99 protein-coding genes and 1 pseudogene (1 of these 100 only partly in view) are annotated in these 115,343 nt (G+C 52.6%); 36 read left to right on the top strand and 64 right to left on the bottom strand.

Annotation, left to right across the window (positions count from 1 at the left end; translation table 11 throughout):
* The 7 genes from cdsA to rpsB all read right to left on the bottom strand — a co-directional run.
* A protein-coding gene (gene cdsA, locus WC1_RS19800; RefSeq protein WP_003018541.1) for a phosphatidate cytidylyltransferase crosses the window boundary here: on the bottom strand, nucleotides 1–307 show its 5' end (the start). 551 nt of this gene lie to the left of the window's left edge; 307 of the gene's 858 nt are visible here — the first part of the coding sequence; its start codon is at nucleotides 305–307; the stop codon falls past the left edge of the window.
* A gap of 12 nt (nucleotides 308–319) precedes the next feature.
* Nucleotides 320–1,078, bottom strand: a complete 759-nt coding sequence (gene ispU, locus WC1_RS19805; protein WP_003018543.1) for a (2E,6E)-farnesyl-diphosphate-specific ditrans,polycis-undecaprenyl-diphosphate synthase — start codon at nucleotides 1,076–1,078, stop codon at nucleotides 320–322.
* 187 nt (nucleotides 1,079–1,265) lie between these two features.
* Nucleotides 1,266–2,462, bottom strand: coding sequence for a 1-deoxy-D-xylulose-5-phosphate reductoisomerase (ispC, locus tag WC1_RS19810; protein WP_003845810.1), 1,197 nt, complete (start codon nucleotides 2,460–2,462; stop codon nucleotides 1,266–1,268).
* Nucleotides 2,463–2,572: 110 nt separating this feature from the next.
* A complete protein-coding gene (gene frr / locus WC1_RS19815; protein WP_003018547.1) occupies nucleotides 2,573–3,130 on the bottom strand; it encodes a ribosome recycling factor in 558 nt (185 codons plus the stop codon).
* A gap of 139 nt (nucleotides 3,131–3,269) precedes the next feature.
* The gene (gene pyrH / locus WC1_RS19820) at nucleotides 3,270–3,995 is read right to left on the bottom strand and encodes a UMP kinase (RefSeq protein ID WP_003018549.1); all 726 of its coding nucleotides are present in this window, start codon (nucleotides 3,993–3,995) and stop codon (nucleotides 3,270–3,272) included.
* Nucleotides 3,996–4,140: 145 nt separating this feature from the next.
* Nucleotides 4,141–4,992 (bottom strand): translation elongation factor Ts, encoded by an 852-nt coding sequence (gene tsf / locus WC1_RS19825; RefSeq protein WP_003018551.1) that lies wholly within the window; start codon nucleotides 4,990–4,992, stop codon nucleotides 4,141–4,143.
* A 136-nt stretch (nucleotides 4,993–5,128) separates the two neighbouring features.
* Nucleotides 5,129–5,854: a 30S ribosomal protein S2 gene (gene rpsB, locus WC1_RS19830; protein WP_003018553.1), complete on the bottom strand. Its 726-nt coding sequence runs from the start codon at nucleotides 5,852–5,854 to the stop codon at nucleotides 5,129–5,131.
* 324 nt (nucleotides 5,855–6,178) lie between these two features.
* On the opposite strand from rpsB, the gene map reads away from it, so the two are divergent.
* From map to WC1_RS19850, 4 genes are all read left to right on the top strand, one after another.
* Nucleotides 6,179–6,973: a type I methionyl aminopeptidase gene (gene map / locus WC1_RS19835; RefSeq protein ID WP_003018555.1), complete on the top strand. Its 795-nt coding sequence runs from the start codon at nucleotides 6,179–6,181 to the stop codon at nucleotides 6,971–6,973.
* Between the two features lie 113 nt (nucleotides 6,974–7,086).
* A complete protein-coding gene (gene glnD, locus WC1_RS19840; RefSeq protein ID WP_016149579.1) occupies nucleotides 7,087–9,759 on the top strand; it encodes a bifunctional uridylyltransferase/uridylyl-removing protein GlnD in 2,673 nt (890 codons plus the stop codon).
* 31 nt (nucleotides 9,760–9,790) lie between these two features.
* Nucleotides 9,791–10,615 (top strand): 2,3,4,5-tetrahydropyridine-2,6-dicarboxylate N-succinyltransferase, encoded by an 825-nt coding sequence (dapD, locus tag WC1_RS19845; protein WP_003837532.1) that lies wholly within the window; start codon nucleotides 9,791–9,793, stop codon nucleotides 10,613–10,615.
* Nucleotides 10,616–10,724: 109 nt separating this feature from the next.
* The gene (locus tag WC1_RS19850) at nucleotides 10,725–11,111 is read left to right on the top strand and encodes a DUF3461 family protein (RefSeq protein WP_003018562.1); all 387 of its coding nucleotides are present in this window, start codon (nucleotides 10,725–10,727) and stop codon (nucleotides 11,109–11,111) included.
* 87 nt (nucleotides 11,112–11,198) lie between these two features.
* On the opposite strand, the gene cdaR is transcribed toward WC1_RS19850, so the two are convergent.
* From cdaR to dgt, 3 genes are all read right to left on the bottom strand, one after another.
* Nucleotides 11,199–12,356, bottom strand: a complete 1,158-nt coding sequence (cdaR, locus tag WC1_RS19855; protein WP_003018564.1) for a DNA-binding transcriptional regulator CdaR — start codon at nucleotides 12,354–12,356, stop codon at nucleotides 11,199–11,201.
* Nucleotides 12,357–12,503: 147 nt separating this feature from the next.
* Nucleotides 12,504–13,937, bottom strand: a complete 1,434-nt coding sequence (degP, locus tag WC1_RS19860) for a serine endoprotease DegP (protein ID WP_003018567.1) — start codon at nucleotides 13,935–13,937, stop codon at nucleotides 12,504–12,506.
* A gap of 129 nt (nucleotides 13,938–14,066) precedes the next feature.
* Nucleotides 14,067–15,584: a dGTPase gene (dgt, locus tag WC1_RS19865; RefSeq protein WP_016149578.1), complete on the bottom strand. Its 1,518-nt coding sequence runs from the start codon at nucleotides 15,582–15,584 to the stop codon at nucleotides 14,067–14,069.
* Between the two features lie 83 nt (nucleotides 15,585–15,667).
* Between dgt and mtnN the strand changes: the two genes are divergently transcribed.
* From mtnN to WC1_RS19880, 3 genes are read left to right on the top strand one after another with little or no spacing between them, the layout of a single operon-like run.
* Nucleotides 15,668–16,366 (top strand): 5'-methylthioadenosine/S-adenosylhomocysteine nucleosidase, encoded by a 699-nt coding sequence (mtnN, locus tag WC1_RS19870; RefSeq protein WP_003018572.1) that lies wholly within the window; start codon nucleotides 15,668–15,670, stop codon nucleotides 16,364–16,366.
* Nucleotides 16,359–17,159 carry a vitamin B12 ABC transporter substrate-binding protein BtuF gene (gene btuF, locus WC1_RS19875; protein WP_003845800.1) on the top strand — a complete coding sequence of 267 codons (801 nt, stop codon included), beginning with the start codon at nucleotides 16,359–16,361 and terminating at the stop codon, nucleotides 17,157–17,159. The genes mtnN and btuF overlap by 8 nt, the downstream gene beginning before the upstream one ends.
* Nucleotides 17,160–17,196: 37 nt before the next feature.
* Nucleotides 17,197–17,820: a TRIC cation channel family protein gene (locus WC1_RS19880; RefSeq protein WP_003018578.1), complete on the top strand. Its 624-nt coding sequence runs from the start codon at nucleotides 17,197–17,199 to the stop codon at nucleotides 17,818–17,820.
* A gap of 119 nt (nucleotides 17,821–17,939) precedes the next feature.
* On the opposite strand, the gene erpA is transcribed toward WC1_RS19880, so the two are convergent.
* The 3 genes and pseudogenes from erpA to clcA all read right to left on the bottom strand — a co-directional run bounded on the left by erpA (nucleotide 17,940) and on the right by clcA (nucleotide 19,787).
* A complete protein-coding gene (erpA, locus tag WC1_RS19885) occupies nucleotides 17,940–18,284 on the bottom strand; it encodes an iron-sulfur cluster insertion protein ErpA (RefSeq protein ID WP_003018581.1) in 345 nt (114 codons plus the stop codon).
* Nucleotides 18,277–18,342 (bottom strand): annotated as a pseudogene (yadW, locus tag WC1_RS24820) (small protein YadW). Before yadW ends, erpA begins: the two are co-directional and overlap by 8 nt.
* Before the next feature lie 23 nt (nucleotides 18,343–18,365).
* On the bottom strand, nucleotides 18,366–19,787 hold the full coding sequence (clcA, locus tag WC1_RS19890; protein WP_016149577.1) for a H(+)/Cl(-) exchange transporter ClcA: 1,422 nt from the start codon (nucleotides 19,785–19,787) through the stop codon (nucleotides 18,366–18,368).
* Between the two features lie 168 nt (nucleotides 19,788–19,955).
* On the opposite strand from clcA, the gene hemL reads away from it, so the two are divergent.
* On the top strand, nucleotides 19,956–21,236 hold the full coding sequence (gene hemL / locus WC1_RS19895) for a glutamate-1-semialdehyde 2,1-aminomutase (protein WP_003837523.1): 1,281 nt from the start codon (nucleotides 19,956–19,958) through the stop codon (nucleotides 21,234–21,236).
* Between the two features lie 73 nt (nucleotides 21,237–21,309).
* On the opposite strand, the gene fhuB is transcribed toward hemL, so the two are convergent.
* The 10 genes from fhuB to hrpB form a co-directional block, all read right to left on the bottom strand.
* A complete protein-coding gene (gene fhuB, locus WC1_RS19900; protein ID WP_003018589.1) occupies nucleotides 21,310–23,292 on the bottom strand; it encodes a Fe(3+)-hydroxamate ABC transporter permease FhuB in 1,983 nt (660 codons plus the stop codon).
* A complete protein-coding gene (gene fhuD / locus WC1_RS19905) occupies nucleotides 23,289–24,179 on the bottom strand; it encodes a Fe(3+)-hydroxamate ABC transporter substrate-binding protein FhuD (RefSeq protein ID WP_016149576.1) in 891 nt (296 codons plus the stop codon). Before fhuD ends, fhuB begins: the two co-directional genes overlap by 4 nt.
* Complete coding sequence (gene fhuC / locus WC1_RS19910) at nucleotides 24,179–24,976, bottom strand: Fe3+-hydroxamate ABC transporter ATP-binding protein FhuC (RefSeq protein ID WP_003845793.1); 798 nt, start codon at nucleotides 24,974–24,976, stop codon at nucleotides 24,179–24,181. The genes fhuD and fhuC overlap by 1 nt, the downstream gene beginning before the upstream one ends.
* Before the next feature lie 46 nt (nucleotides 24,977–25,022).
* Entirely contained in the window at nucleotides 25,023–27,212 is a 2,190-nt protein-coding gene (gene fhuA, locus WC1_RS19915) for a ferrichrome porin FhuA (RefSeq protein WP_003018594.1), read from the bottom strand.
* 210 nt (nucleotides 27,213–27,422) lie between these two features.
* Nucleotides 27,423–28,424 carry a fimbrial protein gene (locus WC1_RS19920; RefSeq protein WP_231385697.1) on the bottom strand — a complete coding sequence of 334 codons (1,002 nt, stop codon included), beginning with the start codon at nucleotides 28,422–28,424 and terminating at the stop codon, nucleotides 27,423–27,425.
* Nucleotides 28,425–28,459: 35 nt separating this feature from the next.
* Nucleotides 28,460–30,943, bottom strand: a complete 2,484-nt coding sequence (locus WC1_RS19925; RefSeq protein ID WP_032947900.1) for a fimbria/pilus outer membrane usher protein — start codon at nucleotides 30,941–30,943, stop codon at nucleotides 28,460–28,462.
* A 32-nt stretch (nucleotides 30,944–30,975) separates the two neighbouring features.
* A complete protein-coding gene (locus WC1_RS19930; RefSeq protein ID WP_016149573.1) occupies nucleotides 30,976–31,689 on the bottom strand; it encodes a fimbrial biogenesis chaperone in 714 nt (237 codons plus the stop codon).
* A gap of 50 nt (nucleotides 31,690–31,739) precedes the next feature.
* Complete coding sequence (locus tag WC1_RS19935) at nucleotides 31,740–32,282, bottom strand: fimbrial protein (protein ID WP_003837506.1); 543 nt, start codon at nucleotides 32,280–32,282, stop codon at nucleotides 31,740–31,742.
* A 564-nt stretch (nucleotides 32,283–32,846) separates the two neighbouring features.
* Nucleotides 32,847–35,384, bottom strand: coding sequence for a bifunctional glycosyl transferase/transpeptidase (mrcB, locus tag WC1_RS19940; protein ID WP_003018611.1), 2,538 nt, complete (start codon nucleotides 35,382–35,384; stop codon nucleotides 32,847–32,849).
* A gap of 177 nt (nucleotides 35,385–35,561) precedes the next feature.
* Nucleotides 35,562–37,991 carry an ATP-dependent helicase HrpB gene (hrpB, locus tag WC1_RS19945; protein ID WP_016149572.1) on the bottom strand — a complete coding sequence of 810 codons (2,430 nt, stop codon included), beginning with the start codon at nucleotides 37,989–37,991 and terminating at the stop codon, nucleotides 35,562–35,564.
* A gap of 73 nt (nucleotides 37,992–38,064) precedes the next feature.
* Here hrpB and thpR point away from each other — a divergent pair, with 73 nt between their 5' ends.
* The 9 genes from thpR (at nucleotide 38,065) to panD (ending at nucleotide 45,224) form a co-directional block, all read left to right on the top strand.
* Entirely contained in the window at nucleotides 38,065–38,595 is a 531-nt protein-coding gene (thpR, locus tag WC1_RS19950; protein ID WP_016149571.1) for an RNA 2',3'-cyclic phosphodiesterase, read from the top strand.
* A gap of 15 nt (nucleotides 38,596–38,610) precedes the next feature.
* Nucleotides 38,611–39,315: a DNA/RNA nuclease SfsA gene (gene sfsA, locus WC1_RS19955; protein ID WP_016149570.1), complete on the top strand. Its 705-nt coding sequence runs from the start codon at nucleotides 38,611–38,613 to the stop codon at nucleotides 39,313–39,315.
* Nucleotides 39,316–39,492: 177 nt separating this feature from the next.
* On the top strand, nucleotides 39,493–39,948 hold the full coding sequence (dksA, locus tag WC1_RS19960; RefSeq protein ID WP_003018625.1) for an RNA polymerase-binding protein DksA: 456 nt from the start codon (nucleotides 39,493–39,495) through the stop codon (nucleotides 39,946–39,948).
* 70 nt (nucleotides 39,949–40,018) lie between these two features.
* Nucleotides 40,019–40,915, top strand: a complete 897-nt coding sequence (gluQRS, locus tag WC1_RS19965; RefSeq protein ID WP_016149569.1) for a tRNA glutamyl-Q(34) synthetase GluQRS — start codon at nucleotides 40,019–40,021, stop codon at nucleotides 40,913–40,915.
* Between the two features lie 71 nt (nucleotides 40,916–40,986).
* Entirely contained in the window at nucleotides 40,987–42,384 is a 1,398-nt protein-coding gene (pcnB, locus tag WC1_RS19970) for a polynucleotide adenylyltransferase PcnB (RefSeq protein WP_203237415.1), read from the top strand.
* Nucleotides 42,381–42,860, top strand: coding sequence for a 2-amino-4-hydroxy-6-hydroxymethyldihydropteridine diphosphokinase (gene folK, locus WC1_RS19975; RefSeq protein ID WP_003018634.1), 480 nt, complete (start codon nucleotides 42,381–42,383; stop codon nucleotides 42,858–42,860). Before pcnB ends, folK begins: the two co-directional genes overlap by 4 nt.
* 120 nt (nucleotides 42,861–42,980) lie before the next feature.
* Nucleotides 42,981–43,772 (top strand): 3-methyl-2-oxobutanoate hydroxymethyltransferase, encoded by a 792-nt coding sequence (gene panB, locus WC1_RS19980; protein ID WP_003018636.1) that lies wholly within the window; start codon nucleotides 42,981–42,983, stop codon nucleotides 43,770–43,772.
* A 121-nt stretch (nucleotides 43,773–43,893) separates the two neighbouring features.
* On the top strand, nucleotides 43,894–44,748 hold the full coding sequence (panC, locus tag WC1_RS19985) for a pantoate--beta-alanine ligase (RefSeq protein WP_016149568.1): 855 nt from the start codon (nucleotides 43,894–43,896) through the stop codon (nucleotides 44,746–44,748).
* A gap of 95 nt (nucleotides 44,749–44,843) precedes the next feature.
* Nucleotides 44,844–45,224: an aspartate 1-decarboxylase gene (gene panD, locus WC1_RS19990; protein WP_003018640.1), complete on the top strand. Its 381-nt coding sequence runs from the start codon at nucleotides 44,844–44,846 to the stop codon at nucleotides 45,222–45,224.
* Between the two features lie 6 nt (nucleotides 45,225–45,230).
* Here panD and WC1_RS19995 read toward each other — a convergent pair whose 3' ends face one another.
* The 4 genes from WC1_RS19995 to WC1_RS20010 form a co-directional block, all read right to left on the bottom strand.
* On the bottom strand, nucleotides 45,231–46,460 hold the full coding sequence (locus WC1_RS19995) for a polysaccharide deacetylase family protein (RefSeq protein ID WP_016149567.1): 1,230 nt from the start codon (nucleotides 46,458–46,460) through the stop codon (nucleotides 45,231–45,233).
* Between the two features lie 61 nt (nucleotides 46,461–46,521).
* Nucleotides 46,522–46,962, bottom strand: coding sequence for a PTS sugar transporter subunit IIA (locus WC1_RS20000; protein ID WP_003018644.1), 441 nt, complete (start codon nucleotides 46,960–46,962; stop codon nucleotides 46,522–46,524).
* Between the two features lie 103 nt (nucleotides 46,963–47,065).
* Nucleotides 47,066–47,836 carry an ABC transporter permease gene (locus tag WC1_RS20005; protein ID WP_003018647.1) on the bottom strand — a complete coding sequence of 257 codons (771 nt, stop codon included), beginning with the start codon at nucleotides 47,834–47,836 and terminating at the stop codon, nucleotides 47,066–47,068.
* Nucleotides 47,833–48,759, bottom strand: a complete 927-nt coding sequence (locus WC1_RS20010) for an ABC transporter ATP-binding protein (protein ID WP_016149566.1) — start codon at nucleotides 48,757–48,759, stop codon at nucleotides 47,833–47,835. The genes WC1_RS20005 and WC1_RS20010 overlap by 4 nt, the downstream gene beginning before the upstream one ends.
* 108 nt (nucleotides 48,760–48,867) lie before the next feature.
* On the opposite strand from WC1_RS20010, the gene can reads away from it, so the two are divergent.
* A complete protein-coding gene (gene can / locus WC1_RS20015; protein WP_003018654.1) occupies nucleotides 48,868–49,530 on the top strand; it encodes a carbonate dehydratase in 663 nt (220 codons plus the stop codon).
* Nucleotides 49,531–49,623: 93 nt separating this feature from the next.
* Here the strand turns inward: can and hpt are convergent, their stop codons facing one another.
* From hpt to cueO, 3 genes are all read right to left on the bottom strand, one after another.
* Nucleotides 49,624–50,160, bottom strand: coding sequence for a hypoxanthine phosphoribosyltransferase (gene hpt / locus WC1_RS20020; RefSeq protein WP_003018658.1), 537 nt, complete (start codon nucleotides 50,158–50,160; stop codon nucleotides 49,624–49,626).
* Nucleotides 50,161–50,411: 251 nt separating this feature from the next.
* Complete coding sequence (locus WC1_RS20025; protein WP_003837476.1) at nucleotides 50,412–52,067, bottom strand: methyl-accepting chemotaxis citrate transducer; 1,656 nt, start codon at nucleotides 52,065–52,067, stop codon at nucleotides 50,412–50,414.
* Between the two features lie 184 nt (nucleotides 52,068–52,251).
* A complete protein-coding gene (cueO, locus tag WC1_RS20030; RefSeq protein ID WP_016149565.1) occupies nucleotides 52,252–53,862 on the bottom strand; it encodes a multicopper oxidase CueO in 1,611 nt (536 codons plus the stop codon).
* A 153-nt stretch (nucleotides 53,863–54,015) separates the two neighbouring features.
* Here cueO and WC1_RS20035 point away from each other — a divergent pair, with 153 nt between their 5' ends.
* Entirely contained in the window at nucleotides 54,016–54,363 is a 348-nt protein-coding gene (locus WC1_RS20035) for a YacC family pilotin-like protein (protein WP_003018667.1), read from the top strand.
* A 33-nt stretch (nucleotides 54,364–54,396) separates the two neighbouring features.
* On the opposite strand, the gene yacL is transcribed toward WC1_RS20035, so the two are convergent.
* Both yacL and acnB read right to left on the bottom strand, forming a co-directional pair.
* Nucleotides 54,397–54,759 carry a protein YacL gene (gene yacL, locus WC1_RS20040; protein WP_003018670.1) on the bottom strand — a complete coding sequence of 121 codons (363 nt, stop codon included), beginning with the start codon at nucleotides 54,757–54,759 and terminating at the stop codon, nucleotides 54,397–54,399.
* A gap of 174 nt (nucleotides 54,760–54,933) precedes the next feature.
* Nucleotides 54,934–57,531, bottom strand: a complete 2,598-nt coding sequence (acnB, locus tag WC1_RS20045) for a bifunctional aconitate hydratase 2/2-methylisocitrate dehydratase (RefSeq protein WP_016149564.1) — start codon at nucleotides 57,529–57,531, stop codon at nucleotides 54,934–54,936.
* A gap of 448 nt (nucleotides 57,532–57,979) precedes the next feature.
* Between acnB and WC1_RS20050 the strand changes: the two genes are divergently transcribed.
* Together WC1_RS20050 and WC1_RS20055 are read left to right on the top strand one after the other, a co-directional pair.
* Nucleotides 57,980–59,572: a DUF3300 domain-containing protein gene (locus tag WC1_RS20050; RefSeq protein WP_016149563.1), complete on the top strand. Its 1,593-nt coding sequence runs from the start codon at nucleotides 57,980–57,982 to the stop codon at nucleotides 59,570–59,572.
* Between the two features lie 10 nt (nucleotides 59,573–59,582).
* Nucleotides 59,583–60,377 (top strand): DUF2950 family protein, encoded by a 795-nt coding sequence (locus WC1_RS20055; RefSeq protein WP_016149562.1) that lies wholly within the window; start codon nucleotides 59,583–59,585, stop codon nucleotides 60,375–60,377.
* A 63-nt stretch (nucleotides 60,378–60,440) separates the two neighbouring features.
* Here WC1_RS20055 and traT read toward each other — a convergent pair whose 3' ends face one another.
* The 5 genes from traT to pdhR form a co-directional block, all read right to left on the bottom strand.
* Entirely contained in the window at nucleotides 60,441–61,172 is a 732-nt protein-coding gene (gene traT, locus WC1_RS20060) for a complement resistance protein TraT (protein ID WP_003837465.1), read from the bottom strand.
* 194 nt (nucleotides 61,173–61,366) lie between these two features.
* On the bottom strand, nucleotides 61,367–62,791 hold the full coding sequence (gene lpdA / locus WC1_RS20065) for a dihydrolipoyl dehydrogenase (RefSeq protein WP_003018686.1): 1,425 nt from the start codon (nucleotides 62,789–62,791) through the stop codon (nucleotides 61,367–61,369).
* Between the two features lie 175 nt (nucleotides 62,792–62,966).
* Nucleotides 62,967–64,856, bottom strand: a complete 1,890-nt coding sequence (gene aceF, locus WC1_RS20070) for a pyruvate dehydrogenase complex dihydrolipoyllysine-residue acetyltransferase (RefSeq protein WP_003018689.1) — start codon at nucleotides 64,854–64,856, stop codon at nucleotides 62,967–62,969.
* Nucleotides 64,857–64,870: 14 nt separating this feature from the next.
* Nucleotides 64,871–67,534, bottom strand: coding sequence for a pyruvate dehydrogenase (acetyl-transferring), homodimeric type (gene aceE / locus WC1_RS20075; RefSeq protein ID WP_003837462.1), 2,664 nt, complete (start codon nucleotides 67,532–67,534; stop codon nucleotides 64,871–64,873).
* 163 nt (nucleotides 67,535–67,697) lie between these two features.
* Nucleotides 67,698–68,462: a pyruvate dehydrogenase complex transcriptional repressor PdhR gene (gene pdhR / locus WC1_RS20080; RefSeq protein WP_003018699.1), complete on the bottom strand. Its 765-nt coding sequence runs from the start codon at nucleotides 68,460–68,462 to the stop codon at nucleotides 67,698–67,700.
* Between the two features lie 564 nt (nucleotides 68,463–69,026).
* Here pdhR and aroP point away from each other — a divergent pair.
* The 3 genes from aroP to WC1_RS20095 all read left to right on the top strand — a co-directional run bounded on the left by aroP (nucleotide 69,027) and on the right by WC1_RS20095 (nucleotide 72,914).
* A complete protein-coding gene (aroP, locus tag WC1_RS20085; RefSeq protein WP_086504917.1) occupies nucleotides 69,027–70,400 on the top strand; it encodes an aromatic amino acid transporter AroP in 1,374 nt (457 codons plus the stop codon).
* Nucleotides 70,401–70,557: 157 nt separating this feature from the next.
* Nucleotides 70,558–71,964 (top strand): glycoside-pentoside-hexuronide (GPH):cation symporter, encoded by a 1,407-nt coding sequence (locus WC1_RS20090; protein ID WP_016149560.1) that lies wholly within the window; start codon nucleotides 70,558–70,560, stop codon nucleotides 71,962–71,964.
* Complete coding sequence (locus WC1_RS20095; RefSeq protein ID WP_016149559.1) at nucleotides 71,964–72,914, top strand: glycoside hydrolase family 43 protein; 951 nt, start codon at nucleotides 71,964–71,966, stop codon at nucleotides 72,912–72,914. Before WC1_RS20090 ends, WC1_RS20095 begins: the two co-directional genes overlap by 1 nt.
* 92 nt (nucleotides 72,915–73,006) lie before the next feature.
* Here WC1_RS20095 and ampE read toward each other — a convergent pair whose 3' ends face one another.
* Together ampE and ampD are read right to left on the bottom strand one after the other, a co-directional pair.
* Nucleotides 73,007–73,861: a beta-lactamase regulator AmpE gene (ampE, locus tag WC1_RS20100; RefSeq protein WP_016149558.1), complete on the bottom strand. Its 855-nt coding sequence runs from the start codon at nucleotides 73,859–73,861 to the stop codon at nucleotides 73,007–73,009.
* Complete coding sequence (gene ampD / locus WC1_RS20105; RefSeq protein ID WP_003018719.1) at nucleotides 73,858–74,421, bottom strand: 1,6-anhydro-N-acetylmuramyl-L-alanine amidase AmpD; 564 nt, start codon at nucleotides 74,419–74,421, stop codon at nucleotides 73,858–73,860. Before ampD ends, ampE begins: the two co-directional genes overlap by 4 nt.
* 87 nt (nucleotides 74,422–74,508) lie before the next feature.
* Here ampD and nadC point away from each other — a divergent pair, with 87 nt between their 5' ends.
* The 4 genes from nadC to hofC all read left to right on the top strand — a co-directional run bounded on the left by nadC (nucleotide 74,509) and on the right by hofC (nucleotide 78,667).
* Nucleotides 74,509–75,402 (top strand): carboxylating nicotinate-nucleotide diphosphorylase, encoded by an 894-nt coding sequence (nadC, locus tag WC1_RS20110; RefSeq protein ID WP_003837454.1) that lies wholly within the window; start codon nucleotides 74,509–74,511, stop codon nucleotides 75,400–75,402.
* A 243-nt stretch (nucleotides 75,403–75,645) separates the two neighbouring features.
* A complete protein-coding gene (ppdD, locus tag WC1_RS20115; protein WP_003018724.1) occupies nucleotides 75,646–76,083 on the top strand; it encodes a prepilin peptidase-dependent pilin in 438 nt (145 codons plus the stop codon).
* A 9-nt stretch (nucleotides 76,084–76,092) separates the two neighbouring features.
* Entirely contained in the window at nucleotides 76,093–77,475 is a 1,383-nt protein-coding gene (gene gspE, locus WC1_RS20120; RefSeq protein WP_016149557.1) for a type II secretion system protein GspE, read from the top strand.
* A complete protein-coding gene (gene hofC / locus WC1_RS20125) occupies nucleotides 77,465–78,667 on the top strand; it encodes a protein transport protein HofC (protein WP_003837451.1) in 1,203 nt (400 codons plus the stop codon). Before gspE ends, hofC begins: the two co-directional genes overlap by 11 nt.
* A 56-nt stretch (nucleotides 78,668–78,723) precedes the next feature.
* Here the strand turns inward: hofC and WC1_RS20130 are convergent, their stop codons facing one another.
* Nucleotides 78,724–79,767, bottom strand: coding sequence for a GMP reductase (locus WC1_RS20130; RefSeq protein WP_003018732.1), 1,044 nt, complete (start codon nucleotides 79,765–79,767; stop codon nucleotides 78,724–78,726).
* Between the two features lie 225 nt (nucleotides 79,768–79,992).
* Between WC1_RS20130 and coaE the strand changes: the two genes are divergently transcribed.
* From coaE to yacG, 3 genes are read left to right on the top strand one after another with little or no spacing between them, the layout of a single operon-like run.
* A complete protein-coding gene (gene coaE, locus WC1_RS20135) occupies nucleotides 79,993–80,613 on the top strand; it encodes a dephospho-CoA kinase (protein ID WP_016149556.1) in 621 nt (206 codons plus the stop codon).
* Nucleotides 80,613–81,356, top strand: a complete 744-nt coding sequence (gene zapD, locus WC1_RS20140) for a cell division protein ZapD (RefSeq protein ID WP_003837445.1) — start codon at nucleotides 80,613–80,615, stop codon at nucleotides 81,354–81,356. Before coaE ends, zapD begins: the two co-directional genes overlap by 1 nt.
* A 9-nt stretch (nucleotides 81,357–81,365) precedes the next feature.
* Complete coding sequence (gene yacG, locus WC1_RS20145; RefSeq protein WP_003018740.1) at nucleotides 81,366–81,560, top strand: DNA gyrase inhibitor YacG; 195 nt, start codon at nucleotides 81,366–81,368, stop codon at nucleotides 81,558–81,560.
* Nucleotides 81,561–81,648: 88 nt separating this feature from the next.
* Here the strand turns inward: yacG and mutT are convergent, their stop codons facing one another.
* The 23 genes from mutT to leuO form a co-directional block, all read right to left on the bottom strand.
* Nucleotides 81,649–82,038: an 8-oxo-dGTP diphosphatase MutT gene (gene mutT / locus WC1_RS20150; RefSeq protein WP_003837443.1), complete on the bottom strand. Its 390-nt coding sequence runs from the start codon at nucleotides 82,036–82,038 to the stop codon at nucleotides 81,649–81,651.
* Nucleotides 82,039–82,094: 56 nt separating this feature from the next.
* Nucleotides 82,095–84,800, bottom strand: coding sequence for a preprotein translocase subunit SecA (gene secA / locus WC1_RS20155; RefSeq protein WP_003018746.1), 2,706 nt, complete (start codon nucleotides 84,798–84,800; stop codon nucleotides 82,095–82,097).
* A 60-nt stretch (nucleotides 84,801–84,860) separates the two neighbouring features.
* Nucleotides 84,861–85,367, bottom strand: a complete 507-nt coding sequence (secM, locus tag WC1_RS20160) for a secA translation cis-regulator SecM (protein ID WP_003018748.1) — start codon at nucleotides 85,365–85,367, stop codon at nucleotides 84,861–84,863.
* A gap of 283 nt (nucleotides 85,368–85,650) precedes the next feature.
* The gene (gene lpxC / locus WC1_RS20165; protein ID WP_003018750.1) at nucleotides 85,651–86,568 is read right to left on the bottom strand and encodes a UDP-3-O-acyl-N-acetylglucosamine deacetylase; all 918 of its coding nucleotides are present in this window, start codon (nucleotides 86,566–86,568) and stop codon (nucleotides 85,651–85,653) included.
* A gap of 100 nt (nucleotides 86,569–86,668) precedes the next feature.
* Nucleotides 86,669–87,820 carry a cell division protein FtsZ gene (ftsZ, locus tag WC1_RS20170; RefSeq protein ID WP_003018753.1) on the bottom strand — a complete coding sequence of 384 codons (1,152 nt, stop codon included), beginning with the start codon at nucleotides 87,818–87,820 and terminating at the stop codon, nucleotides 86,669–86,671.
* 62 nt (nucleotides 87,821–87,882) lie between these two features.
* Complete coding sequence (ftsA, locus tag WC1_RS20175) at nucleotides 87,883–89,145, bottom strand: cell division protein FtsA (RefSeq protein WP_003018755.1); 1,263 nt, start codon at nucleotides 89,143–89,145, stop codon at nucleotides 87,883–87,885.
* A complete protein-coding gene (gene ftsQ / locus WC1_RS20180; protein WP_003018758.1) occupies nucleotides 89,142–89,975 on the bottom strand; it encodes a cell division protein FtsQ in 834 nt (277 codons plus the stop codon). Before ftsQ ends, ftsA begins: the two co-directional genes overlap by 4 nt.
* 1 nt (nucleotide 89,976) lies before the next feature.
* Nucleotides 89,977–90,897: a D-alanine--D-alanine ligase gene (locus WC1_RS20185; RefSeq protein ID WP_003837439.1), complete on the bottom strand. Its 921-nt coding sequence runs from the start codon at nucleotides 90,895–90,897 to the stop codon at nucleotides 89,977–89,979.
* A complete protein-coding gene (gene murC, locus WC1_RS20190; protein WP_003837436.1) occupies nucleotides 90,890–92,365 on the bottom strand; it encodes a UDP-N-acetylmuramate--L-alanine ligase in 1,476 nt (491 codons plus the stop codon). Before murC ends, WC1_RS20185 begins: the two co-directional genes overlap by 8 nt.
* Before the next feature lie 51 nt (nucleotides 92,366–92,416).
* On the bottom strand, nucleotides 92,417–93,484 hold the full coding sequence (gene murG, locus WC1_RS20195; RefSeq protein WP_003018767.1) for an undecaprenyldiphospho-muramoylpentapeptide beta-N-acetylglucosaminyltransferase: 1,068 nt from the start codon (nucleotides 93,482–93,484) through the stop codon (nucleotides 92,417–92,419).
* Entirely contained in the window at nucleotides 93,481–94,725 is a 1,245-nt protein-coding gene (ftsW, locus tag WC1_RS20200; RefSeq protein ID WP_003018770.1) for a cell division protein FtsW, read from the bottom strand. Before ftsW ends, murG begins: the two co-directional genes overlap by 4 nt.
* Entirely contained in the window at nucleotides 94,725–96,041 is a 1,317-nt protein-coding gene (gene murD / locus WC1_RS20205) for a UDP-N-acetylmuramoyl-L-alanine--D-glutamate ligase (protein WP_016149555.1), read from the bottom strand. The genes ftsW and murD overlap by 1 nt, the downstream gene beginning before the upstream one ends.
* 2 nt (nucleotides 96,042–96,043) lie before the next feature.
* Entirely contained in the window at nucleotides 96,044–97,126 is a 1,083-nt protein-coding gene (gene mraY, locus WC1_RS20210) for a phospho-N-acetylmuramoyl-pentapeptide-transferase (protein WP_003018774.1), read from the bottom strand.
* Nucleotides 97,120–98,478: a UDP-N-acetylmuramoyl-tripeptide--D-alanyl-D-alanine ligase gene (murF, locus tag WC1_RS20215; protein ID WP_016149554.1), complete on the bottom strand. Its 1,359-nt coding sequence runs from the start codon at nucleotides 98,476–98,478 to the stop codon at nucleotides 97,120–97,122. The genes mraY and murF overlap by 7 nt, the downstream gene beginning before the upstream one ends.
* A complete protein-coding gene (murE, locus tag WC1_RS20220; RefSeq protein ID WP_016149553.1) occupies nucleotides 98,475–99,962 on the bottom strand; it encodes a UDP-N-acetylmuramoyl-L-alanyl-D-glutamate--2,6-diaminopimelate ligase in 1,488 nt (495 codons plus the stop codon). The genes murF and murE overlap by 4 nt, the downstream gene beginning before the upstream one ends.
* Entirely contained in the window at nucleotides 99,949–101,715 is a 1,767-nt protein-coding gene (gene ftsI / locus WC1_RS20225) for a peptidoglycan glycosyltransferase FtsI (protein WP_003018783.1), read from the bottom strand. The genes murE and ftsI overlap by 14 nt, the downstream gene beginning before the upstream one ends.
* A gap of 15 nt (nucleotides 101,716–101,730) precedes the next feature.
* Complete coding sequence (gene ftsL / locus WC1_RS20230) at nucleotides 101,731–102,096, bottom strand: cell division protein FtsL (RefSeq protein WP_000625651.1); 366 nt, start codon at nucleotides 102,094–102,096, stop codon at nucleotides 101,731–101,733.
* Nucleotides 102,093–103,034 carry a 16S rRNA (cytosine(1402)-N(4))-methyltransferase RsmH gene (gene rsmH / locus WC1_RS20235; RefSeq protein WP_016149552.1) on the bottom strand — a complete coding sequence of 314 codons (942 nt, stop codon included), beginning with the start codon at nucleotides 103,032–103,034 and terminating at the stop codon, nucleotides 102,093–102,095. The genes ftsL and rsmH overlap by 4 nt, the downstream gene beginning before the upstream one ends.
* A 1-nt stretch (nucleotide 103,035) precedes the next feature.
* Nucleotides 103,036–103,494: a division/cell wall cluster transcriptional repressor MraZ gene (mraZ, locus tag WC1_RS20240; protein WP_003018792.1), complete on the bottom strand. Its 459-nt coding sequence runs from the start codon at nucleotides 103,492–103,494 to the stop codon at nucleotides 103,036–103,038.
* 613 nt (nucleotides 103,495–104,107) lie between these two features.
* Complete coding sequence (cra, locus tag WC1_RS20245) at nucleotides 104,108–105,112, bottom strand: catabolite repressor/activator (protein ID WP_003018794.1); 1,005 nt, start codon at nucleotides 105,110–105,112, stop codon at nucleotides 104,108–104,110.
* A gap of 180 nt (nucleotides 105,113–105,292) precedes the next feature.
* Nucleotides 105,293–105,784: an acetolactate synthase small subunit gene (gene ilvN, locus WC1_RS20250; RefSeq protein ID WP_003829566.1), complete on the bottom strand. Its 492-nt coding sequence runs from the start codon at nucleotides 105,782–105,784 to the stop codon at nucleotides 105,293–105,295.
* Nucleotides 105,785–105,786: 2 nt separating this feature from the next.
* Nucleotides 105,787–107,511 carry an acetolactate synthase 3 large subunit gene (ilvI, locus tag WC1_RS20255; RefSeq protein WP_003845729.1) on the bottom strand — a complete coding sequence of 575 codons (1,725 nt, stop codon included), beginning with the start codon at nucleotides 107,509–107,511 and terminating at the stop codon, nucleotides 105,787–105,789.
* Nucleotides 107,512–107,829: 318 nt separating this feature from the next.
* Nucleotides 107,830–108,777 carry a transcriptional regulator LeuO gene (gene leuO / locus WC1_RS20260; protein WP_003837423.1) on the bottom strand — a complete coding sequence of 316 codons (948 nt, stop codon included), beginning with the start codon at nucleotides 108,775–108,777 and terminating at the stop codon, nucleotides 107,830–107,832.
* Nucleotides 108,778–109,438: 661 nt separating this feature from the next.
* Between leuO and leuL the strand changes: the two genes are divergently transcribed.
* The 5 genes from leuL to leuD all read left to right on the top strand — a co-directional run bounded on the left by leuL (nucleotide 109,439) and on the right by leuD (nucleotide 114,298).
* A complete protein-coding gene (gene leuL / locus WC1_RS24610; RefSeq protein WP_048998978.1) occupies nucleotides 109,439–109,525 on the top strand; it encodes a leu operon leader peptide in 87 nt (28 codons plus the stop codon).
* Nucleotides 109,526–109,616: 91 nt separating this feature from the next.
* Nucleotides 109,617–111,188, top strand: coding sequence for a 2-isopropylmalate synthase (leuA, locus tag WC1_RS20265; RefSeq protein WP_003837421.1), 1,572 nt, complete (start codon nucleotides 109,617–109,619; stop codon nucleotides 111,186–111,188).
* Complete coding sequence (gene leuB, locus WC1_RS20270) at nucleotides 111,188–112,279, top strand: 3-isopropylmalate dehydrogenase (RefSeq protein ID WP_003837420.1); 1,092 nt, start codon at nucleotides 111,188–111,190, stop codon at nucleotides 112,277–112,279. Before leuA ends, leuB begins: the two co-directional genes overlap by 1 nt.
* Nucleotides 112,280–112,281: 2 nt before the next feature.
* Complete coding sequence (leuC, locus tag WC1_RS20275) at nucleotides 112,282–113,682, top strand: 3-isopropylmalate dehydratase large subunit (RefSeq protein WP_016149551.1); 1,401 nt, start codon at nucleotides 112,282–112,284, stop codon at nucleotides 113,680–113,682.
* A gap of 10 nt (nucleotides 113,683–113,692) precedes the next feature.
* Entirely contained in the window at nucleotides 113,693–114,298 is a 606-nt protein-coding gene (leuD, locus tag WC1_RS20280; protein ID WP_016149550.1) for a 3-isopropylmalate dehydratase small subunit, read from the top strand.
* A 45-nt stretch (nucleotides 114,299–114,343) separates the two neighbouring features.
* Here the strand turns inward: leuD and WC1_RS20285 are convergent, their stop codons facing one another.
* Nucleotides 114,344–115,336, bottom strand: coding sequence for a DNA-binding transcriptional regulator IdnR (locus WC1_RS20285; protein ID WP_032947897.1), 993 nt, complete (start codon nucleotides 115,334–115,336; stop codon nucleotides 114,344–114,346).
* Nucleotides 115,337–115,343 lie beyond the last annotated feature (7 nt).

The raw sequence follows: 115,343 nt of genomic DNA, 5'->3' as shown, positions 1-115,343 counted from the left end.
CCAGCAACAGCGCCACGACCCACCAGCCCAGCGACGCCCACAGCGATACTTCAACCAGCGGCTGATGAATATTGCGATGGTATTCCGGCAGTAAGAACAGCATTAGCGCCAGCAATAGCCCGCACAAAACCGCCAGCCAGACTCGCTGTGTACGCGTGGTAAAACCGCTTAACTGTCCCCATTCCCAGGCGGCCAGCATACAAACGACCAGCGTGACAATGGCGAACCCCACCGGCGGCAGCAAAAACAGCGCCGCGATGACAACGGGTATTAAAACAAAAGCAGAAATCAGGCGATACTTCAGCAAAAGCGACCCCCATCAGGCTTTTTCATCACCGGGCTCGGTGCCGCCGAAACGACGCTCACGATTAGCAAAGGCATGCAGCGCACCTTCAAAGTCTTGTTCATCGAAATCGGGCCAGAGAACATCCGTAAAGTAAAGTTCGGCATAGGCAATTTGCCACAACAGAAAATTACTAATTCGATGCTCTCCCCCAGTCCTTATCACTAAATCCACAGGAGCCAGTTCATGCATACAAATTTGCTGCCCAAGCATCTCTTCATCGATTTGCTCTGGACGCAGCAGACCATCCTGCACCTGTTGTGCCAGTTGCCTGACTCCCTGGACTATATCCCACCGTCCACCGTAATTCGCTGCAATATTCAGCGTCAACCCGGTATTCTGGGCAGTAATCGCTTCTGATTTGCGAATCCGTTCTTGCAAACGAGAGTTAAATCGACTGATATCCCCGATAATACGCAGACGTACGTTATGGCGGTGCAGGTTTTTCACTTCACTATCAAGTGCCCACACAAACAGTTCCATTAACGCGCTCACTTCCTGCGCAGGTCGGTTCCAGTTCTCACTGCTAAAGGCATACAGCGTTAACGCATCAATACCGTTATTGGCAGCAAAAGAGACAGCCCGGCGGACGGATTTTGCTCCGGCCTTATGCCCAAAGGCGCGAATCTTCCCTTGCTTTTTCGCCCAGCGGCCATTGCCATCCATGATAATTGCGACATGGCGACAACCATGTGCTGGCAAATTTTCGCTTAATGGTTTAGTTGCAGACAACATAACGCGTTATTAGTCCCTGAAAGGATTTACGGTACTCAGGAATACTGAAGCCCATCCACAAAAAAGCCGTGTCAAACCACGGCTTACCCGACCGAAAAAAAGCAAATACCCGCGATCGGGTGGCGCAGACTATATCACTGAAGCCCAACGCTAACAAATAGCACGATTCTCCGTAGAGGGATTATCATCAGCTTGAGAGTCGCATCACTTCTTTTCTGGCGACGTCCCGCGCGATGGCATCAACCTTCAGCACGTCATCAACGCTCTGCGGCTCCTGCAAATCCATCTTATCCAGCACGGATAAATTCAGGTCAGCAATATCGGTAAATCGGATCTGCTGCGCCAAAAACGCGGCAACGGTAATTTCATTCGCGGCATTAAGTGCGGTCGTCGCCGCCTGCCCTTGCTCAAACGCGTCCATCGCCAGTTTCAGGCACGGATAACGCTGGTAATCAGGTGCTGAAAACGTCAGCGCACTGAGTTTGCAAAAATCGACAGGCTTAACACCGGACGTCACTCGTTCTGGCCATGCCATGGTATGGGCAATAGGTGTACGCATGTCCGGTTCACCCAACTGCGCCAGAACACTACCATCCTGATAACGGACCATCGAATGAATAACCGACTGCGGGTGAATCAGCACTTCCATCTGGCTTGCACTGGCATTAAATAGCCAACGCGCTTCAATGTATTCCAGACCTTTGTTCATCATGGTGGCGGAATCGACAGAGATTTTTCGTCCCATCGACCAATTCGGATGACGACATGCCTGATCGGGGGTCATAGAGACCAGATCGCGCAATGGCGTTTCACGGAATGGGCCACCAGACCCGGTAAGCAGAACTGACATAACGCCGTTTTGCTCAAGGTCAGCGTATCCCAGATTGTGTTGGATAGGTTGCGGTAAACTCTGAAAAATCGCGTTATGCTCGCTATCTACCGGCAAAAGCTGCGCTTTGTGGCGTTTCACGTCGTCCATAAACAGACGACCGCAGGTCACCAGAGACTCTTTGTTCGCCAGTAAAATACTTTTGCTCGCACGAATTGCCGCCAGCGTTGGCAGCAAGCCCGCTGCGCCGACAATTGCCGCCATGACCTGATCAACATCATCCAGCGCAGCCATATCACAGGCAGCCTGCTGACCGCTCATGACCTCAGTGCGACTGCCCTGCTCCAGCAGAGCTGCTTTTACCAACGCAGCGCTTTTTTCATCGTCCATTACCGCATAGCGAGGAGAAAACTCCAGGCATTGCTCTACCATGCGGGCGACATTTTTACCCGCCACCAACGCAGCAACACGAAATTTTTCCGGGTTATGGCGTACTACATCCAGCGTACTGCAACCAATGGAACCGGTTGATCCCAGGATGGTTAATTGCTTCATGAGACATCCAGAAGAATTTTACCCTTTAAGGTATATAGACAGAAAAAAGCAAAACGCCGCCATCCAGCCTTCTCAGGCCTTCTAAGCGGCGTTTTTAGCGTACAGGCGAATCAGAACTGCATCAGTTCCGCTTCTTTCTCTGCCAGCGCCGCATCAACTTTCTTGATTGCAGCGTCAGTCAGTTTCTGTACGTCGTCCTGAGAACGGCGATCGTCATCTTCGCTGATCTCTTTTTCTTTCAACAACGCTTTCACTTTGTCGTTTGCATCGCGGCGTACATTACGTACCGCAACACGCGCGCCTTCAGCTTCGCCACGCACGATCTTGGTCAGATCTTTACGACGTTCTTCGGTCAGCGGCGGCAGCGGAACGCGGATGTCGGAACCCGCAGAGCTTGGATTCAGACCGAGGTCGGAAGCCATGATGGCTTTCTCAACGGCTGGCCCCATAGAACGGTCAAACACGTTGATTTTCAGGGTACGGGAATCTTCAACCGTTACGCTTGCCAGTTGGCGCAGCGGAGTCGGTGTGCCGTAATATTCCACGACAATACCATCCAGCAGGCTAGGAGAAGCACGACCCGTGCGAATTTTGCTGATTTGGTTTTTGAACGCTTCGACGCATTTGTCCATGCGTACTTCAGCATCTTTTCTGATATCGTTGATCACGTTACGAATCCTTGAAAGCTTATTTCAGTCAGACCATACCCGCCGCGCAAGATGTGACAAGTATAGTCTTGATTAATTTTGAGGGACGTATCCCGCGACATTAAAGCGGAATATTACCTGCATTTAGCCGCAACGGGAATTATTCCGTGATTAACGTGCCTTCTTTTTCACCCATAACAACACGGCGCAGTGCACCTGGTTTGTTCATGTTAAAGACACGAATCGGTAATTTGTGGTCACGAGCCAGCGTGAACGCAGCCAGATCCATGACTTTCAGCTCTTTATCCAGTACTTCAGTGTAGGTCAACTGTTCGTACATGGTCGCCGTTGGATCTTTAGCCGGGTCGGCAGTAAATACGCCATCGACTTTAGTGGCTTTCAGTACCACATCCGCTTCAATTTCAATACCACGCAGGCAGGCTGCTGAATCGGTGGTGAAGAACGGATTACCGGTACCCGCAGACAAAATAACAACGCGGTTGTTACGCAGCAGGCTAATAGCTTCAGCCCAACTGTAGTTATCACACACGCCGTTCAGAGGAATTGCGGACATCAAGCGAGCGTTCACATAGGCGCGGTGAAGCGCATCGCGCATCGCCAGACCGTTCATTACGGTGGCTAACATGCCCATGTGGTCGCCCACAACGCGGTTCATCCCTGCTTTCGCCAGACCAGCGCCACGGAACAGGTTACCACCACCAATCACTACGCCAACCTGAATACCCAGCTCAACCAGCTCTTTGATTTCCTGAGCCATGCGGTCAAGGATGCTTGCATCAATACCGAAGCCTTCCGAACCTTGCAGAGCTTCGCCACTTAACTTAAGCAGAATACGTTTGTAGACGGGTTTTGCATTGGTAGCCATGTTTCTTTCCTGAGACTGTCAACGAATGAGATGAGTTAATTCCAGCGACATTGTATGTCGCTTTTCAGCAGGACCACTATAGCGGTTCGCTGAATTTACAAGCCAGACACAAAAAGAAGCCGCCCTCAGGCGGCTCCTTTCAAAATTAAGACTGCTTGGACATCGCAGCAACTTCTGCTGCAAAGTCAGTCTCAACTTTCTCGATGCCTTCACCCACTTCAAAGCGGATGAAGCCTGTTACGTCAGCGTTATGCTCTTTCAGCAGCTGACCAACAGATTTGCTCGGTTCCATGACGAAAGGCTGACCGGTCAGAGAAACTTCGCCGGTGAATTTCTTCATGCGGCCTTCAACCATTTTCTCTGCGATTTCTTTCGGCTTGCCAGACTGCATAGCGATGTCCAGCTGAACCTGGTATTCTTTTTCTACCACTTCAGCGGAAACGTCTTCCGGCTTAACGAATTCTGGTTTGCTTGCAGCAACGTGCATTGCCAGCTGTTTAACCAGTTCTTCGTCAGCGCCAGTTGCAGCAACCAGAACACCGATACGAGCACCATGCTGGTAGTTACCCAGAACTTCGCCTTCCAGGGAAGCAACGCGACGGATGTTGATGTTCTCACCGATTTTAGCAACCAGAGCAACACGTTCTTCTTCGAACTGTGCTTTCAGAACTTCAACGTCAGTGATTTTGCCAGCAACGGCAGCGTCCAGTACTTTGTCAGCAAATGCCTGGAAACCAGCATCTTTAGCAACGAAGTCAGTCTGGCAGTTAACTTCCAGAATGAAAGCGATGTTGCCGTCGATTTTGGTTTTGATTACGCCGTCAGCAGCAACGTTGCCTGCTTTTTTCGCCGCTTTGATTGCACCGGACTTACGCATGTTTTCGATTGCCAGCTCGATGTCGCCATTAGCTTCAGTCAGTGCTTTTTTGCAATCCATCATGCCTGCGCCAGTACGCTCACGCAGCTCTTTTACCAGGGATGCGGTAATTTCAGCCATTCTAAAATCCTCGGAAGATTTGATCTGCCCGGCATGAAACCGCACAGATTTAAAAGTGAAAAAGGGGGCCATATACAGGCCCCCTAACCAAACGTGATACTACCTGGTCTATAAGGGCTCTAACGAGCGTGCCTTATTATTCAGCTTCTACGAAGCTTTCTTCCGCCTGGGAAGCCAGATCCTGAGAACGGCCTTCACGAACGGTAGTAGCTACAGCGCCCAGGTACAGGGTCACAGCACGGATTGCGTCGTCGTTACCCGGGATAACGAAGTCAACACCGTCCGGATCAGAGTTGGTATCAACGATTGCAAATACTGGGATACCCAGGTTGTTTGCTTCTTTGATAGCAATGTGCTCGTGGTCAGCATCGATTACGAACAGAGCGTCCGGCAGACCGCCCATGTCTTTGATACCGCCCAGGCTGTTTTCCAGTTTCTCAAGCTCACGAGTACGCATCAGCGCTTCTTTCTTGGTCAGCTTTTCGAAAGTACCGTCCTGAGACTGAGTTTCCAGATCTTTCAGACGTTTGATGGACTGACGAACGGTTTTCCAGTTAGTCAGCATACCGCCCAGCCAGCGATGGTTCACGAAGAACTGGTCGCAGCTGTTAGCAGCTTCTTTCACCGCTTCGCTTGCAGCGCGTTTAGTACCAACGAAAAGGATTTTACCTTTACGAGCAGAGATCTTGTTCAGTTCAGCCAGAGCTTCGTTGAACATCGGTACAGTTTTCTCAAGGTTGATGATGTGAACTTTGTTACGCGCACCGAAGATGAACGGCTTCATTTTCGGGTTCCAGTAACGGGTCTGGTGACCGAAGTGAACACCAGCCTTGAGCATGTCGCGCATGGAAACAGTTGCCATGATTAAAACCTCTATATATAAAAGTTGGGGTTAAGCCTCCACGCATCCCATATTACCGACCCCAAAGGGCACCCCGGAATATGTGCCGATACGTGTGTGTTGTTACACAAAGTGAGATTTGTCGCTCCCGTCCATCGTGTGTAGTCTTCGAATGGATCGGAAGTCCGGCGCGCTTTATACCACAAATACGCCATAGACACCAATAATTGTTGGCACTGTGTGCTGTTAATGATTCTCAATTTGGCAGCACGTATGCGGGACTGATACCATTGGCAGCACTTAAACAATTATTGCCGATATCATCGGCACTGATGGACAGAATTCATGGCTATCTCAATCAAGACCCCTGAAGAAATCGAAAAAATGCGCGTCGCTGGTCGCCTGGCCGCTGATGTACTGGAAATGATCGAACCGTTTGTTAAACCGGGCGTCAGCACCGGCGAGCTGGATCGTATCTGTAATGACTATATCGTGAATGAGCAGCAGGCCATTTCCGCCTGCCTGGGTTACCACGGCTATCCGAAGTCCGTATGTATCTCTATTAATGAAGTGGTGTGCCACGGGATCCCGGACGACGCCAAACTTCTGAAAGACGGCGATATCGTCAACATCGATGTGACTGTGATTAAAGACGAGTACCACGGCGACACCTCGAAAATGTTTATCGTCGGCAAACCTACTATTCTGGGCGAGCGTCTGTGCCGCGTCACGCAGGAAAGCCTGTATCTGGCGCTGCGGATGGTGAAACCGGGCATTCGCCTGCGCACGCTGGGCGCTGCAATTCAGAAATACGCGGAAGGTGAAGGTTTCTCTGTCGTTCGTGAATACTGCGGTCACGGTATCGGTCGCGGCTTCCATGAAGAGCCGCAGGTTCTGCACTACGATGCAGACGACGGCGGTGTGGTACTGCAGCCGGGCATGACGTTCACCGTAGAACCGATGCTGAATGCCGGTGATTACCGCATCCGCACCATGAAAGACGGCTGGACGGTGAAAACCAAAGACCGAAGCTTGTCTGCACAGTACGAGCATACTATTGTAGTGACGGAAAACGGCTGTGAGATTCTGACGTTACGCAAGGATGACACCATCCCGGCGATCATCACACACGGCGAATAATGTTTTGCCTGATGGCGATGCATTCGCATCTTATCAGGCCTACAAATTGTACTACTTAGTAGGCCGGGTAAGGCGTTCACGCCATCATCCGGCTTTTTAATGGGTGGCGCATAATGAATACTCTTCCTGAACAGCACGCAAATACTGCCCTCCCCACCCTGCCTGGCCAGCCACAAAATCCTGGGACATGGCCACAGCACGACCTCAACTGCACCGGTATTAAAGCGCATATCGACACCTTCCAGAGCTGGTTAGGCGAAGCGTTTGACAGTGGAATTTCCGCAGAACAGCTCATTGAGGCCCGCACCGAATTTATTGATCAGTTGCTTCAGCGCCTGTGGATTGAAGCCGGTTTCGGTCAAATTGCCGACCTGGCGCTGGTTGCCGTTGGCGGCTACGGGCGCGGCGAACTGCATCCGCTCTCCGATATTGACCTGCTGATCCTCAGTCGTAAAAAGCTACCTGATTCGCAGGCAGAAAAAGTGGGTGAGCTGTTAACGCTGCTATGGGACGTGAGGCTGGAGGTTGGGCACAGCGTGCGTACGCTGGAAGAGTGTCTGCTGGAAGGATTGTCAGATTTAACCGTCGCCACTAACCTGATTGAAACACGCCTGCTTATCGGCGATGTGGCGCTATTTCTTGAGCTGCAAAAGCATATTTTTAGCGAAGGTTTCTGGCCGTCCGATAAATTTTACGCCGCCAAAGTGGAAGAGCAAAATCAGCGCCACCAGCGTTATCACGGCACCAGCTACAACCTGGAGCCGGATATCAAAAGCAGTCCCGGCGGCCTGCGCGATATCCATACTCTGCAATGGGTGGCCCGTCGCCATTTTGGCGCCACCTCGCTGGACGAAATGGTCGGCTTCGGCTTTTTGACGCTGGCAGAACGCGCCGAACTGAATGAATGTTTGCATATCCTGTGGCGGATTCGCTTCGCCCTGCATCTGGTCGTTAGTCGTTACGACAACCGCCTGCTGTTTGACCGCCAACTCAGCGTGGCGCAACGGCTAAACTACGGCGGCGAAGGCAATGAGCCTATCGAGCGGATGATGAAAGACTATTTCCGGGTCACGCGACGGGTCAGCGAACTGAACCATATGCTGTTGCAACTGTTCGACGAGGCGATCCTCGCCCTGCCAGCCGATGAAAAACCGCGCCCGATTGATGACGACTTTCAACTGCGCGGCACATTGATCGATCTGCGCAACGACGACCTGTTTATCCGTAAACCCGAAGCGATATTGCGGATGTTCTACATCATGGTACGTAACAGCGCGATCAGCGGGATTTACTCCGCCACGCTGCGCCATTTGCGTCATGCCCGCCGTCATTTAACCCAGCCACTATGCTACATTCCGGAAGCGCGTTCGCTGTTTCTCAGTATGTTGCGCCATCCGGGCGCGGTGAGTCGCGGCCTGCTGCCGATGCATCGGCACAGCGTTTTGTGGGCCTATATGCCGCAATGGTCGCACATTGTCGGCCAAATGCAGTTTGACCTGTTTCATGCCTATACGGTGGATGAGCACACTATCCGTGTGATGCTCAAGCTGGAGAGTTTTGCTAACGAAGAGACCCGTCCGCGCCATCCGCTGTGCGTGGATCTGTGGCCGCGCTTGCGACAGCCGGAGCTAATTCTGATTGCCGCGCTGTTCCACGATATCGCCAAAGGTCGCGGCGGCGATCACTCGGTTCTCGGCGCCCAGGACGTGCTCAAATTCGCCGAACTGCACGGTCTGAACTCACGTGAAACGCAGCTGATCGTCTGGCTGGTGCGTCAGCATTTGCTGATGTCGGTGACCGCTCAGCGCCGTGATATTCAGGATCCGGAAGTGATCAAGCAATTCGCTGAAGAAGTACAAACGGAACATCGTCTGCGCTTTTTAGTGTGCCTGACCGTCGCGGATATTTGCGCTACTAACGAAACGCTGTGGAATAGCTGGAAGCAAAGTCTGCTGCGCGAGCTGTACTTTGCGACGGAAAAACAACTACGTCGTGGGATGCAAAACACGCCAGATATGCGCGAACGCGTTCGCCATCATCAGCTTCAGGCACTGGCGCTACTGCGTATGGACAACATTGATGAAGAAGCGCTGCACCACATCTGGTCGCGCTGTCGCGCCAACTATTTCGTGCGCCACAGCCCAAATCAACTGGCCTGGCATGCGCGTCATCTGCTGCAGCACGATCTCAGTAAGCCGCTAATCCTGCTCAGCCCGCAGGCCACGCGCGGCGGAACGGAAATTTTTATCTGGAGCCCCGATCGCCCTTACCTGTTTGCCGCCGTCTGCGCCGAACTGGACAGGCGCAATCTAAGCGTCCACGATGCGCAGATTTTCACTACCCGCGATGGGATGGCGATGGATACGTTCATCGTGCTGGAACCGGACGGCAGCCCGCTGTCTTCAGACCGACACGAAGCGATCCGTTTTGGACTGGAACAGGCGATCACGCAGCGCAGCTGGCAGCCACCGCAACCACGTCGTCAGCCGGCAAAATTACGCCACTTTACCGTCGATACCGAGGTTACTTTCCTGCCGACCCACACCGACCGAAAATCATTCCTTGAGCTTATCGCTCTCGACCAGCCTGGACTGCTGGCGCGGGTCGGGCAGATTTTTGCCGATCTGGGAATTTCGCTGCATGGCGCCCGAATTACAACCATTGGCGAGCGAGTAGAAGATTTATTCATAATCGCCACCGCCGACCGGCGCGCCCTTAATAATGAGCTGCAGCAGGAAGTGCATCAACGGTTGACAGAGGCCCTCAATCCAAACGATAAAGGGTGATGTTTTTATTTATTATGGAAAGAGTTTAACAATGCAGCAGTTACAGAACGTTATTGAGTCCGCTTTCGAGCGCCGTGCCGACATTACTCCGGCAAATGTAGATACCGTAACCCGCGAAGCGGTGAATCAGGTTATTGCTTTACTGGATTCCGGTGCACTGCGCGTCGCAGAAAAGATTGAGGGTCAGTGGGTCACGCATCAGTGGCTGAAAAAGGCGGTCCTGCTCTCTTTCCGTATTAACGATAATCAGGTTATCGAGGGTGCAGAAAGCCGTTACTTCGATAAAGTGCCGATGAAATTCGCCAACTACGACGAAGCACGCTTCCAGAAAGAAGGTTTCCGCGTGGTTCCGCCAGCGGCCGTACGCCAGGGTGCGTTTATCGCCCGTAACACCGTGCTGATGCCGTCTTACGTGAACATCGGCGCTTATGTGGATGAAGGTACGATGGTTGATACCTGGGCGACCGTGGGTTCCTGCGCGCAAATTGGTAAAAACGTTCACCTGTCCGGCGGCGTTGGCATCGGTGGCGTACTGGAGCCGTTACAGGCTAACCCGACCATCATCGAAGACAACTGCTTCATCGGCGCACGTTCTGAAGTGGTTGAAGGCGTGATCGTCGAAGAAGGCTCTGTTATCTCTATGGGCGTGTACATTGGTCAGAGCACCCGTATTTACGATCGTGAAACCGGCGAAGTGCATTATGGCCGCGTTCCGGCGGGCTCTGTGGTTGTCTCCGGCAACTTGCCGTCGAAAGATGGCAAATACAGCCTGTACTGCGCGGTGATTGTGAAGAAAGTCGATGCCAAAACGCGTGGCAAAGTAGGAATCAACGAACTGTTACGCACCATCGACTAACAGTGATTTGAAAAAGCGGGCTTAGCCCGCTTTTTTTACATCTGCGAGTGGCATAAACAAGGCTTTTCGTTAATTATTCAATGGTTATGGTGAGCTTAAGGGTACCGCTATGTATGACAATCTGAAAAGTCTGGGCATTACTAATCCTGAAGAAATCGATCGTTACAGCCTGCGGCAAGAAGCCAACAACGATATCCTGAAAATCTATTTCCAGAAGGATAAAGGCGAGTTTTTTGCCAAGAGCGTGAAGTTCAAATATCCCCGTCAGCGTAAAACGGTTGTCGCCGATGGCGTCGGCCAGGGTTACAAAGAAGTGCAGGAGATCAGTCCCAACCTGCGCTATGTGATCGACGAACTGGATCAGATCTGCCAGCGCGATCGCAGCGAAGTCGATCTTAAACGCAAGATCCTTGATGATTTACGTCATCTGGAAAGCGTCGTGACCAACAAGATCAGCGAAATTGAAGCCGATCTGGAAAAACTAACGCGTAAATAACCGCGAGTGAATGTGTTCGTAGGCCGGGTAAGGCGAAGCCGCCCCCCGGCATTTTGCCTGATAAGCGTAGCGCCAACAGGCAAGGAATTAATGCTGCTCATCCAGTTGTAGCGCGACATACAGCAGCAATCGGTCGTCAAAATTCCCTAAATCCAGCCCGGTCAGCTCTGAAATTCGATTCAGGCGATATTCCAGCGTATTACGGTGGATAAATAACGCTTTTGAGGTCGCCAGCGGCTGAACGTTATGCCGAAACCACGCCGCTAATGTTCGACGCAGTAAGCCGTTGTTATCCATTGCTTTCAGCCGTACCAACGGACGCGCCAGCTCGTTGGCCTGCCAGCCGCCGCGCAGGCTGTCCAGCAGAACTGGCAGCATCAAATCCTGGTAGAAATAGCTACGACTTTCCGGCATCCGTTGCTTGCCGACCATCATGGTCGTGCGCGCCGTACGATACGAACGGGCAATACTGCCTGGCCCGGTAAAATAGTTGCCCAGCGACACGCGAAAACGCAGCTGTCCGTTCTCTTTCATGCGAGCAATGAGCTGCTCAACACGCTTGCGGTGATCTTCCGCGTCCCAGCGACCAAACTGATTGAGCGCCGGTTTCAGCACCACCATCTCGGTCAGGGAAACAATCGCAATCAGATTATTACGTTCAGGCGTAGTCAACGCGTTCTGCAATTGCTGTAGCTCCGCCATCGCGCTGTCAACGCCAAGCTGGCCACTATCAACCTCTACCACTGCCACCACACGCGGCTGGTTCAAATCAATGCCTAAACGTTGCGCCCACTCCATCAGCGCCGGGGTATTCTCTTCCGCCTGAATCAGATTCATCACCAGCTCTTCACGCAGGCGGCTATCCTGCGCTAACAGATGCATCAGGCGCGACTGCTCCAGCATCATTTCGGCTGTCATGCACACCAGCTCGCCGTATTTACGCAGATGTTCCGGTTCACCGGTAAGGCCGATAACGCCAACGATTTCGCCTTCCAGACGCAACGGCAGGTTTATCCCCTGACGCACGCCGTGCAAATGCCTCGCCACTGCATCGTCAATGTCCACCACCCGGCCCTGCGAAAGTACCAACAGCGCACCTTCGTGCAATTCACCAATGCGTTCGCGATCGCCACTGCCAATGATCCGCCCACGGGCATCCATTACGTTGATATTGGTATCAATGATGCGCATGGTTCGCGCCACGATATCCTGCGCCATTTTGGTATCAAGATGCCAGCCAGCCATAAACCCCTCCTGTGAGCAGAGCTCAAGCATAGGGAAGATAATAAGCGGCGACATTGTGCAAATGCACAAAGCGGAAGGGAGAAATATGGAGTTGTGGGAGGTATCACAAAAAGAACCCCTTCCTGTACAGGAAGGGGTTGAGGGAGATTACTGCATCAACAGATAGATGGAGCTGTCGCCACGCTGAATGTTCAGCGCCAGTACAGCGGGTTTGCTGTCGAGGATTTTGCGCAATTCGGCGATGTTTTTCACCGGCTGCTGATTCGCACCGATAATCACATCCCCTTTCTTCAGGCCGATCTGTGCAGCCGGAGAATTCGGTTTCACGTCGCTTACCACGACACCTTTATCCTGGCCTTTGTTGCTCATATCGGCACCTTCAATGCCTTTGAAGATAGAGCTGGAATCAACCTGAGTCTGGCTGCTCTGCTGCAATTCCAGGTTCACGGTGACCGGCTTACCGTCACGCAGCAGACCCAGGGTGATTTTGCTGCCGACCGGCATCGTCCCCACCTGCGCACGCAGAGCGGCGAAGCTGCTGATTGGTTTGCCGTTCAGGGAGGTAATCACATCCCCGGCTTTAATACCGGCTTTCGCTGCGGAAGAGTTCGGCATTACCTGGCTGACGAATGCGCCACGCTGAGCGTCAACTTTCATCGCTTTCGCCAGCTCAGAGCTCAGTTCGGTCCCCATAATACCCAGCTCACCACGTTTAACCTGACCAAACTCAACCATCTGCGAAGTCAGGTTTTTCACCATGTTGCTTGGGATTGCAAAACCGATACCGATGTTACCGCCGTCCGGCGCGAGGATCGCGGTGTTAATGCCGATCAGCTCACCGTTCAGATTGACCAGCGCGCCACCGGAGTTACCCCGGTTGATCGCAGCATCCGTCTGAATAAAGTTTTCATAGTTCTCCGCATTCAGGCCGCTACGGCCCAGAGCAGAAACGATGCCGGAGGTCACGGTCTCACCGAGGCCAAACGGGTTACCGATTGCTACGGTGTAATCACCCACGCGCAGCGCGTCGGAGTCTGCCAGCTTAATCGCCGTCAGGTTTTTCGGATCCTGAATTTGGATCAGCGCGATATCGGAGCGTGGATCTTTGCCCACGATCTTCGCGTCAAATTTACGGCCATCGCTCAACTGAACCTTAATTACCGTAGCGTTATCCACCACGTGGTTGTTGGTCACGACATACCCTTTCGCAGCATCAATAATTACGCCGGAACCCAGCGCCATAAATTTCTGCTGCTGGCCGCCGCCGTTACCAGCGCCCGGTGCGCCACCCTGGCAGAACGGTGAACTCTGGAACGGAGATCCGTCCTGGCAGAACGGTGAATTATCACCAAAGAACTGCTGGAAATTACGCGGCATACGCGGCGTATTCACCGTCGTGCTCCCCTCGACGTTAATACTTACCACCGATGGCATCACTTTTTCGAGCATCGGGGCCAGGCTTGGCATCTGTTGGGCGGTCATTGCTGAAGACGACGTCTCAGCCGCAGTTGCAGACAGGGGGGACAACGCCAAACCTAAACTCAGAGCCAGTGCACTCATTGCTAATGTGGTTTTTTTCATGTGTTTCGTTCTCGATTAACAGGTAACGCAAAATTGCTGTATACGTCAGAGTCGTTTTATAACGCTAAGTTCCAGAATTGAGTTTAAGGAAAAAGTAAAATTTTATTGGCCGTCTTTACAAATGAGTATTTATTGTTCTACGGCCATCAAGCGACGATATTCATCCCAAGCATACAAATCTGTCATCCCGCTGATATAATCCTGGATCAACCTGCAGCGATAATAATATTCCAGAACCGAATACTCAGCGCACTCCGTCGATATTTTACTAACCGCCTCAACATACGCAAGACGATGGCGGGTAGACAACTTCTGAAATAAACGGGACTCGATAGGAAAACGTTTTACTCTTTCATTGTCGACCAGTTCAGTAAAATCTGACTGAGACATTTTCAATAACGGTTGATAGATCTCCAGCAACCCGCTGATCACCCGATAGCCCTGTAATTCCAGTTGCTCAACATCCGGATGGCTAAACACATGTTTTACCGCCACATTCTTATAAACGCCCAGTAACTGGCTGAAGCTACTGGCATCTTCTAACAGCGCATGATTAAAGCTGCCTTCATAAATCTGCGGCAAATTATCAATAAACCGCTGGGCCGCATACGGAACCAGTTTATTCAGCGTATTGACGCGTAAATACATAAAGAACTGATCTTCGGTGCTGCGACTTAATGTATTTGAACGTGATTTTTCCCAGGCGTTCTCAACAACCTGACTAAACAGAGAGCCTTTTTCGTGATGCCCCCACGCTTCATGCAGATGATGGTAAAGTTGCTCGACGCTAAAGATTCTTTTCTCAACGGCATCTTCCAGGTCGGCCACGCAATATGAGATATCATCGGCAGCTTCCATAATCCAGGTTAATGGAAAACGACTGTAAGGTGCTAATGATAATTCTTTACGTAACCGCTCAATATACGGTTCCTCGGAAAGGTAATAACCAGGCTTCTTCATTAAATAGTTGTGCGTCTCGGGTGCACTGCCGCGCCACCATGCCGGACGGGTATATTTTAAAATACCGCCAACCTGCGCCCAGGTAAGGTTCATACGCATCAAAGTATGCACCAGACGAATACCCTGCGCATTGCCTTCAAAATGACACAAATCCTGGCGCACCTTGCGGCGAATATCATTCAGCGACTCTTCACCTTCACGCAAACGTAATGCCGTCACCTGGCAGCGGTCATCACTCAGGGGCTGACTTTCCGCGTCGGCGGGATACAACCGCTGGCGAAACCAGTCATTAATCGCCGCTTCGCCAAAATGACCAAACGGAGGATTACCAATGTCATGCATCAGGCACGACATTTCGACAATACTCTCAAACGGTCCCGTCAGTTCATCCAGACCATACTGCTCCAGCAGCTTTAGCTCTTTCAGCCGACTGAGGATCTCTTTCGCGATATAGCGCCCAACCTGCTGCACTTCCATCGAGTGCGTCAGGCGCGTACGCACCGCCGCGTTACGCTCCAGCGGAAAAACCTGGGTTTTTTGTTGCAGCCGGCGAATAGCCGGAGAATTGATAATACGTCCACGATCGCTTTCAAAAACTCGCAGGATCTCATGCTCCGTCTTCACGCCCTGCGGCGAACGGTAACGGCGATGCCAGTTTATTTTTTTTCGGAAATCGATCTGTACCATATCCTCTCCCGCCTGAGAAATGCGCTACCCCTTAAGCGCATGATAGACTATGCCCTCAAATCTGGCTTATCGCGAGTAAATCTATGAAAATCGGCATCATTGGTGCAATGGAAGAAGAAGTTACGCTGCTGCGTGACAAAATCGAAAACCGTCAGACCATCACGCTCGGCGGTTGTGAAATTTACACCGGCCAACTGAACGGTACTGAGGTTGCGCTTCTGAAATCAGGTATCGGTAAAGTGGCTGCGGCGCTCGGCGCTACGCTGCTGCTTGAACGCTGCAAGCCGGACGCCATCATTAATACCGGTTCCGCGGGCGGCCTGGCCTCTACGCTGAAAGTCGGCGATATCGTAGTTTCTGATGAAGCGCGCTATCACGACGCCGACGTCACTGCCTTTGGTTATGAATTTGGTCAGCTACCGGGTTGCCCGGCTGGTTTTAAAGCCGATCCTGCGTTGATTGCAGCCGCAGAATCTTGCATCGCCGAACTCAATCTGAACGCTGTTCGCGGACTTATCGTCAGCGGCGATGCATTCATTAATGGTTCCGTGGGGCTGGCTAAAATTAAGCATAACTTCCCGCAGGCGATTGCCGTTGAGATGGAAGCGACCGCAATTGCGCACGTTTGCCACAACTTTAAGGTGCCATTTGTCGTGGTTCGCGCTATCTCTGACGTTGCCGATCAGCAGTCCCATCTCAGCTTTGACGAATTCCTGGTGGTTGCCGCGAAGCAGTCAAGCCTGATGGTTGAAACGCTGGTGCAGAAACTGGCGCATGGCTAAATTATTCTCCAGGGCGCTGGTCGCCCTGCTTTTCACTCTCCCGGCGTTCCTTTACGCCGCACCGCGTGTTGTAACGCTTTCTCCTGCCAATACCGAACTCGCTTTTGCCGCAGGCATTACCCCAGTTGGCGTCAGCAGCTACTCAAACTACCCGCCAGAAGCCAAAAATATTGAAGAGGTCTCAACATGGCAAGGTATGAATCTTGAGCGTATTGTGGCGCTGAAGCCTGATTTGGTCATCGCCTGGCGCGGGGGAAATGCTGAGCGGCAGGTGAATCAACTGACCTCCCTGGGAATTAAGGTCATCTGGGTGGACGCCGTTACCATTGAACAGGTTGCCGATGCGCTACGCCAGTTGGCTGCGTGGAGCCCCAAGCCTGAACAAGCTAAACAGGCGGCGCAAACCATGCTTGATGACTATGCTTTACTTAAATCTCAGTATGCCAACAAACCGAAAAAACGCGTGTTTCTCCAGTTTGGTGCCAATCCTCTGTTTACCAGTGGAAAAGGTTCTATTCAGCACGAAGTTCTTGAGGTATGCGGCGGAGAAAACATCTTTGCCGGTAGTCGGGTTCCCTGGCCGCAGGTTAGCCGTGAGCAGGTCCTGGCACGAGCCCCCCAGGCTATTGTTGCAACCGGCGGTCCGGGCGAAACTCTGAAAATTGAGCAATACTGGGGAAACCAGCTAAAAATACCCGTTATTACACTTAATAGTGACTGGTTCGAACGCGCGAGCCCGCGTATTATCCTCGCCGCAAAACAACTCTGTAATGCGCTTTCACAGATAAATTAGCGCCTGCCCCCACCAGGTCTGTTGTGAGGATTTAAAAATGCTCGTCTATTGGCTTGATATTGTCGGCACCGCGGTATTTGCAATCTCTGGCGTATTACTGGCCGGAAAATTACGTATGGATCCGTTTGGCGTCCTGGTCCTCGGCGTGGTTACCGCCGTCGGAGGTGGCACGATCCGCGATATGGCGCTGGATAATGGACCGGTTTTTTGGGTTAAAGATCCAACCGATCTGGTCGTAGCGATGATCACCAGCATGCTGACGATCCTGTTGGTACGGCAGCCAAGACGCCTGCCGAAATGGATCCTTCCGGTGCTTGATGCCGTTGGCCTGGCGGTGTTCGTGGGTATTGGCGTCAACAAGGCCTTTCTCGCAGGAACAGGACCCTTGGTGGCGATTTGTATGGGGGTGATTACCGGCGTCGGCGGTGGGATCATTCGCGATGTATTAGCACGTGAAGTCCCGATGATTTTGCGTACCGAGATCTACGCCACAGCCTGTATTATCGGCGGGATCGTGCATGCGACGGCGTTTTATACCTTTGATGTTTCACTGGAAAACGCCAGTATGATGGGGATGATTGTCACCCTGCTGATTCGGCTTGCCGCCATTCGCTGGCATTTGAAATTACCGACGTTTGCGCTGGATGATAACGGACGTTGACATGATGATGCAGAATATGTAGGCCGGATAAGGCGTTTACGCCGCCATCCGGCACATTGCCCGGTGGCGCTACGCTTACCGGGCCTACACCATCAGACCACTGGTATTACAGACAGCAATCAGATGCTGAAAGAAGAACCACACCCGCAGGTGCTTTTCGCATTCGGGTTAGTCACAACGAAGCGGGAACCTTCCAGACCTTCGGTATAGTCAACCGCGCCGCCCACCAGATATTGCAGGCTCATCGGGTCAACCACCAGACCAACACCTTGTTTCTCAATGGTCATATCACCATCGTTCACCTGATCGTCAAAGGTGAAACCGTACTGGAAACCGCTGCAACCACCGCCGGTGATATACACACGTAATTTCAGATTCGGGTTATCTTCGTCAGCGATCAGGCTTTTTACTTTATTGGCTGCTGCTTCAGTAAATTGCAGTGGCAGCGCTACGTCATCACTCATATTTTGCTCCAAACGACATTGGCAATTGGGCAAATTATAACCCAATGGTTAAGGCCATTATCTAATACCCTGGTATTTCGTTCAAGTATTCTCGCCAGCGGCTGTACCCTGGCTTTTAGCCGCCTGCTCCGCTTCCTGTTTTGCCAGCGTACGGGCAAGGATAGTCGAGTATAGCGGCTTTCCGCCCATAAATTGGGCTAATAGTGTTGCGCCAAGACAGGTAATAATCATTGGCAAAATGAGCTGATAGTTATCGGTCATCTCCAGCACCAGCACAATACCGGTGAGCGGCGCCCTTACCGACGCCGCCAACAATGCTCCCATTCCGGCGATGGCGAAGGTCCCGGCCTCCAGATGATAATGCGGAAAAGAGGCCGCTGCCGCCATACCGAACGCGGTGCCAAGCAACGTGCCCAATGCCAGCATCGGGGCAAATATCCCGCCGGGCGCGCCGGACGAGAAGCACAGCAGCGTGGTAATGACGCGGGCAATAAAGATAAACAGCAGTAAACCAACGCTGAAATTCCCTGCCGCAGCGATAGGTATCAGGTTAAACCCGCCTCCAGCCGCTTCAGGTGTAATTAAGCCAAGAATCCCGCACAGACCGCCGATCGCACCGCCCATCAGCACCCATTTTTTGAGATCGCCGCCATGGAAACGCTGGAACATATCCTGAGTCCGCAACACCATAGTGTTGAAAAATGGCCCGACACAGCCAAAAATAATCCCCAGGACCATATACAACCACAGCGTGTTCACCGGCGCATTGGAGAGCTTCCCAACTTCAATAAGCGGTGCCTCGCCGTTGAAAACACGAAACACAATGCTCGACATGATGACGCCGGTAAACACGGCTTTGATCGAGACAAGGTTATAGCGAAACTGCGGGCGCATCTCTTCAATAATGAACAGGATCCCCGCCAGCGGAGCGTTAAACGCCGCCGAAAGGCCCGCTGCCGCACCGGTCGCCAATAAGGTATGCCGCGCTTCTGCGCTACGCATGCGGAAAATATCCAGCACCATGCGCCCGAGGTTACCACCGATCTGCACGGTCGGTCCTTCTCGCCCGAGCACCATACCGGCACCCAGCGTACCCATACCGCCGAAAAATTTCACCGGCAGTACGCGCCACCAGCGCACAGGCCGAAGTTCTTCCAGCGCGCCTTCAATCTCTGGGATCCCCGAACCACCGGCTTCCGGCGCAAACTTACGCACCAGGAAATAGCCGACCATCGCCAGCAACGCAGAGAGAATAAATGCCAGCGTCCACAGCAGAATGGCATGGTCCGCAACCTGAGCCAGCGCGCCAATGCGCTGATTCTGCACCCAGGTCACCGCTTTCTCAAATGCCACGCCAACAAACCCTGTCACTGTACCCACTACGGCAGCCATCAACAGGATCGCCAACGGCGTTTTGTCTCGTTCCAGGAGTCGACGGATTTGATCCCTGCGGCGTAAACGCACAATTTGTTGTGCTTCAAAAGAGGGAGTGTCTGTCTTCATCAGATGATCATTAATTGGTAATACAAATACGGAATCGGCATTCTACTCGCACATTTCACGAAAATCCCCTGCAAATCGTATTGTTTCAAATGCGTAAAACTTTCATAACCTTCTCTGAATAACTAGAATAGCGGGCATTTACTTTTTCTACGAACCAGGACCCCATCCATGAGTAAGTCTGAAAATCTCTACAGCGCAGCACGCGAACTTATCCCAGGCGGCGTTAACTCCCCCGTTCGCGCCTTTACTGGCGTGGGTGGTACTCCGCTGTTTATCGAAAAAGCCGACGGCGCGTATCTGTACGATGTCGATGGTAAAGCCTATGTTGACTACGTCGGTTCCTGGGGACCGATGGTGCTGGGCCATAATCACCCGGCAATCCGTAATGCGGTGATTGAAGCTGCGGAGCGCGGTTTAAGCTTTGGCGCACCGACCGAAATGGAAGTGAAAATGGCGGAGCTGGTCACTGAACTCGTGCCGACCATGGACATGGTGCGCATGGTGAACTCCGGCACGGAAGCGACTATGAGCGCAATCCGTCTGGCGCGCGGTTTCACCGGTCGCGATAAGATCATCAAATTTGAAGGCTGCTACCACGGTCATGCTGACTGTCTGCTGGTCAAAGCGGGTTCCGGCGCGTTAACGCTGGGTCAGCCGAACTCCCCGGGCGTTCCGGCTGATTTCGCGAAACACACCCTGACCTGCACCTATAACGATCTCGCTTCAGTACGTGCGGCATTTGAACAATATCCGCAGGAGATCGCCTGCATCATTGTTGAGCCGGTCGCAGGCAACATGAACTGCATCCCGCCGCTGCCGGAATTCCTGCCGGGCCTGCGTGCGCTATGCGATGAGTTTGGCGCACTGTTGATCATCGATGAAGTGATGACCGGTTTCCGCGTGGCGCTGGCCGGTGCACAGGATTATTACGGCGTCGTGCCGGATCTGACTTGTCTTGGCAAAATCATCGGTGGCGGAATGCCCGTTGGCGCATTCGGTGGCCGTCGCGATGTGATGGACGCACTAGCGCCGACTGGACCGGTTTACCAGGCGGGGACGCTTTCCGGTAACCCAATCGCGATGGCGGCAGGTTATGCCTGTCTGACCGAAGTCGCCCAGCCGGGTATTCATGAAACGCTGAACGAACTGACGACGCGTCTGGCGGAAGGTCTGCTGGAAGCTGCTGAAGAAGCGAATATTCCGCTGGTAGTTAATCATGTAGGCGGGATGTTCGGGATTTTCTTCACCGATGCAGAAACCGTAACCTGCTATCAGGATGTGATGGCATGCGACGTTGAACGCTTCAAGCGTTTCTTCCACATGATGCTGGATGAAGGAATTTATCTGGCGCCGTCCGCGTTCGAAGCAGGCTTTATGTCCGTGGCGCACAGTGAAGAAGATATCAATAACACCATCGACGCCGCGCGCCGGGTGTTTGCGAAACTGTAAAGGATGAATTGCCGGGTGGCGCTTACGCTTACCCGGCCTACATTCTACGCCGTAGGCCGGATGGCGGCATAACTTACCGGCTCTGCTTACGTAGCAGATAGATAAAGTACGGCGCGCCAATAAACGTCGACAGTAACCCCGCCGGGATCTGATACGGAAACAACACCATCCTGCCGCACCAGTCAGCAAAGACCAGCAACACGCCACCCGCCAGCGCCGAAATCAGCATATGCGGCATCGCCCGACGAAAACCCATCATCCGGGCAATATGCGGCGCCATCAGCCCGACAAAGCTCAACGGTCCAATGGTCATGGTGGCTGTCGCCGTCAGCCCTGCCGCCAGCAGCAGTAACCCCACGCGTGATGGCGTAATAGCCATACCGACAGCCCGCGCCGTATCGCCGCCAAGCGGTAAAATTGTCAGCCAACGGCGGCACAGCGGCGTCATCGCCAGCAGGATGACCATTACAATCCCGGTGCGCAGCACCTGTTCGCCACTCGCGTTATAGGTTGAGCCGGAGATCCAGGTTAGCACCCCCGCCATACGCGGATCGCCGCTGGCCTGCAGCATCATCAGCAGCATTGTAAACGCCGTGCTGAGCGCCATCCCTGCCAGCAACATGCGGTGCGGTGAAAAGCCCCCGCGCCCGGCGGCAATCATAATGATAAGCAAGGTGGCTGCCGCACCGAGGCTCCCGGCCGGCAGCAGCCAGCCAAAGGCATTGCCAGGGACCAGAAATAACATTAGCACCACGCCAAATGCCGCCCCGGAGCTAATTCCTAATACTTCCGGACTGGCCATTGGATTTCCGGTCAGACGCTGAATAATACAGCCAGCTACCGCTAACATTACCCCGGCAATCAGCGCTGCCAGAACACGCGGCCAGCGCCAGGGCATGAGCTCATCCAGCATCGCGCCGCTGGCCCATGTCCAGCCGTGCGCATCGCGGCCAAACGCGAGCGCCACAATAACGGTAAGCAGCAATATCGCCCCGCCCGCCAGGGCAAACATCAGTACATTCTGGCGCTCAGCAGCGATGCGGTTACTGGCATTCATATCCGGCGCGCTCATACTTCTAAGGCGCGGCAACAGCCACAGCAGCAATGGCGCGCCAATCAGCGCCGTCACCGAACCAGTGGAAACTTCCATCCATACGCGGGTCAGCCACAGAATGATTTGGTCGGAGAGCCAGAGGATCAACGCACCAATCAGAGGGGCCAGCATCAGACGCGCCAGCAGACGACGGGCGCCGAGCATTTTCGCCAGCAGCGGTGCAAACAGGCCAATAAAGCCGATAATCCCAACCGCGTTAACCAGTAAGGCGCTGATAACAATGGCCAGCGATAACGCCGCCAGACGTGCCAGCGACAGCGCCAGACCGAGGTTACGCGCCACGCCGTCATCCAGTCCCATCAGCGTCATTGGGCGTAATAACAACAGCGTCAGCATCACACCGCCCAGAAGTTGCGGCCACAGACGCTGTACGCCGCTCCAGTCGGTCTGCGTTAGCGTACCGCTGCTCCATAAAAACATGCTTTGCAGTTGATCGTGATGGAAGATAACCATCAACTGGTTAATTGCCCCGCAGTACAGGCTGACCACCAGCCCGGCAAGGATTAACGTCACCGGAGAAAGACGTTTGCCCCAGGCAACGCCAAACACCAGTGCCCCAACAACACATGCTCCCGCCAGCGCCGCAAATTGCGTGGTCAGCGCACCGGGAATAGCCCACAGCGTGGTAACCGTAATGCCCAACTGCGCCCCGGTTGCGACACCTAACGTAGTGGGTTCTGCCAGTGGGTTACGCAGCACCTGCTGAAACAAGACACCGACCAGCCCCAGCCCGGCACCGACCAACAGCGAAATCGCCAGCCTCGGCAGCAGACTGTAGTGGAAAACCATCTGCTCAATAGCATTGATATCCGGTGACCAGATAGCCTGTTGCCACTGACTGCGCGGTAGTGCAACAGAGAAGTTTACCCAGGTCAGCCAACAGGCAGCGACAAACAGAACCGCCAGAAGAAGGGTCGGGAATAGCGCAATTCGTTTACTCACGCTTTGCCTCCCAGCGCATTATCCAGAATGCGGGCAAAATGCATCGCCGAGAGCGTGGCGCCATAGAACCAGACGGCAGGCACACGCTGAAAACGTCCGCTGCGGGCAAACGGCATCGCCTGCCACAACGGCGTAGACATCAGCGCAGCCATCTCTTTATCGTTGCCGTGATCAAAACACAGCACATCGACATCCTTATAAGCAGCCAGACGGTCAATACTCACGGCAGTGCTGCCCCAAAAGTTTGTCTCGCCCTGCCAGGCGTTGGGGATCCCATAATCATCCAGCACGTCCTGAAACAGGCTGTTTGGGCCAAACACCAGCATATGTCGCGAATCAAGCAAGGAAGTGAGAAGTACAGGGCGTGCGCCGCGTTGAATGAAGCGCGGTTTCAGGCTGGCGATAAAACGATCGTACTCGGTCAGATGGCGTTCAGCAGAGGCTTGCAGATTGAACAATTGCGCCATTTCCTGCAGCGATTGTCGCGCAACGGCCAGCGGCTTTTTACCGTCACTGAAGTTAAATCCCCGGCCAGGTGCAATCCGCGCCAGCTTTTCAGGGGAAGGACCATAGCCTGCCGACCACAGCAAAAACGAGGGTTTCATTTCGGTCAACAGTTCGAGATTGGGCTCCGTACGTAGCCCGACATCAATCACAGAATCCGGCAACGGGGGCTCACTGACCCACAGCTTGTAGTTAGGGATATCGGCAATGCCATACGGCGTAATACCCAGCGCCAGCAATAGCTCTACCGGTAGCCATTCCAGCGCCACAATGCGCTGCGTATCAACCGCCGCAGCGTGCGCCGTATTCATCCGCCACAGCAGCGGCGACAGCGCCATCGCCGCAAGCAGCCGCCGACGGGTAATATGATGTAATTCAATCATTAATAGACAAAACTCACGGGTGCGGCACCGGCCGGATGCGGCAAAATGCCCATCGGGATACCGTAAATCTGTTCCAGAGTTTCACTGCGCATCAGTTCAGCAGGCGTCCCTTGTGCAATCATTTCACCACCGCGCAGCGCAACTAAGTAATCACAGTAGCGGGCCGCCATGTTGATATCATGCAGCACCGCAATCACCGTCAGCCCGCGCTGCTGACTTAAGCGATGCACCAGTGCCAGTACGTCAACCTGATGAGCGATATCCAGCGCGGAAGTCGGTTCATCAAGCAGCAGACAGCGGCTGTCCTGCGCTACCAGCATGGCAATCCACGCGCGCTGGCGTTCTCCGCCGGACAGACTATCAACCAAACGGTGCGCCAGCGGTTTTAAGCCAACCAGCGAAATCGCCTCTTCTACTTTCTCTCTGTCGGCAACGCCAAAACGTCCCAGCGCTCCGTGCCACGGATAGCGGCCAATCGCCACCAGTTCGCGCACCGTCATCCCTTCGGCCTGCGGCAACTGCTGCGGCAGATAGGCGACCTTGCGGGCAAACGCTTTACTGCTCCAGTTCTCCAGCGGCTGTTCGTCGAGCAGGATTTCACCTTCTGACGGCGGCTGATGACGTCCCAGCATTTTCAATAACGTCGATTTTCCGGAACCGTTGTGGCCGATAAGGCCGGTCACTTTACCCACAGGAAAAGTTAATGAGAGAGGATGCAAAAGCGTGCGGCCAGGCACACGAAAGGAGACATTACGCAACGCAAAAGTAGTGTCGGGATGGGATCTGTTTTCCTGCATAGCAGCCAACTTGTAAAACGGGCACGCAAAGCGTGCCCAATAGAAATTAGAAACGGAAGGTTGCGGTTGCAACGACCTGACGTTCTGCGCCCCAGAAGCAGCCATAGGTCTGGAAGCAGCTGGCGACGTATTCACGATCAAGCAAGTTATTAACGTTAACCGCAATACTGGAGCCAGCCATACCGAAACGCGCTAAATCGTATTTTACAACAGCATCCATGACTGCTGCGCTACCCACCTTAAAGGTATTTGCTGGATCGCCATAGCTTGAACCAATAAAGCGCCCACCGGTACCCAGCGTCAGGCCAGATAACGGACCTTCATAGAAGGTGTAATCACCCCACAGAGAAGCCATTTGTTCTGGCACCTGCTCAGGTGTATTTCCCTTAAGATTGGTGTCTTTCGTGTATTCCGCATCGGTATAGGTATAAGACGCAGTCATGTTGATATTCGCGGTAAGCGCCGCTTTAGCTTCCAGTTCAACACCACGAGCACGGATTTCACCGGCAGGAACCTGAGCCAGTGGATTCGTTGGATCAGCAGTCAGATTATTGGTTTTCGTCAACTGATAAACCGCACCGGTGACGACAATCGGCAGATCTTTCGGTACATACTTAATCCCGGCTTCATACTGCTCGCCTTTGGACGGCTCATAGGAAACGCGTGGCACGCTCCACAAGTCAAATGAACTCGGTTCAAACGACTGACTGTAGCTGATATACGGCGTAATCCCATTATCAAACAGGTAGTTTACACCACCACGCCAGGTGAACTGGTGATCATTACGCTCAATATATCCTTCCGTTGGCGTATAAGAGTTCTGGCGTATTGTTGTAGCTTGCTGAGACCAGTCGTAGCGACCGCCGACGGTAAACACCCACTTATTCCACTCAGCCTGATCCTGAACGTAGATACCAGTCTGTTTGGTTTCATTCATCTGATACGGTTCGGTATCACCAAATGCAAAATACTCAGGGTCATAGTTGCCGTTAAGATCAATGGGTGGCGCACTACCAAACGCAGCATTGATATCATTACGCATGCGCATGAAATCAACACCAGTTAACAAAGTATGTTCCACAGCACCGGTAGCAAATTTGCTTTCCAGTTGCGTATCGACGCTAAAGTTTTGCAGGCGCTCATCATCCACGACCGTTCCACGGTTCAATGTATGGCCATCGGAAGCGATCCCGGTGCCGTATACACTCTGCTGCGACGTCTTCATTTCAGTAAAGCGCAGGTTCTGGCGAACGGTAAATGTATCGTTAAAGCCATGCTCAAAGCTGTATCCCACCATTTTCTGATTGCGGGAATAAGTATTGTTTGAGGCACCTTCATTGAAATCGGTCGGCAAACGCTTGCCGTTTGGCAGCGGTTCAACGGTGCCTTCTTTTGGTAACCAACCGTAGTAACCTGTTTCCGGTTCGTTCTGGAAATAGGACAGGAACGTAAAGTTGGTTTTGTCATCAGGACGCCATGAGAAGGAAGGCGCGATCGTATAACGCTGTGATTCAGAACCCTGCTGCTGCTCATTTGTTGAGCGCGCCAGCCCGGTTAAACGGTAGGAAAATTCCCCGTTGTCATCCAGCGCATCACTAAAATCAAAACCGGTCTGGAACAAATTGTCCGACCCCATTTTGAACTGAATTTCTTTTAACGGCTCTGTGGTCGGGCGCTTGCTGACCATAGAGATGATGCCGCCAGGATTGCTCTTACCATAGAGTACAGACGTTGGGCCACGCATCAACTCAACACGTTCAAGCATGTAGGGATCAATAACCGCATCGTTATAGAAGTTACCCTGCAATTTCAGTCCATCCAGATAGTTATTCTGGCTCAGGCCGACGGAAGAGAAACCACGGATAATCACAAAATCATAGGTGTTAGATGCGCCACGACTGTTAACAGTCACACCAGGCGTATATCCCAGAGCCTCTTTCACCGACTGGAATTGATGCATTTGCATCTCTTCGTTGGTCACTACCGAAACAGACTGTGGTGTCTTTTCTATAGGCGTATCAGTCTTGGTCGCAGTAGCGGAACGCTTAGCAGCAATGGTCGGAGCTGGCCCCCATGCGCTTTCCTGCGGAGCAGGAGCTGCAGTTACGGTGATGGTTTCTTCTTTCGGGTCAACCGCCGCCTGTGCATAGACAGACATGCCGCTAACCGCTGTGGCTACCACTACTGCGATTTTACGCAGTGATGAACTTGGCTGAGCAGTTTTAAGACGCGCCATTGGTATTTCTCTGATGAAAGTGAATGATAACGTAAACGAGAATTATTATTATAACGGCAGCATAATATTCGAAACTCTGGCGAGATAGCAAGCAATACGCGCCCCTACTAAAACTGAGGGGTTAAGAAATAACCAGATGAAAAGAAAGGGTTAATAAATTAGGCTGGAATGTTAGAGCGCTGACAACCCGCCGCAGCGGGTCGCAAGGCGTTAGCGGTAAAAGACCTCAAAAGTCGCGACGGCGTCCACTTTCCCGGCTTTGACATTGCCGGTTTTGGCATAGCGTGCCTTCAGCGGAATTTCTGCCACTTCGTTAGCGCTGGTGCTGCTCACAGCGGTATAGGTTTGATCAAAACTCAGCACATTATTGTTCGTGTCCAGAATCTGGATACCGACACCGCTGGCAGAGCTGTCTCCACTGGCGATAGCCAAAATATTGCCATCCGTAACGCCTGTCGAACCAGCACTGTTGAACTTATAATCGATTTGGGTACCTGCCCGACAATCAGAAATCTCGATTTTGAAACTGTTATCGGTGAGTACTTCTGAAAATTGACTGTCAAAGTTATCGACATTAATCGTCTTCAGCGGCACGTTGATATTTTTATCCTCCAGGTTACAGGTATTAGTCTGGATATGAATGCTGGTGGGAGATACCAATATCTGAGCTATCACATCATTCCCCCACTTCTCTTGCGCTGTCAGCCGGGAGGTATCAAGATAACCATCCTCGACGTCGCCCGTCACAACCAACTGCATTGACGCATGGTACTTTGTATGAATACTGTTCCATCCGCTTGCTCCATAGCTATAAAAATGCATGGGTGTGACGATATCCTCAGAGGTAAAGGTAGGTGTTCGTTCTTCCGCTTCAGCCATGCGGATACCTATACCTGGAACGCTAGTCTGATAAACGCCTTCCAGCACTCCATTGCGGGCATCGGCATCCGTTAACACTGCGTAACCTTTGTATTTGTTGCCAGTATCCTGGCAATCCATATCGATTTGGCCGCTCTCAATGCTTCCCTCATAAATAACCGTACCAACTGATACGTCAGGCTCCACAGTGATGCTTGCCGGTAGCTGAAAGGTCATTGCGCCATTTTCCGGGTAATTTCCGGTACATGTGGCGGCATAAACAGGTGCCGCAGATCCAGCTAAAATCAATATGATCAACATAGCCCTGAAAATGTTTATGTTCCTTTTACTCATATCTGACAATTTCCGTATTCATAAGCCATCTTCCATTATTGGCAATTAACCGTAGCTGAGAGAATTCCCGTACCCATGTTCTCAGGCACGCTTACGCTACCCGTACATTTCGTCTGTGCGGTATTTCCCCATTGCACCTCAATGCGCTGTGTTCCTTTTAGCCCAGTGACATACACTTCACCGTCGTCACCCACGATCGATGTCGTACCGTCCATACTTAACAGAGCACCAAAAGGAACCACGCTCTGATCATGTTTTAAGGTAAGTAATGCACGCTTACCTGAACGCGCCGTGAAGTCAGCCTTCAGGACGGCCCCTTTTGTCGGAACCACATCCAGAGAAGCATCCTGAATATCAATATCATCACGTCCCTGAGTATTCACAGTAATAGTATTACGGCGATAATTGGTTAAAGTTGGCACAATGGCATTGCCCCAATAATCGGTGTAAACCCCCCGGGAATTTTGTATTTTTACATTATCGCCATCGGTAATGTGCACAATGGCAAAAGCATCCTGAATGGATTGTCCAAGCGTTATTCCCTGCGAATGCGCAACAACGGACCCCTGGGCGCCATAGCCCCACTGTTTACTGTCTTTTTGATAACTGTAATTGGCGCTGAACTCGCCAACCGATGTCCGATACCGGGAAGAGAGATAGGCACCATAACCGACATCGTTATCGGTGTAGGTTTGCTGAAGGTTATAATTTAAATTGTTATCTTCCAGTAGCGTTCCACTGACGCCAACCTGATGTGCACTATTACCATTTTTTGAACTTGTCAGAGTATATGTTCCCCAGGCATTCGCCAGCCAACGCGAAAGAGGGACATTCATTGAGATAGAAAACTGCTGATCGTTAGTGGTTGATGGCGTTTTTGTCATGCTGTAATTCAGCGACCAGTTAACGCCCTGCCAACTGCTGCTGTAACCGAGACTCACGCTTCGTTCATGGCCTTCCATTCCCCAGTAATCTTGCTGATAAGCGTTGGCGTATACAGATCCCCAGCTCTGTAACGACTGAGAAAGATTAAGTTGCAGGCGGCTGCGACGGTTATAGCTATCGCGATAGCTATAGATGCTGTCATCGTCGTAGCTGTTATTACGCTGATCGAGAGCCTCCTGAAAGGTATAAAACCCGGAGGTGGAATAACGATAGCTGGCCAGCGTGACCGTGGTATTGGTTAACGGAAAATCTTTTGCGTACTGCGCGCGCCACGACTGGCCATTCGCATCCGCGCGTTCGTCGTCAAACGCGGTTCTCGCCGCCGTCAGATCCATCGACAGCGAACCAAAATCGCGTAAATCAGCTCCGATGCCGACCAGTCCGGCACGATACATCGACGCGCCCTGCAGACCGCCGTAAGCGGTAATTCCGAAAGGTAAGCCATAAATTGCCGTAGCCTGGCTGAATTCCGGCTCCTCGCCGTTATCAACATCGCGATATTTCCCAGCCGCCAGGCTGTACTTCAGCGCGCCTTCACGTTGCATAATCGGCACCGAGGAGCTGGCCTGAATAAAGCTGCGCTCTGTACCGTCGGCCTCCGTCACGGTGACTTCCAGATCCGCTCCTGCCGTCACCTGCGTTAAATCACGAATTTCAAACGGGCCAGGCGAGACGTTGGTCTGGTAGATGGTGTAACCGTTTTGCTTAATGGTGACTTTGGCATCGCTATTAGCAATCCCACGAACGACCGGGGCAAAGCCCTGTAATCCACTGGGCTGCATACTGGTATCGGTCTCCAGCTTAACGCCCGTCATCTGCACGCTATCGAACAGTTCGCCGTTAGTGTAGGTTTGCCCTATCTGAAGCTGGCTACGCAATGCTTTGACATCGCGTCCAAGCGTCGTATTAATAGATTGCCAACCATTATCATTCCCCCAATTGCTGGTGTTACGCAAACGCCAGGGGCCGATATTCATCCCTGAATTCAAACTTGCCCAGTTCGAAGCATTATTTTGACCTCCGGATTGTTGGTGCGATCCCGAAATATAGTAACTGGTCCACAGAGCCGGAATGCCGTCATCCCAGAAAGTGGGATTGCTTTCGCCCGAAATTTTGCGGTCGCGGTAGATCTGCGGAATACGTAATTGCAGCACCTGTGTTTCCGGATTGAAGTCATAGCGTCCATCCGCGATATATTCGCTAATATCACCCAGCAACGTATCTTCGTTAACATTATTTAATGCCAGAACCGTATCAACTTTAACGCCCAGTTCGCGCAGCTCCGCTTTGGTAAATTGCGGAATCAGTTTGCTGTTATCTTTTGAAAGGAGGTAATTTAAATTTCGTTTATCAATGCGATCCTGATCCCAAACAATCGACGTTAAATAACGTCCGGGGGATAAACCATTATGCTGTAAAAAAGCTTCAAGCGCCCCGGTATTCTCAAGTGGGGTTCCCGTTTCAAGTACACTGAGATTGAAATAATCATCAGCACAAACGGAACCACTCGCAGTCAATATAGCGAATGTCAGCGTATTGAGAGCAAAAAGCCGGGCAGTACGATGTGAAGGCATAAATGTCACCCCATAACTCATCGATAGCTGATTTACAGCGACTGTTTACGCTGTTCGGTTTCTGAGCCAAAATCATTAATTGCGGTCCAGACAACGTTGCCTTTTACTGCCGATGGCAGCGGAAAACGCTGCTCACCAAATGGAGCGACCATCATCGTTAATGCCGTCGGAGAGGACTGGTTTATAGCCGGTTTAATCGCTTTTCCCGCCACAGAGATCTGTCCGAAGGTGACATAGAAGGGTGTGGGGTTTTTCACCACCAGTTGATTTTGATGGCGGCTAAATTGCAACGATTGCCAGGCCATTTTTGCCTCGTCTTCTGTCAATGAGGCCGGGCGATAAAACAGTTTTAATTTAGTTTTAATGGCAAATTGTAACGTGTTCTTGTCATGCAATTCTTCTGGGATCGCTGCAACAGATTTGATGTTCGCCATAAATAATGACTCACGATCCTGAGGTAGCGCCGATTTATTTCCGGTATAAACCACGTGTAGCAGCGTCTGGCGGTTTTCGTCCAATTTGTAAATTGGCGGTGTCATAATAAATGGCGCTTTGCTGTCATCAATATTACTGACCCAACTCTGCACCAGATAACGTTTATCATTATCTTTATTTTTTAAAGCAATCTGTACTTCAGATTGGTTAGCCGGATATATAATTCGTGTGCCACCCACTACTACGCCAGCTTGAACCGAATTTAATCCCGAGGTTAATATAAGTATTAATGCTGTGATAAGTCGTTTCATCTTTCCATTCCATTGAAATACTGGCCCTGCCTGGGCCAGGTTTATGATGATTAACGATAAAGCAGAGTATAGGTCGCTTGTGCGGTATAATCACCGGTAGTTGGTAAAGTGCTACCAACCTGGATAACCTCAGCTTTATAATTAAAAACCACGCTCTCGCCGTTAGTCTTATTCAGTGCCGCTTCAGGATCTGAGCCATCAAATTTCACGTAGTTGCTGCTCCCTTCAGGAAGCATACGTACCCCGAGGTTCTGCGCAGTCCCTGTCGCCTGCAAGACTTCATCGTCGTATCCGGCAATACGCGTCCCATCAAATTTGATATTGAGGTTGGCAACCGCAGCATCACATTCTGTCAGCGTAATCGCAAAAGATTGCGTGTCGCCGACTTTTTTATCTTCGCCAAACGCAGTTTGAGAAAGGTTGTTAAACGTCACAGTACCGTTTGTCGCTGTACCATTTACATCAACCACGCAACTATCGGGAAGAATTTTCCCATTAAACGTTACCGTCCCGGTATCAACGGCAAAAGCAGATGTTGCTACAGTTGCCATTGCACTACTGACAAGCAACGAGATGATAATTTTTTTGCACATAACGTATTCCTTACATATGTTCACAAAAATCAATGAAGAGAAAAGTTAACACAGAGGGGAAATAGACAATGGCTGGAGAAGTGCTGGAATATAAATCCAACAACATCATAGATATAATATATCTTTATCAACTCATTCAGTTTAAAACATTCCCTTGTGTCATCTATTCTACGTACCATAATGAATAAAAGCTAATCAACACATTCACCAAAACTAAAGAAACAACACACAACATCTTGTTTTAGCAGAACAATTTATGAAAATAATATTTTCTTAATGGTGATTTTAGCCAGCATGAATATATTCATAAAAACAATATTGCCCACATATGCATACGGGCAGATAATAAAAAAACGCAGAAAAAATAGAATAAAATCAACCAACCGATGATATATACAAAAAAATAATATATTGAATTTATGATTAAACGGAAAATATAGGCAGGAAACACCATCACTGTTCACCCTATCCTGAGCTTACTATACAGACCGAAATGCGAATACCACAAGAGGGAGAATTCCCCCACATCAGCAGGCACCGATGCGGGGGAGGACAGCTAAAAAATCAGTTACCGCCAAACATATCTTTTATCCAACCAGCCACGCCATCGCTGTCTTTCTTCTCTTGCTGCGGCGGTTGCTGCTGTTGAGGCTGCTGCTGCGGCTGTTGAGAAGATTGATCGAACGGATTCCCCGACTGCTGCAGCATTTCACCCTGCTGACACAGCGAATCAGGATCGGTGGTCCATACCGGAAGCGTGCGCATCCCGCCGCTACAAACGAAGTTACCGTCGTAGTCTACGCCCATATCCACCACATCCTCCGGTGGCGTCAGCACCAGCGGTGTTGGCGTCTGGTTAGCCAGATAACGCTGATAAATCGACATCGCGCCGCTGGCACCGTACAGCTTGGTTGGCTGGTTGTTATCGCGGCCCACCCAGGTGATGGTCACCTGGCTGCCGTCGATCCCGGCAAACCAGGTATCCACGTTGTTGTTGGTGGTCCCGGTTTTCCCTGCCAGATGCAAGCCAGGATATTTCGCGCCAAGCTGACGACCCGTACCACGCTGAACCACCTGCTGCATGGTCCACAGCGTCATATACGCCGCCTGCGCCGGAACGGCACGCTCAGCCTGCGGGAAGCTCTGGTACAGCACGGTACCATCTTCGGCAATCACCGAACGCAGCGCCGACAACGGCGCACGGTTCCCGCCGCTGGCGATAGTCTGGAACGCCTGTGCTACTTCGATTGGCGTCAGGTTCAACGCCCCCAGCAGCATGGCCGGAACCGGGTTAAGCTGATCTTTCGGCGCGCCCAGTTTCAACCAGGTATCGGTTACCGCAGGCAAGCCCAGCGCCATCCCCAGATTTACCGTCGGTACGTTCATGGAGCGGGTTAACGCATCCACCAGCATCACTCTTCCGCTTTCGCTATAGCGACGGTCATCGTTCTGCGGTGACCACACCTGGCCGTTCGGCTGGCGCAGCGCAATCGGCGCATCAGCAATCCAGGTATTCAGGCGGTAAAGCTTCGGCTGGCTGAGCGCAGTCAGATAGGTCGCCGGCTTCGCCAGAGAACCAATCGAACGACGCGCCTGCATCGCACGGTTATAGCCCGCGAACTGCGGCTCTGCCCCGCCAACCATGGCGCGAACTTCGCCACTGAATCGGTCAACCACCACAATCGCGGTTTCCAGATCGCTCAGCTTACGCTGTTTCTTCAGCACCGGAATGCCTTCCACCGCCGCTTTTTCCGCAGCGTCCTGCGCCACGGAATCAAAGGTGGTGAAAATTTTCACGCCGGAGAGATCTTTAACTTTATCGCCCAGCTTCGCCTGAAGCTCCTGACGCACCATCTGCATAAAGGCTGGCTGTGGCGAGATTACTCCACCACGCGGCTGTACGCCTAACGGACGCGCGCTCAGCATGTCATACAGATCCTGATCGATGATCTGCTGCTGTTGCAGCAAACGCAGCACGAGGTTACGACGCTCCAGCGCCAGCTTCGGGTTACGCCATGGGTTATAGATTGACGCCCCTTTAACCATCCCCACCAGCAACGCCTGCTGGTCGAGACTCAGTTCTTCCACCGGACGACCGAAATAATAGAGGCTCGCCAGCGGGAAGCCGCGAATTTCATTATCGCCGCTTTGACCGAGATAGACTTCGTTCATGTACAGCTCAAGAATGCGATCTTTGCTGTAACGCGCATCCATCAGCAGCGCCATGTAAGCTTCGTTGGCCTTACGCCAGTAAGAACGTTCGCTGGACAGGAACAGGTTCTTCACCAGTTGCTGAGTCAGCGTACTCGCCCCCTGCACCGTGCGACCGGCCGTCAGGTTGGCCAGCACCGCACGACCAATCGAGTAGAGGCTGACGCCATCATGCTCATAGAAGTGACGGTCTTCGGTTGCCAGCAGCGTATCTACCAGCAGATCCGGGAATCCACTGCGCGGGACAAACAGGCGCTGCTCGCCGTTAGGTGAAGAGAGCATGGTAATCAGACGCGGATCGAGACGGAAGAAACCGAACTGGCGGTTGTTATCCATATTCTCGATAGTGTCCAGATGATCGCCATCAAAGGTCAGACGTGCGCGCACCTGCCCTTCTTTACTGTCCGGGAAGTCAAACGGACGACGAATCATCTCAATGCTCTTCGCCTGTACGGTGAATTCGCCCGGACGCGTCATCTTCGAGACCTGACGATACTGCGTGGCCTCCAGCAGCTTCACCATCTCGTTCTTGCCGATGGGCATTTCTGGCTCAAGGTTAACCATGCGGCCATATACTGCCGCCGGAAGCTGCCAGACTTTGCCGTCGATACGGCTACGGATTTTTTGGTCCAGATAGACGCCGTAAATGGCGATCAGCACCAAAAAAACAATCGACAGTTTTACCAGCAGCCAGAACCAGCCGCGTTTACCACGAGGCTTACGCCCTTTGCCTTTACCCTTACGCGGCATCGGTTCTTCATCCTCATAGTCATCATCATCATAATCGTCGTCATACTCTTCATCTCTGAGTTGACGACGGCTCACCTTTTGTTTCACTGGACGCGAGGGTTTCCCTTTACGTCCAATTGGCTCGCGGTCATTCCCCGCCATGCTTTTTCTCCGCAACATTCAGGCGCAAAGGCCCGATTCTCTGTTCTTCCGTCCTGCGACAGAAGAAGAAATCTCTCAATTTTCAGCTGTATTCATGCCGGATGGCGGCGTAAAACGCCTTATCCGGCCTACGTTCGCCCTGATAAGCGCAGCGCCATCAGGCAACCACGCATACAGCTATGAATACTTTTTGGTGCGCCGCGTTGGCGCGGTATTCGCCGGATCGTCCGGCCAGACATGTTTGGGATAACGCCCTTTCATCTCTTTTTGCACCTCGCGGTACGATCCCTGCCAGAACGCGCTTAGATCGCTCGTCACCTGTAGCGGTCTTTGGGCCGGAGACAACAGCTCCAGTACCAGCGGCACGCGTCCCTGGGCGATAGTCGGGGTGTTTGCTTCACCAAACATTTCCTGCATCCGAACGGCCAATACAGGAGGATTATCCTCATGATAGCGAATGGCAATCCGGCTTCCCGTTGGCACAGTGTAATGCGCTGGCAGTTCACTATCCAGACGTTGCAGCATTGACCAGTCCAGCAAACCGCGCAATGCCTGACCCACATTGAGTGCTTTTAACGCGCGTAAAGAGTGCACACCGCTCATGTGCGGCAGCAGCCAGAGCTCCAGCGTATTCAGCAGAGAATCCTCATCTACCGCAGGCCAGTCGTACTCCGGTAACCAGTTTGCCGCACATTGCAAACGCAGCCGAAACTGCTCGGCCTCCGGCGTCCAGTTGAGCACACTTAGCCCTTTATCGCGAATACCATTCAGCATCGCCTGATGCAACTCTTCTTCCGAGGGCTTGGCTAGCGGCTGTACTTTTACCGTCAACTGGCCGATACGCGACCGACGCAGTGCTTTTAACGTTCCCTGGGCTTCATCCCATTCGATGGTGTCGGACTGTTGCAGCAGTTCAGGACACGTCTGCATCAACGCTTCAATATCCAGCGGCAACGCTAACAAAATACGCGCATCTGGCGATGCGCTACCCTGCAGTAACAGCGGCGCTATCAGCCACTCATGGCGCCCCAGGGCGTCATCGGCATCCAGCATCGCGCCCATGCCGTTGGCCAGTTGATAGCGCCCTTCTTGTCCACGTCGACGGGCGATCCGATCGGCAAACGCTTGCGATAGCAACAAAGGGAGCAACGCGCTGTCGGGCTGCCCGCTGCGTACGTTAAGCCGTTTCAATAATTGTTGACTGCGCTGCTGCCAGGCGGGCTGATTTCGTGAAAACGCCACAGCTAAATCGGTGCTGCCCCCGCGCGGCGGCTCTTCCAAAATTGCTGCCAGTTTTGCGGCCGATGCCGCTTCATCGTCATTTTTGGTGCTAACCAGCATAGCCGCTAAACGGGGATCATTACCCAAAGCCGCCATTTTCTGCCCACGGGCACTGAGCCTGTCGCCCTCAAGCGCCCCCAGCATCTGCAACAGCCGTTTTGCCGCCTGCAGGTTGATAGCGGGCGGCGTATCCAGCCAGTTCAGTTGCTCAGGATCGGTACATCCCCATTGCAGCAGCTCCATCAGTAGTCCGGACAGATCGCTCTGTAATATCTCAGGCTCTCCCTGCGCCGCCGCTCTTTCCGCCTGCTCTTTGGCAAGCAAATGTAGGCAGATACCTGGCTCCAGACGACCTGCACGCCCGGCTCGCTGTGTCATCGATGCCTGGCTAATGCGCTGGGTAATCAACCGCGTTAAACCGGTACGCGCGTCATAGCGCGCCAGGCGCTCCTGGGCGCAGTCCACCACCAGCCGGATACCTTCAATCGTTAAGCTGGTTTCGGCAATATTGGTCGCCAGCACCACTTTGCGCTTACCTTGTGGCGCGGGCAAAATCGCCTGACGCTGCTCAGCCAGCGTCAACGCGCCGTACAATGGACATAACACAACATCGCCGCCCACACGCGTTGCCAGTTGTTCCTGCACGCGCAGGATTTCCCCAACGCCCGGTAAAAACAGCAGCAGCGACCCGCTTTCATGGCGCAGTAGCTCCGCCGTCGCTATCGCCACCGCTTCGTCAAAACGCAGATGTGCCGCCAGCGGCTGATACCGTCGCGCGACCGGGAATGTGCGGCCTTCAGAGATAATCATGGGCGCATCGGGCAATAACTGCTGCAAGCGCCCGTTATCGAGCGTTGCGGACATGATCAATAGTTTCAGATCGTCACGCAGACCTTGCTGTACGTCCAGCAACAAAGCCAGCGCCAGGTCGGCCTGCAGGCTCCGTTCGTGAAATTCATCGAGGATCACTAACCCGACGCCAGTGAGTTCGGGATCGCGCTGGATCATGCGCGTCAGAACGCCTTCCGTCACCACTTCCAGCCGGGTCTGCGACCCCACGCAGCTTTGCGCGCGCATGCGATAACCCACGGTCTCACCGGGCTTTTCGTTCAGCAACTCCGCCAACCGCTGCGCCACGTTGCGTGCCGCCAGACGGCGCGGCTCCAGCAAAATAATCCGCCCCTTGATGCCACCATGTTCAAGCAGTCGCAACGGCAGCCAGGTCGATTTTCCGGCACCGGTCGGCGCGGTCAGCAGCACCTGAGTCGAGGCATCAAGGGCGGTAAGCAGTTCAGGCACTACGGCGGCAACGGGCAACGACGTCACAAATAGCTCCAGAGGGTTAACATTCTTCGCGCTGCATTGTAGCATCGCGTTAATTCATAACCGAGTATCCATAATGTCTGAGCCAAAAAGGCTGTTCTTTGCGATTGAATTGCCAGGCGGGGTTCGGGAACAGTTAATCCACTGGCGAGCCGCGCAGTTCCCTCCTGAAGCAGGCCGTCCCGTCGCCGCCGAGAATCTGCATCTGACGCTGGCCTTTTTAGGTGATGTCAGCGCAGAGAAACAACAGGCGTTGTCGCAACTAGCCGGACGCATTCGCCAGCCAGGTTTTACGCTCAAACTGGATGATGCCGGGCAATGGCTGCGTTCGCGGGTCGTGTGGCTGGGGATGCGTCAGCCACCGCGCGGACTGTTACAACTGGCGAATATGCTGCGGGCGCAGGCCGCACGCAGCGGATGTTATCAAAGCCCGCAGCCGTTTCACCCACATATCACGCTGCTGCGCGATGCCGGACACGCGGTTCCCATCCCCCCACCGGGCTTTGGCTGGTCATTTCCGGTCACGGAGTTCGCACTTTACTCCTCTTCATTCGCACGAGGACGCACGCGTTATACGCAGCTGCAACGCTGGACGCTGACTGAATAATTAAAGGGACTGTTTATGCAATTTTCTCCACCTTTACAACCTGCAACGCTCATCCAGCGCTACAAGCGTTTTTTAGCGGATGTGATCACACCGGATGGCTCAACGTTAACGTTACACTGCCCAAATACTGGCGCGATGACCGGATGCGCCACCCCGGGTGATACCGTCTGGTATTCGACATCAGAAAATACTAAACGGAAATATCCACATACCTGGGAATTAATGCAAACCCAATCCGGGGCATTTATTTGTGTTAACACGCTGTGGGCCAATAGATTAACGAAAGAGGCTATTCAGAATGAGCTTATTTCGGAAGTTTCAGGCTACAGTGCCTTGAAAAGTGAAGTAAAATACGGCGCAGAAGGGAGCCGTATCGACTTTTTGTTGCAGGCGGATTCCCGACCTGACTGCTATATTGAAGTGAAATCAGTCACGTTGGCGGAAAATGATCAGGGTTATTTTCCCGATGCCATCACTGAACGAGGTCAGAAGCATCTTCGGGAATTGATGAGCGTAGCGGCAGAAGGCAAGCGGGCGGTGATATTTTTCGCCGTGTTGCATTCAGCCATTACACGGTTTTCACCCGCGCACCATATCGATGCAAAATATGCGCAATTATTAGTTGAAGCACAGCTTAAGGGGGTAGAAATTCTGGTTTATAAAGCGGAACTTTCTGCCCATGGCATGACTCTTAAAGAGCCGTTGCCCATTACCTTGTAATGGTGTAAACATTTGGTTAATTAGTATTCTGGGCGCGTGGGCAAATACGCTTTTCCTCACAGGGTTGTCAAGTGTTACGTTTAGATAATTGCTATCCGGAAAAGCATCTGCTATTTATAGCGACCTGATTTTTCCCCCGAACATGGGGATCGATAGTGCGTGTTAAGGAGAAGCAACATGCAAGAAGGGCAAAACCGTAAAACATCGTCCCTGAGTATTCTCGCCATCGCTGGGGTGGAGCCGTACCAGGAGAAACCGGGCGAAGAGTATATGAACGAAGCCCAGCTGTCGCACTTCAGGCGTATTCTTGAGGCATGGCGTAATCAACTTAGGGATGAAGTTGATCGCACCGTATCTCATATGCAAGACGAAGCGGCTAACTTCCCTGATCCGGTGGACCGCGCCGCGCAGGAAGAAGAATTCAGCCTTGAGCTGCGTAACCGTGACCGTGAGCGCAAACTGATCAAAAAGATCGAGAAGACGCTGAAGAAAGTAGAAGACGAAGATTTCGGCTACTGCGAATCGTGCGGCGTAGAAATTGGTATTCGCCGTCTGGAAGCGCGTCCGACAGCCGATCTGTGTATCGACTGCAAAACGCTGGCAGAAATCCGCGAAAAACAGATGGCAGGTTAATTCCGGTCATTTTTACCACATTTACTACAGGCGGGAGTTTCTCCCGCCTTATTATTTGTCAGTCCGCAAAATGAGCGATTCACACTATATTGGCCGCTTCGCCCCTTCCCCCTCCGGCGAACTGCATTTCGGTTCACTGATTGCCGCCCTCGGCAGTTACCTGCAGGCTCGTGCCCGGCGCGGAATCTGGCGAGTACGCATTGAAGATATTGATCCCCCTCGTGAAGTTCCCGGTGCTGCAGATACGATCCTGCGTCAGCTGGAACATTACGGCCTGCACTGGGATGGCGATATTTTATGGCAATCCCAACGCCATGAAGCCTACCGCGAAGCGCTTACCTGGCTGCATCAGCAGGATCTGAGCTATTACTGCACCTGCACACGAGCGCGTATTCAAAGCGTCGGCGGTATTTACGACGGTCACTGCCGTGAGTTACGCCTCGGGCCAGAACAGGCGGCCGTCCGCATTAAACAACGCCATCCCGTGATGCAGTTTACTGACCGGCTACGCGGTGTGATTCAGGCTGACCCGCAACTTGCTGGTGAAGATTTTATCATCCACCGCCGCGACGGGCTGTTTGCCTATAACCTCGCCGTGGTAGTTGATGACCACTTTCAGGGCGTAACGGAGATTGTTCGCGGCGCCGATCTCATCGAACCCACGGTGCGGCAAATCTCTTTGTATCAGCAGTTTGGCTGGCAAGCGCCTGACTATATTCATCTTCCGCTGGCGCTCAACGAACAAGGCGCTAAACTTTCAAAACAAAATCATGCACCTGCGCTACCACAAGGCGATCCGCGCCCAGTGATTATTGCCGCGCTACGCTTTCTCGGCCAGCGTGCCGATATCCCGTGGCAGGAGATGCGTGTGGACCAGATCCTGGCGTTTGCCGTTGAGAACTGGCGTCTGACAACAGTGCCTGAATCAGTGATCTTAAATCCGGCATTCTCAAATGCGCCACGCTGAGCTATGATTAGCCGCTATTTTTACACAGCAACACTTGTTCTGATTGAAGTTTGACACTACCGAGGTGCACTATTTTTACCCGAGTCGCTAATTTTTGCCGCAAGGTGCTAAGCCGCGAGGAGCGCGAGGCTGAGCTCGCCGTCGCCCGTCCACATATGACGGTAATTCCGCGTGAGCAGCACTCTATCTCCCGCAAAGATATCAGTGAAAATGCCCTGAAGGTAATGTACAGGCTCAATAAGGCCGGATACGAGGCATGGCTGGTTGGCGGTGGTGTACGCGATCTTTTGCTGGGCAAAAAGCCGAAAGATTTTGATGTCACCACTAACGCAACGCCGGATCAGGTGCGCAAACTGTTTCGTAACTGTCGCCTGGTCGGTCGCCGTTTCCGTCTGGCTCATGTCATGTTCGGCCCAGAAATTATCGAAGTGGCGACATTCCGCGGCCATCATGAAGGCAGCGAAGCCGATCGCACCACGTCGCAACGCGGGCAAAACGGTATGTTGCTGCGCGACAACATCTTCGGCTCCATTGAGGAAGATGCCCAACGTCGCGATTTCACGATAAACAGCCTGTATTACAGCGTGGCCGATTTCACCGTGCGTGATTACGTCGGCGGTATGCAGGACCTCGAAGAGGGCATCATTCGCCTGATCGGTAATCCGGAAACGCGCTATCGCGAAGATCCCGTGCGTATGCTGCGCGCCGTGCGCTTTGCCGCCAAGCTCGACATGCGTATCAGCCCGGAAACCGCAGAGCCGATCCCACGTCTGGCAACGCTGCTGAACGACATTCCTCCCGCACGCCTGTTTGAAGAAGCACTTAAGCTGTTACAGGCGGGCTATGGGTATGAAACCTATAAAAAACTGCGTGAGTACAGCCTGTTCCAGCCGCTGTTCCCAACCATTACACGCTACTTCACCGAAGACGGTGACAGCCCGATGGAACGCATTATCGCTCAGGTGCTGAAGAATACCGATAACCGCATTAACAATGATATGCGCGTTAACCCGGCGTTCTTGTTCGCCGCGATGTTCTGGTATCCGTTACTGGAAGCCGCGCAGAAAATTGCGCAAGAAAGCGGTTTGGCTTACTACGACGCTTTCGCGCTGGCAATGAACGACGTGCTGGATGAAGCCTGCCGCTCGCTGGCGATCCCGAAACGTCTGACCTCGCTAACCCGCGATATCTGGCAGTTGCAATTACGTATGTCCCGTCGTCAGGGTAAACGCGCCTGGAAGCTGATGGAACATCCAAAGTTCCGCGCAGCTTACGACCTGTTAGCACTGCGTGCCGAAGTAGAACACAACGCTGAACTGCAACGACTGGCGAAATGGTGGGGTGAATTCCAGGTTTCCGCGCCGCCGGAACAAAAAGGCATGCTGAACGAACTGGATGAAGAGCCTGACGTACGCCGTCGCCATCGCCGCCCGCGTAAGCGTGCGCCGCGTCGCGAAGGTAGCGCGTGACCGTCGTTTATATCGCCATCGGCAGTAATTTAGCTTCTCCCCTGGAGCAGGTGAATGCTGCCGTGCAAGCGATCGGCGAAATCCCTGACAGCCGTATCGTTGCGGTTTCTTCGTTTTATCGCACCCCCCCGTTGGGTCCACAGGATCAGCCCGACTATCTGAACGCCGCCGTGGCGCTGGATACCGCTCTCGCCCCCGAAGCGTTGCTGGATCATACCCAGCGAATTGAACTGCAACAGGGCCGGGTGCGCAAAGCTGAACGTTGGGGACCGCGAACGCTGGACCTCGATATTATGCTGTTTGGCGATGAAGTGATTAACACCGAACGCCTGACCGTGCCGCACTACGACATGAAAAACCGTGGTTTTATGCTGTGGCCGTTATTCGAAATTGCGCCTGAGCTTATTTTTCCGGATGGTATCAGACTGCATCAGCACCTCACCCATCTTGGTATTGCAAAACCTGCACACTGGTAAAGTATCTCCTCCCCTTTAGCGTTTACTGCTTTAGCGCCAAACGATTGCTTAAAACAATTGCCCCCCTGAATGTGACTGTTAGAATGCCGATAAATATGACTTTCATCATCAGGAAATGTTATGAAACCCACTACCATTTCACTGCTGCAGAAATGCAAGCAAGAGAAAAAACGCTTCGCGACAATTACCGCCTACGACTACAGCTTTGCCAAACTATTTGCTGACGAGGGCATTAACGTGATGCTGGTTGGCGACTCGCTGGGCATGACGATCCAGGGGCATGACTCCACTCTGCCTGTCACCGTTGACGATATCGCCTACCACACTCGCGCTGTGCGTCGCGGCGCCCCTAACTGTCTACTGCTTTCCGATCTCCCATTTATGACGTACGCCACGCCGGAACAGGCGTTTGAAAACGCCGCGGTGGTTATGCGTGCGGGCGCCAACATGGTCAAAATTGAAGGCGGCGCGTGGCTGGTTGATACGGTGAAAATGCTCACCGAACGCGCCGTACCGGTTTGCGGCCATCTGGGGTTAACCCCGCAGTCGGTGAACGTGTTTGGCGGCTATAAAATTCAGGGCCGCGGCGATGCCGGACAAGTGCTGCTGGATGACGCGCTGGCCTTAGAAGCCGCTGGCGCTCAGCTGTTGGTGCTGGAGTGCGTGCCGGTTGAGTTGGCTAAGCGCGTCACTGAAGCACTTTCTATTCCGGTTATCGGTATTGGCGCAGGTAACGTCACCGACGGGCAAATTCTCGTCATGCACGATGCGTTTGGCATTACCGGTGGTCATATCCCGAAATTTGCGAAGAATTTCCTCAATGAAGCAGGCGACATGCGCGCCGCAGTGCGGCAGTATATGACTGAAGTGGAGTCCGGCGTTTACCCGGGCGAAGAACACAGCTTCCATTAATTTATCTGCCAGCACGCCATTACGCCGGATGGCGACGCTACGCGCCTTATCCGGCCTACAATTTCACGCGTAGGCCTGATAAGCGAAGCGCCATCAGGCATCGTATTTAAGGAGTCTTGTTGTGTTAATTATTGAAACCCTGCCGCTGCTGCGCCAGCATATTCGTCGTCTGCGTCAGGAAGGTAAACGCATCGCACTGGTTCCCACCATGGGAAATCTGCACGACGGCCATATGAAGCTGGTCGATGAGGCAAAAGCCCGGGCTGATGTGGTAATCGCCAGCATTTTCGTCAACCCGATGCAGTTTGACCGACCGGACGATCTGGTGCGTTATCCGCGCACACTGCAGGAAGATTGTGAAAAGCTGAACAAGCGCAAAGTCGATTATGTTTTTGCACCAGCCGTTGAGGAAATCTATCCACAGGGTCTGGAAGGCCAGACTTTCGTTGAGGTTCCCGGTCTCTCCACCATGCTGGAAGGCGCAAGCCGTCCGGGCCATTTCCGCGGCGTTTCCACTATCGTCAGCAAGCTGTTCAACCTTATCCAGCCTGACCTCGCCTGCTTCGGCGAGAAAGATTTCCAACAGTTGGCGCTGATCCGCAAAATGGTGGCGGATATGGGTTATGACATTGAGATCGTTGGCGTGCCGATTATTCGCGCCAAAGACGGTCTGGCGCTTAGCTCACGTAACGGTTATCTGACCGCAGAACAGCGTAAAATTGCGCCGGGTCTGCACAAAGTGATGACTAGCATCGCAGAAAAACTGATTGCGGGTAATCGTGAGTTGCAGGAGATTATTGCTATTGCCGAGCAGGAGCTGAATGAAAAAGGCTTCCGCGCCGACGATATTCAGATTCGCGATGCCGACACGCTGCTGGAGCTGACGGAAACCAGCAAACGCGCGGTGATTCTGGCTGCCGCCTGGCTGGGTCAGGCGCGTCTGATCGATAATCAAAGCGTTACATTAGCCCAGTAGACAGGGGTTAAAAATCGGGCAATACTGCCTGAGAATTTCTCAAAGCAGGCCAGTTTCGTCTGCTTAGCCAAGGTAAACGACAGGGTATAGAAGTTATGATTCGCACCATGCTGCAAGGCAAGCTCCACCGCGTAAAAGTCACGCAGGCGGACCTGCATTACGAAGGCTCCTGCGCCATCGACCAGGATTTTCTCGATGCCTCAGGTATTCTGGAAAACGAAGCTATTGATATCTGGAACGTAACCAACGGTAAACGTTTCTCAACCTATGCAATTGCGGCTGAACGCGGCTCCAGAATCATCTCGGTGAACGGAGCTGCGGCGCATTGCGCTGATGTTGGCGATATTGTAATTATCGCCAGCTTCGTCACCATGTCTGACGAAGAAGCCCGCACCTGGCGTCCGAAAGTGGCCTATTTTGAAGGCGACAACGAGATGAAGCGCACCGCGAAAGCTATTCCGGTACAGGTTGCCTGACAGTACTTACCCCTGCGGCTGATTGACTATCAGCCGCGACATCGTCTCCAGCGAATCCGTCCTTAAAATATAAAGCCTTTTCAATAAGAACCGATTATCTCCCGGCTTAACCTTCCCTCTCACCGTGGTGACCGCCATGTGGAATCCCGCGTCGCCTGCTGCTTTTACCGCCGTGGCGTTATAACCGCCAAACGGGTACGAAAGATACAGAACGTGAGGATTAAACTGGGACAATGCCCGGCGCGAACGGGCGAAATCGAACAGAATATTATGATAGCTGCGACTCAGTAGGATCGGCCGGCGATTCGCATCAACCCGATGCAAAAAATGGGTATGCGACTGGAAGTCGAACACGTCCCGGATCTCGTTCAGTTCAGAGAGACTCATAAACTGCAGCGATTTCGGATCCCACTTCTGCGGGTGGCGCTTGATGCGTGAGGAGATGATAAACGCCGTGGCCTTCATGCCGTGCTGCTTCAAAATGGGGTAAGCATAACGACTCACCGACTTGAGACCATCATCAAAGGTCAGCACCACCGCCCGCGCCGGGAGATTCATTTTATTCTGCACGTAGCCTTCCAGTTGATACATCGTCAACGTGGTGTAGCCGCGATCCTGGAGCCAGGCCATCTGGTTGCTGAAAGCGCGTACGGAGGTTGTAGTGGAGGTATGGCGAAAGCGGGTATTCTCTTCATCGCGCAAAATATGATGATAGGTTAACACCGGGATGCCGTTGTCTTCCTGCGCATCCAGCGCGCTAACATAGGCCAGTCGGCCACCAATGCGGATCTGGTACCAGGTCTGGTTGAGTCGGTCTTTAAGCTTGCTGATGACCGGATAACGCAGATTATCCGCCAGCACGCCAAACGGGGCGCTACCGACATCCGGAGCGTTATAAACTGGCGTATCTTTCCAGGTTACCAGGCTTTGGTTGCTGAGCGGTTTATTGAGATCGCCCAGACCATCATCGACTTTCTGCCGCCCCTGAACGGGCTCCAGGTGTCCCTTATCAATAAACCCGGTGCCAAAACCAAAGGAAAATTCGTAATAGTCTGCCGCAATAGGCTCAACAGCGAGGATCTGCCCGGCGCGAATATTCCCAACCGTCACCATCTTATTGCCAATCTGCGCCCATACGGCGGCGGCTTCGGTGGTTTGCATATAACGAGCAGGCAAAGCCGCAGCGACGCTGCCAGAAAACAGGAGCAATAAAACAAGCAGAACGCGCATAACCATATGAGATAACCGAGGCGAGAAACCTCGGCTATTGTAGCAAAAGCGCCATCAATACCAATGATTAATACTCATACAAATCATGCTTCAACACGAAGGGGGGATTTTTTTGTTGCTGATGCCAGAGACTGGAGACTTCGGGGCCGCCAAGTGCGACGATGCAATCGCGAAACGCTGAACTGCTCATAGATTCCCGAGACGAAATCATTCGCTCAAGTAATGGATAGCTGATGCCAGAAATCACTTCACACTGGGGATGTTTATGGCTCATTAACGAAGCCACGCGGTAAGGCGCGGCCCCGGCCATATCCGTCAGGAATATCACGCCCTCGCCTGAGTCTGTGGCATGCAGGGCGTGGCACATCATGCGGCTTAGCATATTCGAGCTGAGTCCACGCCAGAAACTTACCGCCTGACATTGGGCCAACGGGCCGTACTTTTTCTCCAGACGATGCAGCATATCCTGTGCCTTATCGTCATGACAGGTAATTACCCAACCTAACATTGCCTACCTCCTTAGCAGGCAAGTAGTTTATCAGTGTGATAAATCCGTAATGGTGACAAGCATCAAAAGTCTTCCTCTCCCAGGCAAGGAGAGGAAGAAAGAATTAGCTGCGCAGGCCGCGTCCGCGCTGAATCAGGTACCAGCACAGCAAATAAAACGCAGCGATAAACACCACCAGCACACCAAACGTGGTGACTAGCGGAACATCATGAATCCCCAGGAAGCCGTAGCGGAAACCGCTAATCATGTAGACAATCGGGTTCAGATGCGACAGCCCCTGCCAGAACGGTGGCAGCAGCGTTAGCGAATAGAACACGCCACCCAGATAGGTCAGTGGTGTCAGTACGAAGGTTGGGATCAGGCTGATATCGTCAAAGGTTTTAGCAAAGACTGCGTTCAGCAAACCGGCCAGCGAGAACAGTACCGCCGTTAACATCAGCGTAAGCGCCACAAAGACCCAAGAATGCACCTGGAAAGGCACGAAGAACAGTGAAATAGCCGTTACCAGAATGCCTACGCACAAGCCACGTGCCACGCCGCCGCCGACGAAACCGGCGATGATCACGTGCGTTGGTACCGGGGCGACCAGCAGCTCTTCAATATTGCGTTGAAACTTAGCGCTGAAGAATGACGATGCCACGTTCGCGTACGAGTTGGTGATCACCGCCATCATAATCAGCCCCGGCACGATAAACTGCATGTAGCTAAAACCATGCATTTCGCCGATACGCGAGCCGATCAGGTTACCAAAGATAATAAAATAGAGCGTCATGGTGATGACGGGGGGAACCAGTGTCTGGACCCAGATGCGCATAAAGCGGTGGATCTCTTTCGCCCAGATGCTTTTCAGCGCCACCCAATAAAGCTGCATCATGCGCGATCTCCTTGTTTTTCATGCACCAGAGAAACAAACAGTTCTTCCAGTCGGTTCGCTTTGTTTCGCATACTCAATACCTGAATGCCCTGGGCGCTCAGCTGTGAGAACACGCTGTTGACCCCTTGTTCACGCAGCACCTCCACTTCCAGCGTGGAGGTATCCACCAGCCGGTATTGGTAGCCTTCCAGTTTTGGCAGCGGGCTTTTCGGTGCCAGATCGAGAATAAAGGTCTCGGATTTCAACTTAGAGAGCAGGCTCTTCATTGAGGTGTTTTCCACCAGCTCACCGTGCTGGATAATGCCGATATTGCGACACAGCATTTCCGCTTCTTCAAGATAGTGAGTGGTCAGAATAATGGTGGTGCCTTTGTCGTTTAAATCTTTTAAAAAGCCCCACATTGAACGGCGCAGCTCAATATCCACGCCCGCCGTCGGTTCATCAAGGATGAGTAATTTTGGCTCATGCATCAGCGCACGGGCAATCATCAGACGGCGTTTCATCCCACCGGAAAGCATGCGCGCGCGTTCGTTGCGTTTTTCCCACAGATCGAGCTGTTTGAGGTAAATTTCGCTGCGTTTAACCGCTTCTTTATGCTCAACGCCGTAGTAACCGGCCTGGTTGACCACGATCTGCTGCACGGTTTCAAACGGGTTAAAGTTAAACTCCTGTGGGACCAGCCCAAGCTGGCGTTTGGCGTTAACTGTGTCTTTATCGAGATCGTAGCCGAAAACGCTAACCCGCCCGGAGGTTTTATTCACCAGCGAGCTGATTATTCCAATGGTGGTGGACTTTCCTGCGCCATTCGGCCCCAAAAGCGCATAAAAATCACCCGCTTCGACTTGCAAATCTATCCCGCGTAACGCTTGAACGCCACCGGGATAGGTTTTTTTAAGTTGTTGAAGTTCCAGAGCAATGGTCATGGTTTTTTACTTACCTTACGTTCTGACATTTTATATATAGTTTAATTAATGCTGGAGTTACCCTATATTAGCCCATCGAATTTATCTGGCTTCGGGTCGTACAACTCCATGAAAGACATAGATACACTCATCAGCAACAATGCACTATGGTCAAAGATGCTGGTAGAAGAGGATCCCGGATTTTTTGAAACGCTGACGCATGCACAGAATCCGCGTTTTCTATGGATTGGATGTTCCGATAGCCGCGTTCCCGCTGAACGATTAACCGGTCTTGAACCGGGCGAATTATTTGTTCACCGCAATGTTGCCAATCTGGTTATTCACACCGACCTGAACTGTCTATCAGTCGTTCAGTATGCGGTGGATGTGCTGGAAGTGGAACATATTATTATTTGCGGCCACTACGGATGCGGCGGCGTCCAGGCGGCGATTGAAAATAAAGAACAAGGGCTGATTGATAACTGGTTACTGCACATCCGCGATATCTGGTTCAAACACAGCTCACTGCTGGGCGAAATGCCGCAGGAACGTCGCATGGACACCCTATGCGAACTGAATGTCATGGAGCAGGTCTACAACCTCGGCCACTCAACCATTATGCGTTCAGCCTGGAAGCGCGGTCAGAAAGTTACCATTCACGGCTGGGCTTACGGTATTCATGACGGTCTATTGCGCGATCTCGACGTCACCGCCACCAGCCGCGAAACGCTGGAGCAGCGCTATCGCCAGGGGTTGTCTAACCTGAGTCAGAAACACAGCAACCATAAATAATGTGACATTGCCGGGAGGCGGAGACGCCTTACCCGGCCTACAAACCTACGCCGTAGGTCTGATAAGCGAAGCGCCATCAGGCGCTCCCGCCAATTACTCGTCCAGCAGCACCACTTTGCCAACATACGGCAGATGGCGATAACGCTGGGCATAGTCAATGCCGTAACCGACCACAAACTCATCTGGAATAGAGAATCCGATAAACTCGACCGGAACATTCACTTCACGACGAGAAGGTTTGTCCAGCAGCGTGCAGATAGCCAGGGATTTCGGCTCGCGCAGGCTCAGAATTTCACGCACCTTGGACAGCGTATTACCGGAGTCGATGATGTCTTCGACAATCAGCACGTCTTTGCCACGAATGTCTTCATCCAGGTCTTTCAGGATTTTAACATCACGCGTAGTAGACATTCCGCTGCCATAGCTGGATGCCGTCATGAAATCGACTTCGTGGGAGACATGCACTTCACGGCACAGATCCGCCATAAACATAAATGAGCCACGTAACAGACCAACCAGCACCATATCGCTGCCGCTGTCTTTGTAACGTTCGTTAATCTGGCGCCCCAGTTCAGCAATACGCGCTTTGATCTCCGCTTCCGGGATCATCACTTCAACAGTATGTTTCATAAACCCTATAACTCACTGATTTTTATCAGTTGACACATCATGCAGATCGAAAGAAAGCGCTTACGTTGATACACCGACTGACAGACGGCGACCCGCTCTAACCACAAAACTTGCGACAGCATACAAACAATTCAGTTGATGAAGTATACCAGTAAAGAGAGCGGGTTCCTCTGATAGTTCACAGGAGAACCCGTTTGCGTCGTTTTTTGTATGCTTATTAATCAAAACCAGGTTCGCACGACAGCATGTGGCTAAAACGTTTCCCAATGCGGGTCTTGTGTCGTACTCCCCGCAGAGGTTGCTTGCGGAGCATCCTTAGGCGGTTTCCGATGCTCACTGTTGGAGGTATCGCGTGTGATGCGAAATGCAGCCACGGCCAGGCGTAACTGTTCAGCTTGTTGTTCCAACGAAGCGGCGGCGGCGGCAGACTCTTCTACCAGCGCGGCGTTTTGTTGTGTGACACTGTCCATCTGCGAGACCGCGAGACTCACCTGCTCAATCCCCCGACTCTGTTCCTCTGAGGCTGAGGCGATTTCCCCCATGATGTCCGTCACGCGGGTGACCGCAGCGACAATCTCTTTCATCGTTTTACCCGCGTCCGACACCTGCTGAGATCCCATCCCCACGCTGTGAGTTGAGTTATCAATCAACGCTTTGATCTCTTTGGCTGCCTGAGCGCTACGGCTTGCCAGAGTACGGACTTCACCCGCTACAACAGCAAATCCTCGTCCCTGCTCTCCTGCTCTGGCTGCCTCAACCGCCGCGTTGAGCGCCAGGATATTGGTCTGGAAAGCAATACTGTCGATGACGCTGGTGATCTGCGCAATTTGCTGTGAACTACCGGCAATTTCACTCATCGTGTGCACGACAGTATCAACAACCCGTCCACCACGCGCGGCAGTATCAGACGCATTCTTAGCCAGTTGAGTCGCCTGTTTCGCATTGTCCGTATTTTGCTTCACGGTTGCAGTAAGCTGTTCCATGCTGGCGGCAGTCTCTTCAAGTGAAGCAGCCTGCTGCTCGGTACGCGAAGACAGATCGTTGTTACCTGACGAGATTTCCGCTGCACCGCTATGAATCGTTTCTGAGCTGTTACGCACCGACGTGACTGTCGAAATCAGCGACTGTCGCATTTCATCTAACCCCGTCGCCAAACGCCCCATTTCATTACGTCCCTGGACGTCGAGTTGATGGGTCAAATCACCACGGGTAATAATGCGGATATGCTCCATAATCTGCGCCAGGGGTTTAAGCAGCATATGCTGCAACCCACTCCAGATCATGCCCAGCACGATGAGCACAGCGACGACAATTGCCCCTAATGTCCATTGCATGCGGGTAAAGCTGTGCTGATTCTCCGCCGCCGCGTGCTGAAGCAACGCGTTATTTTCGTTACGCCACTGGTCATAGCTGGCTTCCATTTCATCTTGCGCCTTCTGAGCATCAAGATCGCCATAGGCCTGATAGTTATTCGCGCGCAGATACTCTATCGATAACGCCATCACGTCGTGCATCTGCCGATACTGTTTTTCCATTTCAGATGCAATTTGCGGATTCTGCCCCGACACCTGCGGCAATGACTGATAATGCGCGAAGTATCCTTCAGCCTTCTTCATCGACTCACTCGCCGTTTTTAGCAAAGTATCAATTGCCGCCAGTGAGGCCGGATCGCGTTGGTTCTTTAAGAAACGAATTGCTACGCGGGTTACCGTTACCCGGGTTTTAATCAGCGTATTGACGCTATCACTCAGATTTTCCTGTTGGGCATTCAGGGTGCCTGAGTTCTGGAAATTATGGCGATCATTGTTTACTGCAGAATAAAAAAAACTTCCTGTCACGGCCTGTAGCAAACAGAAAATGGCGAGAACCAGAAGAATGCCGGTAATAACGCGCACATTTTTAATCATAGTATTTCATCCATTGAACTCACATTGGGTACCCAATGATTATCGGCTCTAAAGGCGATTGCTTTATGTGCAATAGCAGAATTAGCAGGAGGAGGGAGTCGTGCGATGAAACGCTGTAAAGAGACTGTGTCTCATCCGGCTTACGAGAGATTTCTGTAGGCCGGATAAGCACAGCGCGATTTTTTTAGACGGTGAAGCCGAGCATCATCCCGGTATCTTCATGCTCTAACAGATGGCAGTGCGCCATATAGGCATGCTCTTTTGGCGCGTCATGGTCAAACTTAACCAATACCTCGCTCACGCCGCCTTCTACCCGTACCGTGTCCTTCCATCCCGCACGGTGTGCGGCAGGCGCTTTGCCATTCTCAGACAGAATGCGGAACTGCGTGCCGTGAATGTGGAACGGATGCAGCATCATGTCGCCCTGACCAGAAATCACCCAGCGTTCATGCTGCCCTTTTGCCGCGGCAAACATCGGTTTATTCATATCAAACGCCTGACCATTAATCCGGTTGGCATTATGGAAATCAAACGATCCGCCATGCTTCATGTTGCCATGCTGCATATTCCCCATCTCACCGTGGTTCATATTGCCATGATTCATATTGCCGTGGTCCATATTGTCATTATTCATATGGCCCATCATCTTTCCATGATCCATACCCGCCATGGCCTGACCGCCGAATTTCTTCATCAGCATTTGCATGCCCATCATATCGAGCATCGGATCCATCGACAGCTGCAGCTTGCGCACCGTCAGACCTTCCAGTGACGGCAGCGATGGCATGGATGTCAGCGTATCCAGCAGCGTGCCGGAAGCGGTAATCAGCAGCGGCTGAACGCGCATCACCGGGTGCGGCTTATCAAATGGCGCAATTGCCATCCCCATCTGGCTGACTGGCAGAGTTACCAGATCAAAAGCTTTGCCGTCACTGACATCCACCAGCACTTCAAAGCGCTCGCCCATCAGCATAGGAAGCTCGGTCACTTTTACCGGTTCCGCCAACAGTCCACCGTCGCTGGCAATGACGTACAAAGGACGATTGTCGCTGGCCGCAATGTTCAGCGAGCGCGCGTTACAACCATTCAACAGACGCAGGCGCAGCCAGCCGCGCGGTGCGGCATGCTGAGGATAAATCGCCCCGTTGGTCAGCAGCGTATCGCCAAACCAGCCGACTGCGGCGGTCATGATGTCCAGTTGATAATCAACCTGCCCATCAGCAGAGAACTGTTTGTCCTGAATAATTACCGGCACATCATCAATTCCCCACTGCTTAGGCAGCATCAGCTTGCGAATCTCTTCGTCTTCAATCAGCACCAGTCCGGCCAGCCCCATCGCTACCTGATGACCGGTCTTTCCATGCTGATGAGGGTGGAACCAGCAGGTTGCCGCGCGCTGATCCGGCGTGAAGGTCACTGAACGTTTCCCGCCCGCCGGGATTATGCCTTGCGGCCCACCGTCGACTTCACCGGGGATTTCCAGCCCGTGCCAGTGCAACGTCGTCTCTTCGGCAAGCTGGTTATGGATATCCACGTTCACCGATTGCCCTTTGTTCAGCTTGACCGCCGGTCCGAGCAGATTGCCGTTATATCCCCAGGTCGTGGCCGTCTTACCGGCAAAGTTTGACTGCCCGGCTTGCACGATCAGTTGGATGCGATTCGAAGCATCGGCGGTTAACAGATCAGGAATGGGTAAGGCGGGACGGTCGGCGGCAAATACGCTCCGGCTCCACAAAGGTAACGCTGACGCGACGCCCAGCGCCACGGAGTACTTTAAAAAGTCACGACGTTGCATAATCACTTCCTTATATTCAGCAGCTTAAGCAGGCTATCTTTTAAGCATAAGCCTTCCCCTTACGGGAAGGTCAAGTGAACGGCTAATAATAAAGGTCGTCGCTTCGCTCGCAGTATGCTAACGTTTAAATTCCGTGATGCAGTGGTAGAAGCAATGAAGACGTTTTTCAGAACAGTTTTGTTCGGTAGCCTGATGGCCGTATGCGCAAACAGCTACGCGCTCAGCGAGTCCGAAGCCGAAGATATGGCCGATTTAACGGCAGTTTTTGTTTTTCTGAAAAATGACTGTGGATACCAGAATTTGCCTAATGGGCAGATCCGTCGCGCACTGGTCTTTTTTGCCCAGCAAAACCAGTGGGACCTGAGTAATTACGACACCTTCAATATGAAAGCGCTGGGTGAAGACAGCTACCGCGATCTCAGCGGTATCGGCATCCCCACGGCAAAGAAATGCAAAGCACTGGCGCGTGATTCTTTAAGCCTGCTGGCGTACGTGAAGTAACAGACATAGCGGAGCCCGCTGGCTCCGCATGAATTAACGCTGTTGCACAAATTCGCGGTATGCCGCCACAACCTGAAGAAAGTCCTCTACACCACAAAGTGAAAAACTTTCTTCGTCGTAATAGCTCATCCCCTCTTCCATCTCATCTCCAGAGAACTCCAACTGATTAGCGCGAACCATCACTTCTTCGCCATCCAGCCAGAGCGTGTATTCATGCCCTGCTCGCTGCCAGGAGCGCTCACTGCCCTTAACCGCACGCGCCGCCTGTTCCACTTCATCAAGTAAGGCCAGGTTTTCTTTCACTTCTTCATTAAACCAGTGCCCCACCACCTCGTGGCCCATGGACATACGCACTTTTACCACCCCGGTAATATCGCGCAGAAATTCGTAATCCATAATGTCTTCCTCTACTCCCGGCAATGCGCCAATACCGCATCGCGCCTTGCTGTAATTATCGCAGCAGCGCGGCAGAAAAAAAGCGTAGTGGGTATAAGGAATAGAAATAAAAATGCCCGGAGAAGCAGACTTCTCCGGGCATTGATGTGTTTTTACACAAAACGCGTTAGCGCATTACACCGCGGTCTGGAAAATCACACCATCGGCTTTCTCCGTATACTGAGAGAGCTGGTCGAAGTTCAGATAACGGTAAGTATCCACGGCAGTTTTATCCACCTGCGCCACATAGGTCTGGTACTCTTCCGCCGTCGGCAGTTTGCCGATCAGCGCCGCAACCGCCGCCAGCTCCGCAGAAGCCAGGTAGACGTTTGCCCCGGTACCTAAACGGTTCGGGAAGTTACGAGTAGAGGTCGAGACCACCGTTGCGCCGTCGGCGACACGCGCCTGGTTACCCATGCACAGAGAGCAGCCTGGAATTTCGATACGCGCACCGCTCTTACCGAACACGCTGTAATAACCTTCCTCGGTCAGCTGTGCCGCATCCATACGGGTTGGCGGAGCCACCCACAGACGCGTCGGCAGTTGGCCTTTGTGCGCATCCAGCAGCTTACCTGCGGCACGGAAGTGGCCGATGTTAGTCATACAGGAGCCGATGAACACTTCGTCAATCTTCTCACCCTGTACGTCAGACAGCAGACGCGCGTCGTCCGGATCGTTCGGTGCACACAGGATTGGTTCTTTGATGTCAGCCAGGTCAATGTCGATCACCGCCGCGTATTCTGCGTCAGCGTCGGCTTCCAGCAACTGCGGATCCGCCAGCCATTTTTCCATGCCCTGCACACGACGTTCCAGCGTACGACGGTCGCCGTAGCCTTCCGCGATCATCCACTTCAGCAGAACGATGTTAGAGTTCAGATACTCAATGATCGGCTCTTTGTTCAGCTTGATGGTACAGCCCGCAGCAGAACGCTCTGCGGAAGCATCGGTCAGTTCGAACGCCTGCTCCACTTTGAGATCCGGCAGACCTTCGATTTCAAGGATGCGGCCAGAGAAGATGTTCTTCTTACCTTTCTTCTCAACGGTCAGTAGACCCTGTTTGATCGCGTACAGCGGAATGGCGTGAACCAGGTCACGCAGAGTGATACCCGGCTGCATTTTACCTTTGAAGCGCACTAGTACCGATTCCGGCATATCCAGCGGCATCACGCCGGTCGCTGCAGCAAACGCCACCAAACCAGAACCTGCCGGGAAGGAGATCCCGATAGGGAAACGGGTATGGGAGTCACCACCGGTACCTACGGTATCCGGCAGCAGCATACGGTTCAGCCAGGAGTGGATAACGCCGTCGCCCGGACGCAGGGAGACACCGCCACGGTTCATGATGAAGTCTGGCAGCGTATGGTGCGTATTGACATCCACCGGCTTCGGATAGGCAGCGGTGTGACAGAAGGACTGCATCACCAGGTCAGCTGAGAAGCCCAGGCACGCCAGGTCTTTCAGTTCGTCACGGGTCATTGGGCCGGTGGTATCCTGAGATCCCACGGAGGTCATCTTCGGTTCGCAGTACGCGCCCGGACGGATACCTTTCACGCCGCAGGCGCGGCCAACCATTTTCTGTGCCAGGGAGAAGCCACGGCTGCTTTCCGCCACGTCTTTCGCCTGACGGAAGACGTCTGAGTGCGGCAGACCCAGCGCTTCGCGCGCTTTGGTGGTCAGGCCACGACCGATGATCAGCGGAATACGACCACCAGCACGTACTTCGTCGATCAGGACTTCGGTTTTCAGCTCAAAGCTGGCCAGCAGTTCGCCTGTTTCGTGGTTGCGTACTTCGCCTTTGAACGGGTAAACGTCAATCACGTCGCCCATGTTCATGTTCGACACGTCCACTTCAATCGGCAGTGCGCCCGCATCTTCCATGGTGTTGAAGAAGATAGGTGCAATTTTGCCGCCGAGGCACAGGCCGCCGCCGCGCTTGTTCGGCACATGAGGAATGTCGTCACCCATGAACCACAGCACGGAGTTGGTCGCGGATTTACGCGAAGAACCGGTACCGACAACATCACCCACATAAGCCAGCGGGTAACCTTTTTTCTGCAATTCTTCGATCTGTTTGATCGGGCCAACTACGCCCGGCTGATCCGGTTCGATACCTTCACGGGCGTTTTTCAGCATCGCCAGCGCGTGCAGCGGGATATCTGGGCGGGACCATGCGTCCGGTGCCGGAGAGAGGTCATCGGTGTTGGTTTCACCGGTAACTTTAAAGACGGTAACGGTGATTTTTTCAGCCAGAGCCGGACGGTTCAGGAACCATTCGGCATCGGCCCAGGATTGCATTACCTGCTTCGCATATTCGTTGCCCGCTTTGGCTTTTTCTTCCACATCGTAGAAGTTATCGAACATCAGCAGCGTTGAAGAGAGCGCTTTGGCGGCAATCGGTGCCAGTTTGGCGTCATCCAGCGCGTCGATCAGCGGATGAATGTTGTAACCACCCTGCATGGTGCCCAGCAGTTCAATGGCTTTTTCTGGGGTAACCAGCGGGGAGGTGGTGTCGCCTTTCGCGACGGCAGCGAGAAAACCAGCTTTAACATAAGCGGCTTCATCTACGCCAGGAGGAACACGGTTGATCAACAGGTCTAACAGGAATTCTTCTTCGCCCACAGGCGGGGTCTTCAGCAGCTCGACAAGTGCGGCCATTTGGGTTGCGTCTAAAGGTTTTGGCACAATCCCCTGGGCAGCACGCTCAGCTACGTGCTTACGGTATTCTTCTAGCACGACGATATCTCCTCGCTCTCATTGTCATAATGCGGCGCTTTTGTAGATGGGCGATTCTCTTCACGCTCCTGTGAGACAGTAGTTAGTAGGGTAAATGCCCGGTACCGCATAAGGCACAATAACAGGATTTTCATTAAGTGTTAATCCGTTTACAAAAAAGCAACATAAAAAATTGGCTGAATCGTTAAGAATGGTGTAGCGGCAAGGAGGAACGCAATTCAGGCTACCTAAAACCACCCTGAAACGGTTGATTTTCAAGCGCGAGATGCTGGATTTTCCAGCGACTTTTCAACCATCAGATATAATTGTGTAATAAATCCTCACACTCTTTTTCCGGACCTACCGGGTGAATCCCCAATAAAAGTCAAAACTGTCTAACACGGGTGAATAATACTCGCGGCAACAGGAACGCCTCACGGCACAGCGCTTGTCTCGTTGGAGTCATTTTATGAAGTTGCCCCTTAAGCCACATCTGCTTGTCCTTTTGTGCAGTGTCGGGCTGTTTGCCGCCTCAGGCGTGATGTTCGTTAAAAGTCGTGCTACGGAGCCTGCAGCTCCGGCCCCCGTTGCACAGCAACCGTCAGCACCGGCTCCAGCGCCAATAGCGGCCCCTGCCCCGGCCGACCAAACAGCGCCCGTCGTGGCACCAACCTACTCGGCAGCACAAATCGATCAGTGGGTTGCACCTATCGCACTCTATCCAGACTCGCTGCTGTCGCAAATTTTGATGGCCTCAACCTATCCGGCTAACGTCATCCAGGCCGCACAGTGGTCAAAAGACAATCCCAAAATGCAGGGCGATGCCGCCATTCAGGCCGTTGCCAGCCAGCCCTGGGATCCCAGCGTGAAATCGCTGGTCGCCTTTCCCCAGTTGATGTCGCTGATGGGTGAAAATCCGCCGTGGGTACAAAGTCTGGGCGATGCTTTCCTTGCGCAGCCAAAAGATGTTATGGATTCCGTTCAACGCCTGCGTGCACTGGCGCAACAGACCGGTGCGTTGCAATCGACACCGCAGCAGACAGTCACCACGAGTGTGAAAAATGTGCCTCCTCCTCGTACCCAAACTCAAGAAGGAGTAACAGTTCAATCGACGGCCCCACCGGCTCCAACGGTAATCAAAATTGAATCCGCCGATCCGCAGGTGGTGTACGTTCCTACCTATAACCCGAATACGGTTTACGGTACCTGGCCGAACACCGCCTATCCGCCAACCTATCTGCCGCCAACGCCCGGTGAGCAGTTTGGTAACAGCTTCGTTAATGGTTTAGGCTTCAGCCTCGGTGTTGCAACAACCTATGCCATCTTCAGCAACATCGACTGGGATGACGACGACGATCACCATCATAATGATGACTGGGATAACCATGGCGGCTATAACCGTAATGGTGATAACAACATCAATATTAACGTTGATAACTTTAATAAAATCAGTGGGCAACGACTGACAGACGCCAACCGTACCTGGCAGCACAACCCGGCCTATCGTGAGGGTGTGCCATACCCAAATAACCAGCTCAATAACCGCTTTCACGCCACTAACACGGCTACAGGTTTAAGTTCAACCCAGCAAAGACCGGTCAACCGTGATAGCCAACGCCAGGCTGCGATGAGCCAAATGGAAAAATCAACGGGAAAAACATTCCCGCAGACGGCGCGTACGGGCACGAAAGACGCCCAGCGTCAGGCATCCAGCCAACAGCTGAAGCAAATTTCCCAACGTAATAACTACCGAGGTTACGATACCAAACCGCAAACAGCGAAACGGACAGGCACACAGCAACGTGAGAATCGTCAGGCAGTCGCCCAGCGACAGGAGAAACGGGTCACGCAACCGGCGCAGCAACGCAATGTGCAACAGCGCAATCTTCAACAACGGACCAGCCAGCCACGCGCCAATGCGCTGAGCGGGAACGACAGTCGCTCCGCCAACTGGCAGGCGCAGCAACAGCGAGGGGCACAGAGCCGGCAGGTCGCCCGTAATCAGCCATCGCGCCAGCCTTCTGGCGGGCGTGCTGAACACCGTGAATTCCGTCATCGTTAAGGAAACCGACATGAAAAATAAACTACTCAGTGGAATGGTGTTGTTCATGGTTTCGGCTGCCGCGATGGCACAACAATCCTTCAGCACACCAGACCAGGCGACCGATGCGCTAGCAAACGCGATTAGTGAGCAAAATGAAAGTGCAATGAGCAACCTGCTCGGGGAAAACTGGCGTGATTTTCTACCGCCAGAAGGCGTCGATCCTGATGCGGTTGATCGTTTCCTGCGCGACTGGAAGGTTCGCCATAATACCGTTGTCGACGGCAATACCGCGCATCTGGTGGTCGGGGATAGCGACTGGCAATTGCCAATCCCGGTCGTCAAAAACGCTTCAGGCTGGCAATTTGATATCAAGGAAGCGGCCGAAGAGATCCTGACCCGTGAGATTGGACGAAACGAACTCGCGGCTATCGAGGCGTTACACGCTTATGTAGATGCCCAGCAGAGCTATTTTGCGATGAACCAGAAATACGCGCAAAAGATTGTCAGTTCTGAAGGGAAAAAAGATGGTCTGTACTGGCCTGTTTCACCCGGCGAAGCGCCAAGCCCGCTCGGCCCGGCCTTTAGTCCACAGGAACCTGGCACGGGCTATCACGGCTATCATTTTCGTATCCTTCCCGACAAAACCAGCGGTTTTGCCATGGTGGCCTGGCCTGTTAGCTATGATCACACCGGCGTGATGAGTTTTATGATTAACGGTGATGATAAAGTCTATCAGGCCGATCTCGGCGTTGATTCTCAGCAAAAAGCACAGGCGTTAACCACATTCCATCCGGATAAAACCTGGCAGCCCGTAGCGCCCTGATACCAATTCGAAAGATTAGTTGGCCGGGTAAGGCGTAGCCGCCCCCCGGCAACCCACAGCAAATTACAGGATGTTAGCGACAGATTTCGCCAACTGAGCTTCCAGAACCGGCTTCGCTTCTTCGAACTTCAGATTCACTTTGTTAGCATTAGACACGACGCGAGTCTGATATTTTGCACGATCGCCTTGCGCGCTGCTGGTTTGCAACTTGATACCGGATGTCCCTTGACGCAACGCCGCAACGTTATCCGTTGTCACTTTCGCTTTGCTGCGTTCAGAGATCTGCAGGTCAGTGACCATGGTGTAGTTTACGTCTTCCACCATCGCATCCGCAGCCATGCCGATCAGCCCCGCCGCGATACCAACACCCAGCGCCGCACCAGAGGAGTTGCTATTATAGGCGGTAATCCCCGCACCCAACGCTGCGCCCATCGCGGCACCTTCATAACCCGTTTTCAGGAAGCCCTGAGCTTCACGCAGATCCATTTTGTCCGCTTTCAATACGTTCGCCTGTACCCAGTAATAAGCGCTGTCTGGTGAGCTGGTCACTTTATAACCTTTAGCGGACAGGTCATTTGCCAGCAGGGTTTGCAGGTTACTCATGTCTTTGTCAGAGGTATTTTTTACCTGAATGTAGACGGTCTTCTCGCTGGAAGGCTCCAGCCAGATGGTTTCACTCATCTGCGTTTTCACTTCAAGGTTACGTTTTTTAACGGCGGTGGTCATCGCGCCACAACCGGTCAGTGTCATTGTCGCGACAATCATGCCAACAACCGCGATTTTTTTTAAAGACATGTATTTTCCTTTTTTCGTGTAATAGAGAGTCCAGAGCCTCTTAACCGCGCGGCCAGTAGCCACACAATGGCGAAAAAAGTATCGGCAGTTGCGCAATTTTTTTTAGTGGAGATATCAATAAGATGACTACCAGAACTGGTAGCTTTCGGGAAAAAAAACGCCTCCGAAGAGGCGTTTTCACAAAAGCGGGAAGATTACTTTTTCTTCGCTTTCGGGTTCGGCAGGTCGGTGATGCTACCTTCGAACACTTCAGCTGCCAGACCAACAGACTCGTGCAGAGTCGGGTGAGCGTGGATGGTCAGCGCGATGTCTTCAGCGTCACAGCCCATTTCGATCGCCAGACCGATTTCACCCAGCAGCTCGCCGCCGTTGGTACCGACAATCGCACCACCGATCACACGGTGAGATTCTTTGTCGAAAATCAGTTTGGTCATACCGTCTGCGCAGTCAGAAGCGATAGCACGGCCAGAAGCAGCCCACGGGAAGGTGGCGGTTTCGTAGCTGATGCCTTTTTCTTTCGCTTCTTTCTCAGTCAGGCCAACCCATGCAACTTCTGGTTCAGTGTACGCGATGGATGGAATAACTTTCGGATCGAAGTAGTGTTTCTTACCGGCGATAACTTCAGCGGCAACGTGACCTTCGTGAACACCTTTGTGCGCCAGCATCGGCTGACCGACGATATCGCCGATAGCAAAGATGTGCGGCACGTTGGTGCGCAGCTGTTTGTCAACGCGGATGAAGCCACGGTCATCAACTTCAACGCCAGCTTTGCCCGCATCGAGGTTTTTACCGTTCGGTACACGACCGATAGCTACCAGCACAGCATCGTAACGCTGAGCTTCGGCAGGGGCTTTTTTGCCTTCCATGGAAACGTAGATACCGTCTTCTTTCGCTTCAACGGCGGTCACTTTGGTTTCCAGCATCAGGTTGAATTTCTTGCTGATGCGCTTGGTGAAGACTTTAACCACGTCTTTGTCGGCAGCTGGGATAACCTGGTCGAACATTTCAACCACGTCGATCTCTGAACCCAGTGCATGGTACACGGTACCCATTTCCAGACCGATAATACCGCCGCCCATAACCAGCAGGCGCTTAGGAACAGTTTTCAGTTCCAGCGCGTCAGTGGAGTCCCACACGCGCGGATCTTCGTGCGGAATGAACGGCAGTTCGATCGGACGGGAACCCGCCGCGATGATCGCGTTGTCGAAGTTGATTACGGTTTTGCCGTTTTCGCCTTCAACTTCCAGGGTGTTCGCCCCGGTAAATTTACCCAGACCGTTAACCACTTTCACTTTACGGCCTTTGGCCATACCAGCCAGACCGCCAGTCAGTTGAGTGATAACTTTTTCTTTCCAGGTACGAATCTTGTCGATATCGGTTTTCGGCTCGCCAAAAACGATACCGTGTTCAGCCAGCGCTTTGGCTTCTTCGATAACTTTTGCTACGTGCAGCAGCGCTTTAGAAGGGATACAGCCGACGTTCAGACAAACACCACCGAGGGTGCTGTAACGTTCTACGATGACGGTCTCCAGACCTAAATCTGCGCAACGGAAGGCAGCAGAGTAACCTGCAGGGCCTGCCCCAAGTACCACGACCTGAGTTTTGATTTCAGTGCTCATCATGACCTCTTAATTTATACCCGTCGTCCACCGGGTCGTTCTATCCGCCCGTATTTTACAAAATTGTTAACAATTTTGAAACAACAAACGGCAACCGATTTGTCTTTCGCACAATAACCTCACTGACTTCATGAGATTACCAGAAAAAAGCCGGCCGTCGGGCCGGCTTTTTCGCTTACATCACCAGGCGGCGAATGTCAGACAGCATGTTGTTGATGATGGTGATAAAGCGCGCACCATCCGCACCGTCAATTACACGGTGGTCGAAGGAGAGCGAAATCGGCATCATCAGACGCGGCATAAACTCTTTACCGTTCCACACTGGCTCCATAGAGGACTTGGAGACACCGAGGATAGCCACTTCCGGCGCGTTCACAATCGGCGCGAAGTGGGTAGTACCCAGGCCACCGATGCTGGAGATGGTGAAGCAACCGCCCTGCATTTCGCCAGCAGTCAGCTTGCCATCACGCGCTTTCTTGGAGATCACGGTCAGTTCACGAGACAGCTCGGTAATGCTCTTCTTGTTCACGTCTTTGAAGACCGGAACAACCAGACCATTCGGAGTATCAACCGCTACACCGATGTTGATGTATTTCTTCAGGGTCAGGCGCTGACCGTCTTCAGACAGGGAGCTGTTGAAGCGCGGCATCTGTTCCAGAGCAGCGGCAACGGCTTTCATGATGAAGACTACTGGGGTGAATTTCACATCCAGTTTACGTTTTTCAGCTTCGGCGTTCTGCTGTTTACGGAACGCTTCCAGATCGGTGATATCGGTCTTATCGAAGTGAGTAACGTGCGGGATCATCACCCAGTTACGGCTCAGGTTAGCACCAGAGATTTTCTGGATACGGCCCAGTTCCACTTCTTCGATTTCACCAAACTTGCTGAAGTCCACTTTCGGCCAAGGCAGCATGCCCGGGATACCGCCGCCTGCTGCTGCAGCCGGAGCCGCTTCAGCACGCTTGATAGCGTCTTTCACGTAAGCCTGAACGTCTTCACGCAGGATACGACCTTTACGGCCAGAACCTTTCACTTTCGCCAGGTTCACACCGAATTCGCGCGCCAGGCGACGAATCAGCGGTGTTGCATGAACGTAAGCGTCGTTTTCAGCAAACTCAGATTTGCCTTCCGCTTTCGCGGCCGGAGCTGCGGCTTGCGCAGGCGCTGGTGCTGCGGCCGGAGCCGGAGCAGCTGCTTGTGCTGGAGCGGCTGCAGGTGCTGCGCCTTCGACTTCGAAGACCATAATCAGAGAACCGGTTTTAACTTTGTCGCCGGTGCTGATTTTGATTTCTTTCACGGTGCCCGCGAACGGTGCCGGAACTTCCATTGACGCTTTATCGCCTTCAACGGTGATCAGTGATTGCTCAGCGGCAATTTTATCGCCCACTTTAACCATCACTTCAGTGACTTCGACTTCGTCACCGCCGATATCCGGTACGTTAACTTCTTTCGAGCCGGAAGCAGCCGGAGCCGCCGCTGCTGCTGGAGCAGCCGCCTGAGCCGGTGCAGCAGCAGGCGCTGCGCCCGCTACTTCGAAGACCATAATCAGGGAACCGGTAGACACTTTGTCGCCGGTGTTGATTTTGATCTCTTTAACGGTACCCGCGAACGGTGCCGGAACTTCCATTGACGCTTTGTCACCTTCAACGGTGATCAGAGACTGTTCAGCCGCAACGGTGTCGCCCACTTTAACCATGATCTCGGTAACTTCAACTTCGTCGCCGCCGATGTCCGGTACGTGTACGTCTTTCGCCGCCGCAGCAGCAGGTGCTGCTGCCGGAGCCGCTTCTTTCTTCTCTTCTGCCGGAGCAGGTGCAGCTGCTGCTGCACCGTCGGCGGAATCGAAAATCATGATCAGTTTGCCGGTCTCAGTTTTATCGCCAACAGAGACTTTGATCTCTTTAACGATACCAGCCTGAGGAGACGGAACTTCCATAGAGGCTTTGTCGCCTTCTACGGTGATCAGCGACTGTTCAGCTTCAACTTTGTCGCCCACTTTGACCAGGATCTCGGTGATTTCAACTTCATCAGCCCCGATGTCCGGTACATTGATTTCGATAGCCATTATTCTTTTACCTCTTACGCCAGACGCGGGTTAACTTTATCTGCATCGATGTTGAATTTGGTGATTGCGTCTGCAACCACTTTCTTATCGATTTCGCCACGTTTAGCCAGTTCGCCCAGGGCCGCTACAACCACGTAGGAAGCATCAACTTCGAAGTGGTGACGCAGGTTTTCACGGCTGTCAGAGCGACCGAAACCGTCAGTACCCAGTACGCGATAATCATCAGCCGGTACATAAGTACGAACCTGTTCGGCAAACAGTTTCATATAGTCAGTAGATGCTACTGCCGGAGCGTCGTTCATCACCTGAGCGATGTACGGAACGCGCGGAGTTTCCATCGGGTGCAGCATGTTCCAGCGCTCACAATCCTGGCCATCACGCGCCAGTTCAGTGAAGGAGGTTACGCTGTAAACGTCAGAACCTACACCGTAGTCGTTCGCCAGGATCTGTGCTGCTTCACGGACGTGACGCAGGATAGAACCGGAGCCCAGCAGCTGAACTTTACCTTTCTTACCTTCGAGGGTTTCGAGTTTGTAGATACCTTTACGGATACCTTCCTCGGCACCTGCTGGCATTGCCGGCATGTGGTAGTTTTCGTTCAGCGTGGTGATGTAGTAGTAAACGTTCTCTTGTTTCTCACCGTACATACGCTCCAGACCATCGTGCATGATGACCGCAACTTCGTACGCGTAAGACGGATCGTAAGAGATACAGTTCGGGATAGTCAGAGACTGAATATGGCTGTGACCATCTTCGTGCTGCAGACCTTCACCGTTCAGCGTGGTACGACCGGAAGTACCACCAATCAGGAAGCCACGAGCCTGTTGGTCGCCTGCCTGCCAGCACAGGTCACCGATACGCTGGAACCCGAACATGGAGTAGTAGATGTAGAACGGAATCATCGGCAGATCGTTGGTGCTGTAAGAGGTCGCAGCAGCCAGCCAGGATGCGCCAGCACCCAGTTCGTTGATACCTTCCTGCAGGATCTGACCTTTCTCGTCTTCTTTATAGTAAGCAACCTGCTCACGGTCCTGCGGGGTGTACTGCTGACCGTTCGGGCTGTAGATACCGATCTGACGGAACAGACCTTCCATACCGAAAGTACGTGCTTCATCAGCGATGATCGGAACCAGACGATCTTTGATCGACTTGTTCTTCAGCATCACGTTCAGGGCACGAACGAAAGCGATAGTGGTGGAGATTTCTTTGTTCTGCTCTTCCAGCAGCGCACCGAAGTCTTCCAGAGCCGGCAGTTCCAGCTTCTCAGTGAAGTTCGGCTGACGAGCTGGCAGGTAGCCATGCAGTTTCTGACGCTGAGCGTGCAGATAAGTGTGCTCTTCAGAACCTTCCGGGAAGGTGATGTAAGACAGGTTTTCAACCTGCTCATCGGTCACAGGAACGTTGAAACGGTCGCGGATATAACGCACGCCGTCCATGTTCATTTTCTTAACCTGGTGAGCGATGTTTTTACCTTCAGCGGTGTCACCCATGCCGTAACCTTTGATGGTATGGGCCAGGATTACAGTTGCTTTGCCTTTGGTTTCCTGCGCTTTTTTCAGTGCAGCGTAAACTTTCTTCGGATCGTGACCACCGCGGTTCAGAGACCAAATCTGCTCATCAGTCCAGTCAGCAACCAGTGCTGCGGTTTCCGGGTATTTACCGAAGAAGTGCTCACGTACATATGCGCCATCTTTGGATTTGAAGGTCTGGTAGTCGCCGTCAACGGTTTCGTTCATCAGCTGGATCAGTTTACCGCTGGTGTCTTTACGCAGCAGCTCATCCCAACGACCGCCCCACATGACTTTGATAACGTTCCAGCCAGCGCCCGCGAAGATGCCTTCCAGTTCGTTAACAATCTTGCCGTTACCGGTTACCGGGCCGTCAAGACGCTGCAGGTTACAGTTGATAACAAAGACCAGGTTGTCCAGTTTTTCACGGGTCGCGATGGTGATCGCACCTTTTGATTCTGGCTCATCCATCTCGCCGTCGCCCAGGAAGGCGTAAACGGTTTGTTTAGAGGTATCTTTCAGACCACGGTGTTCCAGATATTTCAGGAATTTAGCCTGGTAGATAGCACCGATTGGGCCCAGACCCATAGATACGGTCGGGAACTGCCAGAATTCTGGCATCAGTTTCGGGTGCGGGTAGGAAGACAGGCCTTTGCCATGTACTTCCTGACGGAAGTTGTTCATCTGCTCTTCAGTCAGACGACCTTCCAGGAATGCGCGTGCGTAGATGCCCGGAGAGATGTGACCCTGGAAGTACACCAGATCGCCGCCATCTTGCTCGTTGCGTGCACGGAAGAAGTGGTTGAAGCAAACATCATATACCGTTGCGGAGGACTGGAAGGATGCCATGTGGCCACCCAGCTCGAGGTCCTTTTTAGACGCGCGCAGTACGGTCATGATGGCGTTCCAACGGATAGCAGAACGAATACGACGTTCCAGCTCCAGATTGCCCGGGTATTCCGGTTCATCTTCAACGGCAATAGTGTTTACATAATTGCTGGCCCCTGCACCTGCCGCTACTTTCACGCCGCCTTTGCGGGCTTCTGAAAGCAGTTGGTCGATCAGATACTGAGCACGCTCAACACCTTCTTCACGGATGACCGATTCGATCGCCTGTAGCCAGTCGCGAGTTTCGATCGGATCCACGTCATTTGGGAAACGTTCTGACATGGGGGTATTCCTTATCTATCTAATACGTTGAGTTATCTGGAACCTGTCCCATTACGTTCTCGCCAGAGAGCGTAATAAGACAGGTTCTGCGTTTAGTTGCCGCGCACTTTATATGGCGCTTGATTTACAACATCTTCTGGTTAACGTTCTGCCAGAAAAATCACTAATTCTTTCGTTGCTCCAGACGGCGTAAGGCGCGTTCACGACGGCTTTCCTCACGGCTTCTGTCCAGCAGAATCTCTTCGATAAACGCCAAGTGACGGTGGGACGCTTCACGCGCCTCTTCCGGCTTCCCGGCAATAATTGCTTCAAAAATACGGGTACGGTGACTGCTAACCAGTGGCAGCATTTCACGACGCGCATACAGCAATTCGAAGTTTTGCCGAACGTTCTGGGCCAGCATCGGCTCCATACACCTTAGCAAATGGAGCAGCACCACATTATGTGCCGCTTCGGTGACAGCAATTTGATACTGGAGTACTGCATCAGATTCACCGTCAAGATCGCCGGACTGTTGAGCAAGCTCGATCGCATGGTGGAGTTCACGGATACGCGTTTTGTCTTCATCCGTGCTGCGCAGTGCAGCGTAATAAGCTGCAATACCTTCCAGCGCATGGCGCGTCTCAAGCAGGTCAAACTGGGATTCAGGATGGTCGGAGAGCAGCTCTACCAGTGGGTCGCTAAAGCTCTGCCACAGGCTGCTCTGAACAAAAGTGCCACCGCCCTGACGACGAAGCAGTAACCCCTTCGCTTCAAGGCGTTGGATCGCCTCGCGTAAGGAGGGGCGGGAGACGTCGAACTGTTTTGCCAGCTCGCGTTCCGGTGGGAGTTTTTCTCCGGGGCGAAGTGTCCCCTCAAGAATTAAAAACTCCAGCTGCTGCTCAATCACATCGGAGAGTTTTGGTTGGCGGATTTTGCTGTAGGCCATGATTTCCTGTCTTAAGCCATTTGCCCGGAGTCAATTGGTCTTACCAATTTCATGTTCTTGACGCTAAAGTAACAAAGTATTCACCTTCTGTCCATACAGGTTTTGATTGAAATCAGTAAAGGAGGCATATTTTAACAACATTACAGAAATAACGTTTCAAACATGTAACTATGCACAAATGTTAAATTTACCCACCTCGAGGTAGTTTTAACGGAATTGAAACGAAAAATTATCTCATCTGAACCGATTCACCTGCTTATTTATCGATACTTAAATCACTATTAATGAATAGAAATTCAAAATAGAAATTTTGTGGTAGATAAACTCGCATTTACAAATGGTTTCTTTTTATTCAACTCGTCATCTCCCCCGCATAAAGCAGGTGCATTCGCGCTCACATATCATTATTCTGATCAAGACAAAAGCATTAAGGCAACATTTCATTAAAAGCATCTGTAAACAAATTAATACAACAAACGGAATTGCAAACTTACACACGCATTGCTGCGTAGTTCAAAAAATAAGTACTCGAAATATGAAGAGTAAAACCACACACGAGGTTTCATGATGGAAAGTCAACAGCATGGCGATCAGCTCAAGCGCGGTCTTAAGAACCGCCATATACAGCTAATCGCACTGGGTGGCGCGATTGGTACCGGGTTATTCCTCGGTAGCGCATCCGTTATCCAGTCTGCAGGACCGGGGATTATTCTGGGTTACGCTATTGCCGGCTTTATCGCCTTTTTGATTATGCGTCAGTTAGGTGAAATGGTGGTTGAAGAGCCGGTAGCAGGCTCCTTTAGCCACTTTGCTTATAAATACTGGGGCAGTTTCGCGGGTTTCGCCTCTGGCTGGAACTACTGGGTACTGTACGTGCTGGTTGCCATGGCTGAGCTGACTGCAGTCGGTAAATATATCCAGTTCTGGTACCCGGAGATCCCAACCTGGGCCTCTGCTGCAGCCTTCTTCGTGATTATCAACGCCATTAACCTGACCAACGTGAAAGTGTTTGGTGAGATGGAGTTCTGGTTCGCCATTATTAAAGTCATTGCTGTCGTCGCGATGATCATCTTCGGCGGCTGGCTGCTGTTCAGCGGCAACGGCGGGCCGCAGGCCAGCGTCAGCAATCTGTGGAACCAGGGGGGCTTCCTGCCGCATGGCTTCAACGGTCTGGTGATGATGATGGCGATTATCATGTTCTCTTTCGGTGGACTGGAGCTGGTTGGGATCACCGCAGCAGAAGCGGATAACCCGGAGCAAAGCATTCCCAAAGCAACCAACCAGGTTATCTACCGTATCCTGATTTTCTATGTGGGTTCGCTGGCGGTTCTGCTTTCCCTGATGCCGTGGACGCGCGTTACGGCTGATACCAGCCCGTTTGTCCTTATTTTCCACGAACTGGGCGACACGTTTGTTGCTAATGCCCTGAACATCGTGGTGCTGACTGCTGCCCTTTCTGTCTATAACAGCTGTGTGTACTGCAACAGCCGTATGCTGTTCGGTCTGGCACAGCAGGGCAATGCGCCGAAAGCGCTGATGAACGTCGACAAACGCGGCGTGCCGGTGAACACCATTCTGGTTTCCGCACTGGTGACGGCTCTGTGCGTGCTGATCAACTACCTGGCGCCAGAATCTGCCTTTGGCCTGTTGATGGCGCTGGTAGTTTCCGCACTGGTGATCAACTGGGCAATGATTAGCCTTGCGCACATGAAGTTCCGCAAAGCCAAACAGCAGCAGGGTGTTACCACCCGCTTCCCGGCGCTGCTCTATCCGCTGGGTAACTGGGTGTGCCTGATTTTCATGGCTGCAGTACTGGTGATTATGCTGATGACGCCGGGCATGGCGATCTCGGTGTACTTAATCCCGGTATGGATTGCTATTCTTGGCATTGGTTACCTGTTCAAACAGAAAACGGCCGGCACGGTTAAAGCACATTAATTTTTCCTCCCCCACCTGCGCCAGGTGGGGGTTGTTACCTGCCTCACACTTTCCCACTCACGACTGTTTAGTCCATATCAGCGGCGTTATCCTGCAACGCAAAAACACCGGTACCAGACAATAATTCTCTCCATATTTCATTCATGGAGTGCAGTTGATGGAAACCAGTAAGCTCACGGTGAAAGAAAAGATTGGCTATGGAATGGGCGACGCCGGATGCAACATCATCTTTGGCGCCATCATGTTGTTTGTTAACTATTTTTACACAGACATTTTTGGTCTGGCGCCTGCTCTGGTCGGCGTATTACTGCTCTCAGTACGCGTTATTGATGCCGTTACTGATCCCATTATGGGCGCAATGGCCGACCGTACGCGCAGCAAATATGGTCGATTTCGTCCATGGCTTTTGTGGATGGCTTTCCCGTACGCATTATTCAGCGTACTGATGTTTACCACCCCAGAATGGACATATAACAGCAAAGTTATCTATGCTTTTGTCACTTACTTCCTGCTCTCTATCACCTATACGGCGATCAATATCCCCTATTGCTCTCTCGGCAGCGTCATCACCAACGATCCGCAAGAACGCGTCGCCTGCCAGTCATATCGCTTTGTATTGGTAGGCATTGCAACTCTGCTGCTGTCACTCACCCTGCTCCCCATGGCCGACTGGTTCGGCGGGGAAGACAAAGCCAAAGGGTATCAAATGGCGATGGCGGTACTGGCCTTCATCGGCATGTGTATGTTCCTGTTCTGCTTTGCAACCGTCCGTGAGCGTGTCCGTCCTGCCGTCCCGACCAATGACGATTTAAAAGCCGATCTAAACGATGTGTGGAAGAACGATCAGTGGGTAAAAATTCTGCTGTTAACCCTGTGCAACGTCTGTCCGGGTTTTATTCGCATGGCTGCCACCATGTACTACGTGACCTGGGTTATGCAGCAGAGTACACAATTTGCGACGTTGTTTATCAGCCTTGGCGTTGTAGGCATGATGATCGGCAGCATGTTGGCGAAGGTGTTAACCGATCGCTGGTGCAAACTGAAAGTGTTCTTCTGGACCAATATCATCCTGGCGATTTTCTCCGCCGCGTTTTACTTCTTCGATCCGAAAGCCACCATGATGATTATGGTGCTCTACTTCCTGCTCAACATCCTGCATCAGATCCCATCCCCGCTGCACTGGTCGCTGATGGCGGATGTCGATGACTATGGCGAGTGGAAAACCGGTAAACGTATCACCGGAATCAGCTTCTCCGGTAACCTGTTCTTCCTGAAACTGGGTCTGGCGATTGCCGGAGCGATGGTCGGCTTCCTGCTCTCCTGGTACGGCTACGACGCTGGGGCGAAAGCGCAAAGCGACTCCGCCATTAACGGTATTATGCTGCTGTTTACCATCATACCTGGCGCAGGCTACCTGATTACTGCAGGCGTGGTTCGTCTGCTGAAAGTTGACCGCGAGTTTATGCAGCAAATCCAGACAGATTTAGAAAAGCTCCGCGCCAACTACCGTGAACTGAATGAATACCACGATATAAAAACGACTGAAACCGTAAGGAAAGCCTAATGAATCAGTGGCCAAATCCCTTTATTGAACAGCGTGCCGATCCGTTTATCTTACGTGACGGTAGCCACTACTATTTCATTGCTTCAGTACCTGAATATGACCGGCTGGAGATACGCCGGGCCGACTCGCTGGAAGGGTTGCGCACCGCCGCCCCGGTTATCATCTGGCGCAAGCCAGAAAGCGGCCCCATGAGCCAACTCATCTGGGCGCCCGAAATCCATCATCTGGCAGGCAAGTGGTACATCTATTTTGCCGCCACCCACACACAGTCGCTCGACAAGCTGGGGATGTTCCAGCATCGCATGTTTGCGCTCGAATGTGCCGACGCCGATCCGCTGACCGGAAAGTGGACGGAGAAAGGTCAGATTAAAACGCAGTTTGATACCTTTGCGCTCGATGCCACCACCTTTAACCATCAGGGAAAACAGTGGTATCTATGGGCGCAGAAATCGCCCGATATCGCCGGAAACTCCAATATCTATCTCGCAGAACTGGAAAATCCATGGACGATTAAAGGCGAGCCGGTCATGCTAAGCCATCCTGAATATGACTGGGAATGCCGGGGTTTTTGGGTCAACGAAGGTCCTGCCGTCATGGTTCACGGCGACAAGTTGTTTATCAGCTATTCCGCCAGCGCTACTGATGAGAACTACTGTATGGGATTATTGTGGATTGACTTAGACGCAGATCCGCTCAACCCGCAGAACTGGCACAAATCACCGCGCCCGGTCTTTACCACCAGCTATGAAAACCGCCAGTTTGGGCCAGGACACAACAGCTTTACGCAAACGCCAGAAGGTGAAGATGTGCTGGTGTATCACGCGAGAAATTACACCGAAATCGAGGGCGATCCGCTGTACGACCCAAACCGCCACACTCGTCTGAAGCTCGTGCGTTGGGACGAAAACGGCATGCCAGATTTTGGCATCCCGCCTGCTGATACGAACTAAACCGTTGCACTGCCCGGTGGCGCTAACGCTTACCGGGCCTACACGTTTTTCAATTGTAGGCCGGATAAGCGTTAGCGCCATCCGGCACAACGCTATACTAATGCCCCATAAATGGTCAGCAACGCAATAATCACCACCACCACAAACGAGGTCTTCTTCGCCATCGAAACAGCCGCTTTTGGCGTTTCGACTTTATCGGTATGAGGTTCGCGCGCCAGCGAGAACTGCGCCAGACGCGTAAGCACCTGATATTGCGACGTGTGCAGATCAGCAAGCGACGCAAACCAGGCTGGCAACGCCTTCTCGCCGTGTCCCAGCAGCGAATAGACCACGCCCGCCAGACGCACCGGGATCCAGTCCAGCACATGCAGGATCGCATCAATACCCGATTGCAGACGCTGGTGCGGTGTCTGGTAACGCGCCAGCCAGGACTGCCAGGCACGTAAAAAGGCATAACCAACCAGCGTCACAGGTCCCCACGGGCCACCGACAATCAGCCAGAATAACGGCGCCAGGTAAAAGCGAAAGTTGTTCCATAACAGCGCGTTCTGCAGTTCACGCAGGAACTCACGCTCATCACAGTCCGGCGGAACACCATGGATAAGCGTCAGCTCGCTGGCCATCGCCTCACGAGCGTGAGCATCATCGCGAGCAGCCGCGTTCAGGTAAGCGTGATAGTGAAGGCGTGCCTTGCCTGCGCCGATGCACAGCAAGCCAATTAAGATCCACGCCACCAGCAACGGAACGTTAAACAGCAGCCCATGAAGTGCGCGCAGTAGCAGAAACGTCACTCCCATCGCAATAAGAGTCATGCCTACCGTACGCATCATCGAGAAATGCTTAATCCGGCGGAAAAAAGCTTCAACCCGGTGATCAAGCTGCCAGTGCTCACCCAGCTTAAACAGGCGTTCAACAATCAACACCAGTAATGTTGTAAACAGCGTCATGTCATCTCCTTGTGCGACGAGGGGGTGACCAGGGCGCGAAACCTTGCCCAGTCAAATGAGGGCCCGGGATCGGTCTTACGCTCGGGCGCAATATTGCAATGTCCTGTCATATTGTTAGCAATAGCCGGATAACGCGTAATCAGGGCATTGGTCACGGCTGCTAGTTGCTGGTACTGCGCGTCGGTATAGGCCAGCGTATCCGTCCCTTCCAGCTCAATACCAATTGAGAAATCATTACAGCGTTCACGGCCCTGATAGCTCGAGACGCCGGCATGCCAGGCGCGTTTATCAAAGGGGACATACTGCACGATTTCACCATCACGGCGAATTAAACAATGGGCCGAAACGCGCAAATGGGCGATTCCGGCAAAATAAGGATGGGCGTTGGGATCAATCGTGCCAGTGAACAGCGCGTCTATCCACGGGCCGCCAAACTCGCCGGGCGGCAGGCTGATATTATGCACCACCAGCAGAGAAGGGTTTTCGTCATCCGGGCGGCAATCGTAATGCGGAGAGGGAACGCGTCGCGCCTCTGCCAGCCAGCCCTCGTCTAACAACATGCAGAATCTCCTTATTGGTGGTGCTCATATCAGGTTCAGGGTAGCATGTTTCCACCTTATGATTCGTTAGCAATTTGGAGTTTTATCATGCCGCCTCGCCGCTATAACCCTGACTACCGACGTGACGCGCTGTTGGAACGCATAAATCTCGATATCCCTGCCGCTGTCGCTCAGGCGCTGCGTGAAGATTTAGGCGGAGAAGTTGATGCCAATAACGATATCACCGCACAGCTTTTACCCGAAGACATGCGCTCCCACGCTACCGTAATTACCCGCGAAGATGGCGTTTTTTGTGGGAAACGTTGGGTGGAAGAGGTCTTTATTCAACTGGCTGGCGATGATGTAAACATCACCTGGCATGTCGAAGATGGCGACAGCATTAAGGCTAATCAGCCACTGTTTGAACTGGACGGCCCTTCCCGCGTGTTACTGACCGGTGAACGTACCGCGCTTAATTTTGTGCAGACGCTTTCAGGTGTAGCAAGCGAGGTGCGTAAATACGTCGACCTGTTAGCGGGGACCAAGACCCAACTGCTGGATACGCGTAAAACCCTGCCAGGGCTGCGTACCGCGCTAAAATACGCCGTATTGTGCGGCGGCGGCGCGAATCATCGTTTGGGGCTGTCCGACGCTTTCCTGATTAAAGAAAACCACATTATTGCTTCCGGCTCGGTACGTCAGGCCGTAGAAAAAGCATTCTGGTTGCACCCGGATGTGCCGGTTGAAGTCGAAGTAGAAAGCCTGGATGAGCTGGACGACGCGCTGAAAGCCGGGGCCGACATCATCATGCTCGATAACTTCGAAACCGACCAAATGCGCGAAGCGGTAAAACGCACCAACGGCCAGGCGCGTCTGGAAGTCTCGGGCAATGTCACCCATGAAACGCTGCGCGAATTTGCCGAAACCGGCGTGGATTTCATCTCTGTTGGCGCGCTGACCAAACATGTTCGCGCTCTCGATCTCTCCATGCGTTTTCGCTAATTGCTGATTGTATTGCCCGATGATGCTTCGCTTATCGGGCCTCCTACACAGGTTTATTCTGTAAGCCGGATACGGCATTTACGCCGCCATCCGGCAGTTTCTTCGAGCCTCTTAGCAAATACATTGTCTGATTCTGTAATTTCGTAAAAGTCCTCGGAATCCGCCTTCCCATTCTGTTTTTTGTCTCTCGCCGTCCTCCCGTCGGTTTGCCAAAGTAGCGCCAGCAAACTCAAGGAGTGAACAATGAACAAGCAACGAGGCTTTACGCTTATCGAACTCATGGTGGTGATTGGCATTATTGCCATTCTTAGCGCCATCGGTATTCCGGCATATCAAAACTATCTGCGCAAGGCCGCGCTGACAGACATGCTGCAAACCTTTGTCCCCTATCGCACAGCGGTTGAGCTCTGTGCACTGGAACATGGAGGAACAGATACCTGCGATGCCGGAACGAATGGTATTCCCACTCCAACAACTACCCGTTACGTCTCAGCCATGAGCATTGAAAAAGGCGTTGTCAGTCTTAGTGGGCAGGAAAGCCTGAACGGGTTAAGCATCACCATGACGCCGGCTTGGGACAATGCCAACGGCATTACCGGTTGGAACCGTAACTGCATCATCCAGAACGACAGCGCATTGCAGCAGGCCTGTGAAGATGTTTTCCGCTTCGATACCCACTAAGGAACAGAGATGAATACCACCCAGCTTACAGCGCTATGCCAACGTTATCAGGGAATATTACTGGATGCAGACAATGAAGTGGTGCATATCGCCGTCGTAGACGCCCCATCACACGAACTGCTGGATGCACTGCATTTTGCCACCACCCGGCGCATCGACATTGTCTGCTGGACACGTCAGCAAATGGAAGGCCACACGCATACACCGCAGAAAATGCTCCCGGCAGTAGTCACGAAAAGTAGCGCCAGCGCAGCAGACTTGCTGAATCAGACGTTTCATTCCGCTCTGGAGCAACGGGCTTCTGATATTCATTTTGAGCCAGCGGAAAATCACTATCGGATCAGATTACGTGTGGATGGAGTACTCCACGCGTTACCGGAAATCACGACCGAGATGGGCATTGCCATCACCGCGAGGTTAAAAGTATTAGGCAGTCTGGATATTGCCGAGCATCGGCTTCCACAAGACGGACAATTTACCGTTGAGATTTCAGGAGAACCTATCTCGTTTCGCATCGCCACCCTGCCCTGTCGCTACGGCGAAAAAGTCGTGTTGCGGCTACTTCATCAGGTCGAGCAGTCACTGGAGATCGCCGCACTGGGAATGCAAGACGCGCAGCTGGCCGCATTTTCGCAAGCCTTGCAGCAGCCTCAGGGGCTGATTCTGGTTACCGGGCCTACCGGAAGCGGTAAAACGGTCACACTGTACAGTGCGCTGCAAACCCGAAACACGCCAGATGTTAATCTCTGTAGCGTGGAAGATCCGGTAGAGATCCCGATCACAGGCATCAACCAGACGCAAATTCACCCACGCGCCGGTTTGACTTTTCAGGGAGTCTTACGTGCTCTGTTGCGCCAGGATCCCGACATTATCATGGTGGGTGAAATCCGCGATGGAGAAACAGCAGAAATAGCCCTTAAAGCCGCACAAACCGGTCATCTGGTTCTTTCTACGCTGCATACCAATTCCACCAGTGAAACGCTGGTGCGTCTGCAACAAATGGGGGTTGCACGCTGGATGATCGCCTCCGCGCTGACGCTCGTCATTGCACAGCGATTGGTCAGAAAGTTGTGCCCCCATTGCCGACAACGTCAGAGTACGCCTATCACACTCCCGAAAGCTGTCTGGCCTACACCACTACCGAATTGGCAGGCCCCTGGCTGCAAACATTGTTATCACGGATTTTATGGTCGTACGGCATTGTTTGAAGTACTCCCTGTTACTCCGGCATTACGTCAGAGTATTGCCAGTGACGCCCCCGTAGACGGAGTGGAACCTGATGCTCAGCTATCAGGGAGAACGCTTTTCGAGAATGGCTGTCAGGCCGTCGAGCAAGGATTAACGACATTTGAAGAGCTGATTCGTGTACTGGGCATGCCTCATGTCCGCTAAACAGCTTTGGCGCTGGCAAGGCATTAACAACAAAGGTAAATCGCTGGAAGGTACACTATGGGCCGATACCCAACCGTCATTAATGCTGGCTCTTGAGAAACAACAGATTACGCCGCTACGCATTAAGCGTATGCGTGTCAAAACCTCGCACTGGAGCCGTACAAGAAGTGCCGAAACCATACACCAGTTGGCGACATTGCTAAAAGCAGGGTTAACGCTCTCAGCAGGGCTAGCTCTGCTTGCTGAACAGCATTCCAGCAGTCAATGGCAGGCGCTACTGCGTACGCTGGCTTACGATATGGAACAGGGCATCACCCTCTCCACCTCGCTATCACAATGGCAACACGTTTTTCCGCCCCTTTACCAGGCAATGATCCGCACCGGAGAGCTTACGGGTAAGCTGGACGACTGCTGTTTTGAACTCGCCTACCAGCAAAAGAAACAACAGCAACTTGCTGATAAAGTCAAAAAAGCCCTGCGCTATCCGATTATCATCATCACAATGGCGGTGTTGGTCGTATTTGCGATGTTGCAGTTTGTACTCCCTGAGTTTGCCGCCATCTACCAGACATTCAACACCCCGCTACCGGCCCTCACTCAGTGGATTATTACCATCGCACACTATAGCAGCCAATGGGGATGGCTGGCGGTAGCACTTGGCCTGGTAGCGGTTGCGGCACATCATTTGATAAATCAGAAACCGTACTGGCTCGTTCTGCGCCAGAAATTGCTGCTCAGCCTCCCGGTCATAGGGCCGATGGTGAGAGGGCAAAAGCTCACGCAGATCTTCACCGTTCTGGCGTTAACGCAAAATGCGGGCATTCCCTTTTTGCAGGGTCTTGAGAGCGTTACCGAAACGCTGGCTAACCCTTTCTGGTCGCAACGTTTAGCGCTGGTTCAGCACGACATTAGCGCCGGAAAGCCGGTCTGGTTAGCGCTTAAAAATAGCGGTGAATTCAGCCCATTGTGCATACAGCTGGTCCGAACAGGTGAAGCTTCCGGCTCGCTGGATGCAATGCTGCGCAATCTCGCGCATCACCATGGCGAGAAAACCCTGGCTCAAGCTGAGAATTTGGCTGCATTACTTGAGCCTGCGTTGCTGGTCATTACGGGGCTTATCATCGGTACGCTGGTTGTCGCGATGTATTTACCGATTTTCCATTTGGGAGATGCGATGAGCGGAGTGGGATAAATTCAAATGCCGGATAGCGACGTAACGCCATCCGGCATTTCACAGAACGACCTGTTTTACAGGCTATTGAATACGCGGTTCTCTTGTTCCTGTACACGAATAAACGTTGTACGTTTGGTCAGCTCTTTCAGACGGGATGCGCCTACGTAGGTGCAAGCAGAACGCAAACCGCCGAGAATATCGCGAGCGGTATTATCAACCGGGCCGCGCAGAGGCAGCTTAACGGTTTTACCTTCAGCGGCACGATACTGAGCAACACCACCAACATGGCGGGTCATAGCAGATTCTGAGCTCATACCGTAGAACAGCATGAATTTCTCACCGTTTTCTTCAACAATTTTGCCGCCGCTTTCTTCGTGACCGGCCAACATACCGCCGAGCATAACGAAGTCTGCGCCGCCGCCAAACGCTTTTGCAACGTCACCCGGCATTGTGCAGCCGCCGTCGCTGACAATCATGCCGCCCAGACCGTGGGCTGCATCCGCACATTCAATAACCGCAGAAAGCTGTGGATAGCCAACGCCGGTTTTTACACGCGTGGTACATACAGAACCCGGGCCAATACCTACTTTGACAATATCAGCACCTGAGAGCACCAGCTCTTCACACATTTCACCGGTGACTACATTGCCCGCACAAATCGTTTTTGTCGGCCATGCTTCACGCGCTTTCGACACAAACTGAACAAAATGCTCTGAGTAGCCATTTGCCACATCAATGCAGATAAAATTCAGCGCTGGGTTGAGCGCCAAAATCTGTTTGGTTTTTTCGAAGTCTGCGTCAGACGTGCCGGTTGAAACCATTACGTGTTTGAGTACATCGGCAGAAGTCTCTGCGATGAAGGCGGCCCAGTCTTCAACAGAATAGTGTTTGTGCACAGCGGTCAGGATGTCGAAGGATGCCAGCGCCGTTGCCATGGCAAACGTCCCGACAGTGTCCATGTTCGCGGCAATAATAGGTACGCCGGACCAGGTCTGACCTGAATGCTTAAAGGTAAATTGACGTTCCAGCTCAACATCGGAACGGCTTTTGAGAGTAGAACGCTTAGGGCGGATAAGAACGTCTTTGAAACCTAACTTCAGATCTTCTTCGATACGCATGTGCGGATTCCTGGGGTTAATGGCGAAAAATCGAAACTCACAACTCCAGTGACGCTATCATACGCACTAATCAATGCCGCGCAAGACTGCGAAATTCTCTTTTTTTACGCTACAATCCCATAAATTTACCTGGCGAATAGTAGGTTAATCCTGCAACAGCCTCGCCTTCGCACGCTTAACTTTTAACTGTTTGATAATCAAACTTAAACTCCAGGATCGGCATCTATGAGGTATACGGTAGCCTTAACCGGCGGCATTGGCAGTGGTAAAAGCACCGTTGCAAATGCGTTCGCTGACCTCGGAATAAACATCATTGATGCAGATATTATTGCGCGCCAGGTGGTTGAACCCGGCACACTTGCTCTTAAGGCGATCGAAGAACATTTTGGTTCCGAGGTTATCGCCGCAGACGGATCGTTGCAGCGGCGCATTTTACGCGAACGCATTTTTTCCGCTCCAGAGGAGAAAAGCTGGCTGAATGCCCTGCTCCATCCGCTTATTCAGCAGGAAACGCAGCGCCAGTTTCAGCAAGCGACCTCACCTTACCTGTTATGGGTTGTCCCTTTGCTGGTGGAAAATTCGCTGTATAAAAAAGCCGACCGCGTACTCGTGGTGGATGTCACGCCCGAAACCCAGCTCAGACGCACCATGCAGCGTGATGACGTCACACGTGAGCATGTTGAACAAATTCTTGCTGCCCAGGCAACGCGTGAAGCGCGGCTGGCCGTGGCAGACGATGTTATTGATAATAATGGCGCACCGGAAGCCATCGCCTCGGATGTCGCCCGCCTGCACGCGCTCTATTTGCAATGCGCGTCGCAGTTTGTCTCACAGGAAAAACCGTAATGCACACCCAGGTCCTTTTTGAACACCCTCTCAATGAGAAGATGCGTACATGGCTGCGCATTGAATTTTTAATCCAACAGCTCTCCGTTAATTTACCCATTGCTGACCATGCCGGCGCTCTGCATTTTTTCCGCAATATCGGAGATTTACTGGATGTATTTGAACGCGGCGAAGTCCGTACCGAACTCCTCAAAGAACTGGAGCGACAGCAGCGTAAACTCCAGGCCTGGGTCGAAGTTCCCGGCGTCGATCAAAGCAGAATCGACTCTTTGCGCCAGCAGTTAAAAAGTGCAGGCAGCATTCTGATTTCTGCCCCGCGTATTGGACAGACGCTGCGCGAAGATCGTCTGATTGGTCTCGTACGTCAGCGTTTAAGTATTCCTGGCGGGTGCTGCAGTTTCGATCTGCCGACTCTGCATATCTGGCTACACCTGGCGCAATCGTATCGTGACGCGCAGGTTGAAACCTGGCTTGCCAGCCTGAATCCGCTCAATCAAGCGCTGTCGCTGGTGCTGGATTTAATTCGCAACTCAGCGCCGTTTCGTAAGCAAACCAGCCTGAATGGTTTTTATCAGGACAACGGCGAAGATGCAGATCTGCTGCGCTTGCAACTGCCGCTTGATTCGCAGCTTTATCCGCAAATTTCTGGTCATAAGAGCCGTTTTGCCATCCGCTTTATGCCGCTGGATAGCGAAAATGGTCAGGTGCCTGAGCGCCTCGATTTTGAACTGGCGTGCTGTTAAGGAGTCAACATGTCTGAACAAACCATCGTCAACTGCCCAACCTGCGGCAAGCCTGTAGTATGGGCTGAAGTCAGTCCGTTTCGCCCATTCTGCAGCAAGCGCTGCCAGTTAATCGATCTGGGAGAGTGGGCTGCAGAAGAGAAACGCATCCCAAGCTCAGGCGATCTGTCGGAAAGCGACGACTGGAGTGAGGAGCAGAAGTAATTCTGCTAATACGTAGGGCGGGCAAGCGTAGCACCCCCGCCATAATTTGCCGGATGGCGGTGTTGCCTTATCCGGCCTACGAACACCATTATCCAGTAATCAGCTTTTCAATGACCGGTGCATTCGCCGGCGGGAAATCTTCCGCATTCAGAGCATATTGCGCTATCCACTGCGCCGGTTGCCCCTCTTTTCCCCACGGCTCGCCTTCCCAGCTTTCAACCAGCCAGAACCACAGAGTGATATGCCTGTCCGGAAACTGATACTCCAACTTTTCGAACAATGAACTTTGAGTCGGCGTGATCCCTACTTCTTCCTGTAGCTCGCGAATCAGCGCCTGCTCCGGCGTTTCGCCCGCTTCAATTTTCCCGCCGGGAAACTCCAGCTTATTGGCCATGTGGGCATCAGCCGCACGCTGGGTGATAAAAATTTCATTGTGCTGATTACGAATAATCCCGACGGCGATCTGCAATATTTTCATTTTCATCGTCCATAAAAAAGGCGCAGAAGTCTGCGCCTTTTCAATAAGTTATTTTCTTAGCTCAGACGGCCATGACACTGTTTGTATTTCTTGCCGGAACCGCAAGGACACGGATCGTTACGACCCACTTTACGATCGCCGGTTTGTGCCGCCAGCTCTTCTGCCGCAGCAGAATCATCACCTTTATGGCTCAACTGCTGCATCTGCGCTAAACGCTCAGCTTCTTCGCGACGCTGCTGCTCCATCGCTTCTACTTCTTCAGGCATACGCACCTGAACTTTGCTCAGAGTGCTGATCACTTCGTACTTCAGAGATTCCAGCATTGATGCAAACATAGAGAAGGATTCACGCTTGTATTCCTGCTTCGGATCTTTTTGCGCATAACCACGCAGGTGGATACCCTGACGCAGGTAATCCATCGCAGCCAGGTGCTCTTTCCACAAAGAGTCGAGCGTTTGCAGCATCACGCCTTTTTCGAAGTGACGCATCATCTCCGCGCCCACAACTTCTTCTTTGCGCTGATAAACTTCTACTGCGTTTGCCAGAATACGTTCGCGCAGCGTTTCTTCGTGCAGCTCAGGTTCTTTATCCAGCCACTCTGAAATCGGCATATCCAGATCGAAGTCGTTTTTCAGACGTTCCTGCAGACCCGGAATATCCCACATTTCTTCCAGAGACTGCGGCGGAATATAGGCATCAATCGTCGCTTTGAATACGTCTTCGCGAATGCTGTTAATGGTTTCGCTAACGTCAGTTACGTCCAGCAGTTCGTTACGCTGGGTGTAGATAGCACGACGCTGGTCGTTGGCAACATCATCATATTCCAGCAACTGCTTACGAATATCGAAGTTGCGGCTTTCCACCTTACGCTGCGCGTTAGCAATTGCTTTGGTCACCCATGGGTGTTCAATGGCTTCACCAGGCTTCATACCCAGTTTACGCATCATGCCGGACACGCGGTCAGAGGCAAAAATACGCATCAGCGCATCTTCCATCGACAAATAGAAACGAGAAGAACCCGCATCCCCCTGACGACCAGAACGACCACGCAGCTGGTTATCGATACGACGAGATTCGTGACGCTCAGTACCGATAATATGCAAACCACCAGCAGCTAATACCGCGTCATGGCGAACCTGCCACTCGGCTTTGATCTGCGCGATTTGTTCCGGAGTTGGGTTTTCCAGCTCGGCAACTTCCGCCTGCCAGCTACCGCCCAGCACGATATCGGTACCACGACCCGCCATGTTAGTAGCGATTGTCACGGCAGACGGGTAACCCGCCTGTGCGACGATATCCGCTTCGCTGGCATGGAACTTGGCGTTGAGGACGTTATGTTTGATGCCTGCCTTGGTCAGCTCGTTAGAGACCACTTCAGATTTTTCAATGGAGATAGTACCCACCAGCACCGGCTGGCCATTTGCGGTACGCTCTTTAATATCTTCAATGATCGCCTGAATTTTTTCCGCTTCGGTCATGTACACCAGATCCGGTAAATCCTTACGGATCATCGGACGGTTAGTTGGTACAACTACGGTATCCAGCTTGTAGATGGAGCTAAATTCAAAGGCTTCGGTATCTGCTGTACCGGTCATACCGGCCAGTTTTTCGTACAAACGGAAGTAGTTCTGGAAGGTAATAGATGCCAGCGTCTGGTTCTCGTTCTGGATCTCTACGCCTTCTTTAGCTTCAACAGCCTGGTGCAGACCATCAGACCAGCGACGCCCCTGCATGGTACGGCCGGTGTGTTCATCAACGATGATAACTTCGCCGTCTTTCACGATGTAGTCAACATCGCGGGTAAACAGCACGTGCGCACGCAGTGCGGCAGTCACGTGGTGCATCAGCATAATGTTGCCTGGAGAGTACAGAGACTCGCCCTCATCCATAATGCCTTCGTTAACCAACAACTCTTCAATCAGTACCAGACCACGTTCGGTCAGGTTAACCTGGCGCGCTTTCTCATCAACAGAGAAGTGGCCTTCCCCCTGGAACGTGTCGGAATCTTCCTTCTCCTGACGGATCAGGTGTGGGATGATTTTGTTCACTTTTTTATACATTTCCGAGCTGTCTTCAGCCGGGCCGGAAATGATCAGCGGCGTACGCGCTTCATCGATCAGGATGGAGTCAACTTCATCGACCAGCGCATAGTGCAGTTTACGTTGAACACGCTCTTCCGGACTAAACGCCATGTTGTCGCGCAGGTAGTCAAAGCCGTATTCGTTGTTGGTACCGTAAGTAATATCGGCATTGTAGGCTTCACGCTTGGCTGGCGCTGGCAGGCCAGACATGTTGATACCAACGGTCATGCCGAGGAATTCAAACAGCGGGCGGTTATTTTCGGCATCACGCTGAGCCAGGTAGTCGTTCACGGTAACCACGTGTACGCCCTTCCCGCTTAATGCGTTCAGGTAGGCTGGCAGCGTCGCGGTCAGGGTTTTACCTTCACCAGTACGCATTTCTGCGATGCAGCGATCGTTAAGCACCATACCGCCCAGCAGCTGAACGTCGAAGTGGCGCATACCGAACACGCGTTTACTCGCTTCACGCACCACTGCGAACGCTTCCGGGATCAGGCTCTCAACGCTGGCACCTTTTTCCAGACGGGCGCGGAATTCAGCGGTCTTCGCTTTCAGTTCATCATCGGAGAGTTTTTCCATCTCCGGTTCCATTGCGTTGATGACATTGACCACTTTACGCATACGACGCAGCGTACGCTCGTTACGGCTACCGAATACTTTGGTTAATAATTTGATTAGCATAATAAAATCTCAAACGCCCCGCGATGCGGAGTCAAAAATTATAAGTTGGAAGGTTCTTTTTTAGCTGAGGCGTTGAGGACCAGCGCGGATACCCTGCAGCTGGCTGATCCAGACCGGAACGCTAAATGCGGCCTGAGAAGTAAAGTGGGCGTATGTCACGCGACTTACTGTCGCGGGCGGAGTGCCTTCTTGCGTCAGCATCGCGCTGAGCGTATTCAGTAACGCAAGATGGTGCGCCTGGATTGGCAACGGCTCTTCGGCAACAGGCAACGCCTGAGGCGCCATGGCAAAAGAAAGATGGCGGATAACCGTACGAATGGCATGTTGATGCCAGTAATCGACGGTAAAATTTGGGCGGCGATTAGTCGCTTCCAGCAAAGCAAGCTGGCTAAAGTTAACTTTAGCGGATTGATCGTGATTGCTGGCGGTCGCCTTCGCGGGGGTATTGGGTTCAGCAGCATTACCGAGCGCGGGCAGGCCAAAACTCGCCGCGACCATCCCCAACAGGAGATGCGGCCAGAAGTACCGTCTGCCTAACTGTCGCCAACGCGTCAGTATTCCACTCACGTTTTTGCCACCTGATATACCCTGCGTTTGGGGTTACGAATGCAAAACATTTTTTTTGCGCACGAATCTTATCATTAAAGCGTACGCTCCACAGCAGTAATGACAACCGGCCATGGGTAAATATGCTCAAGAAAGCAGCGATCGCACACTATTTTAACTTAGTGGCAGGGAAATATTTGCGTTGGAAAAGGCTGCGCTAATGAGTACATAAAAAAACGACTGGCTCACCTGGCCGGAGAGAGTGCCAGATTTACCAGTCGAATTTATACGACAGCGTATGTCGTTATGCCAGTACGGTCGAAGGTGCTTTGAACGCCAGAGGCAGTTCTGCATCGTCCTGGAAGGTCACATATTCCCAGGCTTCCTGTTTTGCCAGGACCGCCTGCAACAGTTTGTTATTCAATGCATGACCGGATTTATACGCGGTGAATGCACCAATAATGTTGTGACCACACATGAACAAGTCACCAATCGCGTCGAGCATTTTGTGACGAACGAATTCGTCTTCAAAACGCAGACCGTCTTCGTTCAATACGCGATAATCGTCAACAACGATGGCACAATCGAAGCTGCCGCCCAAGGCCAGGCCACGGGACTGCAGATATTCGATATCACGCATGAAGCCGAAAGTACGCGCACGGCTGATCTGGCGCATGAACGCATCTGCAGAGAAGTTCATCGCGTAGCGCTGCGTGCTGGCATCAATCGCTGGATGGTTAAAGTCGATGGTAAAATCCAACGAGAAACCATTAAACGGTTTGAATTCAGCCCACTTATCGCCATCTTCGACACGAACGGTCTCTTTGATGCGAACAAATTTCTTAGCGCTGTTCAGTTCTTCAATACCCGCATCGAGCAGCAGGTATACGAATGGAGCAGCACTACCATCCATGATCGGGATTTCCGGGGCGTTAACCTCAATAACAATGTTATCGATACCTAAGCCCGCCAGAGCAGCATTCAGGTGCTCTACGGTTGAAATCCGCACATCATGCTCATTGACCAGACACGTACAGAGCATGGTATCACGCACAGATTTGGCATCGGCCGGGAAATCTACCGGAGGATTCAAGTCGGTGCGACGATAGATGACCCCGGTGTTGGCCGGCGCAGGGCGTAGCGTCAGCGTGACTTTTTTGCCGGTATGTAAACCGACGCCAGTCGCCTGAACGATACGTTTAAGTGTCCTTTGTTTGATCATCGTATAATCTCGCCAAATTAACTATCCAACCGAAGTGTACTATACATTCGGCGGGCCAGTTTAGCACAAAGAGCGCAGATTCCCAAATTCCAGCTAATTCTTAATCAGCTTGCTTACGCAGGAATGCAGGGATATCCAGATAATCCGGCTCTTTAGTGGTTTGCGGCGTATTGTCGTTAACCACTTTCGCTACCGGCTTCTGTTCTTGCGTCAACGGCGCCATGCCGTGTTGCTGGTAACGATCCATTACCGGCTGCTGTACCTGCTTGTTGGTTACCAGAGTGATTTCAGGACGCTTGTCCATACCAATTCCAGTCGCAACAACGGTCACACGCAGTTCGTCGTTCATATCCGGGTCCAGAGAGGTACCGATTACCACGGTCGCGTTATCCGATGCAAAGGCACGGATGGTGTTACCCACGGTTTCGAACTCATCCAGACGCAGGTCGAAGCCCGCAGTAATGTTGACCAGCACGCCGCGTGCGCCGGACAGATCGATGTCTTCCAGCAGCGGAGAAGAGATAGCCATTTCAGCCGCTTCTTCTGCACGGTCTTCACCGCTCGCCACGCCAGAACCCATCATCGCGTAGCCCATTTCGGACATCACGGTGCGTACGTCTGCAAAGTCGACGTTCATCAGGCCCGGACGAGTAATCAGTTCAGCGATACCCTGAACTGCACCTTTCAGTACGTCGTTCGCTGCGCCAAACGCATCCAGCAGGGAGATACCGCGGCCCAGTACTTTCAGCAGTTTGTCATTCGGAATAGTAATTAGAGAGTCCACATGTTTGGACAGCTCGGTGATACCCTGCTCCGCGAATGCCATACGCTTCTTGCCTTCAAAGTTGAAAGGCTTAGTCACGACAGCAACGGTCAGAATACCTAAATCTTTTGCTACTTCAGCAACCACTGGCGCTGCACCGGTACCGGTACCGCCGCCCATGCCTGCTGCGATAAACACCATGTCTGCCCCGTCAAGCGCTGCACGCAGAGCTTCACGATCTTCGTCTGCCGCATTACGGCCGACTTCCGGGTTCGCACCCGCGCCCAGACCTTTGGTGATGCCGCTACCAATCTGAATGGTCTGTCCAACCGCCGTTTTACGCAACGCCTGAGCGTCGGTATTCACCGCGAAGAATTCAACACCTTCGATGCGCTCGCGCACCATGTGTTCAACGGCATTACCGCCACCGCCGCCGACGCCGATGACTTTAATCACCGCGTCATTGGTAAGTTCCATAGGTTCAAACATAGTTTCTCTCTCCGTTGTGCCTGTCGCCTGAGACCGTTAATGTGCGTTGGTCTCTTTAAAAATTAAAACTCTTTTCGCAGCCAGCTATTGAGTCGTTTGATCCACGAGCCAACTGATGCCGTTACGCGTTTTTCTACTTCAGCCTCACCACTCAAATGGGATTCTTTTCCGTAGTGAAGCAGCCCCACTGCCGTTGAATAATACGGCTCCTGAGCATAATCCGTCAGACCAGTGATATTCAGCGGCGCGCCAATACGTACTTGCGTATGGAACACGCGCTGTGCGCAGGCCGCAAGACCTTCAATTTGCGCAGCACCACCGGTTAACACAATCCCCGCCGCCAGATGATGTTTCACACCCTGCTGGCGAAGCTGTTCTTGTAATTGCAAAATTTCTTCGTTGACCAGGTTGAGCAGCTCGGTATAACGCGGCTCAATGACTTCTGCCAGGGTCTGACGTTGCAGGCTACGCGGTGGACGACCACCTACGCTTGGCACTTCAACGCTTTCGTCTTTACCCACGATGGACCCCAGCGCACAGCCATGGCGCACTTTAATGGCTTCAGCATCGCTCGGCGGCGTACCAAAGGCATACGCGATATCACTGGTCACTACATTCCCTGCATAAGGGATAACTTTAGTGTGGCGCAACGCCCCGCCAGTATAAACGGCGATGTCCATTGTACCACCACCAATATCCACCACGCAGACACCCAGCTCACGTTCATCTTCCGTCAACACGGAATAACTGGCTGCCAACCCGGCAAAAATCAGTTGGTCAACTTTCAGACCACAACGTTCAACAGCTTTGACAATATTCTTCGCCATGTCGTTGTGGCAGGTAATAAGGTGGACTTTTGCCTGCATACGTACGCCGGAAAGACCTACCGGATTTTTAATGCCTTCCTGGTAGTCAATGGCGTATTCCTGCGGAATAACGTGCAGAACACGATGTTCATCGCGAACGCGTACGGATTTTGCCGTATGTACCACGTTTTCCACATCTTCCTGCGTCACTTCCTCTTCGGAAATGGGCACCATACCAATTTCATTTTGACAGCTAATATGTTTACCGGAAAGTGCCAGATACACCGAGGAAATCTGGCAATCTGCCATCAGTTCAGCCTGGTCAATGGCGCGCTGTACGCACTTCACCACTGACTCAAGGTCATTCACCCCGCCTTTATCCATACCTCGCGATGGGCAACTGCCCACGCCAATGATATTGACCATACCGTCGGGCAGAACTTCCCCTACTAAAGCGGCTACCTTCGCGGTGCCAATCTCCAGTCCAACTACCAGTTTTCTGTCCGTCGCCTTGATCATTGTTGTTCTGCCTGTGCCTGATTCTGTTGCTGATTAGATTCCTCAGGAGGCAAGGGAACCCAGCCTACTGCCGCTCCTGAGTCATAACGCAAATCAACGTAGCTAATCCGTTTGCCATCGGTTTGCGCCTGCTGCTGTAAAACCGGGTAGAGTTCCACAAAGCGAGCCAAACGTTTTATCGTATCGCCCCTGCCCAGATTGAGCTTAATATCGTTATTCAGCGTCAACTGCCAGGAACGACGAGCGGTCATCGCCGCTTCCTTCAGGGTGAATCTATCCTTAGCCAGCACCTGCCCCATATCACGGAACCCTTGCAACACTTCACTTGCGCTGCCTTCCGGTCCGTACAACATAGGTAATACCTGCTTATTGGCCCGACCGGTTGGGACGCTGAACGTATTGCCTTCGGCATCCACCATATGCTGGTCATTCCAACGCGCAATGGGCACATATTCAACCAGATGAATCTTCAATTCATCGGGCCATTGCTTTCTGACGCTCGCCTGTTTAATCCAGGGGAGACGTTCAATTTGACTCTGAATGATGTTCACATCCTGAGTCATAAAGGTTCCCGGAGCGCCCAGAGCCAGAATGGACTGACGAATATCGTCATTGCGCGTGTAATGCCGTTCGCCGGTTAACACCAGCTTTGACAATGGCAACCGCTGCGCATCTTCCATCCACCCCAACACTACCCAGCCGCTGACAAACACGGTGCACAGCACTGTCAGCAGGAACAGTATTCCTGCAAGACGCGTTCCATTATTGCGGCGTGAGGAGTTTACTTCTTCTTCATCACCGTTTCGCGTGTTCAGCGCAGCCTGCGACATATCAGTCCGCCAACTCCAGAATTCTTACCACCAACTGCGAGAAGCTCAGGCCAGCCTGACGTGCCGCCATCGGCACCAGGCTGTGGCTGGTCATACCCGGAGAGGTATTCGCTTCCAGCAGATAAAACTGGCCATCGCTGTCCAGCATGACGTCAATGCGACCCCAACCTTTACAGCCCAATGCGGTCCATGCTTTCAGGACTAATTCCTGCAAACGGGCCTCTTGTTCGGCTTCCAGACCTGCAGGGCAGAAATATTGTGTCTCATCAGAGAGATACTTCGCCTCATAATCATAGAAGGTTCCCGCGGGTTGGATACGTATTGACGGTAAAATTTCTTCACCAAGTATCGCAACTGTAAATTCCGGGCCACTGAGCCATTTTTCGATCAGTACTTCTTCATCATGCTGAAAAGCCAATGCTAATGCACCCTGCAAAGCATTTTCTTCTTCAACTTTTGACATCCCTACACTGGAGCCTTCACGGCTTGGCTTCACAATCAGCGGCAAACCTAACGCAGAAATTTTTGTAACCGATTCATTGCTAAGACCTTTTTCGAACTCAGAGCGGGTCAATGCAACCCAGGGCGCGACGGGTAAACCTGCGCCCTGCCACAGCAGCTTGCTGCGCAGTTTGTCCATCGAAATTGCGGACGCCATGACGCCGCTGCCGGTATATGGCAGGCCAATTTGCTCCAGCATGCCCTGCAACGTGCCATCTTCCCCGCCACGACCGTGCAGCGCAATAAACACCTTCTGAAAACCCATAGATTTCAGAAGAGTGACATCAATCTCTTTAGGGTCAACCGGATGGGCATCGACACCACCTTCACGTAACCCTGCCAGTACGGCCGCGCCGGAATTCAGCGAAACTTCACGCTCTGCGGAGGTTCCTCCTAACAGGACCGCGATTTTATCAGCCATGTTGTTCTTCCTCCGGGTTTTGCGGCTTCAGTTTGATTTCAGCTAAGGAACGCGCGATTTTGCCGATATTTCCAGCGCCCTGCACCAAAATCAGATCGTTGCCGGTTAATACCGGCGCCAGCATTTCTGCCACCTGAGCCGGATCGGATACCAGAATCGGGTCGATCTTACCGCGACCACGGATCGTACGGCACAGCGAGCGGCTGTCAGCCCCCGGAATCGCGGCTTCACCCGCGGCGTATACATCCAGCATCAACAGCGCATCGACCTGAGTCAGCACGTTGGCAAAGTCGTCATATAGATCGCGTGTACGCGTAAAGCGGTGCGGCTGGAACAGCATTACCAGATTTTTGTCCGGCCAGCCCGCGCGCGCAGCTTTAATCGTGGCATCCACTTCCGTTGGGTGATGGCCATAATCATCAACCAGCATCGCCGTCCCGGCTTTACCGTTTACCGGCTCAAGCGGAAATTCGCCGAGGAAGTCAAAACGGCGTCCGGTGCCCTGGAAACTTTCCAGCGCGCGCAGAATTGCGTCGTCTTCAATGCCTTCTTCTGTTGCAACAGCCACCGCCGCCGCCGCGTTCAGCGCATTGTGACGGCCCGGTGCGTTCAATGTCACACGTAAATCGGCCATCCCCTGACGCAGCAGCGTGAAGTGCCCTTGTGGACCAATCTGCTGGTAATCTTCAACGCGCACATCAGCATCATCGCTGAAACCATAGGTTGTGGTTTGACGACCGACGCGCGGCAACAACTCGCGGATCACCGGATCGTCAACGCACATCACCGCACGACCATAAAACGGTAAGTTATGCAGGAAATTAATAAACGTCTGCTTTAAATTTTCGAAGTCGCCATGGTAGGTATCCATATGATCGGCTTCGATATTGGTAACAATCGCCACCATCGGCTGCAAATGTAGGAACGACGCATCGCTCTCATCTGCCTCCGCAATTAAATAACGGCTATGACCCAGACGCGCATGGACGCCTGCAGCCTTCACCAGACCGCCGTTGACAAACGTCGGATCCAGCCCCGCTTCCGCGTAGATACTGGAGACCATCGCTGTGGTCGTGGTTTTACCGTGCGTCCCGGCAATGGCGATACCGTGACGAAAACGCATTAATTCAGCCAACATTTCAGCACGACGGATCACCGGAATACGTGCTTCATGCGCCGCAACAATTTCCGGGTTATCCGCAGAAATGGCGCTGGATACCACCACCACGCTCGCATCACGCACGTTTTCCGGGCGATGGTTGAAGAAAATCGTGGCGCCCAGATTCGTCAACTGCTGAGTCACCGGATTCGGCGCCAGGTCAGAACCGCTGATCTGATAACCTTCGTTGGCCAAAACTTCGGCAATACCGCCCATACCAGCACCACCGATGCCGACAAAGTGAATGTGCCGAACGCGACGCATTTCGGGCACTATGGAACGCAGTTTTGCCAGTTGTTGTGTATTCATTCTTTAGCCATTAACTTCTTAGTTCATGCGATGCAAAAGGCATCACCACAATTACGCCCGGGCAGCCCGGCTCACTTCATTAGCAACACGCTCTGTGGCATCCGGTATGGATGCGGCGCGCGCACGTTCTGCCATGGTTAATAAGGTTTCTCGCGACCACCCGGAAAGGGTGTTAGCGACGGCATCCACAGTAAACTGCGGCTGCTCAAGAATTTTGGCGGCGCCCGCTTTCTCCAGCGGCAGCGCATTCCAGTACTGCTGTCGGTCTTTGTGCTGGAAAGGCACAAACAGCGCAGGCAAACCTGCGGCAGCAATTTCACTTACCGTCAGCGCACCTGAGCGACAAACTACGACATCCGCCCACGCGTAGGCGGCTGCCATATCATCAATAAACTCAGTGACCTTGTGCTGCGGTTGTCCCGCGTCAGCATATGCCTGTTCAACGGTTTGCTGCGCACCTTTGCCGCTCTGATGCCAAATAGTCACCGCATCACCAAGCTCTGCGGCAACCTGCGGCATCGTCTGGTTCAATACGCGTGCACCCTGAGACCCCCCGACGACCAGCACGCGAACCGGGCCTTCACGCCCTGCCAGACGTACTTCGGGCGACGGCAGCGCCAGAACGTCGGTGCGTACCGGGTTACCCACCACTTCCGCATTCGGGAAAGCGCCAGGAAAAGCCTGCATCACCGTAGTGGCAATTTTCGCCAGCCACTTGTTGGTTAATCCCGCAATGCCATTCTGCTCATGCAGTACAACCGGAATGCCTAATGACCAGGCTGCCAGACCGCCAGGGCCGGACACGTAGCCGCCCATACCCAGCACCACATCAGGCTTAAACTGCTTCATGATGGCGCGCGCCTGACGCCAGGCATTAAAAATACGCACGGGGGCGGCAAGCAGAGCGTTGACACCTTTGCCACGCAAACCGGAGATGCGAATAAAGTCAATTTCAATGCCATGCTTCGGCACTAAGTCCGCTTCCATACGATCGGCGGTGCCCAGCCAACGAACTTGCCAGCCCTGAGCCATTAAATGATGCGCGACCGCCAGCCCCGGGAACACATGCCCGCCGGTACCGCCTGCCATCACCATTAACCGCTTCGGTTGACCACTCATCGTGCACCTCGTGTAAACGCCTGGGCTTTTTCCAGACGCGTTTCATAATCAATACGTAACAAAAACATGATGGCTGTCGACATAATCAACAAACTGGAACCACCATAACTGATCAGCGGTAACGTCAGACCTTTGGTTGGCAGCATACCAGCTGCCGCACCGACGTTTACCAGCGCCTGGAAGCTAAACCAAATCCCGATGGAGCAGGCTAAAAAACCTGAAAAACGGTGGTCAATTTCCAGCGCTTTGCGGCCAATCGACATCGCGCGAAAAGCTACGAAGAATACCATTAAAAGTGCCAATACCACACCGATATAACCCAGCTCTTCCCCAATGATGGCGAAGATGAAGTCGGTGTGCGCTTCCGGTAAATATTCCAGTTTTTGCACCGAATTACCTAACCCCTGTCCCCAAATCTCACCGCGACCAAAAGCCATCAGCGATTGCGTTAACTGGTAGCCGCTGCCAAACGGATCTTCCCATGGGTTCCAGAAGGAGGTTACGCGGCGAATACGATACGGTTCGGCAAGGATCAGCAGCACTACCGCCGAAATCCCCATACCGATAATGGCAATGAACTGCCACAGTTTCGCTCCAGCAAGAAACAGCATCGCCAGCGTCGTGACAAACAGCACCACTACCGTACCAAGGTCAGGCTGCGCCAGCAGCAAGATTGCCAGCACCAGAATCACACCCATCGGTTTTAAGAAGCCGCGCAGGTTGTTACGCACTTCATCGACTTTACGCACCAGGTAGTTGGCGAGATAACAGAACAGCGACAGCTTGGTGAATTCCGCAGGCTGAATACGCAGTGGACCCAGCGCGATCCAGCGCGATGCCCCGTTAACGGAGCTCCCCACCACCAGAACGATCAACAACATGATGATCGAGGCGATCAGCATCGTCGTGCTGTACTTTTGCCAGAACTCCATCGGCAGACGTAACGTCACCATCGCCAGACAGAACGCGAGGAAAATATACAGCGCGTCACGTTTAGCGAACAGGAAGGGATCGCCTGCCAGGCGTTGCCCTACGGGCATCGATGCCGATGTCACCATCACAAAACCGATCGCTGCCAGACCAAAAGTCAGCCACAGCAGCATGCGGTCATACATGATCAGGCTGTCCGCGTCTTTATCACGCGAAGCCATCACCCAGCCTTTAAGTGCCGCGAAGATCCACGCCAGGACACCCAGTCCCGGTACGCGCGGCATTTTCAGACGAGGGAGAGAGAAGCGCATCAACCCAACTCCTTCGCCAAACGGGTAAAGACGTCACCACGTTGCTCAAAGTTCTTGAACTGGTCAAGGCTGGCACAGGCTGGCGACAGCAGCACCATATCACCCGACTTCACACGCGGTGCGAGCAGACGCATTGCCTGCTCCATGGTTTCAGTGTGTTCCGCAACCTCAGGACGCAGAGCGGCAAGCTGTGCGCCATCGCGACCAAAGCAGTACAGACGAATGTTGTCGCCAGTCAGGTAACGTTGCAGCGGCATAAAGTCGGCGGATTTCCCGTCACCGCCCAGCAGCAGGTGCAGCGTACCCTCAACGTGCAGACCATTCAGTGCCGCTTCGGTGCTGCCGACGTTGGTGGCTTTTGAATCGTTGATCCAACGCACACCGTTATGATTCAGTACCAACTGGAAACGATGCGCCAGACCGGTAAAGGTAGTCAGCGCTTTCAGGCTGGACGCCCGCGGCAGACCCGCAGCATCCGCCAGCGCCAGCGCCGCCAGGGCGTTGGTATAGTTATGCTGGCCGGTAAGCGTCATCTCTTTCACGTTCAGGACTTTTTCACCCTTCACCCGCAGCCAGGTTTCACCCTGCTGACGATTGAGATGATAGTCACCCATATTGATGCCAAAGCTCACGCAGCGCTCATCCGCCCCGCGAATCGGCATGGTCAGCGCATCATCAGCATTGACCACACACACTTTCGCATTCTCATAGACACGCAGTTTGGCCGCACGGTACTGCTGCAAGCCAAACGGATATCTGTCCATATGATCTTCGGTGACGTTCAAAATGGTGGCGGCTACGGCCTGTAAGCTGGAGGTTGTCTCCAGCTGGAAGCTCGACAGCTCCAGTACATACAGCTCGCGTTCGTCATCCAGCAGCATCAACGCGGGCAGGCCAATATTTCCGCCAACCCCCACGTTCACGCCGGCTGCTTTCGCCATCTCGCCGACCAGCGTAGTGACGGTACTTTTCCCGTTGGAACCGGTGATCGCGACGATCGGTGCCTGTGCTTCGCGACAAAACAGCTCAATGTCGCCAACAATTTCAATCCCGGCATCAGCAGCAGCGCTCAACGAAGGATGCGCCAGGGCAATACCAGGGCTGGCGACGATGAGATCGGCGGCCAGCAACCAGTCATCATTCAGGCTGCCAACATGACGCTCAACTGCTTCCGGTAATTTATCCAGACCAGGCGGCGTCGCACGGGTATCCATCACGCGCGGCGTCACGCCACGCGCCAGAAAGAAATCCACGCAGGACAGCCCGGTCAATCCCAGACCGATAATGACGACTTTTTTACCCTGGTAATCAGCCATGATTAACGTACCTTCAGCGTTGCCAGGCCAATCAGCACCAGCATCAGCGAAATAATCCAGAAGCGCACAATGACGCGCGGTTCCGGCCAGCCTTTCAGTTCATAGTGATGGTGAATCGGCGCCATACGGAAGATGCGCTGTCCGCGCAGCTTAAAGGAGCCAACCTGCAGAATGACCGACAGCGTTTCCACAACAAATACGCCGCCCATGATTACCAGCAGGAACTCTTGACGCAGCAGCACGGCAATAATGCCCAGCGCGCCCCCCAGCGCCAGCGAACCGACGTCACCCATAAAGACCTGCGCCGGATAGGTGTTAAACCACAGGAAACCTAATCCCGCGCCGACAATCGCCGTACAGACGATCACCAGTTCGCCTGCATGGCGTAAGTAGGGAATGTGCAGATAGTTGGCAAAGTTCATGTTACCGGTAGCCCATGCCACCAGCGCAAAACCCGCTGCTACGAACACGGTCGGCATAATCGCCAGACCATCCAGGCCATCGGTGAGATTGACCGCGTTGCCGGTCCCCACAATCACGAAGTAGGCCAGCAGAACATAGAACAGACCCAGTTGCGGCATCACGTCTTTAAAGAACGGCACCACCAGCTCGGTAGCCGGGGTGTCTTTACCAGCGAGGTACAGCGCAAAGGCTACACCCAGCGCAATCACCGACATCCAGAAGTACTTCCAGCGGGCAATCAGGCCCTTGGTATCTTTGCGCACCACTTTGCGGTAGTCATCGACAAAGCCGATAATGCCGTAGCCAATCAATACCACCAGCACGCACCATACGTACGGGTTCGACGGATATGCCCACAGCAGTACGGAGATAACTATCGCGGTGAGGATCATGATCCCCCCCATGGTTGGCGTACCGCGTTTACTGAAGTGCGATTCCGGACCGTCGTTACGTACGACCTGTCCAAAGGACATTTTTTGTAAGCGGGCAATCATGCGCGGGCCCATCCACAACGAGATGAACAGCGCGGTCAGCAGGCTGACGATGGCGCGAAACGTCAGATAGGAAAAGACGTTAAAGCCGGAATAATATTTGACCAAATGTTCGGCCAGCCAAACTAACATGTCCCATTCTCCTGTAATGCGCGTACTACCTCTTCCATGGCGGCACTACGTGAACCCTTCACTAAAATCGTCATGACCTGATGTTCTGCAATCAATGCTTTAAGATGCGCGGCCAGCGCACTTTTATCCGCAAAATGTTCGCCAACGCCGCTGGCGTCGCTAATTGCCTGACTCAGTTTTCCTGTACTCAGCACACAGTCGATACCCGCCGCCTTCGCGGCGATACCCACCTGCACGTGACATGCTTCGCTTTCTGCGCCAAGCTCTGCCATATCGCCAACGACCAGTACGCGATAGCCCGGCATTTCAGACAGCACCTGCACCGCTGCGGTCATCGAACCGACGTTCGCGTTATAGGAGTCGTCCAGCAGCAGCTGATTTTCCGCGAGTTGAATCGGGAACAGACGCCCCGGTACCGCTTGCAGATCCTTCAACCCCGCTTTGATCGCCTCGTGCGTCGCGCCTACCGCCATAGAGAGCGCCGCCGCCGCAAGGGCGTTAGCGATATTATGGCGACCCGGTAACGGCAGCAGGACATCAATGCTTCCGGTCGGCGTTTGCAGAGAAAATTCCGTGCCATGCGAGGTCACATGAACGTTGGTCGCCGAAAAGTCGCTATTGGCTGCATTCGGGGAGAAACGCCAGACTTTGCGATCGCCGATGATGCTTTGCCAGTTCAGCCAGTCGTTGTTGTCGGCATTCATAATGGCGATACCGTTCGCTGACAGGCCGGTAAAAATCTCACCTTTTGCCTTCGCAACGCCCGCCAGAGAGCCGAAGCCTTCCAGGTGCGCGGCGGCCAGGTTGTTCACCAGCGCCGCTTCCGGACGCGTCAGGCCGACGGTCCAGGCGATTTCGCCCTGATGGTTGGCACCGAGCTCAATCACGGCATAGTCGTAATCGTTGTTTAAGCGCAGCAGCGTCATCGGTACACCGATGTCGTTATTCAGGTTGCCCGCAGTATATAGGGTATTACCACACTGGCTCAGAATGGCAGCCGTCATCTCTTTGACGGACGTTTTACCGGATGAGCCGGTCAGCGCGACAACGCGCGCCGGAACCTGGGCGCGAACCCACGCAGCCAGTTCACCAAACGCCAGACGCGTATCGTTAACAATCAGCTGCGGCAGGTTGGTGTCCAACGGGCGGCTGACCAACAGCGCACCGGCCCCGCTCTCTTGCGCTTTGTCTGCAAAATCATGGGCATCAAAGCGTTCGCCTTTCAGTGCCACAAACAGGCAGCCCGGCGTCACTTTACGCGTATCGGTTGTTACGGCATCAAGGGTCAGATCGGCCCCTTTCAATTCACCACGGAGGATCTCCGCCAGTTGGCTGAGCGTTACGCTAATCATGCGATAACCCCCAGCAGACGCGCTGCCGTGACGCGGTCAGAATAATCGAGGCGCTGTGAACCAACGATCTGGTAGTCTTCATGACCTTTACCGGCCACCAGCACCACATCAATTTCTTTCGCCTGCATAATGGCGTTTGTCACCGCTTCTGCGCGACCTTCCATCACCTTCGCCTGTCCGGCATCCAGCATCCCCGCCAGAATGTCGTTAATAATGGCGCGCGGCTCTTCGGTACGCGGGTTGTCATCGGTCACCACAACAACATCGGCAAACTGCTCGGCAATTGCGCCCATCAACGGACGTTTGCCTTTATCGCGATCGCCGCCGCAGCCAAAGACGCACCACAGTTTGCCAGTACAGTGCAGACGTGCCGCCTGTAGCGCTTTTTCCAGCGCATCTGGCGTATGGGCGTAATCAACCACCACGGTGGTTTTACCCGGCGCGCTGAACACTTCCATACGCCCGCAAACCGGCTGCAATTGTGTCGCCGTTTTCAGTAAATCAGCTAACGGATAGCCCAGTGCCAGCAGCGTTGCCAGCGCCAGCAGCAGATTGCTGACGTTAAACGCCCCCATCAGGCGGCTTTCAATTTCGCCGTCGCCCCATGAGGAGGTAAAACGAATCGTTGCCCCGCTGTCGTGATACTTCACGTCAACCGCTTTTAACCAACGACCGTGACAGTTCGGGTTGATGTGGTCTTCCATCGAAACGGCAACCGCATCCGGGAGTTTCGCCAACCAGCGACGACCGACTTCATCATCCGCATTGACGATGGCCTGACCGCAATGGTGCGTGGAATACAGCAGCCATTTCGCGGCTTCGTAATGTTCCATGTCGCCGTGGTAGTCGAGATGGTCACGGCTTAAGTTAGTAAATACTGATGCGGAAAACTTCAGCGCCGCCACGCGATGCTGAACCAGACCGTGTGAAGAGACTTCCATTGCGCCAACCGTTGCGCCCTGCGCAACCAGCCCCGCCAGCACATGCTGGACATCAACGGCTGAACCGGTGGTATTTTCCGTCGGGATCACTTTGCCCAGCAGGCCATTGCCTACTGTTCCCATCACCGCGCTGGTTTCGCCAAGCAGTTGGCTCCACTGTGCCAGCAGTTGGGTGGTGGTGGTTTTACCGTTAGTCCCGGTCACACCGACCAGACGCATTTTCTCAGAAGGCTCGTGGTAAAAACGGCCTGCCAGTGCAGATAAACGTTCGTTAAGCTGACTAAGATAGATGACCGGAACGCCGTGCATTTCACGGATTTCACCATCAGTAGCTTCATCTTTCGCTTCTGCAATAATGGCAGCCACACCTTGCGCTATCGCCTGCGGGATATACCGACGCCCGTCCGCCTGATGACCTAATACTGCGACAAAGAGATCGCCCGATGCAGCCACACGGCTGTCAAGCGTCATCTCCCGCAGTGCTCGCTCCGGTGCACCCGGCACCCATGGAGCAAGAAGGTCGCGCAAATTACGATCTGCCACCTGTTGCCTCGCCTTGATTATTCACAAATTCATTTTTATCGCCCGTTGTCAGCGCATCCGGCTCGATGTTCATGGTACGCAGTACGCCGCCCATGATGGCACCAAAGACCGGCGCGGAAACGGCGCCACCGTAGTATTTACCCGCCTGCGGATCGTTGATAACAACAACCAGCGCGAAGCGCGGCTGACTCGCAGGCGCAACACCTGCGGTATAAGCAATGTATTTGTTGATGTAGCGGCCATCCGGCCCTACTTTTTTCGCTGTACCGGTTTTAATGGCGATACGATAACCTTTAATCGCCGCCTTCACGCCGCCGCCGCCGGGCAGCGCCACGCTTTCCATCATGTGCACCACGGTACGTACGGTCGCTTCCGGGAAGATACGCTCGCCCGGAACTGGAGGGTCAACTTTAGTAATCGACAGTGGACGATAAACGCCGTAACTGCCGATCGTTGCATAGACTCGCGCTAACTGTAACGGAGTTACCATTAGCCCGTAGCCGAAAGAGAAGGTGGCCCTCTCTATGTCAGACCACCGTTGTTTTTGAGGATATAAGCCACTGCGTTCTCCGACCAACCCCAAATTGGTCGCTTTTCCCAGCCCAAAACGTGAGTAAGTATCTACTAACGCTGAGGACGGCATCGCTAACGCCAGCTTGGAAACACCGACGTTACTCGACTTCTGCAAAACCCCGGTGAGGGTTAATTCGCTATAACGTGCCACGTCTTTGATTTCGTGACCATTAATTCGGTAAGGGATAGTGTTGAGGACCGTATTTTCGCGTACCACACCGCGCTGCAGCGCGGTCATCACCACCATCGGTTTAACGGTAGAACCCGGTTCAAACACGTCGGTAATAGTGCGGTTACGCATCGCGTCTTTTGGCGTACCGGTGAGATTGTTCGGGTTGTAGGACGGACTGTTGGCCATTGCCAGCACTTCACCGGTGTTCACATCCACCAGTACCGCACTGCCTGACTCCGCCTTGTTGAACGCCACGGCGTTATTCAGTTCACGGTAGACCAGTGCCTGTAAACGCTCATCAATGCTCAACGCGAGGTTATGCGCCGCCTGGCTGTCGGTAGAGGAGATATCTTCAATGACGCGGCCATACCGGTCTTTACGTACAATACGCTCGCCCGGTTGTCCGGTGAGCCACTTGTCGAAGCTCTTCTCAACGCCTTCAATGCCCTGGCTGTCGACGTTCGTAAATCCGATGAGGTGAGCAGTCACTTCCCCGGAAGGGTAGTAACGGCGGGATTCTTCGCGCAGATGGATACCTGGCAGCTTCAGTTTTTTGATGTAATCAGCCATGTCAGGGTTTACCTGACGCGCCAGATAGATAAAGCGCCCTTTCGGATTCGCGTTAATGCGGGAAGCCAGTTGATCGAGCGGGAGATTCAGCGCGGTTGACAGCGCTCTCCAGCGTTCGCCAACGCTCACTCCGCCGGCATCATGTACTTCTTTCGGGTCGGCCCATATAGCTTTAACCGGAACACTCACCGCCAGCGGACGACCAGAGCGGTCGGTAATCATTCCGCGCGATGTAGACACTTCCTGGACGCGTAGAGAGCGCATATCACCCTGACGCACCAGCATGTCCGGCGCGATGATTTGCAGCCAGGCAACGCGACCCAGCAGAAAACCCAGTGCCAGCAAAATACAGCCGCACAGTAACGCAAAACGCCAACTGATAAAGTTGGCTTGTTCTTCCTGGCGTTTTGGTTTGTGCGTTTTTGCCGCTGCTTTCATGCGTCGCGTTTATCCTTATTTTTGTACTACGATATTTTCTTGTGAGGGATCGACATGCTGCATTTGCAGCTTTTCCGTTGCGATCCGTTCAACACGGCTATGGTCGCCGAGCGCGTTCTCCTCAAGGATCAAGTTACGCCATTCGATATCCAGCGCATCTCGCTCCAGGACCAGCTGCTCACGCTGCGCAGTCAGTAACCGCGTATGGTGCGCTGTTGTCACGACGGTAACCGCCGTCAAAATAATGCAAATGAACAGGCAGAGTGGCAGCTTCCCAAACCGCAAAAGATCGTCACCGATCACGCCAGGCAATGCATGGCGCTCGTTGCTTCCTATCGATCCTTTAACTTTGCTGAGGGCTTCTGTCACTCTGCTGATCATGCGTTCGTCCTCTCTGCAATACGCAGAACTGAACTACGGGCACGAGGATTCTCAGCGACCTCTTCTTCACCCGGCATCATCTTGCCTAGTGCTCTTAACTCACGGCCGCCCAGTTTTTTGATCTGCGCTTCGGTCATCGGTATTCCAGCCGGTACCTGAGGACCACGGCTTTGTTCACGCATAAAGCGTTTCACAATGCGGTCTTCAAGCGAATGGAAACTGATGATCGAAAGGCGACCACCTGGAGCCAGCACGCTGAGCGAGCTTTTTAGCGCCTGCTCTATCTCCTCCAGTTCACTGTTCACCCAAATGCGCACCGCCTGGAAGGTACGGGTCGCGGGATGTTTGAATTTGTCCTTCACCGGCATTGCCGCCGCAATAACTTCCGCCAGTTCTTTGGTGCGGGTCATCGGTTCGATGCGGTTACGCTCCACGATGGCTCGGGCAATGCGTTTGCCGAAGCGCTCTTCGCCAAAGGTTTTAATCACCCAGGCAATGTCTGCTTCATCGGCGGTTTGCAGCCATTCGGCCGCTGACTGACCGCGTGTTGGGTCCATACGCATATCTAACGGACCGTCACGCATAAACGAAAAACCGCGCTCTGCGTCATCGAGCTGCGGTGAAGAAACGCCCAGATCGAGAAGAATCCCGTCGATCTTACCGGTCAGTCCACGCTCGGAGACATAGTCAGCCAGCGCAGAGAAAGGTCCATGTACGATGGAGAAGCGAGGATCGGTAATCGTTTTAGCAACGGCAATAGCCTGCGGATCGCGATCGATTGCCAGTAAACGCCCCTCTTCGCCAAGCTGGGAGAGGATCAGACGTGAGTGACCACCGCGACCAAATGTCCCGTCAATGTAGATGCCGTCTGGACGAATATTCAGGCCGTTTACGGCTTCATCCAGCAACACCGTTGTATGTTTATAATTTTCCGTCATTTTATAGAGACAAATCCTGCAATCGTTCCGACAACGCGCCAGTAACAGACTGCTCAGCGTCGATATCTTCCTTGACCTGTTGATACCAGGTCGTTTCATCCCACAGCTCAAACTTATTGAACTGCCCAACCAGCATCACTTCTTTCGTTAGCCCTGCGTGTTGCCGCAGAATAGGCGCTATCAGTAATCGACCAGCGTTATCCATCTGACATTCGCTGGCATGACCCAACAATAAGCGCTGTACGCGACGCTCAACTGGATTCATGCTCGACAGACGCGATAGCTTCTGCTCGATTATTTCCCATTCAGGCAGGGGGTACAGCAGCAGGCACGGGTGATGGATGTCAATGGTGCAAACCATTTGACCGGTAGCGCTCTCAAGCAGTTGATCCCGATAACGGGTAGGCACGGATAAGCGCCCTTTACTGTCGAGATTAACTAACGTTGCTCCCCGGAACATGCCAGTCTCCCCCCCGATTACCACTTTATCCCACAAATTCCCACTTAAAGGAGTTTACGGAGCGGAGGAAAACCTTGTCAAGCAAGTCGCGGCGCTTAGCGGAGCAAAAAACCCATTGTTTACGGCTAATATCAGCGTTGAACAAAATCCGTACAGCAAACGAAGCAAATTAACGTCATGAATATTTGTAAGAAAAAAATCCAACAACTCATCATTGTTTAAAACAACTGAATATCATCAGAAGAAAATATAAAGTGTCAGTTTGCGACGCGAGCGGCATTTTAGGACAATATGCAGCGAGTTAACAGTACCAGTTAATCGGTCTGTACGCCGCGCAGGACCAAGGTAAGCACCAGATGGCCGCAATACGAGAGCAAAGTGTTTGTTAATTCGGCAAATCCACACATGCATGTAACAAAATAATACAACCGTAACGCGTCGTTACGTATCAATAACCCAAAAATGGATAGTTGCATTTTTAATTCGGGGTATTTCAAGAATACATTTCAGATAATTCTAAAGAATATTCTTAAATATAATGCGGTTATTTCTGAGAATAGAAAAACTGAAGACGTCAGAGGCTTATCCCGCCGACGTCATCAATTGAGGAAACTTAGTTACGGCTGAGAATACCGCGACGGTACAGATTACGCCGTATACGCGTTAAACCTGGTTTTGGTTTACGCGGTTCGTCCAGGCTTGCCAGTACAATCTCCAGCACGCGTTCCGCGACATCACGATGGCGCTGTGCCACTGCCAGTACAGGGCACTGCAGGAAGTCGAGCAGTTCATGATCACCAAAAGTCGCAATCGCTAAATCAGACGGCAACTGCCCATCACGACGCAGGGTCACATCCATCACCCCCTGCAACAGGGCAAACGACGTGGTAAACAACGCCTGAGGCATTGGGTGCGTTTCCAGCCATTTATCAAACAGCTGCGCTGCAGCTTCCCGCTCATAGCTGTTGGCGTACAGGAAATGGACTTCACGCGGATCGTCCTTCCACGCGGTACGAAAACCCTGTTCGCGCAGGAAACTGACAGATAATTCAGGAAGCGCGCCCAGATAGAGGACGGTTTCAGCAGGGAATTTGCGTAACTCTTCCGCCAGCATTTCCGCATCATCCTGATCTGCACCCACAACGCTGGTAAAATGTTCGCGATCCAGTGCACGATCCAGCGCCACAATCGGGAATGAACTGTTTGCCCAGCGTTGGTAGAACGGATGTTCAGGCGGCAAGGAAGTCGACACAATAATGGCATCGACCTGGCGCTGTAAAAGATGCTCAATACAGCGCATTTCGTTATCTGGCTGATCTTCAGAGCAGGCAATCAACAGCTGATACCCACGTTGACGCGCCTGGCGCTCCAGATAGTTTGCGATCCGGGTATAGCTCGTGTTCTCAAGATCCGGGATCACCAGCCCGATAGAACGTGTGCGTCCAGCACGCAGCCCGGCCGCCACGGCATTCGGGTGGTAATTATGCTCGCGCACCACCGCCATGACTTTTTCAACCGTTTTGTCGCTTACGCGATATTGCTTTGCTTTGCCATTAATAACGTAGCTTGCAGTCGTTCGCGAAACGCCGGCCAACCGAGCGATTTCATCCAGTTTCACAATTGCCCCTTGCGTAAAATGTACAAACCATAACCTTTGTGATGGCATGGGTTAAATTTATTAACATCTAAGCGCAGAATAATGACTCCGGCAACCGCTTTTGTCTCTGGTTACCGCTGATTTCGCAAAAAAAAGCCCAACCTGAGTCGTTGGGCTTGCGAATTAAGAACCCGATCATGATTAACGCATGATTTTATCGCCACGGGAAAGCCCCACCACGCCGGAGCGAGCAACTTCCACAATTTTAGCGACTTCACGCAACGTTGCCAGAAACGCATCCAGCTTATCGCTGGTGCCCGCCAGTTGTACGGTGTAGATAGACGGCGTGACATCGATGATTTGCCCGCGGAAAATCTCCGTGTTGCGTTTCACTTCTTCCCGGCCATAACCGCTGGCCTGGATTTTCACCAGCATGATTTCTCGTTCAACGTGAGCGCCCTGCCCCAGCTCGCTAACGCGCAGAACATCCACCAGTTTGTGGAGCTGCTTTTCGATCTGCTCAAGGACTTTCTCATCCCCTACCGTCTGAATCGTCATCCGCGATAAGGTCGGATCGTCGGTCGGCGCGACGGTCAGGCTTTCAATGTTGTAACCACGCTGGGCGAAGAGGCCAATCACACGCGATAATGCACCTGACTCGTTTTCAAGCAATACTGATAATATCCGGCGCATAATCAGGTCCTCTCCGTTTTGCTTAACCACATTTCATCCATCCCACCCCCACGAATCTGCATCGGGTAGACATGTTCACTACCGTCGACGGTGACATCGACAAACACCAGACGATGGTTACGCACATGTTCCAGCGCTTCGCCCAGCTTGCTCTCAAGTTCTTCAGGCCGATTAATCTGGATACCGATATGCCCATAAGCCTCAGCAAGGCGCACGAAATCGGGCAGCGACTGCATGTAAGACTGTGAGTGACGCCCGGAGTAGATCATGTCCTGCCACTGTTTGACCATGCCGAGATAACGGTTATTAAGGTTGAGTACCAGCACCGGCAGTTCATATTGCAGCGCCGTCGACAGCTCCTGGATATTCATCTGAATGCTGCCATCCCCGGTGACGCACACTACTGTTTCATCCGGCAAAGCCATTTTCACCCCTAACGCCGCAGGTAAACCGAATCCCATAGTGCCGAGGCCGCCTGAGTTAATCCAGCGACGCGGTTTATCGAACGGATAGTAAAGTGCGGCAAACATCTGATGCTGGCCAACGTCAGAGGTCACATACGCCTCCCCTTTCGTCAGACGCCAGATGGTTTCAATCACCGCCTGCGGCTTAATACTTTCGCTTTGCGTGTCGTATTTCAGACACTGACGGGCGCGCCAGTGCTCAATCTGTTGCCACCAGTCACGATTATCATCCAGCGGCTGCTGAGATTTCTCCTGCTCCAGCAGTTCGAGCATCTGATCCAGCACCAGGCGGGCATCCCCCACAATCGGAATATCCGCAGTAACGGTTTTGGAAATAGAGGTCGGATCGATATCGATATGCAGCACGGTCGCATTCGGACAATATTTTGCCAGGTTATTCGTCGTTCGATCGTCAAAGCGAACGCCGACAGCAAAGATCACATCGGAATGATGCATGGTCATATTGGCTTCGTAAGTACCGTGCATGCCCAACATGCCCAGCGCCTGACGATGCGTGGCCGGAAACGCGCCCAACCCCATAAGCGAGGAGACAACCGGCAGATTCAGCGCTTCAGCAATCTGAGCTAACTGCTCATGGCAAGCGGCATTGACCGCGCCACCGCCCACATAGACAACCGGTTTCTTCGCCGCGACCAGCGTCTGCAACGCCCGTTTTATCTGTCCTTTATGTCCCGTCGTCGTCGGATTATACGAGCGCATACTCACCGAGTCCGGCCAGCTATAAGGCAGTTTCTTCGCCGGATTCAGAATATCCTTCGGCAAATCCACCACCACTGGCCCCGGACGACCGCTTGCTGCCAGCCAGAAGGCTTTTTTCAGCACCTGCGGGATATCTTCCGTTTGTTTGACCAGGAAGCTATGTTTCACCACCGGGCGGGATATACCTACCATGTCGCACTCCTGGAAGGCATCGTAGCCAATCAGCGACGTTGCGACCTGTCCGGAGAGGATCACCAGCGGAATGGAATCCATGTAAGCCGTTGCGATCCCGGTAATCGCGTTGGTCGCCCCCGGCCCGGAGGTGACCAATACGACCCCCACTTCTCCCGTGGCACGCGCAAGGCCATCAGCCATATGTACCGCCGCTTGTTCATGGCGGACCAGCACATGATCAATACCGCCGACCGTATGCAGGGCATCATAAATATCGAGGACGGCCCCCCCGGGATAACCGAATACCTGCTTCACACCCTGATCGATGAGCGATCGGACGACCATCTCGGCTCCAGACAACATCTCCATGGCTTGCCTCACTCTTATAATGAATTGCGGTTTAACAACACATTAACCGCTGACGATGACGCATGGCAATTGACTCCGAAGGGGTGGCACTGGAGTAAATAAGAATAAAAAGGAGGAAAGACGCGAATAAACGGAGAATTAAACCAGCATAAGCAATCAGTATGATAAATAATCGCTTAAAAATGGGAACTTACAGCAATTACTCTATTTTTTGACACTTTTGGACAGACGTAAAAAATAGAGTTCAGCATAAAATTTCAGTTATAAAGTTAAAAGCAGAATAAACAGGATGCGCCGTCCGGTTTACTCTGCTAAATGCTACTGCTTACAAACGGAGACTAACAACTCTTCCATCCATTGATGTCCTTTATCCCGGCCTGCGGCTTCATGCCATGAAAGATAGCATGTGCGGCTGTTCAATTTTAACGGTAAAGGCAAGATCTGTAGTTCTAAAGAATCGGCAAATTCTTCTGCTAACCAACGTGGCGCAATAGAGACCAAATGCGTTTGCGACACAATATTAAGAACGCTAATTAATGCCATGCCCTGATAAGCCACTGAGGATTGTTTATCCGGTGTGTCATACCACGGTTGGCTGAATGATGCGAAGCGATCAAGTGACACCACCGCATGCTGTTCATTATAGACATTGCTTTCCAGTAAAGGACCACTAATGCGCGGATGCTTTTTACTTGCCACTAACACCATTTCGTCATTGAATAACGGAATACTGGTAAATTCAGGACGTCGGAACTCTTCATAGCTAATAACGAATTCAGTTTCCTGGTAACGTAATTGATGCTCTGTATTTTGATTGAGTGAAGATTTAAATACGACATGAATGTTTGGTGCAACTTGCTCAACCCTATTATAAATCAACGAGGTCAGAATATTATCCAATGGGCTGCATACGCAAAGATTGAATACGCGCTCGCTGCTGGCTGGCTCAAAACCCGATCCAGGCAGTTCATTCTGCACTAATTGCAATGCCTGGCGAACAGAACCAAATAGCTGGAAGGCTCTTGCTGTCGGCTGGATACCGCGTCCATAACGAACAAAAAGCTCATCATTAAACATAATTTTCAGGCGCGCGACCGCATTACTGACAGCAGGTTGCGACATCCCCAAAGTATGCGCGGCACGGGTGATGTTTTGTTCTTGCATCACCGCATCAAAGACGGTTAATAAATTAAGATCAACCATGCGAAGCTGTGGTTTCCCAATATCTATAATATTTGTTTTATCTGTTATTTTTACTTCTGGCATATTTAACTCCACTGTCACTCTAAACTCCCTTTTCCCAGACGGAGTGAAGAAATAATCTCCGTTAATATGATTTACCATACATATAAGATGAGAAAAAGAAAAAACATTAAAATTAGGAAAACATAAAGGCACAAACCTAAATGAACAAAAGACCAATGCAATCGCAGTGTGGCAGTGTGGCAGTGTCACTGCACGGTGATTCATATGTTTAAATTTCAAAAACAATATAACCATAAGCATGGCGAATATACAATCATACGTATAGTGAATGTGTATTTAAGTTTTAATTAAATGTTTATATTATTAATACATTAAAAGTTAACATTAATTTATCAATTTTGTGGTGTTACACCACCCATAGCCATTCATAATTACTATAAAAACAGATAAATCATCAAGATATGAAATTCCAAGAGCGATTTTTCCTTCAGTTCGCCGTTACAATAAATGCAAATAACTATGCTCAAATATGTCAAAACATGAAAATTATGTACAACCATCAACTGATTAATTTTATGTAGCCCGAAAAATTCAGCACAATTCGCTTAAGTTTTGCAGAAACTTCCCCCCTCTAACGAGGCATTTGCTGGAGTGAGGGTTGACATCAGTCTTCATATCCAGTACCACTAAAAGCATATCGCATTCGCCTGGAGCTTAATTGATGACTTACATTGCTCGTTTCAACGGTCTACTACTACTAAACGCATCTTCGTTGCGCGGTAGACTGGTGGACGACATTCAGCATTAAGTCAGCTCCAGTTAAGACAAAAAACCCGCGCCGTTGCGCGGGTTTTTTTATGCTCGAAGCAAGGCGCCCTAAGAAACCAAGGACCTAAACCATGAGCCAGCAAGTCATTATTTTCGATACCACCTTACGCGATGGTGAACAGGCGTTACAGGCAAGCCTGAGTGTGAAAGAAAAACTGCAGATTGCGCTGGCCCTTGAGCGTATGGGCGTTGACGTGATGGAAGTGGGTTTCCCCGTTTCTTCACCGGGCGACTTTGAGTCAGTTCAGACTATCGCTCGTCAGGTTAAAAACAGCCGCGTTTGTGCCTTAGCTCGCTGCGTAGAAAAAGATATCGACGTTGCCGCAGAATCTCTGAAAGTCGCTGAGGCTTTCCGTATTCATACGTTTATCGCCACCTCGCCGATGCACATCGCGACGAAATTACGCAGTACGCTGGATGAGGTCATTGAGCGCGCGGTCTACATGGTTAAGCGTGCGCGTAATTATACCGATGACGTGGAGTTCTCCTGCGAAGATGCAGGCCGTACCCCTATCGCCGATTTGGCTCGCGTGGTTGAAGCTGCCATTAACGCGGGAGCCAAAACCATTAACATCCCCGATACCGTCGGTTACACCATGCCTTTCGAATTTGGGGCAATCATTTCTGGCCTGTATGAACGCGTACCAAATATCGATAAAGCCATCATCTCCGTACACACCCATGATGATTTAGGTTTGGGCGTAGGCAACGCACTGGCAGCCGTTCACGCCGGAGCGCGTCAGGTGGAAGGCGCGATGAACGGTATCGGCGAACGCGCCGGTAACTGCTCACTGGAAGAAGTGATCATGGCGATCAAAGTGCGTAAAGATATCCTGAATGTACAGACCCGCATCAATCACCAGGAGATCTGGCGCACCAGTCAATTAGTCAGCCAAATCTGCAACATGCCTATTCCTGCTAACAAAGCCATTGTCGGTAGTGGTGCCTTTGCCCACTCTTCCGGCATCCATCAGGACGGCGTACTGAAAAATCGTGAAAACTACGAAATCATGACGCCTGAATCCATCGGCCTGAACCAGGTACAGCTGAACCTGACGTCCCGTTCCGGACGTGCCGCGGTGAAACACCGTATGGACGAGATGGGATATAAAGAAAATGAATACAGCCTGGACAACCTGTACGACGCATTCCTGAAACTGGCGGACAAAAAAGGTCAGGTATTTGATTACGACCTGGAAGCGCTGGCCTTCATTAATAAACAGCAGGAAGAACCGGAGCATTTCCGTCTGGATTACTTCAGCGTGCAGTCCGGCTCAAACGACATCGCCACCGCCTCCGTCAAGCTGGCCTGTGGTGAAGAAGTCAAAGCCGAAGCGGCGAACGGTAACGGTCCGGTCGATGCCATTTATCAGGCAATCAACCGTGTAACTGAGTACAACGTCGAACTGGTGAAATACAGCCTGACCGCCAAAGGGCACGGTAAAGATGCGCTGGGTCAGGTGGATATCGTTGCCAACTATAACGGTCGTCGTTTCCACGGCGTCGGTCTGGCGACAGATATCGTCGAATCTTCCGCTAAAGCAATGGTTCATGTGCTGAACAACATCTGGCGCGCCGAAGAAGTCGAAAAAGAATTGCAACGCAAAGCTCAGAACAACGAGAACAACAAGGAAACCGTGTGATGTCGAAGAATTATCATATTGCTGTTTTGCCGGGTGACGGTATTGGCCCGGAAGTGATGGCGCAAGCCCTGAAGGTACTGGACGCAATCCGCAACCGCTTTAACATGCGCATTACCACCAGCCACTACGACGTGGGTGGTGCCGCTATCGATAACCACGGTCAGCCGCTGCCGCCTGCAACGGTTGAAGGCTGTGAACAAGCTGACGCCATTCTGTTTGGCTCCGTTGGCGGCCCGAAATGGGAAAATCTGCCGCCAAACCAGCAGCCAGAGCGTGGCGCGCTGCTGCCATTGCGTAAGCACTTCAAATTATTCAGCAATCTGCGCCCAGCTAAGCTCTATCAGGGTCTGGAAGCGTTTTGCCCTCTGCGCGCAGATATTGCCGCGAACGGTTTCGACATCCTGTGCGTACGCGAACTGACTGGCGGAATTTACTTCGGTCAACCAAAAGGTCGCGAAGGCAGCGGACAACATGAAAAAGCCTTTGATACCGAGGTTTATCACCGTTTCGAGATCGAACGTATTGCGCGTATCGCGTTTGAATCCGCCCGTAAACGTCGCCGTAAAGTCACGTCGATTGATAAAGCTAACGTACTGCAAACGTCTATTCTGTGGCGCGAAATCGTCAATGAAATTGCTAATGAATACCCAGACGTTGAACTGGCGCATATGTACATCGACAACGCGACGATGCAATTGATCAAAGATCCTTCCCAGTTCGACGTGTTGCTGTGCTCTAACCTGTTTGGCGACATTCTGTCTGACGAGTGCGCCATGATCACCGGTTCAATGGGCATGTTACCGTCCGCCAGCCTGAATGATCAGGGCTTCGGTTTGTACGAGCCTGCTGGCGGCTCCGCTCCTGACATCGCCGGGAAAAACATTGCCAACCCTATCGCCCAAATCCTGTCGCTGGCGCTGCTGCTGCGCTACAGCCTGGATGCCAATGATGCGGCAACCGCAATTGAGAGCGCCATCAACCGCGCATTAGAAGAAGGCATCCGCACCGGTGACTTAGCCCGTGGCGCTGCCGCAGTCAGTACCGATGAAATGGGCGACATCATTGCCCGTTACGTCGCAGAAGGGGTGTAATCATGGCCAAAACGTTATACGAAAAATTGTTTGATGCGCACGTCGTCTTTGAAGCGCAAAACGAAACCCCGCTGTTGTACATCGACAGACATCTGGTGCATGAAGTGACCTCTCCGCAAGCGTTTGATGGCCTGCGCGCGCATGGCCGTCAGGTACGCCAGCCGGGTAAAACCTTTGCCACCATGGATCACAACGTCTCTACCCAGACCAAAGACATCAACGCGTCGGGTGAGATGGCACGCATCCAGATGCAAGAGCTGATTAAGAACTGTAACGAATTTGGCGTCGAGCTGTATGACCTGAACCATCCGTATCAGGGTATCGTTCACGTGATGGGGCCAGAACAAGGCGTGACGTTGCCGGGTATGACCATCGTCTGCGGCGATTCCCACACCGCTACACACGGCGCGTTCGGCGCGCTGGCGTTTGGTATTGGCACCTCTGAAGTTGAACACGTTCTGGCGACGCAGACCCTGAAACAGGGGCGCGCCAAAACCATGAAGATTGAAGTCAACGGTAAAGCAGCCCCTGGCATTACCGCCAAAGATATTGTGCTGGCGATTATCGGTAAAACCGGTAGTGCAGGCGGTACCGGACACGTAGTTGAGTTTTGTGGCGAAGCCATCCGCGCGCTGAGCATGGAAGGCCGCATGACCCTGTGCAACATGGCGATCGAATTGGGCGCGAAAGCGGGCTTGGTCGCGCCAGACCAGACCACCTTCAACTATGTCGAAGGCCGTCTGCATGCACCGAAAGGCAAAGACTTTGACGACGCGGTCGCCTACTGGAAAACCCTGCAAACGGATGAAGGCGCCACTTTCGACAGCGTCATCACCCTGCAAGCGGAAGAGATTGCGCCGCAGGTCACCTGGGGAACAAACCCGGGTCAGGTCATTTCGGTGAACGATAATATTCCCGACCCGGCATCCTTTGCCGATCCCGTTGAGCGCGCATCGGCTGAAAAAGCGCTGGCGTATATGGGGCTGAAGCCAGGTATTCCGTTAACGGAAGTGGCTATCGATAAAGTGTTCATCGGTTCCTGCACCAACTCGCGTATTGAAGATTTACGCGCCGCGGCGGAAATCGCCAAAGGACGTAAAGTTGCGCCAGGCGTACAGGCACTGGTGGTGCCGGGCTCTGGCCCGGTGAAAGCGCAGGCGGAAGCAGAAGGTCTGGACAAGATCTTTATCGAAGCAGGATTCGAATGGCGTTTACCAGGCTGTTCCATGTGTCTGGCCATGAACAATGACCGCCTGAATCCGGGCGAGCGCTGCGCATCCACCAGCAACCGTAATTTTGAAGGCCGTCAGGGCCGCGGTGGTCGCACGCATTTAGTCAGCCCGGCCATGGCCGCCGCTGCCGCCGTTACCGGTCATTTTGCCGACATTCGCAGCATCAAATAAGGAAACCACCATGGCAGAGAAATTTACCCAGCATACCGGCCTGGTTGTCCCACTGGATGCCGCCAACGTTGATACCGACGCAATCATTCCCAAACAGTTTTTGCAGAAGGTTACGCGTACCGGTTTTGGCGCTCATCTGTTTAACGACTGGCGTTTTCTGGACGAAAAAGGACAACAGCCAAATCCTGAGTTCGTTTTGAACTTCCCGGAATATAATGGGGCATCAATTCTGCTGGCGCGCGAAAACTTCGGCTGCGGTTCGTCACGTGAACATGCGCCTTGGGCGTTGACCGATTACGGTTTTAAAGTGGTGATTGCCCCAAGCTTCGCCGACATCTTCTACGGCAACAGTTTCAATAACCAACTGCTGCCGGTGACTCTGAGCGACGCGCAGGTAGATGAAATGTTTACCCTGGTGAAAGCCAATCCGGGCATTAAATTTGAAGTGGATCTGGAAGCGCAGGTGGTGAAAGCGGGCGATAAGTCCTACAGCTTTAAAATCGACGACTTCCGCCGCCACTGCATGCTGAACGGTCTGGACAGCATCGGGCTGACGCTGCAGCATGAAGCAGCCATCACCGAGTACGAAGACAAGCAGCCAGCATTTATGCAGTAATCTCTCCCGCTGGTCACCGCACGGTGGCCAGCCTCTACTCTTCGCCTACAGCGTATCGCCGTAATAGATTTGGTAGCCAAGATTAACGCTGCCCGGCGCATCCTTCCCGCCAAGACGTTTAATCAAAATATCCGCCGCCGTTTTGCCAATCTCAAAGCGTGGTGTAATCACGCTGGCGATTTTTTGCAGCCGCGCACGGCCAATTTCCAGCCCGTGGAAACCGGCAATCGCCATTTTTCCCGGCACATCGTACTGCTGTGCCTGACACTCCAGCAGCACGCCAACCGCCAGGTCATCGTTGGTACAGAAAATAGCGTCAATATCCGGCTTTTCCGCCATCGCCTGCTGGAACATTTTGCGCCCCAGCGCTACCGACGAAATCGTTTTTGGCGCCAGGTGATACGCCTCCAGCCCCTGCGCAGCCAGCGCATTCTCGGTACCGCGGTAACGACTCAAATCGCGAGGGTCGTCCATTGATCCAAAGAACGCAATGTGACGTTTTCCACTGTCGATAAACGCCAGGGTCATCTCGAAGGCCGCTTTTTCGTTATCGAAACCGACCTGTATATCCAGATACTGGCCGCTAATATCCATCAGTTCCGCCACAGGTACGCCGCTGGCGCGCACGTACTGGATCATCCGCTCGGTATGCAGCTTTCCGGTGAGGATCAAGCCGTCGATATTGTAAGAGAGCAGATTCAGAACCTCGCGTTCTTCACGCTCGGCGTCATATTCGTAGTTGGCGATCAGCGTCTGGTACTGGCAAGCCGAGGTGACGGATTCAATTCCCGCCAGCACGTCGGCAAAGATCTGATTACGAAACGAGGGGATCAGCACACCAATAGTTTTGCTACGTGCGTTGAGCAGAATTTCCGGAGCGCGGTTAGGAATGTAGTTGTTCTCTTCCATGATTTTCGAAATCAATTCACGGCTGCGTTGCGACACCTGATTCGGGTCACGCAGATAACGGCTGACCGTCATCTTATTCAGACCGGCCAGATTAGCGATATCCTGTAATGTCATCCGATTGTTTTTCATGAGGTTC

The sequence above is a fragment of the Citrobacter sp. KTE30 genome (genome assembly GCF_000398825.1).
GTDB lineage: Bacteria > Pseudomonadota > Gammaproteobacteria > Enterobacterales > Enterobacteriaceae > Citrobacter > Citrobacter freundii.
Note: the sequence above shows the minus strand (reverse complement) of the source record. Positions and strands in the feature narration are given on the sequence as shown.

Coding starts and splice junctions, on each gene's coding strand:
- degP (WP_003018567.1), bottom strand. CDS start 13,937: ATGAAAAAAACCACATTAGCAATGAGTGCACTGGCTCTGAGTTTAGGT.
- mraY (WP_003018774.1), bottom strand. CDS start 97,126: ATGTTAGTTTGGCTGGCCGAACATTTGGTCAAATATTATTCCGGCTTT.
- WC1_RS20050 (WP_016149563.1), top strand. CDS start 57,980: ATGAAGTTGCCCCTTAAGCCACATCTGCTTGTCCTTTTGTGCAGTGTC.
- yacG (WP_003018740.1), top strand. CDS start 81,366: ATGTCTGAACAAACCATCGTCAACTGCCCAACCTGCGGCAAGCCTGTA.
- ftsI (WP_003018783.1), bottom strand. CDS start 101,715: ATGAAAGCAGCGGCAAAAACGCACAAACCAAAACGCCAGGAAGAACAA.
- yacL (WP_003018670.1), bottom strand. CDS start 54,759: ATGGATTACGAATTTCTGCGCGATATTACCGGGGTGGTAAAAGTGCGT.
- WC1_RS20185 (WP_003837439.1), bottom strand. CDS start 90,897: ATGGCTGATAAAATCGCGGTCCTGTTAGGAGGAACCTCCGCAGAGCGT.
- mraZ (WP_003018792.1), bottom strand. CDS start 103,494: ATGTTCCGGGGAGCAACGTTAGTTAATCTCGACAGTAAAGGGCGCTTA.
- nadC (WP_003837454.1), top strand. CDS start 74,509: ATGCCGCCTCGCCGCTATAACCCTGACTACCGACGTGACGCGCTGTTG.
- thpR (WP_016149571.1), top strand. CDS start 38,065: ATGTCTGAGCCAAAAAGGCTGTTCTTTGCGATTGAATTGCCAGGCGGG.
- ilvI (WP_003845729.1), bottom strand. CDS start 107,511: ATGGAGATGTTGTCTGGAGCCGAGATGGTCGTCCGATCGCTCATCGAT.
- pdhR (WP_003018699.1), bottom strand. CDS start 68,462: ATGGCCTACAGCAAAATCCGCCAACCAAAACTCTCCGATGTGATTGAG.
- WC1_RS19935 (WP_003837506.1), bottom strand. CDS start 32,282: ATGTGCAAAAAAATTATCATCTCGTTGCTTGTCAGTAGTGCAATGGCA.
- ftsW (WP_003018770.1), bottom strand. CDS start 94,725: ATGCGCTTCTCTCTCCCTCGTCTGAAAATGCCGCGCGTACCGGGACTG.
- tsf (WP_003018551.1), bottom strand. CDS start 4,992: ATGGCTGAAATTACCGCATCCCTGGTAAAAGAGCTGCGTGAGCGTACT.
- ftsL (WP_000625651.1), bottom strand. CDS start 102,096: ATGATCAGCAGAGTGACAGAAGCCCTCAGCAAAGTTAAAGGATCGATA.
- murD (WP_016149555.1), bottom strand. CDS start 96,041: ATGGCTGATTACCAGGGTAAAAAAGTCGTCATTATCGGTCTGGGATTG.
- panB (WP_003018636.1), top strand. CDS start 42,981: ATGAAACCCACTACCATTTCACTGCTGCAGAAATGCAAGCAAGAGAAA.
- dksA (WP_003018625.1), top strand. CDS start 39,493: ATGCAAGAAGGGCAAAACCGTAAAACATCGTCCCTGAGTATTCTCGCC.
- ftsA (WP_003018755.1), bottom strand. CDS start 89,145: ATGATCAAGGCGACGGACAGAAAACTGGTAGTTGGACTGGAGATTGGC.
- clcA (WP_016149577.1), bottom strand. CDS start 19,787: ATGAAGACAGACACTCCCTCTTTTGAAGCACAACAAATTGTGCGTTTA.
- WC1_RS20005 (WP_003018647.1), bottom strand. CDS start 47,836: ATGATGCAGCTTTATTGGGTGGCGCTGAAAAGCATCTGGGCGAAAGAG.
- cdaR (WP_003018564.1), bottom strand. CDS start 12,356: ATGGCTGGCTGGCATCTTGATACCAAAATGGCGCAGGATATCGTGGCG.
- fhuC (WP_003845793.1), bottom strand. CDS start 24,976: ATGCAGGAAAACAGATCCCATCCCGACACTACTTTTGCGTTGCGTAAT.
- WC1_RS19850 (WP_003018562.1), top strand. CDS start 10,725: ATGTATGACAATCTGAAAAGTCTGGGCATTACTAATCCTGAAGAAATC.
- secA (WP_003018746.1), bottom strand. CDS start 84,800: ATGCTAATCAAATTATTAACCAAAGTATTCGGTAGCCGTAACGAGCGT.
- WC1_RS20090 (WP_016149560.1), top strand. CDS start 70,558: ATGGAAACCAGTAAGCTCACGGTGAAAGAAAAGATTGGCTATGGAATG.
- mtnN (WP_003018572.1), top strand. CDS start 15,668: ATGAAAATCGGCATCATTGGTGCAATGGAAGAAGAAGTTACGCTGCTG.
- rpsB (WP_003018553.1), bottom strand. CDS start 5,854: ATGGCAACTGTTTCCATGCGCGACATGCTCAAGGCTGGTGTTCACTTC.
- leuC (WP_016149551.1), top strand. CDS start 112,282: ATGGCCAAAACGTTATACGAAAAATTGTTTGATGCGCACGTCGTCTTT.
- rsmH (WP_016149552.1), bottom strand. CDS start 103,034: ATGACGGAAAATTATAAACATACAACGGTGTTGCTGGATGAAGCCGTA.
- leuL (WP_048998978.1), top strand. CDS start 109,439: ATGACTTACATTGCTCGTTTCAACGGTCTACTACTACTAAACGCATCT.
- panD (WP_003018640.1), top strand. CDS start 44,844: ATGATTCGCACCATGCTGCAAGGCAAGCTCCACCGCGTAAAAGTCACG.
- leuD (WP_016149550.1), top strand. CDS start 113,693: ATGGCAGAGAAATTTACCCAGCATACCGGCCTGGTTGTCCCACTGGAT.
- erpA (WP_003018581.1), bottom strand. CDS start 18,284: ATGAGTGATGACGTAGCGCTGCCACTGCAATTTACTGAAGCAGCAGCC.
- lpxC (WP_003018750.1), bottom strand. CDS start 86,568: ATGATCAAACAAAGGACACTTAAACGTATCGTTCAGGCGACTGGCGTC.
- mrcB (WP_003018611.1), bottom strand. CDS start 35,384: ATGGCGGGGAATGACCGCGAGCCAATTGGACGTAAAGGGAAACCCTCG.
- WC1_RS19880 (WP_003018578.1), top strand. CDS start 17,197: ATGCTCGTCTATTGGCTTGATATTGTCGGCACCGCGGTATTTGCAATC.
- WC1_RS20130 (WP_003018732.1), bottom strand. CDS start 79,767: ATGCGTATCGAAGAAGATCTGAAGTTAGGTTTCAAAGACGTTCTTATC.
- WC1_RS20010 (WP_016149566.1), bottom strand. CDS start 48,759: ATGACCATTGCTCTGGAACTTCAACAACTTAAAAAAACCTATCCCGGT.
- WC1_RS20285 (WP_032947897.1), bottom strand. CDS start 115,336: ATGAAAAACAATCGGATGACATTACAGGATATCGCTAATCTGGCCGGT.
- gluQRS (WP_016149569.1), top strand. CDS start 40,019: ATGAGCGATTCACACTATATTGGCCGCTTCGCCCCTTCCCCCTCCGGC.
- dapD (WP_003837532.1), top strand. CDS start 9,791: ATGCAGCAGTTACAGAACGTTATTGAGTCCGCTTTCGAGCGCCGTGCC.
- WC1_RS20000 (WP_003018644.1), bottom strand. CDS start 46,962: ATGTTAGGTTGGGTAATTACCTGTCATGACGATAAGGCACAGGATATG.
- gspE (WP_016149557.1), top strand. CDS start 76,093: ATGAATACCACCCAGCTTACAGCGCTATGCCAACGTTATCAGGGAATA.
- WC1_RS20095 (WP_016149559.1), top strand. CDS start 71,964: ATGAATCAGTGGCCAAATCCCTTTATTGAACAGCGTGCCGATCCGTTT.
- WC1_RS19920 (WP_231385697.1), bottom strand. CDS start 28,424: ATGAGTAAAAGGAACATAAACATTTTCAGGGCTATGTTGATCATATTG.
- hpt (WP_003018658.1), bottom strand. CDS start 50,160: ATGAAACATACTGTTGAAGTGATGATCCCGGAAGCGGAGATCAAAGCG.
- ftsQ (WP_003018758.1), bottom strand. CDS start 89,975: ATGTCGCAGGCTGCGCTGAACACGCGAAACGGTGATGAAGAAGAAGTA.
- WC1_RS19995 (WP_016149567.1), bottom strand. CDS start 46,460: ATGGTTATGCGCGTTCTGCTTGTTTTATTGCTCCTGTTTTCTGGCAGC.
- aroP (WP_086504917.1), top strand. CDS start 69,027: ATGATGGAAAGTCAACAGCATGGCGATCAGCTCAAGCGCGGTCTTAAG.
- fhuA (WP_003018594.1), bottom strand. CDS start 27,212: ATGGCGCGTCTTAAAACTGCTCAGCCAAGTTCATCACTGCGTAAAATC.
- leuB (WP_003837420.1), top strand. CDS start 111,188: ATGTCGAAGAATTATCATATTGCTGTTTTGCCGGGTGACGGTATTGGC.
- pyrH (WP_003018549.1), bottom strand. CDS start 3,995: ATGGCTACCAATGCAAAACCCGTCTACAAACGTATTCTGCTTAAGTTA.
- ppdD (WP_003018724.1), top strand. CDS start 75,646: ATGAACAAGCAACGAGGCTTTACGCTTATCGAACTCATGGTGGTGATT.
- aceE (WP_003837462.1), bottom strand. CDS start 67,534: ATGTCAGAACGTTTCCCAAATGACGTGGATCCGATCGAAACTCGCGAC.
- aceF (WP_003018689.1), bottom strand. CDS start 64,856: ATGGCTATCGAAATCAATGTACCGGACATCGGGGCTGATGAAGTTGAA.
- ilvN (WP_003829566.1), bottom strand. CDS start 105,784: ATGCGCCGGATATTATCAGTATTGCTTGAAAACGAGTCAGGTGCATTA.
- zapD (WP_003837445.1), top strand. CDS start 80,613: ATGCACACCCAGGTCCTTTTTGAACACCCTCTCAATGAGAAGATGCGT.
- traT (WP_003837465.1), bottom strand. CDS start 61,172: ATGTCTTTAAAAAAAATCGCGGTTGTTGGCATGATTGTCGCGACAATG.
- WC1_RS19930 (WP_016149573.1), bottom strand. CDS start 31,689: ATGAAACGACTTATCACAGCATTAATACTTATATTAACCTCGGGATTA.
- dgt (WP_016149578.1), bottom strand. CDS start 15,584: ATGGTACAGATCGATTTCCGAAAAAAAATAAACTGGCATCGCCGTTAC.
- hemL (WP_003837523.1), top strand. CDS start 19,956: ATGAGTAAGTCTGAAAATCTCTACAGCGCAGCACGCGAACTTATCCCA.
- ampE (WP_016149558.1), bottom strand. CDS start 73,861: ATGACGCTGTTTACAACATTACTGGTGTTGATTGTTGAACGCCTGTTT.
- leuO (WP_003837423.1), bottom strand. CDS start 108,777: ATGCCAGAAGTAAAAATAACAGATAAAACAAATATTATAGATATTGGG.
- can (WP_003018654.1), top strand. CDS start 48,868: ATGAAAGACATAGATACACTCATCAGCAACAATGCACTATGGTCAAAG.
- ampD (WP_003018719.1), bottom strand. CDS start 74,421: ATGTTGTTAGACGAGGGCTGGCTGGCAGAGGCGCGACGCGTTCCCTCT.
- hofC (WP_003837451.1), top strand. CDS start 77,465: ATGTCCGCTAAACAGCTTTGGCGCTGGCAAGGCATTAACAACAAAGGT.
- leuA (WP_003837421.1), top strand. CDS start 109,617: ATGAGCCAGCAAGTCATTATTTTCGATACCACCTTACGCGATGGTGAA.
- map (WP_003018555.1), top strand. CDS start 6,179: ATGGCTATCTCAATCAAGACCCCTGAAGAAATCGAAAAAATGCGCGTC.
- murG (WP_003018767.1), bottom strand. CDS start 93,484: ATGAGTGGTCAACCGAAGCGGTTAATGGTGATGGCAGGCGGTACCGGC.
- btuF (WP_003845800.1), top strand. CDS start 16,359: ATGGCTAAATTATTCTCCAGGGCGCTGGTCGCCCTGCTTTTCACTCTC.
- ispC (WP_003845810.1), bottom strand. CDS start 2,462: ATGAAGCAATTAACCATCCTGGGATCAACCGGTTCCATTGGTTGCAGT.
- lpdA (WP_003018686.1), bottom strand. CDS start 62,791: ATGAGCACTGAAATCAAAACTCAGGTCGTGGTACTTGGGGCAGGCCCT.
- cueO (WP_016149565.1), bottom strand. CDS start 53,862: ATGCAACGTCGTGACTTTTTAAAGTACTCCGTGGCGCTGGGCGTCGCG.
- WC1_RS20025 (WP_003837476.1), bottom strand. CDS start 52,067: ATGATTAAAAATGTGCGCGTTATTACCGGCATTCTTCTGGTTCTCGCC.
- ftsZ (WP_003018753.1), bottom strand. CDS start 87,820: ATGTTTGAACCTATGGAACTTACCAATGACGCGGTGATTAAAGTCATC.
- coaE (WP_016149556.1), top strand. CDS start 79,993: ATGAGGTATACGGTAGCCTTAACCGGCGGCATTGGCAGTGGTAAAAGC.
- WC1_RS19925 (WP_032947900.1), bottom strand. CDS start 30,943: ATGCCTTCACATCGTACTGCCCGGCTTTTTGCTCTCAATACGCTGACA.
- fhuD (WP_016149576.1), bottom strand. CDS start 24,179: ATGATTGAATTACATCATATTACCCGTCGGCGGCTGCTTGCGGCGATG.
- sfsA (WP_016149570.1), top strand. CDS start 38,611: ATGCAATTTTCTCCACCTTTACAACCTGCAACGCTCATCCAGCGCTAC.
- ispU (WP_003018543.1), bottom strand. CDS start 1,078: ATGTTGTCTGCAACTAAACCATTAAGCGAAAATTTGCCAGCACATGGT.
- WC1_RS20055 (WP_016149562.1), top strand. CDS start 59,583: ATGAAAAATAAACTACTCAGTGGAATGGTGTTGTTCATGGTTTCGGCT.
- glnD (WP_016149579.1), top strand. CDS start 7,087: ATGAATACTCTTCCTGAACAGCACGCAAATACTGCCCTCCCCACCCTG.
- murC (WP_003837436.1), bottom strand. CDS start 92,365: ATGAATACACAACAACTGGCAAAACTGCGTTCCATAGTGCCCGAAATG.
- mutT (WP_003837443.1), bottom strand. CDS start 82,038: ATGAAAATATTGCAGATCGCCGTCGGGATTATTCGTAATCAGCACAAT.
- WC1_RS20035 (WP_003018667.1), top strand. CDS start 54,016: ATGAAGACGTTTTTCAGAACAGTTTTGTTCGGTAGCCTGATGGCCGTA.
- murF (WP_016149554.1), bottom strand. CDS start 98,478: ATGATTAGCGTAACGCTCAGCCAACTGGCGGAGATCCTCCGTGGTGAA.